General features: G+C 72.8%; 112 protein-coding genes, 3 tRNA genes and 1 pseudogene (2 of these 116 running past the window's edge). 46 read left to right on the top strand and 70 right to left on the bottom strand.

What is annotated here, in order from left to right; all coding sequences use genetic code 11:
- Together RH861_RS11155 and radA are read left to right on the top strand one after the other, a co-directional pair.
- A protein-coding gene (locus RH861_RS11155; RefSeq protein WP_310521018.1) for an SGNH/GDSL hydrolase family protein crosses the window boundary here: on the top strand, positions 1 to 662 show its 3' portion. The gene continues 169 nt to the left of window position 1, outside the view; 662 of the gene's 831 nt are visible here — the last part of the coding sequence; the start codon falls outside the window, past its left edge; the stop codon is at positions 660 to 662.
- Between the two features lie 9 nt (positions 663 to 671).
- Positions 672 to 2,036, top strand: a complete 1,365-nt coding sequence (radA, locus tag RH861_RS11160) for a DNA repair protein RadA (protein ID WP_310521019.1) — start codon at positions 672 to 674, stop codon at positions 2,034 to 2,036.
- 54 nt (positions 2,037 to 2,090) lie between these two features.
- On the opposite strand, the gene RH861_RS11165 is transcribed toward radA, so the two are convergent.
- The 4 genes from RH861_RS11165 to RH861_RS11180 all read right to left on the bottom strand — a co-directional run bounded on the left by RH861_RS11165 (position 2,091) and on the right by RH861_RS11180 (position 6,638).
- Positions 2,091 to 2,498, bottom strand: a complete 408-nt coding sequence (locus tag RH861_RS11165) for a dehydrogenase (protein WP_067946571.1) — start codon at positions 2,496 to 2,498, stop codon at positions 2,091 to 2,093.
- A 272-nt stretch (positions 2,499 to 2,770) separates the two neighbouring features.
- Complete coding sequence (locus tag RH861_RS11170) at positions 2,771 to 3,430, bottom strand: prolipoprotein diacylglyceryl transferase (RefSeq protein ID WP_310521020.1); 660 nt, start codon at positions 3,428 to 3,430, stop codon at positions 2,771 to 2,773.
- Positions 3,431 to 3,504: 74 nt separating this feature from the next.
- Entirely contained in the window at positions 3,505 to 4,014 is a 510-nt protein-coding gene (locus RH861_RS11175) for an amino-acid N-acetyltransferase (RefSeq protein WP_310521021.1), read from the bottom strand.
- A 101-nt stretch (positions 4,015 to 4,115) separates the two neighbouring features.
- Positions 4,116 to 6,638, bottom strand: a complete 2,523-nt coding sequence (locus tag RH861_RS11180) for an ATP-dependent Clp protease ATP-binding subunit (protein ID WP_067946611.1) — start codon at positions 6,636 to 6,638, stop codon at positions 4,116 to 4,118.
- A gap of 185 nt (positions 6,639 to 6,823) precedes the next feature.
- Here RH861_RS11180 and RH861_RS11185 point away from each other — a divergent pair, with 185 nt between their 5' ends.
- The 3 genes from RH861_RS11185 to RH861_RS11195 are packed head-to-tail and all read left to right on the top strand — an operon-like array spanning position 6,824 to position 8,273.
- Entirely contained in the window at positions 6,824 to 7,441 is a 618-nt protein-coding gene (locus tag RH861_RS11185) for a hypothetical protein (RefSeq protein ID WP_310521022.1), read from the top strand.
- On the top strand, positions 7,441 to 7,713 hold the full coding sequence (locus tag RH861_RS11190; RefSeq protein WP_248598679.1) for a helix-turn-helix domain-containing protein: 273 nt from the start codon (positions 7,441 to 7,443) through the stop codon (positions 7,711 to 7,713). The genes RH861_RS11185 and RH861_RS11190 overlap by 1 nt, the downstream gene beginning before the upstream one ends.
- 41 nt (positions 7,714 to 7,754) lie before the next feature.
- Positions 7,755 to 8,273 carry a glycine cleavage system transcriptional repressor gene (locus RH861_RS11195; RefSeq protein ID WP_310521023.1) on the top strand — a complete coding sequence of 173 codons (519 nt, stop codon included), beginning with the start codon at positions 7,755 to 7,757 and terminating at the stop codon, positions 8,271 to 8,273.
- A 28-nt stretch (positions 8,274 to 8,301) separates the two neighbouring features.
- Here RH861_RS11195 and RH861_RS11200 read toward each other — a convergent pair whose 3' ends face one another.
- Entirely contained in the window at positions 8,302 to 8,808 is a 507-nt protein-coding gene (locus RH861_RS11200; protein ID WP_310521024.1) for a hypothetical protein, read from the bottom strand.
- An 85-nt stretch (positions 8,809 to 8,893) separates the two neighbouring features.
- Here RH861_RS11200 and RH861_RS11205 point away from each other — a divergent pair, with 85 nt between their 5' ends.
- Positions 8,894 to 9,922, top strand: a complete 1,029-nt coding sequence (locus tag RH861_RS11205; protein WP_310521025.1) for a pirin family protein — start codon at positions 8,894 to 8,896, stop codon at positions 9,920 to 9,922.
- Between the two features lie 55 nt (positions 9,923 to 9,977).
- Here RH861_RS11205 and RH861_RS11210 read toward each other — a convergent pair whose 3' ends face one another.
- The 20 genes from RH861_RS11210 to tilS all read right to left on the bottom strand — a co-directional run bounded on the left by RH861_RS11210 (position 9,978) and on the right by tilS (position 30,827).
- A complete protein-coding gene (locus tag RH861_RS11210; RefSeq protein ID WP_310521026.1) occupies positions 9,978 to 12,032 on the bottom strand; it encodes a PTS fructose transporter subunit IIABC in 2,055 nt (684 codons plus the stop codon).
- A gap of 12 nt (positions 12,033 to 12,044) precedes the next feature.
- A complete protein-coding gene (locus tag RH861_RS11215) occupies positions 12,045 to 13,016 on the bottom strand; it encodes a 1-phosphofructokinase family hexose kinase (RefSeq protein ID WP_310521027.1) in 972 nt (323 codons plus the stop codon).
- A complete protein-coding gene (locus RH861_RS11220; protein ID WP_310521028.1) occupies positions 13,013 to 13,801 on the bottom strand; it encodes a DeoR/GlpR family DNA-binding transcription regulator in 789 nt (262 codons plus the stop codon). The genes RH861_RS11215 and RH861_RS11220 overlap by 4 nt, the downstream gene beginning before the upstream one ends.
- 185 nt (positions 13,802 to 13,986) lie before the next feature.
- Positions 13,987 to 16,584: a M14 family zinc carboxypeptidase gene (locus RH861_RS11225; protein WP_310521029.1), complete on the bottom strand. Its 2,598-nt coding sequence runs from the start codon at positions 16,582 to 16,584 to the stop codon at positions 13,987 to 13,989.
- A gap of 313 nt (positions 16,585 to 16,897) precedes the next feature.
- Positions 16,898 to 18,364, bottom strand: a complete 1,467-nt coding sequence (gene cls / locus RH861_RS11230) for a cardiolipin synthase (protein WP_310521030.1) — start codon at positions 18,362 to 18,364, stop codon at positions 16,898 to 16,900.
- A 6-nt stretch (positions 18,365 to 18,370) separates the two neighbouring features.
- A complete protein-coding gene (locus RH861_RS11235) occupies positions 18,371 to 18,547 on the bottom strand; it encodes a hypothetical protein (RefSeq protein WP_197466956.1) in 177 nt (58 codons plus the stop codon).
- 85 nt (positions 18,548 to 18,632) lie between these two features.
- A complete protein-coding gene (locus RH861_RS11240; RefSeq protein WP_310521031.1) occupies positions 18,633 to 18,782 on the bottom strand; it encodes a hypothetical protein in 150 nt (49 codons plus the stop codon).
- 27 nt (positions 18,783 to 18,809) lie between these two features.
- On the bottom strand, positions 18,810 to 20,318 hold the full coding sequence (lysS, locus tag RH861_RS11245) for a lysine--tRNA ligase (protein WP_310521032.1): 1,509 nt from the start codon (positions 20,316 to 20,318) through the stop codon (positions 18,810 to 18,812).
- Between the two features lie 118 nt (positions 20,319 to 20,436).
- Positions 20,437 to 21,255, bottom strand: coding sequence for a pantoate--beta-alanine ligase (gene panC / locus RH861_RS11250; protein WP_374760987.1), 819 nt, complete (start codon positions 21,253 to 21,255; stop codon positions 20,437 to 20,439).
- 86 nt (positions 21,256 to 21,341) lie between these two features.
- The gene (locus tag RH861_RS11255) at positions 21,342 to 22,106 is read right to left on the bottom strand and encodes a Rossmann-like and DUF2520 domain-containing protein (protein ID WP_067946601.1); all 765 of its coding nucleotides are present in this window, start codon (positions 22,104 to 22,106) and stop codon (positions 21,342 to 21,344) included.
- Positions 22,096 to 23,691, bottom strand: a complete 1,596-nt coding sequence (locus RH861_RS11260) for a PH domain-containing protein (RefSeq protein ID WP_310521033.1) — start codon at positions 23,689 to 23,691, stop codon at positions 22,096 to 22,098. The genes RH861_RS11255 and RH861_RS11260 overlap by 11 nt, the downstream gene beginning before the upstream one ends.
- Positions 23,692 to 23,714: 23 nt before the next feature.
- A complete protein-coding gene (locus RH861_RS11265; RefSeq protein ID WP_310521034.1) occupies positions 23,715 to 24,212 on the bottom strand; it encodes a PH domain-containing protein in 498 nt (165 codons plus the stop codon).
- 148 nt (positions 24,213 to 24,360) lie between these two features.
- Positions 24,361 to 24,828, bottom strand: coding sequence for a DUF3180 domain-containing protein (locus RH861_RS11270; RefSeq protein ID WP_067949114.1), 468 nt, complete (start codon positions 24,826 to 24,828; stop codon positions 24,361 to 24,363).
- Entirely contained in the window at positions 24,825 to 25,310 is a 486-nt protein-coding gene (folK, locus tag RH861_RS11275; protein WP_310521035.1) for a 2-amino-4-hydroxy-6-hydroxymethyldihydropteridine diphosphokinase, read from the bottom strand. The genes RH861_RS11270 and folK overlap by 4 nt, the downstream gene beginning before the upstream one ends.
- Positions 25,307 to 25,678: a dihydroneopterin aldolase gene (gene folB, locus RH861_RS11280; RefSeq protein ID WP_197467011.1), complete on the bottom strand. Its 372-nt coding sequence runs from the start codon at positions 25,676 to 25,678 to the stop codon at positions 25,307 to 25,309. Before folB ends, folK begins: the two co-directional genes overlap by 4 nt.
- Complete coding sequence (folP, locus tag RH861_RS11285) at positions 25,671 to 26,462, bottom strand: dihydropteroate synthase (protein WP_067949116.1); 792 nt, start codon at positions 26,460 to 26,462, stop codon at positions 25,671 to 25,673. The genes folB and folP overlap by 8 nt, the downstream gene beginning before the upstream one ends.
- Before the next feature lie 10 nt (positions 26,463 to 26,472).
- The gene (gene folE, locus RH861_RS11290) at positions 26,473 to 27,069 is read right to left on the bottom strand and encodes a GTP cyclohydrolase I (protein ID WP_310521036.1); all 597 of its coding nucleotides are present in this window, start codon (positions 27,067 to 27,069) and stop codon (positions 26,473 to 26,475) included.
- A 27-nt stretch (positions 27,070 to 27,096) separates the two neighbouring features.
- A complete protein-coding gene (gene ftsH / locus RH861_RS11295; RefSeq protein ID WP_067949107.1) occupies positions 27,097 to 29,112 on the bottom strand; it encodes an ATP-dependent zinc metalloprotease FtsH in 2,016 nt (671 codons plus the stop codon).
- A 112-nt stretch (positions 29,113 to 29,224) separates the two neighbouring features.
- Positions 29,225 to 29,776, bottom strand: a complete 552-nt coding sequence (gene hpt, locus RH861_RS11300; protein ID WP_067949105.1) for a hypoxanthine phosphoribosyltransferase — start codon at positions 29,774 to 29,776, stop codon at positions 29,225 to 29,227.
- Between the two features lie 52 nt (positions 29,777 to 29,828).
- Positions 29,829 to 30,827: a tRNA lysidine(34) synthetase TilS gene (gene tilS / locus RH861_RS11305; RefSeq protein WP_310521038.1), complete on the bottom strand. Its 999-nt coding sequence runs from the start codon at positions 30,825 to 30,827 to the stop codon at positions 29,829 to 29,831.
- Between the two features lie 63 nt (positions 30,828 to 30,890).
- Here tilS and ppa point away from each other — a divergent pair, with 63 nt between their 5' ends.
- Entirely contained in the window at positions 30,891 to 31,376 is a 486-nt protein-coding gene (gene ppa / locus RH861_RS11310; protein WP_067944879.1) for an inorganic diphosphatase, read from the top strand.
- A 101-nt stretch (positions 31,377 to 31,477) separates the two neighbouring features.
- Here ppa and RH861_RS11315 read toward each other — a convergent pair whose 3' ends face one another.
- A complete protein-coding gene (locus RH861_RS11315; protein ID WP_310521039.1) occupies positions 31,478 to 32,797 on the bottom strand; it encodes a M23 family metallopeptidase in 1,320 nt (439 codons plus the stop codon).
- Positions 32,798 to 32,996: 199 nt separating this feature from the next.
- On the opposite strand from RH861_RS11315, the gene RH861_RS11320 reads away from it, so the two are divergent.
- The 5 genes from RH861_RS11320 (at position 32,997) to RH861_RS11340 (ending at position 34,237) form a co-directional block, all read left to right on the top strand.
- Positions 32,997 to 33,069, top strand: a tRNA-Glu gene (locus RH861_RS11320).
- A 38-nt stretch (positions 33,070 to 33,107) separates the two neighbouring features.
- A tRNA-Asp gene (locus RH861_RS11325) sits at positions 33,108 to 33,181 on the top strand.
- 88 nt (positions 33,182 to 33,269) lie between these two features.
- Positions 33,270 to 33,342, top strand: a tRNA-Phe gene (locus RH861_RS11330).
- 166 nt (positions 33,343 to 33,508) lie between these two features.
- Positions 33,509 to 33,784 (top strand): hypothetical protein, encoded by a 276-nt coding sequence (locus tag RH861_RS11335; protein ID WP_310521040.1) that lies wholly within the window; start codon positions 33,509 to 33,511, stop codon positions 33,782 to 33,784.
- 108 nt (positions 33,785 to 33,892) lie between these two features.
- Positions 33,893 to 34,237 carry a DUF7882 family protein gene (locus RH861_RS11340; RefSeq protein ID WP_310521041.1) on the top strand — a complete coding sequence of 115 codons (345 nt, stop codon included), beginning with the start codon at positions 33,893 to 33,895 and terminating at the stop codon, positions 34,235 to 34,237.
- 12 nt (positions 34,238 to 34,249) lie between these two features.
- Here RH861_RS11340 and RH861_RS11345 read toward each other — a convergent pair whose 3' ends face one another.
- Positions 34,250 to 34,570, bottom strand: coding sequence for a hypothetical protein (locus tag RH861_RS11345; RefSeq protein ID WP_310521042.1), 321 nt, complete (start codon positions 34,568 to 34,570; stop codon positions 34,250 to 34,252).
- A gap of 159 nt (positions 34,571 to 34,729) precedes the next feature.
- Here RH861_RS11345 and RH861_RS11350 point away from each other — a divergent pair, with 159 nt between their 5' ends.
- The gene (locus RH861_RS11350) at positions 34,730 to 35,146 is read left to right on the top strand and encodes a DUF7882 family protein (RefSeq protein ID WP_310521043.1); all 417 of its coding nucleotides are present in this window, start codon (positions 34,730 to 34,732) and stop codon (positions 35,144 to 35,146) included.
- A gap of 28 nt (positions 35,147 to 35,174) precedes the next feature.
- Here the strand turns inward: RH861_RS11350 and RH861_RS11355 are convergent, their stop codons facing one another.
- From RH861_RS11355 to ctaD, 3 genes are read right to left on the bottom strand one after another with little or no spacing between them, the layout of a single operon-like run.
- On the bottom strand, positions 35,175 to 36,956 hold the full coding sequence (locus RH861_RS11355; protein ID WP_310521044.1) for an N-acetylglutaminylglutamine amidotransferase: 1,782 nt from the start codon (positions 36,954 to 36,956) through the stop codon (positions 35,175 to 35,177).
- A complete protein-coding gene (locus RH861_RS11360; protein WP_310521045.1) occupies positions 36,937 to 38,199 on the bottom strand; it encodes a carboxylate-amine ligase in 1,263 nt (420 codons plus the stop codon). The genes RH861_RS11355 and RH861_RS11360 overlap by 20 nt, the downstream gene beginning before the upstream one ends.
- Positions 38,196 to 39,965: an aa3-type cytochrome oxidase subunit I gene (gene ctaD, locus RH861_RS11365; protein WP_310521046.1), complete on the bottom strand. Its 1,770-nt coding sequence runs from the start codon at positions 39,963 to 39,965 to the stop codon at positions 38,196 to 38,198. Before ctaD ends, RH861_RS11360 begins: the two co-directional genes overlap by 4 nt.
- A gap of 328 nt (positions 39,966 to 40,293) precedes the next feature.
- Here ctaD and RH861_RS11370 point away from each other — a divergent pair, with 328 nt between their 5' ends.
- From RH861_RS11370 to RH861_RS11395, 6 genes are all read left to right on the top strand, one after another.
- Positions 40,294 to 40,551, top strand: a complete 258-nt coding sequence (locus RH861_RS11370) for a hypothetical protein (protein ID WP_310521047.1) — start codon at positions 40,294 to 40,296, stop codon at positions 40,549 to 40,551.
- A gap of 68 nt (positions 40,552 to 40,619) precedes the next feature.
- Positions 40,620 to 40,904: a hypothetical protein gene (locus tag RH861_RS11375; protein WP_310521048.1), complete on the top strand. Its 285-nt coding sequence runs from the start codon at positions 40,620 to 40,622 to the stop codon at positions 40,902 to 40,904.
- A 67-nt stretch (positions 40,905 to 40,971) separates the two neighbouring features.
- Positions 40,972 to 41,379 carry a TOBE domain-containing protein gene (locus RH861_RS11380; protein WP_310521049.1) on the top strand — a complete coding sequence of 136 codons (408 nt, stop codon included), beginning with the start codon at positions 40,972 to 40,974 and terminating at the stop codon, positions 41,377 to 41,379.
- A 26-nt stretch (positions 41,380 to 41,405) separates the two neighbouring features.
- Positions 41,406 to 42,209 (top strand): molybdate ABC transporter substrate-binding protein, encoded by an 804-nt coding sequence (gene modA / locus RH861_RS11385; protein WP_310521050.1) that lies wholly within the window; start codon positions 41,406 to 41,408, stop codon positions 42,207 to 42,209.
- A gap of 9 nt (positions 42,210 to 42,218) precedes the next feature.
- Complete coding sequence (gene modB, locus RH861_RS11390) at positions 42,219 to 42,893, top strand: molybdate ABC transporter permease subunit (protein WP_310521051.1); 675 nt, start codon at positions 42,219 to 42,221, stop codon at positions 42,891 to 42,893.
- The gene (locus RH861_RS11395) at positions 42,890 to 43,990 is read left to right on the top strand and encodes an ABC transporter ATP-binding protein (protein WP_310521052.1); all 1,101 of its coding nucleotides are present in this window, start codon (positions 42,890 to 42,892) and stop codon (positions 43,988 to 43,990) included. The genes modB and RH861_RS11395 overlap by 4 nt, the downstream gene beginning before the upstream one ends.
- A 10-nt stretch (positions 43,991 to 44,000) precedes the next feature.
- Here RH861_RS11395 and RH861_RS11400 read toward each other — a convergent pair whose 3' ends face one another.
- The gene (locus tag RH861_RS11400; protein WP_310521053.1) at positions 44,001 to 44,957 is read right to left on the bottom strand and encodes a helix-turn-helix transcriptional regulator; all 957 of its coding nucleotides are present in this window, start codon (positions 44,955 to 44,957) and stop codon (positions 44,001 to 44,003) included.
- Positions 44,958 to 45,191: 234 nt separating this feature from the next.
- On the opposite strand from RH861_RS11400, the gene RH861_RS11405 reads away from it, so the two are divergent.
- Positions 45,192 to 46,184: a LacI family DNA-binding transcriptional regulator gene (locus tag RH861_RS11405; protein ID WP_310521054.1), complete on the top strand. Its 993-nt coding sequence runs from the start codon at positions 45,192 to 45,194 to the stop codon at positions 46,182 to 46,184.
- A 4-nt stretch (positions 46,185 to 46,188) separates the two neighbouring features.
- On the opposite strand, the gene RH861_RS11410 is transcribed toward RH861_RS11405, so the two are convergent.
- Complete coding sequence (locus tag RH861_RS11410; RefSeq protein WP_310521055.1) at positions 46,189 to 47,232, bottom strand: alcohol dehydrogenase catalytic domain-containing protein; 1,044 nt, start codon at positions 47,230 to 47,232, stop codon at positions 46,189 to 46,191.
- Positions 47,233 to 47,396: 164 nt separating this feature from the next.
- On the opposite strand from RH861_RS11410, the gene RH861_RS11415 reads away from it, so the two are divergent.
- On the top strand, positions 47,397 to 48,377 hold the full coding sequence (locus RH861_RS11415; protein WP_310521056.1) for a DMT family transporter: 981 nt from the start codon (positions 47,397 to 47,399) through the stop codon (positions 48,375 to 48,377).
- A gap of 9 nt (positions 48,378 to 48,386) precedes the next feature.
- Positions 48,387 to 49,085, top strand: coding sequence for an alpha/beta fold hydrolase (locus tag RH861_RS11420; RefSeq protein WP_310521057.1), 699 nt, complete (start codon positions 48,387 to 48,389; stop codon positions 49,083 to 49,085).
- Between the two features lie 18 nt (positions 49,086 to 49,103).
- Here RH861_RS11420 and RH861_RS11425 read toward each other — a convergent pair whose 3' ends face one another.
- The 3 genes and pseudogenes from RH861_RS11425 to pip form a co-directional block, all read right to left on the bottom strand.
- Positions 49,104 to 49,865 carry an alpha/beta hydrolase gene (locus tag RH861_RS11425; RefSeq protein ID WP_310521058.1) on the bottom strand — a complete coding sequence of 254 codons (762 nt, stop codon included), beginning with the start codon at positions 49,863 to 49,865 and terminating at the stop codon, positions 49,104 to 49,106.
- Complete coding sequence (ypfJ, locus tag RH861_RS11430) at positions 49,865 to 50,740, bottom strand: KPN_02809 family neutral zinc metallopeptidase (protein WP_310521059.1); 876 nt, start codon at positions 50,738 to 50,740, stop codon at positions 49,865 to 49,867. The genes RH861_RS11425 and ypfJ overlap by 1 nt, the downstream gene beginning before the upstream one ends.
- A 339-nt stretch (positions 50,741 to 51,079) precedes the next feature.
- A pseudogene (gene pip, locus RH861_RS11435) lies at positions 51,080 to 52,033 on the bottom strand (prolyl aminopeptidase); the annotation flags it as partial.
- A 121-nt stretch (positions 52,034 to 52,154) separates the two neighbouring features.
- On the opposite strand from pip, the gene RH861_RS11440 reads away from it, so the two are divergent.
- Genes RH861_RS11440 through RH861_RS11450 form a run of 3 tightly spaced genes read left to right on the top strand, consistent with a single transcriptional unit; the run spans position 52,155 to position 53,952 of the window.
- Complete coding sequence (locus RH861_RS11440; RefSeq protein WP_310521060.1) at positions 52,155 to 52,649, top strand: DUF427 domain-containing protein; 495 nt, start codon at positions 52,155 to 52,157, stop codon at positions 52,647 to 52,649.
- A 46-nt stretch (positions 52,650 to 52,695) separates the two neighbouring features.
- Positions 52,696 to 53,709, top strand: a complete 1,014-nt coding sequence (locus RH861_RS11445) for a malate dehydrogenase (RefSeq protein WP_310521061.1) — start codon at positions 52,696 to 52,698, stop codon at positions 53,707 to 53,709.
- Positions 53,710 to 53,754: 45 nt separating this feature from the next.
- The gene (locus tag RH861_RS11450; protein ID WP_310521062.1) at positions 53,755 to 53,952 is read left to right on the top strand and encodes an HPP family protein; all 198 of its coding nucleotides are present in this window, start codon (positions 53,755 to 53,757) and stop codon (positions 53,950 to 53,952) included.
- 60 nt (positions 53,953 to 54,012) lie between these two features.
- Here RH861_RS11450 and RH861_RS11455 read toward each other — a convergent pair whose 3' ends face one another.
- The 3 genes from RH861_RS11455 to recQ all read right to left on the bottom strand — a co-directional run bounded on the left by RH861_RS11455 (position 54,013) and on the right by recQ (position 58,824).
- Entirely contained in the window at positions 54,013 to 56,133 is a 2,121-nt protein-coding gene (locus RH861_RS11455) for an acyl-CoA dehydrogenase family protein (RefSeq protein WP_310521063.1), read from the bottom strand.
- A 180-nt stretch (positions 56,134 to 56,313) separates the two neighbouring features.
- A complete protein-coding gene (locus RH861_RS11460; protein WP_310521064.1) occupies positions 56,314 to 56,718 on the bottom strand; it encodes a hypothetical protein in 405 nt (134 codons plus the stop codon).
- An 81-nt stretch (positions 56,719 to 56,799) separates the two neighbouring features.
- Positions 56,800 to 58,824 (bottom strand): DNA helicase RecQ, encoded by a 2,025-nt coding sequence (gene recQ / locus RH861_RS11465; RefSeq protein WP_310521065.1) that lies wholly within the window; start codon positions 58,822 to 58,824, stop codon positions 56,800 to 56,802.
- Positions 58,825 to 58,980: 156 nt separating this feature from the next.
- Here recQ and RH861_RS11470 point away from each other — a divergent pair, with 156 nt between their 5' ends.
- Complete coding sequence (locus RH861_RS11470) at positions 58,981 to 59,682, top strand: SDR family NAD(P)-dependent oxidoreductase (RefSeq protein ID WP_310521066.1); 702 nt, start codon at positions 58,981 to 58,983, stop codon at positions 59,680 to 59,682.
- A 26-nt stretch (positions 59,683 to 59,708) separates the two neighbouring features.
- Here the strand turns inward: RH861_RS11470 and RH861_RS11475 are convergent, their stop codons facing one another.
- From RH861_RS11475 to RH861_RS11490, 4 genes are all read right to left on the bottom strand, one after another.
- Positions 59,709 to 60,386, bottom strand: a complete 678-nt coding sequence (locus RH861_RS11475; protein ID WP_310521067.1) for a copper resistance CopC family protein — start codon at positions 60,384 to 60,386, stop codon at positions 59,709 to 59,711.
- 1 nt (position 60,387) lies between these two features.
- Positions 60,388 to 61,116, bottom strand: a complete 729-nt coding sequence (locus RH861_RS11480) for a YcnI family protein (RefSeq protein ID WP_310521068.1) — start codon at positions 61,114 to 61,116, stop codon at positions 60,388 to 60,390.
- A gap of 94 nt (positions 61,117 to 61,210) precedes the next feature.
- Positions 61,211 to 61,834 (bottom strand): hypothetical protein, encoded by a 624-nt coding sequence (locus RH861_RS11485; RefSeq protein ID WP_248598714.1) that lies wholly within the window; start codon positions 61,832 to 61,834, stop codon positions 61,211 to 61,213.
- Positions 61,835 to 61,928: 94 nt separating this feature from the next.
- Complete coding sequence (locus tag RH861_RS11490) at positions 61,929 to 63,968, bottom strand: bifunctional metallophosphatase/5'-nucleotidase (RefSeq protein WP_310521069.1); 2,040 nt, start codon at positions 63,966 to 63,968, stop codon at positions 61,929 to 61,931.
- 247 nt (positions 63,969 to 64,215) lie between these two features.
- Here RH861_RS11490 and RH861_RS11495 point away from each other — a divergent pair, with 247 nt between their 5' ends.
- Entirely contained in the window at positions 64,216 to 65,214 is a 999-nt protein-coding gene (locus tag RH861_RS11495; RefSeq protein ID WP_310521070.1) for an EamA family transporter, read from the top strand.
- 25 nt (positions 65,215 to 65,239) lie between these two features.
- Here the strand turns inward: RH861_RS11495 and RH861_RS11500 are convergent, their stop codons facing one another.
- The 4 genes from RH861_RS11500 to RH861_RS11515 all read right to left on the bottom strand — a co-directional run bounded on the left by RH861_RS11500 (position 65,240) and on the right by RH861_RS11515 (position 70,782).
- Positions 65,240 to 67,804 (bottom strand): DEAD/DEAH box helicase, encoded by a 2,565-nt coding sequence (locus tag RH861_RS11500; RefSeq protein ID WP_310521071.1) that lies wholly within the window; start codon positions 67,802 to 67,804, stop codon positions 65,240 to 65,242.
- Positions 67,805 to 68,062: 258 nt separating this feature from the next.
- The gene (locus tag RH861_RS11505) at positions 68,063 to 68,812 is read right to left on the bottom strand and encodes a DUF1353 domain-containing protein (RefSeq protein ID WP_310521072.1); all 750 of its coding nucleotides are present in this window, start codon (positions 68,810 to 68,812) and stop codon (positions 68,063 to 68,065) included.
- Positions 68,813 to 68,855: 43 nt separating this feature from the next.
- Positions 68,856 to 69,776, bottom strand: coding sequence for an AEC family transporter (locus RH861_RS11510; RefSeq protein WP_310521073.1), 921 nt, complete (start codon positions 69,774 to 69,776; stop codon positions 68,856 to 68,858).
- 16 nt (positions 69,777 to 69,792) lie between these two features.
- Positions 69,793 to 70,782, bottom strand: coding sequence for an aldo/keto reductase (locus tag RH861_RS11515; RefSeq protein WP_310521074.1), 990 nt, complete (start codon positions 70,780 to 70,782; stop codon positions 69,793 to 69,795).
- Between the two features lie 59 nt (positions 70,783 to 70,841).
- Between RH861_RS11515 and RH861_RS11520 the strand changes: the two genes are divergently transcribed.
- Positions 70,842 to 72,791 carry a BCCT family transporter gene (locus RH861_RS11520; RefSeq protein ID WP_310521075.1) on the top strand — a complete coding sequence of 650 codons (1,950 nt, stop codon included), beginning with the start codon at positions 70,842 to 70,844 and terminating at the stop codon, positions 72,789 to 72,791.
- A 16-nt stretch (positions 72,792 to 72,807) separates the two neighbouring features.
- Here the strand turns inward: RH861_RS11520 and RH861_RS11525 are convergent, their stop codons facing one another.
- Genes RH861_RS11525 through RH861_RS11545 form a run of 5 tightly spaced genes read right to left on the bottom strand, consistent with a single transcriptional unit; the run spans position 72,808 to position 75,566 of the window.
- Positions 72,808 to 73,671, bottom strand: coding sequence for a PhzF family protein (locus RH861_RS11525; RefSeq protein ID WP_310521076.1), 864 nt, complete (start codon positions 73,669 to 73,671; stop codon positions 72,808 to 72,810).
- Positions 73,672 to 73,720: 49 nt separating this feature from the next.
- Positions 73,721 to 74,242: a metallophosphoesterase family protein gene (locus RH861_RS11530; protein ID WP_310521077.1), complete on the bottom strand. Its 522-nt coding sequence runs from the start codon at positions 74,240 to 74,242 to the stop codon at positions 73,721 to 73,723.
- 37 nt (positions 74,243 to 74,279) lie between these two features.
- Positions 74,280 to 74,726, bottom strand: coding sequence for a VOC family protein (locus RH861_RS11535; RefSeq protein WP_310521078.1), 447 nt, complete (start codon positions 74,724 to 74,726; stop codon positions 74,280 to 74,282).
- Between the two features lies 1 nt (position 74,727).
- Positions 74,728 to 75,219, bottom strand: coding sequence for an SRPBCC family protein (locus tag RH861_RS11540; RefSeq protein ID WP_310521079.1), 492 nt, complete (start codon positions 75,217 to 75,219; stop codon positions 74,728 to 74,730).
- Complete coding sequence (locus RH861_RS11545; protein WP_310521080.1) at positions 75,216 to 75,566, bottom strand: ArsR/SmtB family transcription factor; 351 nt, start codon at positions 75,564 to 75,566, stop codon at positions 75,216 to 75,218. Before RH861_RS11545 ends, RH861_RS11540 begins: the two co-directional genes overlap by 4 nt.
- Before the next feature lie 184 nt (positions 75,567 to 75,750).
- Here RH861_RS11545 and RH861_RS11550 point away from each other — a divergent pair, with 184 nt between their 5' ends.
- Together RH861_RS11550 and RH861_RS11555 are read left to right on the top strand one after the other, a co-directional pair.
- Positions 75,751 to 76,212, top strand: coding sequence for a VOC family protein (locus RH861_RS11550; RefSeq protein WP_310521081.1), 462 nt, complete (start codon positions 75,751 to 75,753; stop codon positions 76,210 to 76,212).
- A gap of 182 nt (positions 76,213 to 76,394) precedes the next feature.
- Positions 76,395 to 76,718 carry a DUF7882 family protein gene (locus tag RH861_RS11555; protein ID WP_310521082.1) on the top strand — a complete coding sequence of 108 codons (324 nt, stop codon included), beginning with the start codon at positions 76,395 to 76,397 and terminating at the stop codon, positions 76,716 to 76,718.
- A gap of 88 nt (positions 76,719 to 76,806) precedes the next feature.
- Here RH861_RS11555 and RH861_RS11560 read toward each other — a convergent pair whose 3' ends face one another.
- From RH861_RS11560 to cspE, 3 genes are all read right to left on the bottom strand, one after another.
- The gene (locus RH861_RS11560; RefSeq protein WP_310521083.1) at positions 76,807 to 77,181 is read right to left on the bottom strand and encodes a TFIIB-type zinc ribbon-containing protein; all 375 of its coding nucleotides are present in this window, start codon (positions 77,179 to 77,181) and stop codon (positions 76,807 to 76,809) included.
- 89 nt (positions 77,182 to 77,270) lie between these two features.
- The gene (locus RH861_RS11565; RefSeq protein WP_310521084.1) at positions 77,271 to 77,963 is read right to left on the bottom strand and encodes a UdgX family uracil-DNA binding protein; all 693 of its coding nucleotides are present in this window, start codon (positions 77,961 to 77,963) and stop codon (positions 77,271 to 77,273) included.
- Positions 77,964 to 78,116: 153 nt separating this feature from the next.
- Entirely contained in the window at positions 78,117 to 78,320 is a 204-nt protein-coding gene (cspE, locus tag RH861_RS11570) for a transcription antiterminator/RNA stability regulator CspE (RefSeq protein WP_067944966.1), read from the bottom strand.
- Between the two features lie 322 nt (positions 78,321 to 78,642).
- Between cspE and RH861_RS11575 the strand changes: the two genes are divergently transcribed.
- Together RH861_RS11575 and RH861_RS11580 are read left to right on the top strand one after the other, a co-directional pair.
- Positions 78,643 to 79,461, top strand: coding sequence for a sulfite exporter TauE/SafE family protein (locus RH861_RS11575; RefSeq protein ID WP_310521085.1), 819 nt, complete (start codon positions 78,643 to 78,645; stop codon positions 79,459 to 79,461).
- Positions 79,458 to 79,820 carry a DUF2510 domain-containing protein gene (locus RH861_RS11580; protein ID WP_310521086.1) on the top strand — a complete coding sequence of 121 codons (363 nt, stop codon included), beginning with the start codon at positions 79,458 to 79,460 and terminating at the stop codon, positions 79,818 to 79,820. Before RH861_RS11575 ends, RH861_RS11580 begins: the two co-directional genes overlap by 4 nt.
- A 14-nt stretch (positions 79,821 to 79,834) precedes the next feature.
- Here RH861_RS11580 and RH861_RS11585 read toward each other — a convergent pair whose 3' ends face one another.
- The 10 genes from RH861_RS11585 to RH861_RS11630 are packed head-to-tail and all read right to left on the bottom strand — an operon-like array spanning position 79,835 to position 90,971.
- Entirely contained in the window at positions 79,835 to 81,235 is a 1,401-nt protein-coding gene (locus RH861_RS11585) for a hypothetical protein (RefSeq protein WP_310521087.1), read from the bottom strand.
- On the bottom strand, positions 81,225 to 82,061 hold the full coding sequence (locus RH861_RS11590) for a TIGR03943 family putative permease subunit (RefSeq protein WP_310521088.1): 837 nt from the start codon (positions 82,059 to 82,061) through the stop codon (positions 81,225 to 81,227). Before RH861_RS11590 ends, RH861_RS11585 begins: the two co-directional genes overlap by 11 nt.
- Entirely contained in the window at positions 82,054 to 83,109 is a 1,056-nt protein-coding gene (locus RH861_RS11595) for a permease (protein ID WP_310521089.1), read from the bottom strand. Before RH861_RS11595 ends, RH861_RS11590 begins: the two co-directional genes overlap by 8 nt.
- A 54-nt stretch (positions 83,110 to 83,163) precedes the next feature.
- On the bottom strand, positions 83,164 to 84,072 hold the full coding sequence (locus RH861_RS11600) for a MurR/RpiR family transcriptional regulator (protein ID WP_310521090.1): 909 nt from the start codon (positions 84,070 to 84,072) through the stop codon (positions 83,164 to 83,166).
- A gap of 8 nt (positions 84,073 to 84,080) precedes the next feature.
- Positions 84,081 to 85,034 (bottom strand): N-acetylmuramic acid 6-phosphate etherase, encoded by a 954-nt coding sequence (murQ, locus tag RH861_RS11605; RefSeq protein WP_310521091.1) that lies wholly within the window; start codon positions 85,032 to 85,034, stop codon positions 84,081 to 84,083.
- Positions 85,031 to 86,269: an anhydro-N-acetylmuramic acid kinase gene (locus RH861_RS11610; protein ID WP_310521092.1), complete on the bottom strand. Its 1,239-nt coding sequence runs from the start codon at positions 86,267 to 86,269 to the stop codon at positions 85,031 to 85,033. The genes murQ and RH861_RS11610 overlap by 4 nt, the downstream gene beginning before the upstream one ends.
- Entirely contained in the window at positions 86,266 to 87,873 is a 1,608-nt protein-coding gene (locus tag RH861_RS11615) for a glycoside hydrolase family 3 protein (protein ID WP_310521093.1), read from the bottom strand. Before RH861_RS11615 ends, RH861_RS11610 begins: the two co-directional genes overlap by 4 nt.
- On the bottom strand, positions 87,870 to 88,697 hold the full coding sequence (locus tag RH861_RS11620) for a carbohydrate ABC transporter permease (protein ID WP_248598736.1): 828 nt from the start codon (positions 88,695 to 88,697) through the stop codon (positions 87,870 to 87,872). Before RH861_RS11620 ends, RH861_RS11615 begins: the two co-directional genes overlap by 4 nt.
- Positions 88,694 to 89,680 carry a carbohydrate ABC transporter permease gene (locus RH861_RS11625; protein ID WP_248598737.1) on the bottom strand — a complete coding sequence of 329 codons (987 nt, stop codon included), beginning with the start codon at positions 89,678 to 89,680 and terminating at the stop codon, positions 88,694 to 88,696. Before RH861_RS11625 ends, RH861_RS11620 begins: the two co-directional genes overlap by 4 nt.
- A gap of 4 nt (positions 89,681 to 89,684) precedes the next feature.
- Entirely contained in the window at positions 89,685 to 90,971 is a 1,287-nt protein-coding gene (locus RH861_RS11630; protein WP_248598738.1) for a sugar ABC transporter substrate-binding protein, read from the bottom strand.
- 141 nt (positions 90,972 to 91,112) lie between these two features.
- Between RH861_RS11630 and RH861_RS11635 the strand changes: the two genes are divergently transcribed.
- The 9 genes from RH861_RS11635 (at position 91,113) to RH861_RS11675 (ending at position 102,047) form a co-directional block, all read left to right on the top strand.
- A complete protein-coding gene (locus RH861_RS11635) occupies positions 91,113 to 92,084 on the top strand; it encodes a BadF/BadG/BcrA/BcrD ATPase family protein (protein WP_310521094.1) in 972 nt (323 codons plus the stop codon).
- Between the two features lie 43 nt (positions 92,085 to 92,127).
- Positions 92,128 to 92,658, top strand: coding sequence for a GNAT family N-acetyltransferase (locus tag RH861_RS11640; RefSeq protein ID WP_310521095.1), 531 nt, complete (start codon positions 92,128 to 92,130; stop codon positions 92,656 to 92,658).
- Between the two features lie 251 nt (positions 92,659 to 92,909).
- On the top strand, positions 92,910 to 93,932 hold the full coding sequence (locus RH861_RS11645; protein ID WP_310521096.1) for a TerC family protein: 1,023 nt from the start codon (positions 92,910 to 92,912) through the stop codon (positions 93,930 to 93,932).
- 113 nt (positions 93,933 to 94,045) lie between these two features.
- The gene (locus RH861_RS11650) at positions 94,046 to 94,867 is read left to right on the top strand and encodes a DUF429 domain-containing protein (RefSeq protein WP_310521097.1); all 822 of its coding nucleotides are present in this window, start codon (positions 94,046 to 94,048) and stop codon (positions 94,865 to 94,867) included.
- Between the two features lie 134 nt (positions 94,868 to 95,001).
- The gene (locus RH861_RS11655) at positions 95,002 to 95,175 is read left to right on the top strand and encodes a CsbD family protein (RefSeq protein ID WP_310521098.1); all 174 of its coding nucleotides are present in this window, start codon (positions 95,002 to 95,004) and stop codon (positions 95,173 to 95,175) included.
- 138 nt (positions 95,176 to 95,313) lie between these two features.
- Positions 95,314 to 97,047, top strand: a complete 1,734-nt coding sequence (locus tag RH861_RS11660) for an ABC transporter ATP-binding protein (RefSeq protein WP_310521099.1) — start codon at positions 95,314 to 95,316, stop codon at positions 97,045 to 97,047.
- A complete protein-coding gene (locus RH861_RS11665) occupies positions 97,044 to 99,146 on the top strand; it encodes an ABC transporter ATP-binding protein (protein WP_067949142.1) in 2,103 nt (700 codons plus the stop codon). Before RH861_RS11660 ends, RH861_RS11665 begins: the two co-directional genes overlap by 4 nt.
- An 80-nt stretch (positions 99,147 to 99,226) precedes the next feature.
- On the top strand, positions 99,227 to 100,579 hold the full coding sequence (locus RH861_RS11670; RefSeq protein ID WP_310521100.1) for an MFS transporter: 1,353 nt from the start codon (positions 99,227 to 99,229) through the stop codon (positions 100,577 to 100,579).
- 46 nt (positions 100,580 to 100,625) lie between these two features.
- Entirely contained in the window at positions 100,626 to 102,047 is a 1,422-nt protein-coding gene (locus RH861_RS11675) for a maltokinase N-terminal cap-like domain-containing protein (protein WP_310521101.1), read from the top strand.
- A gap of 21 nt (positions 102,048 to 102,068) precedes the next feature.
- Here the strand turns inward: RH861_RS11675 and RH861_RS11680 are convergent, their stop codons facing one another.
- Together RH861_RS11680 and RH861_RS11685 are read right to left on the bottom strand one after the other, a co-directional pair.
- Positions 102,069 to 102,275 (bottom strand): hypothetical protein, encoded by a 207-nt coding sequence (locus tag RH861_RS11680; RefSeq protein ID WP_248598747.1) that lies wholly within the window; start codon positions 102,273 to 102,275, stop codon positions 102,069 to 102,071.
- Between the two features lie 145 nt (positions 102,276 to 102,420).
- Positions 102,421 to 102,888, bottom strand: coding sequence for a methyltransferase family protein (locus RH861_RS11685; RefSeq protein ID WP_310521102.1), 468 nt, complete (start codon positions 102,886 to 102,888; stop codon positions 102,421 to 102,423).
- A 79-nt stretch (positions 102,889 to 102,967) separates the two neighbouring features.
- On the opposite strand from RH861_RS11685, the gene RH861_RS11690 reads away from it, so the two are divergent.
- The 3 genes from RH861_RS11690 to crcB are packed head-to-tail and all read left to right on the top strand — an operon-like array spanning position 102,968 to position 104,414.
- Entirely contained in the window at positions 102,968 to 103,570 is a 603-nt protein-coding gene (locus RH861_RS11690) for a universal stress protein (RefSeq protein ID WP_310521103.1), read from the top strand.
- Positions 103,567 to 104,013 carry a fluoride efflux transporter FluC gene (locus RH861_RS11695; RefSeq protein ID WP_310521104.1) on the top strand — a complete coding sequence of 149 codons (447 nt, stop codon included), beginning with the start codon at positions 103,567 to 103,569 and terminating at the stop codon, positions 104,011 to 104,013. The genes RH861_RS11690 and RH861_RS11695 overlap by 4 nt, the downstream gene beginning before the upstream one ends.
- A complete protein-coding gene (gene crcB / locus RH861_RS11700; RefSeq protein WP_310521105.1) occupies positions 104,010 to 104,414 on the top strand; it encodes a fluoride efflux transporter CrcB in 405 nt (134 codons plus the stop codon). The genes RH861_RS11695 and crcB overlap by 4 nt, the downstream gene beginning before the upstream one ends.
- 14 nt (positions 104,415 to 104,428) lie before the next feature.
- On the opposite strand, the gene RH861_RS11705 is transcribed toward crcB, so the two are convergent.
- On the bottom strand, positions 104,429 to 104,902 hold the full coding sequence (locus RH861_RS11705) for a GyrI-like domain-containing protein (RefSeq protein WP_310521106.1): 474 nt from the start codon (positions 104,900 to 104,902) through the stop codon (positions 104,429 to 104,431).
- A gap of 83 nt (positions 104,903 to 104,985) precedes the next feature.
- Positions 104,986 to 105,108, bottom strand: a complete 123-nt coding sequence (gene ykgO / locus RH861_RS11710) for a type B 50S ribosomal protein L36 (RefSeq protein ID WP_067949122.1) — start codon at positions 105,106 to 105,108, stop codon at positions 104,986 to 104,988.
- A 57-nt stretch (positions 105,109 to 105,165) separates the two neighbouring features.
- Between ykgO and RH861_RS11715 the strand changes: the two genes are divergently transcribed.
- Positions 105,166 to 106,185: a GTP-binding protein gene (locus tag RH861_RS11715; protein ID WP_310521107.1), complete on the top strand. Its 1,020-nt coding sequence runs from the start codon at positions 105,166 to 105,168 to the stop codon at positions 106,183 to 106,185.
- A 57-nt stretch (positions 106,186 to 106,242) separates the two neighbouring features.
- On the opposite strand, the gene RH861_RS11720 is transcribed toward RH861_RS11715, so the two are convergent.
- On the bottom strand, positions 106,243 to 109,293 hold the full coding sequence (locus RH861_RS11720) for a DEAD/DEAH box helicase (RefSeq protein ID WP_310521108.1): 3,051 nt from the start codon (positions 109,291 to 109,293) through the stop codon (positions 106,243 to 106,245).
- Positions 109,294 to 109,332: 39 nt separating this feature from the next.
- Positions 109,333 to 110,028, bottom strand: coding sequence for a nucleoside/nucleotide kinase family protein (locus tag RH861_RS11725; protein ID WP_310521109.1), 696 nt, complete (start codon positions 110,026 to 110,028; stop codon positions 109,333 to 109,335).
- A gap of 281 nt (positions 110,029 to 110,309) precedes the next feature.
- Between RH861_RS11725 and RH861_RS11730 the strand changes: the two genes are divergently transcribed.
- A protein-coding gene (locus tag RH861_RS11730) for an immune inhibitor A domain-containing protein (RefSeq protein ID WP_310521110.1) crosses the window boundary here: on the top strand, positions 110,310 to 111,389 show its start. 1,230 nt of this gene lie beyond the right edge of the window; 1,080 of the gene's 2,310 nt are visible here — the first part of the coding sequence; it begins with the start codon at positions 110,310 to 110,312; its stop codon lies off the right edge, out of view.

Below are 111,389 nucleotides of genomic sequence, written 5' to 3' on the forward strand. Positions count from 1 at the left end.
AGTGGTGGCGCGACCACGCCAAGGTCCGCGGCGAGATCCTCTACGTCGCGATGGGCGACAGCGCGGCGCAGGGCATCGGGGCGAGCCGGCCGGACCACAGCTACGTCGGCGTGCTCGCTCGGCTCATCCGCGACACCACCGGGCGGACGGTGCGCGTGGTGAACCTCAGCGTCTCGGGCGCGACGACGGCGCTCGCCGTGCAGGACCAGCTGCCGAAGCTCGCCAAGTACCGCCCCGACGTGATGACGGTGTCGATCGGCGCCAACGACATCGCGAAGTGGGACGCCGAGGCGTTCGAGGCGAACCTGCGGGCGATCCTCGATGCGGTGCCCCCGCACGCGCTCGTCGCCGACCTGCCGTTCTTCTACTTCCCGCACAACGAGCGCAAGGTCGCCGTGGCGAACGAGATCCTGCGCCGGCTCGTCGACGAGCGCAACCTCGCGCTCGTGCGCCTCCACCGTGAGACGCGCCTGCGCGGCTTCCGCCGCATCTTCACCCACTTCGCGAACGACTGGTTCCACCCCAACGACCACGGGTACCGGGTGTGGGCCGACGCGTTCCGGCCGGCCGTGCTCGCCACCTTGGCCGAGCGGTTCCCCGCGGGCGACGACGAGACGGATGCCGCGGCCGGGGTCCCCGCGGATGTCGGGGGCCGCGCCTAGGCTTCGAGCATGCCGAAGCCCACAACCGCGTTCCGTTGCACCGAGTGCGGCTGGAGCACCGTCAAGTGGGTCGGCCGATGCGCCGAGTGCCAGCAGTGGGGCACCGTCGTCGAGTCGGGCACCGAGACCGGCATCACCCGCAGCCTGCAGCCGGTCGCGCCGTCCTCCGCGAGGGCCGCACGGCCGATCGGGCAGATCGAGGCGGAGCACAGCGCCCACCGCCCGAGCGGCATCGGCGAGTTCGACCGGGTCCTCGGCGGCGGCATCGTCGCCGGTGCCGCGATCCTCCTCTCGGGCGAACCCGGCGTCGGCAAGTCGACGCTCCTGCTCGAGGTGGCCGCGCGGGTCGCGGCGACCGGGCGCCGCGTGCTCTACGTGAGCGCCGAGGAGTCGACGGCGCAGGTGCGCCTGCGGGCCGGCCGCACCGGCGCGTTGCACGACGAGCTCTACCTGGCCGCCGAGACCGATCTGGCGAGCATCCTCGGCCAGGTCGACGAGGTGCAGCCCGACCTGCTCATCGTCGACTCCGTGCAGACGGTGTCGAGCTCGCTCTCCGACGGCCTGCCGGGCCAGCCGAGCCAGGTCCGCGAGGTCGCGTCGACCCTCATCCGCGTCGCCAAGGAACGGCAGCTGCCCGTGCTCCTCGTCGGCCACGTCACGAAGGACGGCACGATCGCGGGCCCGCGGCTGCTCGAGCACCTCGTCGATGTGGTCTGCCAGTTCGAGGGCGACCGCCAGACCGCGCTGCGCTTCGTCCGGGCGCTCAAGAACCGCTTCGGCCCGACCGACGAGGTCGGCTGCTTCGAGATGACCGGCGACGGCATCGCCGAGGTGCCCGACCCGTCGGCGCTGTTCCTCAGCCGATCCCGCACCGCCGTGAGCGGCACCTGCGTGACCGTCGCCCTCGAGGGGCGACGGGCGCTCCCCGTCGAGGTGCAGGCGCTCGTGGTCGCCACGAAGGCGCCGCAGCCCCGCCGGGTGGTGAACGGCGTCGACCCGTCGCGGGTCGCCATGATCATCGCGGTGCTCGAACGCCGCGCGGGCCTCCGCCAGCTCGGCGAGCACGACGTGTACGTCTCCACGGTCGGCGGCGTGCGGCTCGTCGAACCCGCGGCCGACCTCGCCATCGCCATCGCCATCGCGAGCGCCATGCGCGACCGGGCGGTGCCGCACGACCTGGCCGCCGTCGGCGAGATCAGCCTCGCGGGCGAGGTGCGACCCGTCACGTCCGCGAAGCAGCGTGGCTCCGAGGCGCGTCGCCTCGGCTACCGCGACCTGCTCGACGACGACCTGGGCAGCGTCCGGGCGGCGGTCGAGCGGGCCATGATGGTCGCGACCGGCGCCCGCGAACGCGAGCTCGACGCCGCGTTCTGATCGGAGCGCGCCGACGCGGTTCCCGTCTCCGCGCGAAGCCGGCGCCCCGCGAACCTACGCCTCGAGCGCCTTCAGCAGCTCGGCGGGCGAAGCCTGCATCGGGTGCGGGCCGGCGATGTCGAGGAACACCGTGGTGATCGTCGACTCGTACCGCTTGAGGAACGTGCGGAGCCACGCCGGGCTCTGCAGGCCCACCGCGGGCGGCAGGTTCGCCGGCTTGTTCGCCGCGTCGCTGAACAGCAGCAGCGCCACCTCGCCCGTCCGCGGATCGCGGTAGGTCCACACCTCGCCGCCGTCGAGCGGCTTGTCGCGCGGACCCGGCTTCATCAGCGGCACCACGGTGTTGCCGTGCCGCAGCGCGAGCGCCACCGCCGCCATGTCCTGCCGCTCGAGCGCCTCCGCGAGCGCCTGGGAACGGAACTCCACGGGCTCGCCGCCCTTCGCACGCTTTCCACCGGCCATCCGACGAGCCTAACCGGCCGCGGCGCGCGAGGCGCAGAGGGAGCGCACCGCCTCCCGTCACCCGAAGACGGGAGACGGTGCACTGATGGTGTCTTCCTGCTCGCAAGGGCGATGCGAGCCGGCGCCCCCACCCGGAAACGGAACCGGGCCGTTCCCGGAGCCGCGCGTGCGCGACCCACGTAGAATCTATCGAAGGCCCCGCCCCCGGTCCTGTCGGCACTTCAGGGGACACCGCGCACCGCGCGAGCCGCCGCCTCCGCGGCGATCGCGGATCAGTACAGCAGGAACTGCTTGGTCGTCTCGGACGCGAACCCGTCCACCGTGACGCCGAGGTGGTACGACGCTCCCCCGCCCGGGGCGGCGGCGCGCTCGGCGTCGCACGTGTCGGGGCTCGAGCGCGTCCGGTCCCACACGAGCGGCGTGCTCGACGACACGGGCGTGCCCGGCTCGAGCGACACGACCGCGTCGACCGGCTCGACCTGGCAGTCGGTCGACGACCAGTACACCTCGTCGCCGCTCTGCACGGTGAACGCCTGCGCCTTGGTGCCGACGTTCATCACGCAGACGTTCGGCCCCGTGTTCGTGATCGTCACCGACAGCTGTGGCTGCTCGCCGGTGGCGTACACCGCGGCATCCGTCACCGCCTCGACGGTGATCTGCGCGTCGGTGCAGGGCGCGCCGTCGACGGGCTCGACGGCCGGCTCGGGCGTGGCGGCGGGGTCGTCGGACGGCGGTGCCGTGGCGACCGGGGCGGATGGCTCTGGGGACGCGGGCGTCGTCTGCGCGACCTCGTCGCCCTGGCTCGCGCCCGGGCGCACGATGACGAGCACGATCGCGATGATCACCGCGACGAGACCGAGGAGCACCATCGCCCGGCGGCGACGGTAGACGCTCGCGGGCAGGCGCCCCTGCGTGGTGCGATTCTCGGACATGGCCACAGGCTACGGCCGCCCGCCGGCCTCGGACCGACGGTCGCCCGGCGCGCCGGACGGGCGATGAGGAACGCTCAGAGGACTTTCAGCATCCGGGTGTTGCCGAGGGTGTTCTGCTTCACGCGTGCGAGATCGAGGAACTCGGCGACGCCCTCGTCGTGGGAGCGGACGAGCTCCGCGTACAGGGCCGGATCGACCGACTCGCCGTCCATGTCCTCGAAGCCGTGGCGGCCGAAGAACGCGACCTCGAACGTGAGGCAGAACAGGCGGGTGAGGCCGAGCTCTCGCGCGTCGCCCTCGAGCGCGTCCAGCAGCGCGTGCCCGACGCCTCGCCCGAGCCAGTCGTCGCGCACCGCGAGCGTGCGCACCTCGCCGAGGTCCTCCCACATCACGTGGAGCGCCCCGCACCCGACCACCGACCCGTCGGCGGCCTCGGCGACGCGGAACTCCTGCACGTCGCCGTACAGGTCGACGCGCTCCTTGCCGAGCAGGATGCGGCGCGCCACGAGCGGCTCCACGAGCTCGACGATCGTGGGGATGTCGCGCGTGCGCGCCTTGCGCACGGTGAAGGGCGGCTGCGTCATCCGCTCATCGTATTGCGCAGCGCCCGACGTCTCGCATTCGGCGCCCGCGGGGACGGCGAAGGGGCGGATGCCGCGGCATCCGCCCCTTCGAAACCGGGTGGCTACTGGCCGGCCGCCAGGTCGGGCGTGGCCGGGCCGGTGCCGATCGCCGCGCCGGTGTTCACCCCGACGCCGACGGGCAGGGCCCGCTGCGTGGTCGTGAACACGAACTCGCCGTCGCGGAAGTCGACGTGCACGTGGTCGCCCGAGTTGAGCTCGCCGTGCAGGATCTTCTCGGACAGGCGGTCCTCGACCTCGTGCTGCACCGCGCGACGCAGCGGGCGGGCGCCGAGGGCCGGGTCGAACCCGACCTCGATGAGCCGCTCCTTGGCCGCGGTGGTGAGCTCGACCGTCATGTCGCGGTCGAGCATGCGCTCGCCCAGTCGCTTGATGAACAGGTCGACGATCTGGAGGAGCTCCTCCTTCGACAGCTGCGGGAAGACGATGATCTCGTCGACGCGGTTCAGGAACTCGGGCTTGAAGTGCTTCTTCAGCTCCTCGTTCACCTTCGCGCGCATGAGGTCGTAGCCCGTGCGGGTGTCACCCTCGACCTGGAAGCCGACGGGGCCGCCCGAGATGTCCTTCGTGCCGAGGTTCGTCGTCATGATGATGACGGTGTTCTTGAAGTCCACGACGCGACCCTGGCCGTCGGTGAGGCGGCCCTCCTCCAGGATCTGGAGGAGCGAGTTGAAGATGTCGGGGTGCGCCTTCTCGATCTCGTCGAAGAGCACGACGCTGAACGGCTTGCGGCGGACCTTCTCGGTGAGCTGGCCGCCCTCCTCGAAGCCGACGAACCCGGGAGGGGCGCCGAACAGTCGCGAGACGGTGTGCTTCTCGCCGTACTCCGACATGTCGAGCGAGATCATGGCCGCCTCGTCGTCGAAGAGGAACTCGGCGAGCGCCTTGGCCAGCTCGGTCTTGCCGACGCCCGTGGGGCCGGCGAAGATGAACGACCCCGAGGGACGCTTCGGGTCCTTGAGCCCCGCACGCGTGCGGCGGATCGTCTTCGACAGGGCGGAGATCGCCTCCTCCTGGCCGATGACGCGCTCGTGCAGCGCCTTCTCCATGAAGACCAGTCGCGAGCTCTCCTCCTCGGTGAGCTTGAACACCGGGATGCCGGTGGCCTGGGCGAGCACCTCGGCGATCAGGCCCTCGTCGACCACGGCGGTGGTCTTGACGTCGCCCGACTTCCACTGCTTCTCGAGGCGGAGCCGCTCGCCGAGCAGGTTCTTCTCCTCGTCGCGCAGCGACGCGGCCTTCTCGAAGTCCTGCTCCTCGATCGCGGTCTCCTTCGCGGCGCGGACCACGGCGATCTTCTCGTCGAACTCGCGCAGCTCCGGCGGCGACGACAGGATCGACAGGCGCAGGCGGGCGCCGGCCTCGTCGATCAGGTCGATGGCCTTGTCGGGAAGGAACCGGTCGCTGATGTAGCGGTCGGCGAGGTTCGCCGCGGCGACGATCGCGCCGTCGGTGATCGACACCTTGTGGTGCGCCTCGTAGCGGTCGCGCAGCCCCTTCAGGATGTTGATCGCGTGGGGCAGGCTCGGCTCGGCGACCTGGATCGGCTGGAAGCGGCGCTCGAGCGCGGCATCCTTCTCGAAGTGCTTGCGGTACTCGTCGAGCGTGGTCGCACCGACGGTCTGCAGCTCGCCGCGGGCGAGCAGCGGCTTGAGGATCGACGCGGCGTCGATCGCGCCCTCGGCGGCACCCGCACCCACGAGGGTGTGGATCTCGTCGATGAAGACGATGATGTCGCCGCGCGTGCGGATCTCCTTGGTGACCTTCTTCAGGCGCTCCTCGAAGTCGCCGCGGTAGCGGGAGCCGGCGATGAGCGAGCCGAGGTCGAGCGAGTAGAGCTGCTTGTCCTTCAGCGTCTCGGGGACCTCGCCCTTGACGATCGCCTGCGCGAGGCCCTCGACGACGGCGGTCTTGCCGACGCCGGGCTCGCCGATGAGGACGGGGTTGTTCTTGGAGCGGCGCGAGAGGATCTGCATGACCCGCTCGATCTCCTTCTCGCGGCCGATCACCGGGTCGAGCTTCGACTCGCGTGCGGCCTGCGTGAGGTTGCGACCGAACTGGTCGAGGATCTGCGAGCCGCCCTGCGGCGCCTGCTGCTCGTTGGCTCCGACCTGGACCTGCTCCTTGCCCTGGTAGCCGGAGAGCAGCTGGATGACCTGCTGGCGCACCCGGTTGAGGTCGGCGCCGAGCTTCACGAGCACCTGGGCGGCGACGCCCTCGCCCTCGCGGATGAGGCCGAGGAGGATGTGCTCGGTGCCGATGTAGTTGTGGCCGAGCTGCAGCGCCTCGCGCAGCGACAGCTCGAGCACCTTCTTCGCGCGCGGCGTGAACGGGATGTGCCCGGTCGGCTGCTGCTGGCCCTGGCCGATGATGTCCTGGACCTGCTCGCGGACGGCATCGAGCGAGATGCCCAGGGACTCGAGCGCCTTCGCGGCCACGCCCTCACCCTCGTGGATGAGGCCGAGCAGGATGTGCTCGGTGCCGATGTAGTTGTGGTTGAGCATCTTGGCCTCTTCTTGGGCCAGGACGACGACACGACGGGCTCGGTCCGTGAATCTCTCGAACATCATCATCTCCTCGTCGACGCGGTCGGGGCGTCGATACATCAACGGTAACCACCGGGACTCGGCCACGGGCCCGTGTTCGCCGTGGGCGCACCGTGGCTTGACCGGGGTGGGCGCCATCCGTAACATATCGAGCTTCGATAACAACGAATATCGATAAGCACCACTCGACCCGACCCGGAGGAACCATGACCGCCCCCGACGCCACGACCCGCCTCGACCGCAGCGACACGATCGGCATGTACGCGACCGTCGGCATCGCCCTCGTCGCCGTCATCGCCACGATCTGGCGGGTGGCGATCCGGCTCGCGGAGGTCCTGCCGCTCCGAGACGTCCCCGTGCTCGTGCCGTTCTTCGACGAGCGTGCCGAACTCCCGATCGGCCCCGACGGCGCGCCCGTCGCGGTGGGCGTCGACCAGGCCGTCGTCACCGTACCCGAACCGGCCGCGGCGACCGGCTTCGCGTTGGTGGCCGAGCCGCTCGTCCACGGCGCGACCGTCGTCGCGGGCATCGCCCTCTTCGCGCTCTTCTGCTGGAACCTGGCGCGCGGCCGGGCGTTCTCGCGCGGCAACGTCCGGATCGTGCTCTGGGGCGCCGGCGTGCTCGCCGCGGGGTGGCTGCTCGGCAGCATCCTCACGAACATGACCGTCAACGGCGCGCTCTCGGCGGTCAGCGACTACACCTACGAGGGCATCACCTTCAGCACCGACTGGGCCGTCCCCTTCGCCATCCTCGCGCTCGGCGCCGTCGGCGCCGCGTTCCAGGTCGGCGCACGCCTCCAGCGCGACACCGAGGGGCTCGTCTGATGGCGCCCGCCGAGGTCGACGAGGTCCACGACGTCCACTGCCGGCTCGACGAGCTCCTCGCCGAACGCGGCCTGACCCTGACCCGGCTCGCCGAACTGGTCGGCGTGAGCGTCGTGAACCTCAGCGTGCTGAAGAACGACCGCGCCCGCGCCATCCGCTTCTCGACGCTGCAGGCGATCTGCCGGGCGCTCGACTGCGAGATCGGCGACCTGCTCGTACTGCGCCGAGCGGATGCCGCGGGGCCGGCGGTCGACGCGGTGCGCGCCGGCTGACCGGCTCGACGCACCCCGAGCCCGCGTGGTTGGATGCACGCATGCCCAGACTCGTGCTCACCGTCATCGGAGACGACCGCGCCGGCCTCGTCGAGGCACTCGCCGAGACGATCGGCGCCCACGGCGGCAACTGGGAGCGGAGCCAGATGGCCGAGCTCGCGGGCCAGTTCGCGGGCATCGTCGTCGTGTCGGTGCCCGACGGCCGCGAGGAGGCGCTCCGCTCGGCGCTCGCGGGACTGGACGGGCTCCTCGACGTCACGGCGCACCCGGGCGTCGAGGAGGCCGGCGAGTCCGCGCCCGACGGATGGGCTGAGCTCCGCATCGACCTCGTGGGGAGCGACCAGCCCGGGATCGTGCGCGACGTGTCGTCGGCGCTCGCCCGGCACGGCGTGAGCATCGAGACGATGCGCACCGAGCGGCGCGATGCGCCCATGGCCGGCGGCCGGCTGTTCGAGGCGCACATCGTCGCGCGCGTGCCGACGGGCACCGAGCCCGTCGCCGTGCGCGACGAGCTCGAGCAGCTCGCCGCGCGCCTGCTCGTCGACCTCACGATCGACTGATCCCGCGGCCGCGCGGGCCGGCCCGCGTCTACTTGATGGGCACGATGACCACGGCGTCGCCGATCGTCACCTCGAGCGGCTCGGTGGTCGTCACGTCCATGGGCGTGGAGAACACGGTCGTGTGGGGCACGAAGTCCATGGTGCACGGCCGGTTCGGCTGCTCGGGCAGCACGGCCTCGACGGCGTTGCCCTCCCCCGCCTCGGCGGTCACGAGGAGCTCCGTCGGCACCACGGGGCACGTGGACGAGCCCCAGATCGTGATCGCCAGGCGACCGCCGTCGCGCAGCCAGATGACGTAGGGCTCGTCCCCGGGCGGCTCGGCGACCTCCTCCTCGGGCTCCTCCTCGCCCTCGGCGCCGGATTCGTCCTCCGACTCGACGTCGGCGCCCTCGTCCGTCTCCTCCTCGATGACGGGCAGGCCCGGGTAGTCCTCGATGGGCCCCGACCCGGGCGCGCACCCGGCAAGGAGGAGCACCGACGCCATCGCGGCGACGGCGAGCGGAAGACGGCGGACGGCGAGCTGCGGGGCGGCCATGCGCACATGCTAGCCCCGCGGCATCCGTCGTCGGCAGTGCCGCACGCCGGGAATCGCCTCGGAACCCGAGCGTAGGATTCGCAGCATGAGCAACCTCGAGCGTGATCCCGTCGAACTGCTCTGCCCGCCCGAGGCGCCCGAGGGGCCGGCGGTGCAGGTGCTCGAGTACCGCGAGGTGCCGCTCGGCGGCCCGCGCGCGATGCCCGTGCGGCGCACGCTCCCGCAGCGCGGCCGCACCACGATCGGCGCGTGGTGCTTCGCCGACCACTACGGCCCCGACGACGTCGCCGAGACCGGCGGCATGGTGGTGCCGCCGCATCCGCACACCGGGCTGCAGACCGTCAGCTGGCTGTTCGAGGGCGAGATCGAGCACCGCGACTCGACGGGCAGCCACGAGCTGGTGCGTCCCGGCGGGGTCAACCTCATGACGGCAGGGCGCGGCATCTCGCACTCCGAGGTGTCGACGCCGGGCACGACGCGGCTGCACGGCGTGCAGCTCTGGACGGTGCTGCCCGAGGACTCGCGCCACGTGGCGCCGTTCTTCGAGCACGCCGACACCTCGCCGTTCCAGGTGGGGGATGCGACCGTCCGGGTGTTCACGGGCGAGCTCGCGAACGGCCGGCCCGAGGCCGCCGACGCGACGGATGCCGCGGCCTCGCCGGTCACGGTGTTCAGCCCGCTGCTCGGCGCGCAGGTCGACCTGCCGGCGGGCGGCGTCGTCGACCTGCCGCTCGATCCGACGTTCGAGCACGGCGTGCTCGTCGACGCCGGGCCGGTCTCGATCGGGCTCCCGGGCGCGGATGCCGCCACCGAGGTCCCCTGGGCGCAGCTGGCCTACCTCGAGCCCGGCCACGACCGGGTCCGCCTGCGGGCCGACGCCGACCCGGTGCGCGTGGTGCTGCTCGGCGGCGTGCCGTTCGGCGAGGAGATCGTCATGTGGTGGAACTTCATCGGCCGCTCGCACGAGGAGGTCGTGGAGTTCCGGCGACGCTGGGAGTCGGACGTGATCGACCGGAACGACCCGGACGGCCCGTTCGGCACCGTTCCCAAATACGACGGAGCCCCGCTGCCCGCGCCCGAACTCCCGACGGTGCGCCTGCGACCGCGGCGCTGACGCGCCGACGGCCGGTACCGCGCGGGGCGGTACCGGCCGTCGACTCGAGCAGCCCTCAGGCCACGGCGACCTGCGGGGCCGCGACCGTCTGCTCGACCTCGACCGGGCGGCGGCGCACCCACCGCTTGAGGGCGATGACCGTGAGGGCGGCCACCACCATGCCGGCGAGGATCGCGACGACGAACATGAGCAGGTTGCCGATCGCGAAGAACACGAAGATGCCGCCGTGCGGGGCCTGCGAGGTCACGCCCGCGCCCATGCAGATCGCGCCGGCGACCGCGCCGCCGAGGATCGAGGCCGGGATGACGCGGAACAGGTCGGCCGCGGCGAACGGGATGGCGCCCTCGGAGATGAACGCGGCACCGAGCAGCCACGCTGCCTTGCCGTTCTCGCGCTCGACCGGCGTGAACAGGCGGCGGTCGAGCACGGTGGCGAGGGCCATCGCGAGCGGCGGCACCATGCCGGCCGCCATGACCGCGGCCATGATGGTCCACGGCACCTGGTTGTCGATCGAGCCCGCGCCGAGACCGGCGACCGCGAACGAGTAGGCGACCTTGTTGACGGGACCGCCGAGGTCGAAGCCCATCATCGCGCCGAGGATCAGTCCGAGCACGATCGCGCCGGCGCCGGTGAGGCCCGACAGCCAGTCGTTCAGCGCGGTCGACAGGCTCGCGATGGGGCCGCCGAGCACGACGATCATGAGGCCGGATGCGGCGATCGAGGCGATGAGCGGGATGATCACGACGGGCATGAGGCCCGCGAGCCAGCGCGGCACGTTCAGGCGGGCGAACCAGAGCGCCACGACACCCGCGAGGATGCCGCCGACGAGGCCGCCGATGAAGCCGGCGCCCATGAGGCCCGCGACGGCGCCCGCGACGAAGCCGGGCGCGATGCCGGGCCGGTCGGCGATCGCGTAGGCGATGTAGCCGGCGAGCGCCGGCACCAGGAAGCCCATCGAGATGGCGCCGATGGTGAAGAACACTGCGCCGAGGTACTCGAGGAACCCGCCGTCGGGCAGGTTGAACAGCGAGTTGCCGAGCACGACCTCCTGCGCGTTGTCGGTGATGTCGTACCCGCCGAACAGGAAGCCGAGGGCGATGAGCAGGCCGCCGCCGGCGACGAACGGGATCATGTAGCTGACGCCCGTGAGCAGCACGCGCTTGATCTTCTGCCCGAGGTGCTCGTTGGCCTGGGACTCGGCGGCGCTCGCGGCGCCGGGCTCGGCGGCCACGCGGCGCGCGTTCGGGTCGGAGGACGCGGCGACGGCCTCGCGGATCATGCCCGCCGGGTCGTCGATGCCGCGCTTGACGGGCCCCTGCACGACCGGCTTGCCGGCGAAGCGGGAGCGGTCGCGGACGTCGACGTCGACCGCGAACACCACGGCGTCGGCACGCTCGATCACGTCGCGCGCGAGCGGCGTCGCGCCCGACGAGCCCTGCGTCTCGACGTGCAGCTCGATGCCCTCGCGGTCGGCCGCGGCGCGCAGCGCGTCGGCGGCCATGTAGGTGTGCGCGATGCCGGTGGGGCAGGCGGTCACGGCGACGAGCACCGGGCGTCCGCCGTGAGCGGATGCCGCGGCATCCGTCGACCCGGCCGGCGCGGCGCCGGCGGCACCCGCGGCGGCCGCGGCGGGCACGGGGGCGGGCGTCGCCTCGGGCTCGGGCGCCAGCGCCTCGTCGACGAGCCGGACGAACGTCGCGGTGTCGGGCGCGGAGCGCAGCGACGCGACGAAGTCCTCGCGGATGAGCGAGCGGGCGAGCGTCGAGAGCACCGCGAGGTGGTCCTGCGTCGACGCCGACGGCACCGCGATGAGGAACACCAGGTCGGCCGGCCCGTCGAAGGAGCCGAAGTCGACGCCCTCGGGCAGGCGCGCCGCGGCGAGCGTCGGCACGGTCACGGCGTCGGACTTCGCGTGCGGGATGGCGATGCCGCCGGGCACGCCGGTCGAGTCCTTCTCCTCCCGGGCCCAGGCGTCGGCGAAGAGCGCGTCGGTGTCGGTGGCGCGGCCGGCGGCCACGACCGCGCCGGCGAGGGCGCGGATGACGGCGGCCTTGTCGGCGCCGAGCGGCTCGTCGAGGCTGACGAGCCGCGGTTCGATGACGTCGGACATCGTGGGTTCCTCCTAGGAGACGACCGGGGCGACGGCGCCCCGGATTCGAGTGACGGTGATGGCGGAGGCGTCGGCGAGGTCCCGTGGGGGCACCGCCGAGCCGGGGAGCGACGCGGCGGCCGCGCCGTGGGCGACCGCCTGGGCGAGCGCCCGGTCGGGCCCCTCCCCCTCGGTCAGTGCGAGCAGGAAGCCCGCGAGCGAGCTGTCGCCGGCGCCGACCGTGCTGCGCGGCACGATCCGGGGCGCGGGGGCGAACCACGCGTGCTCGCCCTGCACGTGGACGGCGCCGACGGCGCCGAGCGTGACGAGCGACGAACGGATGCCGCGGGGCGCGAGCCGTGCGGCGACCTCGGCGACCCGGGCGGGGTCGGCCTCGAGGGCGTCGGGGTCGGGCTCGCCCGCGAGCTCGGCGAGTTCCTCGCCGTTCGGCTTGATGAGGTCGATCGGCTCGCCGGAGTCGAGCAGCGCCGCGAGCGGTGCCCCCGAGGTGTCGACGGCGACGCGAGCGGCGACGCCGGCGGCGCGGGCCTCGCGCACCAGGCGGACGTAGAAGTCGGGGGCGAGCGAGGGCGGCAGCGAGCCGGCGAGCACCAGCCACGCGGCATCCGTCGACTGCTCGATCACCGCGGCGACGAGGTCGGACTGCTCGGCCGCGGTGAGCTCGGGCCCGGCCTCGTTGAGCTTGGTGGTGACGCCCCCGGGCTCGGTGATCGTGATGTTCGAGCGGAGCCGGGCGGCGATGGGCACGGTCGACACGGGCACGCCCGCCGCGCGGATGGCGGCCACGAGCGGGTCGTCCGCACGCCCGGGCAGCACGGCGACGGAGTCGACGCCGGACGCCGTGAGGGCACGGGTCACGTTGACGCCCTTGCCGCCGGGCTCCTCCACGTCGCGCACGACCCGCTGCACCTCGCCTCGGCGGAGCTCGTGGTCGAGCTCGACGGTGCGGTCGAGCGACGGGTTGACGGTGAGCGTCACGATCATGCGACCCGCACCTCCACTTCGGCGTCGGCGAGCGCGGCGGCGAGCCGGCCGCCGGGCGGGGCATCGGTGATGAGCACGTCGACCTCGTCGAGGGCGGCGAAGCGCTGGAGCGCCTCGTCGTCGTGCTTCGACGCATCGGCGAGCACGACGGCCAGCCGGGCGCGGTCGACCATGACGCGCTTGATCTGGGCCTCGAGCTCGTCGGGCGTCGAGAGCCCGAAGTCGGCGCTCACGCCGTTGGCGCCGAGGAACGCGATGTCGGGACGGATCTCGGCGAGCTGGGCCACGGCCGCGGGGCCGACGGCGGCGCTCGTGATGCCGCGCACCGTGCCGCCGATGATGCGCACGACGAGGTTCGCGTTGCCGTGCAGCGCGGCGGCGATGGGGATGGAGTTCGTGTAGACGGTGAGCGGCGGCACGCCCGGGTCGGGCCGCCAGGCCGCGAGGGCGTCGGCGAGCGCGCCGGTCGTCGTGCCCGCGTCGATGAGGATCGAGCCGGTGAAGGTGGGCGGCACCAGGGCGAGCGCCTCGCGGGCGATCGCGCGCTTCGCGTCGGTGGCCCGGCTCGAGCGCTCGAGCACGGTCGTCTCGGCGATGCTGGCGCGGGAGGCGCTGACCGCTCCGCCGTGCACGCGGCGCACGTGGCCGGCGTGCTCGAGGGCGTCGAGGTCGCGGCGGATGGTCTCGGGCGTGACGCGCAGTTCGTCGGCGAGGTCGGCGACGGAGACCCGGCCGGTGCGGCCGAGGGCGGCGAGGATGTGCTCGTGTCGCTCCATCGCGTACATGGCGTGGCCTCCTTGCCTGTGATCCTGCCTGCTTCTCTGCGGTTGTGTGAGTTTAGCTCGCCATTCTCGTGGAATGCAAGCATTTCGCAGAAATTCCCACACAAACAGACATTTGCGACTGCGGACACACGACGACGCCGGCCGGAACTCGCGTTCCGACCGGCGCCGTGACCTCGTTCAGTTCGCTAGGGAGCCGGCACCTCCGTGCCCTCGCTGCCCGCCCAGAACAGGCCGCGCGCGATCTGGCTGTAGAGCCCGACCGGGTGCGTGCGGAAGTTCATCGACGAGCCGAACATGAGCACCCGGCTGCCCGACGCGGTCTCGGCCGAGACCGCGGACGCCTGGCCGGCGGCGTTCGCCTGCGAGCGACCGCTCGAGTCGCGCCAGTGGCCCGCCACGAACGGATCGGCCGCGTCGTAGCGCTGCTCGACGACCGCGTTGGCCCCGAGGTTGGTGAACCAGACGGCCGGGTACCCGAACGACGTCTCCATCGGGTAGGTGCCGAGCAGGCCGCCCTCGACCGGGTCGACGTCGAGGATGCCGTTCGAGCCGCTCGTGCCCGAGACCGCCGTGGACGTGACCAGGCCGAAGGTGTTCGCGAACGCGGCGATCGCCGTGCCCTCGCCCACCACGCCGCCGCCGGCGTCGAGGTACGCCTGGACCTTGGCCCGGCCGGCGGCCTGGGCGCCGCTGAAGCTCAGCGTGCCGCCGATCCAGAGCACGTCGACGCCGTCGAGCGAGACCGCGCCGCTCTGCAGCCCGGCCGCCGTGACGTTCAGGACGTCGTGGAAGCCGAGGCGCCGGAGCGTCACGACCTCCTCGGCGCCGCCGGTGTACGCGACGCGGAGCTGGTCGAGGCCCGTGCTCTCCTCGGTGGTGAGACGCGACCCGTCCGACGCGGCGAAGGCCACGCCGTACTGCGTCGCCACCTCGGCGGCGGCGGCGCGACCCGCGGCATCCGCTCGCAGGATCACCGAGCCGTCCTCGAAGGCCGACACCGCGACGCCCGAGGCGAGCAGCGCGTTGATCGCCTGGTACTCGGCTACGCCGCTCGTGGCGAGCTCGAGGTATGCGCCCGTCGCGGGCACGGAGCCCGTCGGGGCCGCCTTCGAGACCTGCTCGAGCTTCACCCGCAGTGCCGGGTCGGTGGTGTCGCCGATCGCGTCGACGTCGGCACCCCACAGGAGCGCGAGGCTCCACGCGGAGATGTCGTACATGTCGGGCACCCGCGTCGAGATGTCGCTGCCGTCGGCGAGGAGCACGTTGGCCATGCCGCGCAGCGGCTGGTGCATGTCGACCACGTACGACCCGGCCGGGTAGTCCGTGCCGCCGGCCGAGAACGCCGCCTTGGCCCGGTGCACCTTGACGCCGTTCGCGATGAGCTGGTCGACCAGCCTCGCGGCATCCGTCGTCGAGCGCTGCATGTCACCCACGGGGATCGCGTACGCGCGCGGCACCTCGGTCGGGTAGACGTCGGTCTCATCCCAGATCTCGGCCCACTCGTTCGGCGCCGGCACCGAGGCCGGGTCGATGTCGGCCGGGATCGGCTCGATCGGCTCGCCCGCCACGCCGCGCCGGAAGATCTCGATCTGGTTCGACAGCAGCGCGTCGCGGTTGTCGACCACGTAGTCGACCGACGTCTCGACGACGACGTTCGACACCTGGATGTTCACCGCGGCGCGAGCGCTGTTCGCAGCGGCGTTCGCCGGGTTGGACACCTGCTCGACGCGGCCGAGCGGGAGCTCGACGGTGTTCGTGATCGCACCCTGGTACGCGATGTACTGCGGGGTGAAGATCGGGGGCCAGTCGTCCCAACCCGAACGGATGTCGCGGTAGGGGATCTTGATCTTGCCGGTGTTCGTGGTCGTCGCGCTGCCGTTCGGGGCGAGGTACGTGTTGCCCGGGATGTTCGCGTCGACGACGGCCCGCTCGATGGCGAGCGCGGCGGAGTACGCGTGCGGCAGGAACAGGTCGTACTCGTAGTTCTCACCGTGCGGCGGGCCGCAGGGCTCGACCTGGAGGACGCTCGTGTACCCGTGCAGGTCGACGTAGAACGTCGGCTGGATGACGCCCGTGAGGTCGCGGATGATGCGGGCCTCCGCGGTCGCGCCCGTGATCATGTCGCGGTTGGCGTCGAATCCGTCGGCCGTGGCCCGCTGGCCGAGCGCGCGGCCGTCGGGGTTGTTGGTCACCGTGAAGTAGAGCCGGTAGCCCTGGAGCAGCTCCTTGACCTCGCTGTACGGCGCGGTCGCGAGGTGCTCGATGTACTGCAGGACGGAGTCGGTGCCCTCCCACTCGTTGCCGTGGATGTTCGCGTTGAACCAGATCGGCACCTTGTACTGGCTGAGCAGCGCGGCGTTCTTGGCGGCGGCGGCCGGGTTCTCCTTGACCATCTCGCGGAACTGCGCCTGCTTGGTCGTCTGGCCGCGGTTCTCCTTCTCGGTGATCGTCACGAGATGGATGTCGCGGCCCTGCGCCGACTTGCCGACCACCTGGACCGAGATGCGGTCGCTGGCGGCCATGAGCGAGTTCAGCTTCGGGGCGATCTCGTCGTAGGGGATGACGCCGCGGTTGATCGAGACGTCGTTGGGATTGTCGGCGACCGTCTCGAGCACCGGCTGGTACGGGTAGCTCGTCGGCGGCGCGACGAGCGGGGAGACCGGCGTGACGATCGGGGCGGCGGGCGCGCCCTCGAGCGCGACCGCCGGGACGGAACCGGCGACGAGCGTCGCGGCCAGGACGGCCGTGATGCTCGCGCCCGCGATGGTGCGGTGGAACGACATACTGCTCCGTTTCTGCGGGACCTCGGTGACCCGCGGGCCCCAGGAGGATCGCCGGGGGCACGCGAGCCGCGCACGACCGGGTGGTGAGATCGTGCGCGGGAAAGCGGTGCCACTCACCTTGTCATGCGGCGGCGGCGTCCTCCAGACCGGAACGTTGCGTTCTGATCAAGATTCTTGCGCGATCGTGGCGCGGAGGCGCGAAGCGGGCACGCTGAGGATCGCCGGGGCGGCGCGCATTTGCAGCGAGCCTATGCGGTGGCATGTTTCCGGCGCATGTCCCCCGTCTCGGACGCGGGCGCACGCGCACCGCGCGCTACTGCAGCGCCGACGTGAGCCGGGCGAGGTTGTCGAGGATGGTCGACCGCAGCGGCTGCTGCATCCACTCGTCGAGGGTGAGGTCGCGGCTGTCTCGTCGGTAGCCGTCCTCGACCGCCCGCATCTCGCGCACGAAGGACGCCCCGCGCACCAGCAGCGACACCTCCATGTTGAGCTCGAACGACCGGATGTCCATGTTGCTCGAACCGATCACCGCGACGTCGTCGTCGATCGTGAAGTGCTTGGCGTGCAGGATGAACGGCGCCTTGTACATGTAGATGCGCACCCCCGCCCGCAGCAGCGCCTCGTAGTACGACCGCTGCGCGTGGTACACGAGGGCCTGATCGCCGATCTCGGAGACGAACAGCTCGACGTGCACGCCGCGTTGCGTCGCGCCGCTGATCGCCCGGAGCATCGCCTCGTCGGGCACGAAGTACGGGCTCGTGATGATGATGCGCTCCCTGGCCGCGTACAGCAGCGCGAGGAACAGCTTGAGGTTGTTCTCGTTCTGGTAGCCGGGCCCGCTCGGCACGACCTGGCAGTCGAGGTTCTGCAGCTCCGACTCCTGCTCGAACGGGATCAGCTCGTCACGCGACGGCGCCTCGCCCGTCTCGAGGTACCAGTCGGTGGCGAAGATCGCGTCGAGGCCCGACACGATGGGACCCTCGACCTCGGCGACGAGCTCCTGCCACTTGAGTCCGCGCCGGAGGTTGCTGCGCTTGTGGTAGCTCCGGTCGATGACGTTCTGCGAGCCCATGTAGGCGATCTCGCCGTCGACGACGAGGATCTTCCGGTGGTTGCGCAGGTCGGGTCGCTGGTACCGGCCCTTGAGCGGCTGCACGGGCAGCATGAGCTGCCACTCGATGCCGAAGTCGGTGAGGCGGCGCAGCGTGCGCTTGTAGCCCTTCACGCGCCGGGACGCGATGTGGTCGAGCAGCACGCGGACCTCGACGCCGCGCGCGGCCGCGCTGCCGAGCGCGTCGATGAAGCGGGCCGTGGTCGAGTCGTACGCGAAGATGTAGAACTCCGCGTGCACGTACCGGGTGGCCCGGTCGACCGCGTCGGCCATCGCATCGAGCGACGCCTCGTAATCGCCGATGAGCCTCGCGCCGTTCTGCCCGATGAGCGGCATCGCGCCGAGGTTGCGGTTCAGGCGCACGATGCCCTCGAACCAGTCCGGCCAGGCCGAGCTGTCGCTCACGCGCTCGACGCCGTGCGTGCTCTCGCGGATGAACCGGTCCACCTGCTCCTGCTTGTCGCGCCGCGCCTTCGGCAGCTTCGGGTTGCCGATGAGCAGGAAGAACAGGATGCCGATGTAGGGGATGAAGAAGATGGCGAGCAACCAGGCCATGCCCGCCGTGGGGCGCCGGTTGCGCGGCACGACGATGATCGCGATGATCCGGACGACGAGGTCGATGAGCAGCAGGATGCCGCCGATGAGGGCCGTCGTCTGCGCCGGCGTCATCCCCGGTTACGCGGCCCGGTGCTCGCCGGTGCGCTTCGCGCGCTCCTCGGCCTCGATCCGGGCGTAGGCGTCGCGCTCGTGGCGGTCGGCGCGCACGACCGCGCGCATCACGAACCAGAACATGAGTCCGATGAGCACGGTCGGAGCCACCGACCAGATGGCGTTCGCCCAGAATTCGTCCATAGCCGTTCCAGAATACGGGGGTTTCCTCGGGTTCGCTGGGTGCGGGCCGCCCCAGCTCGGGGTACGGCGAGCGGATGCCGCGGCGTCAGCCTCCGGTGACGATGCCCCAGATCCCCGAGCCGAGCAGGTACAGGCCGATCGCGCCGACGATGACCCAGATCGCGATGCGCGCGAAGGAGGGCTGCCGCGGGTCGCGCTCGGGCTCGAGCTCCTTCTTGGGGAGGTAGTCGTTCATCGCGTCATCCGTTCGATTCGGGGCCGGTCACTTCACGAGGGGGAACAGGATCGTCTCCCGGATGCCGAGCCCGGTGATGGCCATGAGGAGGCGGTCGATGCCCATGCCCATGCCGCCCGTCGGCGGCATCCCGAACTCGAGCGCACGCAGGAACTCCTCGTCGAGGCGCATCGCCTCGGGGTCGCCGCCCGCGGCGAGGCGCGCCTGCTCGACGAACCGCTCGCGCTGCACCACCGGGTCGACGAGCTCCGAGTAGCCGGTCGCGAGCTCGAAGCCGCGGACGTAGAGGTCCCACTTCTCGACGACGCCGGGGATGCTGCGGTGCTGGCGCACGAGCGGCGACGTGTCGAGCGGGAAGTCCATCACGAACGTCGGGCGCTCGAGGCCCGGCTTCACGTGGTGCTCCCAGAGCTCCTCGACGTACTTGCCCGGCAGCGGGTGGTCGATCTCGATGTCGACCGCTGCGGCGAGCTCCTGCAGGCGGGACATCGGCGTCTCGGGCGTGATCCGCTCGCCGACCGCATCGGACAGCGAGTCGTACATCGACAGCCGCTCCCAGTCGCCGCCGAGGTCGTACTCGGTGCCGTCGGACCACGTCACCACGTGGGAACCCGACACGGCGTGCGCGGCGTCCTGGATGAGCCGCTGGGTGAGGTCGGCGATCGAGTGGTAGTCGCCGTACGCCTCGTAGGCCTCGAGCATCGCGAACTCGGGGCTGTGCGTCGAGTCGGCCCCCTCGTTGCGGAAGTTGCGGTTGATCTCGAACACGCGCTCGATGCCGCCGACGACCGCGCGCTTCAGGTACAGCTCGGGCGCGATGCGCAGGTACAGCTCGGTGTCGAACGCGTTCGAGTGCGTGACGAACGGCCGCGCCGACGCGCCGCCGTGCATGACCTGCAGCATCGGCGTCTCGACCTCGACGAAGCCGAGCTCGGTGAACGTGCGGCGCAGGCTCGCGTTGACGGCGGCCCGGTCGAGCACGTTGCGGCGCGCCTGATCGCGCGCGATCAGGTCGAGGTAGCGGCTTCGGACCCGCGTCTCCTCCGAGAGCTCGTGGTGCAGGTTCGGCAGCGGGTTGATGGCCTTCGCCGCCATCCGCCACTCGCTCACCATGATCGACAGTTCGCCCCGGCGGCTCGTGATCACCTCGCCCGCGACGAACACGTGGTCGCCGAGGTCGACGAGCTCCTTCCACGCCGCGAGCGACTCCTCGCCCACCTCGCCGAGCGAGACCATCGCCTGGATGCGGCTGCCGTCGCCCGACTGCAGCGCGGCGAAGCACAGCTTGCCGGTGTTGCGCAGGTGCACCACGCGCCCCGCGACGCCAACGGTCTCGCCGCTGCGCTCGTCGACGCCGAGACCCACGAACCGGTCGCGCACCTCGGGGATCGACGACGTGATCGGCAGGCTCACCGGGTAGGCGCCCGCGCCGAGGTCGTCGGATGCCGCGTTGAGCCGCTCGCGCTTGGCCAGACGCACGGCCTTCTGCTCCGAGATCTCCTCGGCGGTCGGCTCGTGCGTGGTCTCGTCGGCCATGTGGACTCCGGAATCGGTCGGCGGGGGCGTGGGAGGCGGCATCCGTTCGCGGACGCCAGAGAACAGCGTAGCCCGCCGCCCCCGGCCGAGCCTGACCGGTGCCCGGATGCTGCGGCGTTCAGCCCAGCGAGATGACCGCGTTGTCGATGAGCCGCGTCGAGCCCACGCGCGCCGCGACGAGCACGAGCGCCTCGCCGCGCGCCTCCTCCCCGACGGGGAGGAACGTGTCGGGGTCCACGACCACCAGGTAGTCGAGCTCGACGCCGTCGTGGTCACCGAACGCGGCCGCCGCCTCGGCGAGCACCTCGTCGAGCCCCTCGGCGCCCACGGCCTCGGCTGCGGCGAGCGACTCCGACAGCAGCAGCGCCGCGCGGCGCTGGTCGCCCTCGAGGTACCGGTTGCGACTCGACATCGCCAGCCCGTCGGGCTCGCGCACGGTCGGCACCACCTCGATCGCGAGCGGCACGTCGAGCTCGCGCACCATCCGGCGCACCAGGAACACCTGCTGGGCGTCCTTCTGACCGAACACCGCGTGGTCGGGACGGACGATGTTGAACAGCTTCGCGACGACGGTGAGCATGCCGTCGAAGTGCCCGGGGCGGGAGGCGCCCTCGTACAGCTCTCCGATGCGGCCGGCCGTCACGCGCGTCTCGACGGCCCCCTCGGGGTACATCTCGTCGGGCGATGGCGCGAAGACGAGCTCGACGCCGTGCGCGCCGAGCGCGGCGAGGTCGGCCTCGAGCGTGCGCGGGTACCGGTCGAGGTCCTCCCCCGCGCCGAACTGGAGCGGGTTCACGAAGATCGACACCACGACGACGTCGGCGACCTCGCGGGCGCGGCGCACAAGCGCGAGATGCCCGTCGTGGAGCGCGCCCATCGTCGGCACGAGCGCCACGCGGCGCCCGGCGGCGCGGTGCGCGTCGACCTCGTCGCGGATCCCGGCGACCGTGTCGACCACCCGAGGTGCGACGACGACGGATGCCGCCGTGCCACCCGCCCGGCCCCCGCCGACCCTGCGCTCGCTCACCTGTCACCTCCGGACGGCCGTGCGTCGTCGGCCCCGTCGATCGTAGTCGCCCCGCCGTCGACCGTCGGACCGGGGTCGTGCCGCGCGAGCGCGTTCTCGACCGAGCTGCGCACGAGCGACGCGAGCACGGAGCCCGCCCGCGCCACGCCGATCCCCTCGAGGATGCCGGCCGCCTGGTCGACGATCGCGCTCGAGAACGAGACGGCGGTGTCCACCGCGTCCGCGTACGCGCCGCGGTCCTCCTCGGCCACGACGAACGGCTCCCCGCCCATCTCGACCGCGAGCGCCTGGGCGATCGGCAGCACCGGCGCCGGCGCCGTCACCGCGAACCACGTGCCGGCCAACCGCGTCAGGTCGATGCTCGTGCCCGTGAACGTCATGGCCGGGTGGATCGCCAGCGGGATGGCCCCGGAGCGCAGCGCGGGGGCGAGCACGTCGACGCCGTAGCGCGCGGCCGTGTGGAGGACGAGCTGACCCGGGCGCCAGGCTCCCGCCGCGGCGAGGCCCTCGACGAGGGGCGCCAGTTCGTCGGCGGGCACCGCAAGCAGCACGAGTTCGCTGCGCTCGATGATCTCGGGGATGGGCAGGACGGGGACGTCGGGCAGCATCGCCGCAGCGCGCTCGCGGCTCGCGTCGGACACGGCGGAGATGCCGGTGAGCGCGTGGCCGGCGCCTGCGAGCGCCGAGGCGAGTACCGCGCCGACCCGGCCGGCCCCGATCGTGCCGACGCCGAGGCGGCCCGCCCGTCGGTCAGCGACCATCGGCGGTCACCCCCCAGCGGTCGGTGCGGTCCCGGAGGGCGCGCGCGACGGATTCGGCGGCGAGCGCCTCGAACGCGGCATCCGCATCGGCCCGGTCGAGCGCGGGCACCTCGGCGGTCACGGGCCCCATCACGGTGTGGATGCGCAGCGAGGCGACGCGGAGGGCGCGCCGGACGGGACCCGCCGCGATCGCCACCGACTGCATGCGCGCGAGCGGCACGAGCACGGCGCTGCGGACGAGCAGTCCGCGTCGGAGCAGCGCGAGCCCGCCGTGCACGGCGACCCCGATCCGGCGCCACGACAACGGCCGGATCCAGGCGGCCCGTCCCGGCGCGACGAGGAAGCCCGCGGTCCGCCCGGAGCCGGTCATGCCGGCGAGCAGCAGGTGGTCGAGCGTCGGATCGGCATCCGGCACGAACAGCCCCACCACCCGGCGGACGTCGTCGATGGTGCCGACGGGGAGCACCAGGGTGCGCTGGATCCCGTCGTTGCCGGCGGCGAGCGACTGCCCGGCGACGTTGATGCGGATGCTCCACCAGCCGAACGGACGCCAGAGCAGCCACTGGGTCGCCTCGATCGCGTGGACCCGCCCCGGCGGGATCGTCTGGTTCGCGGTCGACAGCAGGCCCGAGCCGATGCGCACGCCGTCGGCCGTGCCGGCGATCGAGTAGCGGAGGGACTTCGTGATGCGCGACCACAGGTAGCTGATCAGGCCGATGGCCGCGGGCACGAACGTGAACAGCACCCATGGCGCGCCGCTGACCACACCCGTGGTGATCACCACGACGAGCACGGCGAACCAGATCATCGAGCCGCCGAGGAGCGCCGACGCGATCACGCGCGGCAGCGGCAGCCGGACGATGGACTCCGGCGGTGCGAGCGACGGGTCGAGCTCGGGCGCGCGGAACTCGTCGACGCGGCGGCCGACGAGCTGGCCGGCGCGGGCTGCGAGCGTGCCCGGCTCCCCGGCCTCCGCCTCGACGTCGGTCGCGGGGTCGGACCCGGTCGCCCCGACGCCCCGCGCCCCGGAGGCGAGGCGCAGCAGGTCGGCCCGGAGCCGTTCCGCCTGCGCCGAGCCGAGATACGCGAGGTCGACGTTGCCCGACTGCCCGGCCACCGACACGTCGAGCTTCGCGGTGCCGAACAGCCGCGCGAAGAGCGGTCGGTTGAGGTTGATGCCCTGCACGCGGTCGAGCCGGGCGCTGCGGTGCGAGCGGAACAGGATGCCGCTGCGGACCTCGAGCGCCTCGGAGGTCACGCGGAAAGTGTGCATGCGCCACGCGAGGTGGAATCCGGCGATCACGAGGACGATGACGACCGCGAGGGCCACGAGCGCCCAGCCGATGAGCCCGTTGACCACGATCCCGCCGATCGGGTCCTCGGCCCAGTCGCCGCTCCATCCGGCGGAGGGCTCGAACCGGTCATCGGGCGCGACGGGCGCGAACAGCAGCAGGAAGACCTCGACGACGCGTTCGCGCAGGTTGGCGATCACGAATCCGAGCACGGCGAGGAAGACGAGTCCACCGCGGAGGAGCGGACTCGCCGGGTGCAGGCGGTGCCACTCGCCGTCGGCGAGGTCGCGCACCGGCGTCCTGGGGCCGGTCCCGGTCACAGCCCCGCCCGGCGCGTCTCGGCGAGGGCGACGAGTTCGTCGCGCAGCCGCTCCGCCTCCTCGAGCGGCAGGCCGGGCAGCGTGACGGCGGTCGCGGCGGCGGCCGTGACGAACTTCAGGTCGGCGAGGCCCAGGGCACGCGAGACCGGACCGCGCGTGATGTCGACGAGCTGCATGCGGCCGTAGGGCACCGCCACCTGCCGCTGGAACATGATGCCGCGCCGGAAGACCAGGTCGTCGGCGCGGAGCCGGTACCCGATCGAACGCACCCGGCGCGGTTCGAGCGCGATGGCGACGAGCGCGATCGCACCGATCGCGGCCGCGGCCCACCACAGGACGGGCAGGTCGAGCCAGGTTCCCGCGATGAGGAGCACGGCGACGGTGATGCCCGAGCCGATCACCGACCCCACGACCTCGACGACGACGTGCTTGGGCGAGACGCGTCGCCAGTCGGAGTCGATCTCGCGGGGCGCGGCCGGCGGCGCGGGCGGCATGGGTGGCGGTGCGGGCGGCATCGCCGGGGATGAGGGCGGCATCGCCGGGGGCGCGAGTTCTGGCGCCGCCGGGGCGGGCGCCGGCGGCCCTGGCACCGCCGGAGGACGCTCGTCCGCCTCGGCCGGTCCGGTCATCGGCTGGTCGTGGTCAGGCACGCGCGGCGCCCTCCTCATCGGGCTCGTCGGGCGGGATGGTGCAGAAGTGCTCGGCGACCAGGCCGGCGGCGAGCAGCAGCGCGGCGCCGGCGGCCGTCGCCACGGCCGTCCACACGGTGGATGCCGCGGGCAGGACGCTGCGCGTCAGGAGGAACGCCGTGATGCCGACGCCGGCGCCCAGCACCAGCGCCCCGGTGATGCTGCTCGCCTTGGCGAGGACCGCGGTGCGCGCGGCCCGGAAGGGATCGATCCGGCGCGTGGCGGTGCCGCGCACCGCCTGACGGATCGGCCAGGCGAACGCCAGCACGAGCGCTCCGACGCCGACCAGGGTGATCGCGAGCGACAACGGCGGGACGACGGCCTGCGCGCCGGCGCTGACCAGTGCCAGCTCGACGAGGTACCCCACGGCGAGGCCGACGAAGCCGAACGCGACGAGGGTCGAGGCGTGCGTGCGCTTCATCGCCGCACCACCTCGTCGGTGGCCGCCGCACGGAGGTCGGCGACGCGCCCGCGCCCGGCGATCTCGGCGTCGGGCTGGACGTCGAGCCACGGCTGCAGGACGAACGCGCGCTCCCAGGCGCGGGGATGCGGGAGCTCGAGCCGCTCGTCGGCGATCCGGAGGCCGTCGACGTCGATGAGGTCGAGGTCGAGCGTGCGGTCGCCCCAGCGCTCGTCGCGGGTGCGGCCGTGCTCGTGCTCGATGCGCTGCAGGAGGTCGAGGAGCGCGTGCGGCTCGAGGTCGGTCTCGAGGACGACCACGCCGTTGAGGTAGCGGGGCGCGTCGCGGTCGACGCCGTCGAGCTTCACCGCCGGGGTCTCGTAGACCGGTGAGACCGCGACCAGGCGCATGCCCGGCGCGTCGGCGAGCTCGCGCACCGCGGCGCCGATGGTCGCCTCGCGGTCGCCGAGGTTCGCCCCGAACGCGACGACGGCCCGGCTCATGCGCGACTCCGCACGACCGTGACGGCGACGTCGTCGAACGGCACCTCGATCGGCGCCTGCGGCTTGTGGACGGTGACCGTCGCCTCCTCGACGCCGGCGAAGCCGAGCGCCACGCCGGCGACGCGCTCGGCGACCGTCTCGATGAGGTCGACGGGGTCGCGCTCGACGGCCCGCGCGACCGCCACCGCGAGTTCGCCGTAGTGCACGGTGCGCGCGAGGTCGTCGCCGGATGCCGCGGCCGCGAGGTCGACGGCGACCGAGACGTCGATGACGAACTCCTGCCCCTGCTCGCGCTCGAAGTCGAACACCCCGTGGTGCGCGCGCACGCGGATGCCGGTCACTGCGATCCGATCGCGCGAGTCAGCCACGTCGTCCACTCTGCCATGCACGGGCGACGTCGAGCGCGACGCGCGTGGAGCGCACGTCGTGCACGCGCACGCCCCAGGCGCCGGCCTGCGCGGACAGGGCACTCACCACGGCCGTCGGCAGGTCGCGGTCCTCGACCGGCGCGCCCTCCGGGAGCAGTGCGCCGAGGAACCGCTTCCGCGAGGCGCCGACGAGCAGCGGCAGCCCGAGCCCGGCCAGGACGTCGAGGCGGGCGAGGAGCTCCCAATTGTGCTCGGCGCGCTTGGCGAACCCGAGGCCCGGGTCCAGGATCAGCCGGTCGGGCGCGACGCCCGCGGCGACGAGCGCGTCGACGCGCGCCGCGAGCTCGTCCCGGACCTCGGCCGCGACGTCCGCGTACCGGGCGAGTTCGTCCATCCGGTCCGAGTGGCCGCGCCAGTGCATGGCCACGTACCGGGCGCCGCTCTCGGCGGCGATGCGGGCCATGGCCTCGTCGGCGAGTCCCGCCGACACGTCGTTGATGATCTCGGCCCCCGCCTCGACCGCCGCGGCGGCGGTGGTCGCACGCATGGTGTCGACGCTCACGCGGAGCCCCCGGCCCGCGAGCTCGCGGATCACCGGGACCACGCGGCGCAGCTCCTCCTCGGGCTCGACGCGCGCGGCGCCGGGGCGCGTGGACTCCCCGCCGACGTCGAGGAGGTCGGCGCCCGCCTCGGCCAGCTCGAGCGCGTGCGCGATCGCCGCGTCGGCGTCGAACCAGCGCCCGCCGTCGCTGAAGGAGTCGGGGGTGACGTTGACGACCCCCATGATGAGCGTCTCAGTCACCGCGGCCCGATCCGATGAGCGCGATGACCTCGGCGCGCGCGGCCGGTTCGGCGAGGGCCCCGCGGCTCGCGACCGTGACCGTCGAGCTGTGCTCCTGCCTGGCGCCGCGGGCGGTGACGCAGCCGTGCTCGGCGTCGAGGACGACGAGGACGCCGCGGGGCCGGAGCCCGGCGTCGAGCGCGTCGGCGATCTGCTCCGTCAGGCGCTCCTGCACCTGCGGGCGGCTCGCGATCGTGTCGACGACGGCCGGGATCCGGCTGAGGCCCACGATCTTCTCGCCGGGCAGGTACGCCACGTGCGCGACGCCGGTGAACGGCAGCAGGTGGTGCTCGCACATGGACCGGAAGCCGAGGTCGCGGAGCACGACGACGTCGGAATCGGCCGGCTCACCGGCATCCGTCGACCCCGTCGGGACCGAGTCGGCGAGGTGCCGCTGCGGATCGCCGCCGACCCCGCTGAAGAACTCGGCGTACGCCTCGGCGACGCGACGCGGCGTGCGCTCGAGCCCGGGCCGGTCGGGGTCCTCGCCGATCGCGAGGAGCAGCTCGCGGACCGCGCGTTCGACGCGGCCCGTGTCGACGCCCGTCATGGCACCCTCCTCACGCGCCGGCGGCGGCTAGGCCGTCGCGGGACGCGGCTTCGTGCTCGGCGTGCGCGACGCCTTGGCCTCCTCGACCGGGGCGCCCGAGTCGACGCCGCCGTCCACGGCGCCCTGGTCGATCGGCGCCTTCTGGTGCGGGAACCGGATCGGCGGGCGGTCGGAGACCGGTCGGTTCTCGCTCGAGAGCCACAGCGGCCGCGGCGGCAGCTTCTTCACGTTCGCGAAGATCTCGGCGATCTGGTTGTGGTCGAGCGTCTCGTGCTCGAGCAGCGCCTCGGCGAGGCGGTCGAGGATGTCGCGGTTGTCGTTGAGCACCTGCCACGCCTCATCGTGCGCCTGCTCGATGAGCGCGCGCACCTCGGCGTCGACGCGCTCGGCGATCTCCTCCGAGTAGTCGCGCTGGTGGCCCATGTCGCGGCCGAGGAACACCTCGCCCTGCGACTGCCCGAGCTTCACGGCGCCGACGGTCGCGCTCATGCCGTACTCGGTGACCATCTTGCGGGCCGTGGCGGTGGCCTTCTCGATGTCGTTCGAGGCGCCCGTCGACGGGTCGTGGAACACGATCTCCTCGGCGACGCGACCGCCCATGGCGTACGTGAGCTGGTCGAGCAGCTCGTTGCGCGTCACGGAGTACTTGTCCTCCAGCGGCAGCACCATCGTGTAGCCGAGCGCGCGGCCGCGGGGCAGGATCGTGATCTTCGTGACGGGGTCGGTGTAGTTCATCGCCGCCGCCGCGAGCGCGTGGCCGCCCTCGTGGTACGCCGTGATGAGCTTCTCCTTGTCCTTCATCACGCGCGAGCGGCGCTGCGGACCGGCGATGACGCGGTCGACGGCCTCGTCGAGGGCGCGGTCGTCGATGAGCTGCGCGTTGGAGCGTGCGGTGAGCAGCGCGGCCTCGTTGAGGACGTTCGCGAGGTCGGCGCCCGTGAAGCCGGGGGTCTTGCGCGCGAGCACCTCGAGGTCGACGCCCTTGGCCAGCGGCTTGCCCTTGGCGTGCACCTCGAGGATCTTGTGGCGGCCCTTGAGGTCGGGGGCATCGACGCCGATCTGGCGGTCGAAGCGGCCGGGGCGCAGCAGCGCCGGGTCGAGGATGTCGGGGCGGTTCGTCGCCGCGATGAGGATGACGTTGGTCTTCGGGTCGAAGCCGTCCATCTCGACGAGCAGCTGGTTCAGCGTCTGCTCGCGCTCGTCGTGTCCGCCGCCGAGACCGGCGCCGCGGTGGCGGCCGACCGCGTCGATCTCGTCGACGAAGATGATGGCCGGCGCGTTCTGCTTGGCCTGGTCGAAGAGGTCGCGCACGCGGCTGGCGCCGACGCCGACGAACATCTCGACGAAGTCCGAACCGGAGATCGAGTAGAAGGGCACGCCCGCCTCGCCGGCGACCGCGCGCGCGAGGAGCGTCTTGCCGGTTCCGGGCGGGCCGTAGAGCAGCACGCCCTTGGGAATGCGGGCGCCGACGGCCTGGAACTTGGCCGGGTCCTTGAGGAAGTCCTTGATCTCGTGGAGTTCCTCGATGGCCTCCTCGGCGCCGGCGACGTCGTCGAAGGTGACCTTCGGGCTCTCCTTGGAGACGAGCTTGGCCTTGGACTTGCCGAACTGCATGACGCGGTTCCCGCCGCCCTGCATGCCCGAGAGGATGATCCAGAAGAAGAGGCCGATGAGCACGAGCGGCAGCAGGATGCCGAGCATCGAGAGGAACCAGCTGGGCTGCGGGACCTCGTCGTCGAACCCGTTCTCGGGGTCGGCGCGGTCGACCGCGGCCAGCACGTCCTCGCCGCGGGGCGTGACGTAGTAGAACTGCACCTGGGTGCCGAGGTCCTCCTCGGCCTCGGCGAGGGTGAGGTCGACGCGGTTCTCGCCGTCGACGATCTTCACCTCCTGGACCTTGCCCTCGTCGAGCAGCTCCAGGCCCTGCTGGGTGGAGACCTCACGGAAGCCCGACTGGGTGATGAGGCTCGACCCGATCCAGACCGCCACGATGGCCAGCAGGATGTAGATGACCGGCCCGCGCAGGATCTTCTTCATGTTCATGGTGGTGCAAGGCTACCGGTTGGTCACTGGGCGCGATCCGTGTGTTCGCTGTGGGCGCGCAGCGCCCGAAGCGGACCATTCGCGCTGCCGCTGAGGGCGCGCAGCGCCCGGATCAGCTGTAGACGTGCGGCGCGAGGATGGCGACGTCGCGCAGGTTGCGGTACTGCTCGGCGTAGTCGAGGCCGTAGCCGACGACGAACTGGTTGGGGATGTCGAACCCGAGGTACTTGACGTCGACCTCGACCTTGGCGGCATCCGGCTTGCGCAGCAGCGCGCAGATCTCGATGGAGGCGGCGCCGCGCGAGCGGAGGTTGCCGAGCAGCCAGCTGAGGGTGAGGCCGGAGTCGATGATGTCCTCGACGATGAGCACGTCGCGGCCGGAGAGGTCGCTGTCGAGGTCCTTCAGGATCTTCACGACGCCGGAGGACTGGGTGCCCGCGCCGTACGAGGAGACGGCCATCCAGTCCATGGTGACGTGCGAGCGCAGTTCGCGGGCGAGGTCGGCCATGACCATGACCGCGCCCTTCAGCACGCCGACGAGGAGGAGGTCGCGGCCGGCGTAGTCGGCTTCGATGCGCCGGGCGAGCTCGGCCAGCTTGTCGCGGATCTGCTGCTCGGTGACCAGCACCTCGGTCAGGTCGGCTTCGATCTCGCGCGAATCCATTCCCGGCTCCTCCTGTTGCTCCTGGGCGAAACGGATGCCACGAGCCTAGTCGTCAGCGCGCGGTGAACTCGATGCGCCCGCCCGCCCGGGAGGCCCGGCAGCCGGGCAGGTCGATGGGGCCCTGTCCGTGCCAGTCGGTGACGAGCCGGGCGACCTCGAGGGTCTGCCGCCGCGTGAGGGCGACGCCGAACTCGCTCGCGACGACGTGGCGGATGATGCGCTGGCGGAGCGCGGCGGGGTTGGCGGCGAGGACGGCCGCGCTCACGGCGATGCCGGCCTCGGCGGGTTCGCAGATCTCCTCGATGAACTCGTCGATCTGCTCGGCGAACGCCTGCTCGTCCTCGCGGAGCTGTTCGGCGGTGCGGGCGAGCGCCTCGGCGACGCCGGGGCCGAGCTCGGCCTCGAGCACGGGCAGCACGCGCTCCCGGACGCGCACTCGGGCGTAGGCGCTGTCGGCGTTGTGCGGGTCGTCCCACGGCACGAGGCCCGCGTCGCGGCACGCCTGCCGGGTGTCGGCACGGCGGATGCCGAGCAGCGGCCGTGCGTACCGGCCGTTGCGCGGCGCCATTCCGGCGAGGCTGGCCGCGCCCGACCCTCGGGCGAGCCCGAGCAGGACCGTCTCGGCCTGGTCGTCGAGGGTGTGGCCGAGCAGCACGAGTTCCGCGCCCGCCTCGCGGGCGGCGGCGTCGAGGGCGGCGTACCGGGCGGCGCGCGCGGCGCCCTCCGGGCCGTCGCCGCCGGGGGCGGCGGTCGCGTCGACGCGTCGCACGAGCACCGGGTCGAGCCCGAGGTCGCGGGCGACGGATGCCGCGCCATCCGCCTGCTCGGACGACCCCGCCTGCAGGCCGTGGTCGACGACGACGGCCCCGGCGCGCCATCCGGCCCGCGGCGCCTCGAATGCGGCGGCCGCGGCGAGCGCGAGGGAGTCGGCCCCGCCCGACAGGGCGACGAGCAGGAGCGGCGCGTCCTCCCGCCGCTCCAGCACCCGGCGCACCGCGCGTCGCACGTCGGCGATCGGCGGCGTCAGCCGTGGTCGTCGCTCGGAGGCCATCACGTAACCTTATTCCGGCCATCCGGGCGCGGGCCGCGCCATCCGCCACACGAGGAGAACAGCATGGGCGAGTACGCCGCCGTCATCGAGATCCCCAAGGGGAGCCGCAACAAGTACGAGGTCGACCACGAGACCGGCCGGGTCTTCCTCGACCGCGTGCTCTACACGAACTTCGTCTACCCGACCGACTACGGCTTCTTCGAGAACACCCTGGGCGACGACGGCGACCCGCTGGACGTGCTCGTGCTCACCCAGTACCCGCTGTTCCCGGGCGTGGGCGTGAAGGTCCGTCCCGTGGGCGTGTTCCACATGACCGACGACGGCGGCGGCGACGCGAAGGTCATCGCGGTGCCCGCGGGCGACCCCCGCTGGAACCACATCCAGGACGTCGACTCGATCCCCGAGTACACGAAGAAGGAGATCGAGCACTTCTTCGAGCACTACAAGGACCTCGAGCCCGGCAAGTGGGTCAAGACCGAGGGCTGGGCCGACGCGGCCGAGGCCGAGTCGCTCATCGCCAAGGCGATCGAGGCGTACCCGGGCCACTGAGCACCGAGCGGATGCCGCGGCATCCGCTGCACGCACGAGGGGGCGAGCCGATTCGGCTCGCCCCCTCGTCGCGTCCCCGAGTCGCCTCGGTGTGCCGTGCCTCAGCCGAGGTAGACGCCGCGCGCGGCCATGAAGGGCTGCGGGTCGATGCGACTCCAGCCGCTGTAGACCTCGAAGTGCAGATGGCATCCGGTCGACGCGCCGGTGGTGCCGCTCGACGCGATCACCTGGCCCGAGGAGACCCACTGTCCGTAGCCGACAAAGAGGCCGCCGGGCCGGATGTGGGCGTACCCGGTGGAGATCCCGCCGCCGTGGTCGATCTTGATGAAGTTGCCGTAGCTGCCCGAGTAGCCCGAGAAGACCACGCGGCCGCTCGTCGCGGCGTAGATGGGCGCAGAGCAGCCCGTGGCGATGTCGGTCGCGTAGTGGAACGGGTTCGTGCAGTACCCGCCGCTGCAGATCACCTGACGCGGGCCGTACACGCCGGAGATGTAGCCGTAGGCGGGCTTCGACCAGCCGGAGCCGCCGCCGCCACCGCCTCCGCCGCCGCCACCACCGGCCGAGGCGGCGGGCGCCGCCTCGCGCTTGCGGCGCTCCTCCTCGGCCTTGCGGCGCCGCTCCTCCTCTTCCTTGCGCTTCCGCTCGCCCTCCTCGTACGCGGCGGTCGTCTTCGCCTCGGTGTCGCGGAGGAACTTCAGCTGCTGGTCGAGCTCGATCTTCTTCGACTCGGACTCGGCGAGCGCCGTCTCGGCCGCGGCCTGGGCGGCCTGCGCTGCGACGAGGGCCTTCTCGGCGGCGATGCGGAGCTTCTCGCGTTCGGCGCGGGCCACCTCGGCCTGGTCCGCGAGGGACTGCGCCGTATTGCCGGCCTCCTTGGCCTGCGCGTAGATGTCGCCGGTGCGCTCCACCAGCTTCTCCATCGAACCGAGGCGGGCGAGCAGTTCGTCGGTGCGCCGGGCGTCGCCGGCGTCGATGAGCATGTTGACGCCGAGGTCGGTGCTGCCCGTGCGGTAGAGCTGCGCGGCGACCTGCCCCGCGCTGCGCTCCGCCGCCTCCGCTTCGGCGGCGGCCGCGTCGGCCTGCGACTGGATCTCCTCGGCCCGGCGGGCGGCGTCGTCGTACTCCTGCTGGGCGACGAGGAGCTCCTCGGTCCGCCGCTCGGCCTCGGCGCGGGCGACGGCCACGTTCTCCTCGAGCTGCGCGATGAGGGCGATGATCTGGTCCACGGCCCTGGCGGCGGCGCGCGTGTCGGCCTTCGCCTTCTGCAGTTCCTGCCAGGTCGGGTAGTCGGCGGCAGAGGCGGGCACGGGGTCGGCCACCACGCCACCGGTCGCGGCGAACATGAGCACGATGGCCGCCGCGACGGCGCGCAGCCTCGACCCGGCGCGGCCGGGTGCTCGGCGCTCTGCGTCTCGCGACATGATCCCCTCATCCGCGCGGCCCGTTCAGGACCCGCGCTCGTGTCGTCCGTGCGGGCAGTGGCCATGTCACCGTAGGCGCGCCGGGGGTCGCCTCCGGGGATTTCGGCCCCGCGTGGCGCGGTTCGGCGGCTCGTTTTGGAATCTGGCCGCCGAATGCGTATGCTGTCTTCTCGGCGGTCATGCCCCGGTATGACACTCCGGCCCCATCGTTTAGCGGCCTAGGACACCGCCCTTTCACGGCGGCAGCACGGGTTCGAATCCCGTTGGGGTCACCCTGCGATGGGTTTACAATTGAACAGCTTCTTTACGAGGCCCTGTGGCGCAGTTGGTTAGCGTGCCGCCCTGTCACGGCGGAGGTCGCGGGTTCAAGTCCCGTCAGGGTCGCTCAGGCGACAAGCCCTTTCCCTTTCGAGAGAAGGGGCTTTCTCCTTATCGAGGCACCGGTTCCCGATTCGTCGGGCGGATGCCGCGAGGCTCTGTAGCTCAGTTGGTAGAGCGTTCGACTGAAAATCGAAAGGTCACCGGATCGATGCCGGTCGGAGCCACATCGTTAGGAAACCCCCGGTTCGCCGGGGGTTTTCGCGTTTCCGGTGCCGGATGCACCGCACCGCTGGTGCGCAGACTTGCAGTCGGACGGGTGCAGCGTCAAGGGTGTTCTCGAATGCCGGTGCGACGTCGGAGACTAGCCTCGGATGAAGCCGAAGGGACGCCATGCGTGTGATCAGGATCATCGTCGACGGGCGGGAGTACGTCCTCCCGGCCGACCAGGACGTCGCGGGGATCATGACGCGGATCACCGATCAGGTCCGCGCCGGCGGCGGCTTCGTCGAACTCGTCGATGCCCCGGGCCGCACGCTCACCGTCTTGGTGTCGCCGGGAATGAGCCTGGCCATCGAGGTGCGTGCCTCCGAGGAGGCCCTGCGGGCGTCGGATCTCCGCGAGGACCCGGTCGAGCCCTCCTGGTTCGACCCGTTCGACATCACCTGACGCCGAAGCGACTAGCAGACCTGAATGGCGTCCATCAAGCCCGCTGCAGGTCTTGACCGGTGACGGGCCGGTCGCGTTACCGTGATTCAGAGCACGCGGGAGGACCACATGGGCAAGCTGTACTACGGCGACTCGTCGTTCGAGATGGAGGACCGCCTGCTGGCGCATCTCCAGCTCATCATCGGGGTGAAGCTCCGCCGCGGTGAGAACTTCTTCATGAGCTGGCGCGCTGCCGATTCCAGCGGGCTCGGCCGGCACGCGGTCTGGGTCGACAACGGCGTGCCGATCCACTGCGAGTACGACGCCTCCGTGCCGGTGGAGCTCAACATGGCCTGGGCCGAGCGCCTCGCCGATCTCGCGTCCAAGGGCGGCGGCCTCATCATCCAGGCCGAGGACGTCCCCCTGGGCGTGGAGGAGGTCGACCAGTCGGCACACTCCATCAACGCGAGCTGAGCCGCGGGGAGCTCAGTAGTCGTCGTACTCCTCCTCGTCGACGTCGCCGACGACCGCGATGTTGCGGAGTTTCCTGGTCTCCGCGGCCATGTACGCGACCAGCTCGTCGTCGACCAGTTCCTCGTGCTCGCCGGGCTCCTCATCCGAGATGAGCTCGCTCGCCGGGCCGATGAGCACCGTGGAGTGCCCGAGCGACCCGTCGGCTCGGCGCGTCGGGATCCGGATGGTCGCGGACTCCCGCACGTCGGCGAGCGCACCGGCGTAGTCGATCAGTGCCTTCGCGATCGCCGACCCCGTGAGCACGGAATCCCCTGCGTAGTAGAGCCGGTCCATGGTGTCCTGCTTACTCCTGTCGCGTCGATTGCACACGGGCTTGACGCCGAGGAAGGCCGGCGCAAGCCACACCCCGACTCGCGTCAGAGGCCGCTCGTCAAGCCCTATCGCCAACGGAATCGACAGACGCACAATGTTGCTAGGGCCAGCTGGGGGGCGGTGAGTACTGATATGGGATGCCTGACGATCGCGGGGCTCGCAACCATCGAACTCGATGACGACCTGACCGCGCACCTGCACGCAGTGCTCGTGGCGAAGTTGCGTCGCAATGAGCCGGTCCTCCTCGAATGGACCGGAACCGGGGAACACGCCCAGCAGGTGTGGGTCCATCCGTCTGCCGGCGTGCTCGCGTCGTACGACCTGCCCCGTCCGCCCGATCTCGACCGGCTCTGGCTCGACCGACTGATGATCGCCGCGAACTCGGTCTCCGGCATCTCGATCGAGGCCGCCGATCTCCACCGGCACACGCGCGTGGTGCCGGCGGCGACCCGCGCCGTCGTGGAGGGCCACGGCACCGCGCCGTCACCGCCGCCTCCGCCGACGCGGGAGTCGGACGAGCACGACACGCGCTCCTGACGCGCCGGCGACACGAGCACGACTCGGTTCACCCGGCTCCGTGCTCCTGCAGCCAGAGTTCCAGGACGACGAAGGGCCACAACGCGTTCCCGCCGACCGGCGTGAAGCAGTCGTTCGGACGGTCGAGCATCCGATCGAGCCACTGTCCGTCCACGGCCGTCCGGATCCGGGCGTGCCGTGGCCGCAGCGCCCGCTCGGCCAACTCGAGCACGGACCCATCGAGGGTCTTGAGCGCGGGTACCGGGAAGTATCCCTTCGGCCGGTCCCACACCTCGGTGGGCAGCATCCGTCGCGCCAGGCGCTTCAGCGGGCCCTTGCCGCCGTCGGCCAGCTTGAGCTCGGGCGGACACGAAGCCATGAGCTCCACGAGTTCGTGGTCGAGGAAGGGGACTCGCGCCTCGAGACCCCAGGCCATGGTCATGCAGTCGAGTCGCTTCACCGGGTCGTCCACCATGAGGAGGTGGGTGTCCAGGCGCAGCACGGCGTCGAGGGCGGTCTCGACGCCGTGCCTGGCGAAATGGGCAACGGCCAGCTCGCGACTGACGTCGTCGCGGGGAATCGCGCCCGTTCGTGTGACTCGCAGGAGGTCGGCATGCCGGTGGTCGAAGAACACGTCCGCGAGCACCTCGATGGCGGCGTCCGTCGACGCCTCGGCCACGGAGGCGTGGTACCCGTAGCCGGCGAAGACCTCGTCCGCTCCCTGCCCGCTCTGGACGACCTTGATGTCGCGGGCGACCGCCTCGGCGAGCAGGAAGAACCCCGGCAGGTCGTGCGACGCCATCGGTTCGGTCATGGCCGCGACCGTCGACTCGACCGTGCTCGCGAGCCCCGCGCTCCCGATCTCCAGACGCGTGTGCTCCGTCGCGAAGCGCTCGGCGACGGCATCGGAGTAGCGGAACTCATCGCCCCGCTCGGCTCCGACGCCCTCGAACCCGATGCTGTAGGTGCGTACGGGATCGCCCGCCGTCTCGGCGAGCAGGGCGACGATCAGGCTGGAATCCAGACCCCCGGAGAGCAGCACGCCGACCGGCACGTCGGCGACCGTGCGTCGCGCGACCGCCGTGCGGAGCGCTGAGGCCACGGCGTCCGTCCACTCCTCGTCCGTCCAGCCCCCGCGCGCGGGATCCCGCTCGTAGGCGGGTTGCCAGTAGCGGCGATCGCGGGACCGTCCGTCCTGCGAGACGACCCGTATCGTCGCGGCCGGCAGCTTCTCCACGCCGGCGAGCACCGTCTGCGGGGCCGGGACGATCGAGTGCCAGGACAGATAGTGGTGCAGGCCGGTCGGGTCGAGCGACGTGTCGATCCCTCCCCCGGCGAGCAGGGCCGGCAGGTGCGACGCGAACCGGAGGCCGTCACCGGTGCGGGCAAGGTACAGCGGCTTGATGCCGAGGCGATCCCGCGCGAGGACCGCCACGCCCCGCCGCCGGTCGACGAGAACGCACGCGAACATCCCGATGAGGTGGTCCACGAACTCCTCGCCCCAGTGCTGGTACGCCCGGAGCACGACCTCGGTGTCGCCGTCCGTCCGGAAGCGGTGATGCGCTGCGAGTTCTCGGCGCAGTTCGCGGTAGTTGTAGATGCAGCCGTTGAAGACGAGCGCGAGTCCGCTCGGCTCATCGACCATCGGCTGGGCGGACTGGTCCGACAGGTCGATGACCGTCAGCCGTCGGTGCCCCAGTGCAGCCCAGCCGTCGTGCCAGAGACCGTCGCCATCGGGCCCGCGTTCCGCCTGCGCGGTCGACATGCGATCGACCCGTTCCGGATCGGCGCGCCCGCCGCCGAAGGCCAGTTCACCCGTGATCCCGCACACGCACACCTCCTGACGGGTTCGCCGGCAGGATGGCGGGCACCTCGGCGATCGGATCGACGATGCCGATCGGACCCGACAGCGTGCCCACGCCGGCGCCTGCATCGCGGGGCTGCGGCTCCTCCGCGACGAGCTCCCGCTCGAGCAGCCTCCGCAGTGCCGGCGCTCCTCCCCGGAGGAACGCCCGGCGCTGCCGTTCGGCCCCGGTGCCGTCCGCGAGGATGCGTTCCGTCCCGTCGACGACCGCGTCGAGGTCGCCGGCCGCGGCGAGGTCGTCGGCAAGGGCGAGCACCAGCCCGCGCACCGCCCCCTCGGCAGGCACGAGCGCGCCGGCGGACGGATCGTACACGGTCTCGCGGAGCCCGTGCCGTGCGGAGTGGAGGATCGCCGCGCTGAGCAGCTCGCCGGGAGGGGCCTCCTGCTCCATCGCCGCCGCCGTCGACTCGAGGGACCGCGTCACGAGCGCACGGCACAGCGCTGCCACGACCAGGGACGACTCCGCGTCGAGCTGTGCATCGGCCATCCGGAACTCGATCGTCGGCAGGTGATCCGACAGGCGCAGATTCCACATGATGAGTGCGCGGTCGAAGGTTCCGCCGACGCCGATGAGCGCGTCGACCCGGCGGTCGTAGTCCTCGGCGTCGGCGAACACCGGCGGGCAGCCCGCGGTGGTCCAGCGCCGCAGCAGCACCGTCCGCCAGCTGTCGTAGCCGCTGTCCCGGCCGCGCCAGAACGGCGAGTTGGCCGCGAACGCGGTGAGCAACGGCATCCACGGCCGGGCGGCGTTCAGGGCCCGGATGCCCGCAGCGCGATCCGGTACGGCGACGTGGATGTGGAGGCCGCTCACCTGGTGATCGGCGATGATCCCGAGCATGTCCTCGGCGATGCGCCCGTATCGGACCACGTCGTCGGTGAGACCAGGGTCCGTCACGCAGTCCGGGGCCGTCCCGACGCCGGCCGCGACCAGTCCGAGACGGCTCGCCGACCGGGCGACGGCGCGCCGGAAGCCGACGAGGGCCGACCGGCCTTCGTCGAGCGAGCTCAGCACGACGGAGGCGTGCTCGATCTGCGAGGCGAGGAACTCGCGGTGCGCCACCGCGGCCCACGGCGTCCTGGCCAGCCGACGCAGCACCGCGGCGCCCGCATCCGCCGGCAGCAAGGTGCCGGGATGCAGGAACTGGAACTCCTCCTCGACGCCGAACGTCCGCATCGCCCGGGGGTCGTTCGCTTCTCCGAGGTGGCTCACCGTGACTCCGTCCCGCGCTCCTCGCCGGCGCGGCTCCGGACCGTGTCGTCCGTCGCCTCCAGCGTGGGTGCGTCGGGCGCGTCCCGCAGATGCGGGCCGCCGATGCCCACCGGGATCCCCGCCTCGGGGTGGTGCACGTCGAACGCCGGCGACTCCGAGCGGATCCGCGGGATCGAGGTGAAGTTGTGCCGCGGCGGCGGGCAACTGGTCGCCCACTCGAGGGAGCGACCGTATCCCCACGGATCGTCGACCGTGACCTTCGGCGCGCGCCGAGCAGTCAGGTACACGTTCGCGAAGAAGGGCAACATCGACACCGCGAGCAGGAACGCGCCCACCGTGGAGAGCTGGTGCATCCATGTGACGCCGTCCTCCGGCAGGTACGAGGCGTACCGCCGCGGCATCCGCACCACGCCCAGCCAGTGGTGGATGAGAAAGGTCATGTGGAACCCGATGAAGAGGATCCAGAAGTGCCACTTGCCCAAGGTCTCGTCGAGCATCGTCCCGGTCCACTTCGGCCACCAGAAGTAGAATCCGGAGAACATCGCGAAGACCACCGTCCCGAACACCACGTAGTGGAAGTGCGCCACGACGAAGTAGGTGTCGTGCACGTGGAAGTCGAGCGGCGGCGACGCGAGGATCACCCCGGTCAGCCCGCCGAAGACGAATGTCACGAGGAACCCGATCACCCACAGCATCGGCGTCTCGAACGTGATCGACCCCCGCCACATGGTGCCGATCCAGTTGAAGATCTTCACGCCCGTGGGGACCGCGATGAGCACCGTCATCAGCGAGAACCACGGCAGCAGGACGCTTCCCGTCGTAAACATGTGGTGCGCCCACACGGACACCGACAACGCGGCGATCGCGATGGTCGCGTAGATGATCGTCTTGTAGCCGAACAGCGGCTTGCGACTGAAGACGGGGACGACCTCGGAGATGATGCCGAAGAACGGCAGCGCGATGACGTAGACCTCGGGGTGCCCGAAGAACCAGAACAGGTGCTGCCACAGGATGGCCCCGCCGGTCTCCGGATCGAAGACGTGCGCCTCGAAGATCCGGTCGGCGGCGAGGGCGAAGAGCGCGGCGGCGAGGATCGGGAAGGCGATCAGGACGAGGATCGAGGTGATCAGGATGTTCCAGCTGAACACGGGCACGCGGAACATCGTCATGCCGGGTGCACGCATGGTGATGATCGTCGTGATGAAGTTCACCGCGCCGAGGATCGTGCCGAATCCGGTGAGCGCCAGGCCGAGCACCCAGAGATCCCCCCCGAGCTCGGGTGAGAACGTCGCCGTCGACAGCGGCGTGTAGGCCGTCCACCCGAACGAGGCCGCTCCCTGCGGTGTCAGGTAGCCGCCCACCGCGATGAGTGAACCGAAGAAGAAGAGCCAGAACGACAGCGCGTTCAGTCGGGGGAACGCGACATCCGGAGCTCCGATCTGCAGCGGCATGATCACGTTGGCGAAGCCGGCGAACAGCGGCGTCGCGAACAGCAGCATCATGATCGTGCCGTGCATCGTGAACAGCTGGTTGTACTGCTCCCTCGTCTGCAGGATCTCGAGGCCGGGCTCGAAGAGCTGCGCGCGGATGATCAACGCCAGCACGCCGCCGAGGCAGAAGTACAGGAAGGATGTCGTGAGGTAGAGGTAGCCGATCACCTTGTGGTCGGTCGACGTGAGGAGGCTCGCGAGCAGGCCGCGCCGTCGCTGCCGGATCGGCCGGCCGGCCGAGGTCGTGAACGTCGGGGCCGATTCGAGGCGGGTCATCACGCCACCTCGGGGTGCGCACGCACGCACGCGGCCTGAAGCATGTCGGGGACGACCCCGAGTCCCGCTGCGCTGAGCGGGCGCCGCCGTTGGTATCGCATCATTCACTCCTCGTCGGACGACGTGCCGTCCGGAGCGCCGTGTTCCATCGAGCGTGACGGGCCCGCTTCGCGGGGATCAGACCCTTGACATACCGGGCGGAACGCGCTCCGTGCGCGCGGGCGCGACGACGGCTCCCGGATGCAGGTCGGCGGGTCGAAGTCAAGGGTCTGCCGTACGGAGAAGCCGACCGCGACCGTGGTGGCATCGATCACGCGGAGGGAGCATCATGTCGCAGCAGGAGCGGGTGCGGACGACTCCCGCACCGGTAGGGCTGGTGCCGCTCGACGAGCGCAACTGGCGGGTGGTCGATCCGGCCTATGCGGACGGCGACCGCCGTCAGATCGTCGGCTACCTCGCCGACCTGGGCGACGGGTACGAGATGCTGTGGATGCGTCCCGGACCGGGAGTCCGGTCCACCTTCGCCACGCTGGACGCTGCGCTCGAGGCCGCGTTGGATCGGCTGCGCGCGGACCGGGACGGGTGACCGGAACCCGCCGTCGCGGGGAGCGCAAGGGGGTCGCCGCATCTTCCCCGCCCCGGTACGAACGAGGCATGGAGTCCGACGTGAACCACCCCCCGCCCGGCAAGCGGATCCACCTGATCCGCTGGGCCCCATCCGATGCGGGGTGGGTGAGCGAGGTCCGGGCCGGCCGGTACCTGGGCCCGGATGACGCCGACTGGCTGCTCGACGTCGACGGCGAGCACCAGCGACTGCCGCGCACGGAATGGCAACGGTTCGTGCCGAAGCACGACCAGCCCGCGCCAACCGGCCGGGAGGCCGACGTGCTGACGATCCGAGCCACCGCCCGCCCCATCATGGAGCCGCCGACCGAGTGATCGCCGAGTCGCATCTGCGGCACGATATCGACGCACCCGCCGCGGATGCGGCGTAGACTGCGCTGTCATGCAGCGAATCCGGATCCCCGACGTCGCCCGCCTCATCGGGGTGAGCGACGACACCGTGCGGCGCTGGGTCGACCAGGGCCGCCTGCCCGCCGACCGCGGCCCGGGCGGTCGCCTCCTGGTCGACGGCGCCGATGTGGCACGGTTCGTGGTCGCTCGACGTCGGGCCACGGATGACGGTCCTGCGGTGAGCTCGGCGCGGAACCGCCTCGAGGGCATCGTCACCGAGGTGCAGCGCGACGGCCTCGTGGCCGTGGTGGAGATCCAGGCAGGCCCCTTCCGGGTGGTGTCCATGATGACGCGCGAAGCCGCCGATGACCTGGGCCTCGAGCCCGGAGTCCCGGCGACGGCGGTCGTGAAGGCGACGAACGTGGTCGTCGAGCGCTCGCCGGTCGGCGAGGCGCAGTGACCAGGCGTGCCGCAGGGGCTCGGGCGATGGCGGCCGCCCTCGCCGTCGGTCTGGCGCTGGCCGGGTGCGCCGGCGGCCCCGCGTCGGACGGCGCCGGCGACGGTGCGACGACGGCACAGGTCCGCATCGCCGCGGCCGCCGACCTCAAGTTCGCGCTCGAGGAGGTAGTGGTGCTGCTCCAGGAGCGGCATCCCGAGGTCCGGATCACGACGACGTACGGCTCCTCAGGCACGTTCCTGTCGCAGATCTCCAACGGTGCGCCGTTCGACGTGTTCCTCTCGGCCGACCTCGCCTACCCGCGGCAGCTCGTCGAGGAGGGGCTCGCCGACGAGGAGGACGTGTTCCCGTACGCGGTCGGGCGCCTGGTGCTCTGGGCCGGCGACGGGGGCGGCCTCGATCCGGCCGACGGGCTGCCCGCCCTCGCCTCGGACGAGGTCCGGCGCGTGGCGATCGCGAACCCGGCCCACGCGCCATACGGTGTCGCCGCCGTCGAGGCGCTCCGGAGCGCCGGCGTCCTCGACGAGGTCGAGGGCAAGCTCGTCTACGGCGAGAACGTCGCGCAGGCGGCGGAGTTCGTGCAGTCCGGGAACGCCGATGCGGGAATCGTCGCGCTCTCGCTCGTCCGATCCGATCCGCTCCGCGGGATCGGCGCCTGGGCGGAGGTCCCCCTCGACGCGTATCCGCGACTCGACCAGGGCGGCGTCGTCCTCCGATCGGCCCGCGACCCCGGGGCCGCCGCGCTCGTCCGCGACGCGATCCTGAGCCCCGACGGTGCGGACGTCCTCGCCCGGTACGGGTTCTCGCTGCCCGGAGCAACGGACGAGGGCTGAGGGGTCCGCATGGACTGGGAGGCCATCGGGGTCAGCATCCGGCTCGCCCTCGCGACCACGGCGATCCTGCTCGTCATCGCCGTTCCGCTGGCCGCCTGGCTGGCCTTCACCCGGCGCCGCTGGGCGGTCGTCGTCGAGGCGATCGTGGCGCTCCCGCTCGTCCTGCCGCCGACCGTGCTCGGCTACTACGTGCTCGTCGCGCTCGGCACGGGGTCGCCGTTCGGGCGGTGGTGGCAGGAGACGACCGGGACCACGCTGGCGTTCTCGTTCACCGGCCTGCTCGTGGCATCCGTGCTCTACAGCATGCCCTTCGCCGTGCAGCCGCTGCTCGCCGCCTTCGCGGGGGTCGACCGCCGCCTGCTCGAGGCGTCGGCGGTGCTCGGCAGGCGACGGCTGCACGCCCTGTTCCGCGTCGTCCTGCCGCTGTCGCGCGCGGGCCTCGCGAGCGCAGCCGTCCTCACGTTCGCGCACACCGTGGGTGAGTTCGGCGTCGTGCTCATGGTGGGCGGCAGCATCCCGGGCGAGACCCGCACCGTGTCGGTCGCGGTGTACGACGCGGTGCAGGCGTTCGACTACGAGACCGCGGGCCGCACGAGCCTGGTGCTCCTGGCGTTCTCGCTCGTCGTGCTCACGGCCACGTACGCGATCCAGCGCCACGGCGCCGGGCTGCTGGTGCGGCGATGACGGCCGGCGAGCGGATGCCACGGGCCGGCGCGCTGCACGTCGACCTGCGCCTCCGCGACGTGCGCGCCGCGTTCGAGGTCGCACTCGGCGAGCCGGACGTGACGGTGCTCTTCGGCCCGTCGGGTGCCGGCAAGACGACCGTCATCCGGGCGATCGCGGGCCTGGACCGGATCGAGGGCGGCGAGATCCGCGCCGACGACGTCGTGTGGGACGACGGCGGCCGCCGGGTCGTGCCCGCCCGGCTGCGGCGCGTGGGCGTGCTGTTCCAGGACCGCGCGCTCTTCCCGCACCTCGACGTGGCGGCCAACGTCGCCTACGGACTGCAGCGGATGCCGCGCGCCGAGCGCGACCGTCGCATCGCCGAGGTGCTCGCCGCGTGCGCGGTGCCGGGCTTCGGGCGACGGTCGGTGCGCGAGCTCTCCGGCGGCGAGGCGCAGCGCGTCGCGCTCGCCCGCGCGCTCGCCCCGAATCCCCGCCTGCTGCTGCTGGACGAGCCGTTCACCGGCCTCGACCAGCCGACCCGGGTGCGACTCCGCACGGAACTGCGCGAGCTCGTCGGCACGACCGGTGTTCCGGCCGTCGTGGTCACCCACGACCGCGACGAGGCCATCGCGCTCGGCGACCGGCTGGTGGTGCTCATCGACGGCCGGGTTCGCCAGGTCGACTCCCCCGCCGTCGTGTTCGACCGGCCCGCCGACACGCGCGTCGCCGCCGCCGTGGGCATGGACACGATCGCGCCGGCTCGGCTCGGCGGGCCCGCCGGCACGGTGGACGTGGGCGGAATCCGGCTCGTCGCGGAGGTCGACGCCACGGATCTGCCCCGCGAGGTCGCGGTCTGCCTCCGCGCGGCCGACCTCGGCATCGCCGCACCGGGGTCGCGGCGTCCGGACGACGCGACGAACGTCGTGCCCGCGCGAGTGCGGGCGGTGGAGGAGTCCGCCGAGCTCCTGCGGGTTCGGCTCGACGCGGGGTTCCACCTCGACTGCCTGCTCACCCGGCACGACGCGCGGCGGCTCCCGCTCCTGCCCGGGGCCGCGGTGGACGCGGTGATCCCGTCCGCCGCCGTGCACCTCGCGCGGATCGCGGAACCGGCGTGACGGCCCGTCCTCAGGCGACGCGACGGCGACGGCCCCGGGTCTCCGACGGCAGCTCGCCGAATGCCCGCACGTACGCCTCGGCGAACCGGGGCAGGTGCACGAACCCCCAGCGACGGGCGATGACGGCGATGGTGTCGACCGGCGGCGCGAACCGGAGTTCGTCGCGGACGCCCTCGAGCCGCAGCCCGCGCAGGTGCTCGGACGGCGAACGGCCCGTCTCGTGCACGAAGGCCGCGTGCAGCCCCCGGGGCGAGATGTGCACGGCCTCGACCACGTGCTGCACCGTGATCGGCTCGCCCGCGTGCGCGTGCAGGTACTCGAGCGCGGCGCGCACGATGGCGGATCGGGGGCCGACGGATCGGCGACGGCCGAGAGGGTCGACCCACGCCAGCGGGAACGCATTGAGGTAGGTGACCGCGAGTCGATGGAAGACGGCCTCCATCACGAGGGGCTCGCCGAACGCCTCCGGGGCGAGCGACATGGCGCGTGTGACCCGTGCCACCTCGCGGTCCCAGTACCGGCCGAGGGCCGGCGTGCGGGCGGCGAGCTCGTCGGGCTCCAGTCGGATGTCGTCATGGTCGGCGGCTGCCCGGGCGACGGCCTCGACACGCGCGCGGTCCAGGACGACGGCCCTCGCGGCGAAGCGCTCCCAGTGCGCGGTGATCCCCTCGCTGGCGTTGATGTACGGGCGTGACACGTCCACCGCCTTCGCCCCGTGCCGGAGTTCGATGCCCTGCCCCGTGGGAGACACGACGAGGACCTGGTCGGCACCGGCTTCGACCGCGGCCGCCGCCTCGAAGGCGTAGTCGACGATCTGGATCCCCGGCGTCGCGTGGGACCGCAGCCGCACGCGGAACGCATCCGGGTCCACGCGCCCGAACTGCAGGCGGGGTACGAGGGGGGCGAAGGCCTCGCGCGCCGCCTCGGGGTCGGCGGTCACGAACGAGGACCGGTCGAGTCCGGGCAAGGCGGTTCCTATCATCGGCGCATCGTCCGCGCCGGGTCTGCACAGCATACGACCCGGAGGCTGAGTATCCGCCATCGGCACGGATCCCCCAGTTCACGTGCCAACCGGCGCGACCGGGCGTACAGTGATGTTGCGGCCGGGTCCGCGCCGGGCTCGGGGGAACACCGGCGCCGGCCCGCCGCACACTCCGCCTTCCGCCTGCGATTAGGGTGCAGACGAGGGAATGGAGGGCCGGTGGCGAAGGTGACCAGCGCCGACGTTGCGCGCGCGAGCGGAGTCTCACGCACGACGGTGAGCTACGTGCTGAACGCCACCCAGGGCGTCTCGGTGTCGGATGCCACGCGGCGACGGGTCCTCGATGCGGCCTCGCGCCTCGGGTACGCGCCGTCGGCGGCGGCGCGCACGCTCCGACGCGGCCGCAGCGACCTGGTGCTGTGCGTGCTGCCGGACTGGCCGGTCGGTCCCGCGGTCGAGGCGATGATCGACCGGCTGGCCGACGAGCTCGCCGGGCGCGGCATGTCGGTGCTGGTGCACCACGTGCGCGGCGAGCGCCCGCTCACCGACCTGCTGCGCGCGGTGACGCCGCACACGGTCGTCGGCCTCGCCCCGTTCGATCCCGACGACGTCCGGGCCATGCGACAGGCGGGCATCGGCGTCGTGAGCACCTTCGACGACGTGGCATCCGGCCCCGGGGCGACGACGGATGCCGCAGCCGACGACCCGCAACGGCGCATCGGCCTCGCGCAGGCCGAGCGGCTCGCCGGGCGCGGCTGCCGCCGGATCGGCTACGCCACGACGCCCGACCCCCGGGTCGCCGCGTTCGCCGGCGGACGGCTCGCGGGCGTCCGGGAGGCGTGCGCCGCACTCGGGCTCGAGCCGCCGCTCGTCGTCGAGGTCGACCTGTCGGAGCGTTCGGGCGCGGAGGCGGTGCGGGCGTGGCGGTCCGCCGGCGTCGACGGCGTCGCCGCCTACAACGACGAGGTGGCGCTCGCGGTGCTCGCGGGCACGCGCGCCGAGGGGGTCGCGGTGCCCGACGGCCTCGCCGTGGTCGGCGTGGACGACATCCCCGTCGCCGCCCTCGCGTCGCCGCCGCTCACCACCGTGTGGCAGTCCCTCGACCTGCAGGCGGCGTACCTCGCGGCGTGCGTGACCGCGGCCCTCGACGGCCGGCCGCAGCCCGTGCGGCCCCGCCAGGAGGTCGAGCTGGTGCCGCGCGCGTCGGCGTAGCCCGCTAGAGCTCGACGACGGTCATGCCGGAGCCCGATCCGCCCGCGCGGCCCATCGCCGCGAGCGCGTCGGGCACCTCGTCGAGCGCGATCGTGCGCCCGACGAGCTCGATCGGGCGGAACGCCTCCGATGCGACGGCGCCGAGCATGTCGGGGTACTCGTGCGCGGCCATCCCGTGGCTGCCGAGGATCTCGAGCTCGCCGGCGATGACGGCGTCCATCGGCATGGCCGCGGCGGCGTCGTCGGCCAGCAGCAGCCCGATCTGCACGTGCCGCCCGCGCTTGCGCAGGCTGCGCACCGAGGCGAAGGACGTCTGCGGGCTGCCGAACGCGTCGACCGACAGGTCCACGCCCCCGCCGCTGGCCTCGCGGACGCGCTCGGCGGCGCCCTCACCACCCCGGACCGGGATCGCGCCGAGCGTCGCGGCGGCGTCGAGCGCCGCGTCGGACACGTCGACGCCGTAGACGCGCACGCCGGCGGCGACCGCGATCATGATCGCGGAGAGGCCGACGCCGCCGCATCCGTGCACCGCGACCTGCTCGCCTGGGTGCAGCCGGCCGCGCGCGATGATCGCGCGGTAGGCGGTGGCGAACCGGCAGCCGAGCGACGCGGCCTCGACGAAGCCGAGCGAGTCGGGCAGGCGGATGAGGTTGAGCTCGGCCTCGTCGACCACGACGTACTCGGCGAACGAGCCCCAGTGCGTGAACCCGGGCTGGCGCTGGTCGTCGCAGACCTGCTCGTTGCCCGAACGGCACTCGTCGCAGCGGCCGCACGCGCAGATGAAGGGCGCCGTGACGCGGTCGCCGACGCGCCATCCGCTCGCCTCGTCGATCTCGGCGCCCAGCTCGGCGATCTCGCCGGCGAACTCGTGGCCGGGCACGTGGGGCAGCGCGATGGTGTCGTCGTGGCCCATCCAGCCGTGCCAGTCGCTGCGGCACAGGCCCGTCGCGCGCACGCGCACGACGGCGCCGCGGGGCGGGCACGCGGGCGGGTCGACGTCGACGAGTTCGGGCTCCTCGCCGAAGCCGCGGTACATGACGGCGCGCACAGGTCCTCCTCGGGGTGGTGGGCCGGCCGCCGCCCTCGGGCACCGTGCGCCGGGTCGCGCGCCCCCTCGGCGATGACGTGACGGATGCCGCGGCGAGGCGGCCTCCGGAATCCTATCGCCGTCACGCGCGGAAACACGTCGACGCATTGTGGAACAATGCCCCCATGCGCTCCGTCCTCCTGGTGCTCGCCGCCGCCGTCTGCTTCGGCACGACGGGCACCGCGCAGGCGCTCGGCCCCGACGCCGACCCGCTCTCGCTCGGGGCGGCACGCATCTTCATCGGCGGAGGCGCGCTCGCCGCGATCGCCCTCGCCGTGCACGTCGCCGGACGCCGGGACGACGCGACCGGGACATCCGTCGCCCCGACGTCCGGCGGCAGCGGAGCCGGCGACCTCGGCCCCCGCTCCCGCACCCGCTTCGGCCCCTGGGCCGCCGTCGTGCTGGGCGCGCTCGGCGTGCTCGCCTACCAGCCGGCGTTCTTCGCCGGCACCGCCGCGAACGGCGTCGCCGTGGGAACGGTCGTCGCGCTCGGCTCGGCCCCCGTCCTCACGGGCGTGCTCGACTGGGTGCTGCGCCGGCGCTTCCCGGGTCGCGCATGGATCGTCGCGACCGCGCTCGCCACCGCCGGCGTCGCGATCCTCGCTGCGGCGACCGGCACCGGCCCCTCGGCCGTGGACCCGCTCGGCGTCGCGGCATCCGTCGGCGCCGGCGCCTCGTACGCCGTGTACACGCTCGCGGGCAAGCACCTGCTCGACCGGGGCTGGACCGCCTCGGCGAGCATGGGCGCGATGTTCGGCGTCGCCGCCGCGGTCAGCCTGCCCGTCCTGCTCGCCACGGATGCCGCGTGGATCACCACACCCGAGGGGCTCGCGATGGCCCTCTGGCTGGGGCTCGTGACGACGACCGGGGCGTACCTGCTGTTCGGCGCGGGGCTGCGCCGCCTCACGCCCGCGACGGTGTCGACGCTCACCCTCGCCGAACCGCTGACGGCGACGCTGCTCGGCGTGCTGCTGCTCCAGGAGCAACTGCCGGGCACCGCGATCACGGGCCTGTTCGTGCTCGCGTCGGGCATCGTGCTGCTCGCGGTCGCGAGCGGTCGACGGATGCCGCGGCGGCAGCCCATCGATGTCGGAGGTCGCGCCTAGCCTCGGAGGATGGACGTCATCCTCATCCCCGGATTCTGGCTCGACGCGAGTTCGTGGAACGAGGTGACACCCGAGCTCGAGGCCGCCGGCCACCGAGTGCATGCTGTGACCCTCCCCGGCCTGGAGTCCGCCGACGCGCCGCGAGCGGGGATCGGGCTGGAGGACCACATCGCGGCGGTGGTCGAACTGCTGGACGGCCTCGACGGCCCTGTCGCGATCCTCGGCCACTCCGGTGGCGGCGCGGTCGCCCAGGGCGTCGTCGACCGTCGACCCGATCGGGTCGCCCGCCTCGTGTTCGTCGATGCCGCGCCCATCGCCGACGGCGACTGCGTCAACGACGAGCTGCCCGTCGTGGGCGACGAGGTCCCGCTTCCCGACTGGTCGGTGTTCGAGGCGGCCGACCTCGTCGATCTCGACGACGCGCTGCGCGACCGGTTCCGCTCGCGCGCCCTGCCGCATCCGGCCGCCGCCGCGAGCGATCCGCTCCGGCTGCACGACGAGCGTCGTCACGACGTCCCGACGACGGTGGTGTGCTGCGAGTTCCCGAGCTCCCAGGTGCACGAGTGGATCGCGGCGGGCGTACCGTTCGTCCGCGAGCTGGCCGCCCACCGCGACGTCGCCTACGTCGACCTGCCCACGGGCCACTGGCCGCAGTTCACGCGCCCCGCCGAGCTGGGGCGGGTGCTCGCCGACGCGCTCGCGTCCTGACCGCTCGAGGGCGGGTGGTCAGCGCGCCGGCTCGAGCTCTTCGATGAAGGCGGCCACGGCGTCGGAGATCTCGGCCCGCGCCGTCTGGCGGTCGATCGTGGCCGTGCCGTCACCGGGTTGGGCGCCGTAATCGCCGAACGCGGCGTGGTTCGCCCCCTCGATGGTGACGGTCACCGTGTCATCCGGCAGGTTGCCCGCTCGGGACGCCACCTCGTCCGGGGTGCTCAGTCCGTCGTTCTCGGCCACGATCGAGAGCACCTCGAGGTCCGATCCGGACAGGTCGTCGACGCAGTAACTGCCGAAGAGGATGAGGCCCTCGACCGCCGGGTCGGCGTCGTCGCGAGTGCCGTCGGCCGCGAGCTGGCAGGCTCGCACTCCACCCAGCGAGTGGCCGCCGACGAACCACCGCTCGACCTCCGGTGCGTCGGCCGTGAACTCCGAGAGCGGCCGCGTGTCGAAGAACGCGAGGTTCAGCGTGGGTTCCGTGATGACCACCGTCATGCCCGTCGCTTCGACGATCCCGGCCATCTTGTAGAGGTAGGCGGAGGGCTGCACCTTCGCGCCGGGGATGAACACCAGGCCCGCGTCGATCCCGCCGGTCGTCGGCTCGATCACGATCGACCGGTCGGTGCCCGTGATCTCGACGCCGTTCGAGCGCCACGCGTCGAGGGAGGCCTCACGGTCGCCCTCGAAGACCAGGCCGGCGTACACGAGGAAGCCGACCACGACGAGGACCACGACACCGGCGACCGCGAGGAGCACGGCACCGACGCGGCGCATCAGAGCCGGTCTCCGCTCACCTCGAACGTGTTGCAGGCGCCCACGCCCTGCTCGAACCCGGTCGCGAACCAGCGCACGCGCTGCTCGCTCGTGCCGTGCGAGAACGTGTGCGGGTCGACCTGGCCCTGCGTGGCCTCCTGGATGCGGTCGTCGCCGACCGCGGCCGCGGCGCCGATGGCCTGCTCGTACTCATCCGGCGAGATCGGCTGCAGGAACGGCTGGCCCTCCGGGTCCTCCGTGCTCGACGCGGCCGCAGCCCACGCGCCCGCGAAGCAGTCCGCCTGCAGCTCGACGCGCACCGCGTTGGAGGCCGGCCCCGTCTGCCCGTCGCGCGTGGAGTCGAGCACGCCCGCGATGTTCTGGATGTGGTGCCCCCACTCGTGGGCCACGACGTACATCTCGGCGAGCGGACCGCCCTCGGCGCCGAATCGCGACTCGAGCTGGTCGTAGAAGCTCGTGTCGATGTAGATGGTCTGGTCGGGCGGGCAGTAGAAGGGCCCGGTGGCCGAGGACGCGTTCCCGCACCCGGTCGCCACCGCCTGCTCGAACAGGATGAAGTCCTGCGGGGGCGTGTACTCCAGCCCGATCGTCGGAGCGGCGTCCTGCCAGTACTCCTCGAGCGAGGCCGAGGCGCCCTTCATGCGGCAGTCGATCCGCTCGTTCGCGTCGGCGCCGGTCTCGCACTGCTCGAGCGCGGCATCGGACGGCGCCGGCCCCTGCCCGCCGCCGACGAGCCCCGACAGGTCGACCCCGAGGAACTGCGCGACGAGGAACAGCGCGATGGCTCCGAGTCCGCCGCCGACGGCGATGCCGGTGTTCCGTCCGCGCCGGGAGGCCCTGCCCCCGCTGATGTCGGAGTTCGGATTGAACGTCATGCGATGACGTTACTCCGCGCCGCTGCGGGCGGCATCCGCCTTCCGTCGACCCTCGGCATCCGCTATGACGGCGTCGTCGTCCTCGGACGAGTCCTCGTCGTCCTCGATCTGGTCGTCCTCGCGCTGGTCGTCGTCACCATCGACCTCGTCGTCGTCGTCATCATCGTCGTCGTCGTCGTCGTCATCGTCGTCGTCGTCGTCGTCCTCGTCGTCGACGTCGTCCCGATCCGCCTGATCGAGGTCGACCCGCTCCTCGACTTCGAGGTCGTCGTCCTCGTCATCGTCGCCGGCCGTCCCGAGGCCGGCGTCGTCGTCGATCGCTCCGAACGCCCCGCCCGCCTCGGCGAAGCGATCGGTCGCGCCGATCAGCGCGGCGAGGATCCCCGGCTCGTCGAACGCGTGGCCGGCGTCGTCGATGAGGTGCAGTTCCGCCTCGGGCCAGGCCCGGTGGAGGTCCCACGCCGTCATCATGGGCGTGCACATGTCGTAGCGGCCCTGCACGATCACGGCGGGGATGTGCCGGATGCGCCCCACGTCGCGGATGAGCTGGCCGTCCTCCCACCACCCGCCGTGGCGGAAGTAGTGGTTCTCGATGCGGGCGAACGCGGTCGCGTACTCGGGCGACGTGAAGCGCGCGATCGTCTCGGCCTGCGGCAGCAGCGTGATGGTCGACGACTCCCAGCGCGACCACGCGATCGCCGCGGGCTGGTGCACCGCCGGGTCCGGGTGCGACAGCAGCCGCCCGTACGCCTCGATGAGGTGCGCGCGCTCGCCGAGCGGCACGGGCGCGAGGAAGTCCTCCCAGAGGTCCGGGAACACCGCCGAGGCGCCGCCCTCGTAGAACCAGTCGAGCTCCTGGCGTCGCAGCGTGAAGATGCCGCGCAGCACGAGTTCGGTCACGCGCTCGGGGTGGGTCTCGGCGTAGGCGAGGGCGAGGGCGCTGCCCCAGGATCCGCCGAACACCTGCCAGCGGTCGATGCCGAGGTGGGCGCGGAGCCGCTCCATGTCGGCGATGAGGTGCCAGGTCGTGTTCGCCGACAGGTCGGCGCCGGGCTCGGAGGCGTGCGGGATCGAGAATCCGCAGCCGCGCTGGTCGAACAGCACGATGCGGTACTTCGCCGGGTCGAACAGGCGCCGGTGGGTGGGCGTCGTGCCGCCGCCCGGTCCGCCGTGGAGGAAGACGACCGGCTTGCCCTCGCGATTGCCCGACACCTCCCAGTAGATGTGCTGGCCGTCGCCAACGTCGAGCATGCCCGTCTCGAGCGGCTCGATCTCCGGATACAGGTCCCTCATGCTTCCCCCCTGCCGGTCACGCTATCGATCGGCGGATGCCGCATCCGGGCGGCGCGCCGCGCCCCGCGTCGCGCCGGCCCGACTTGGCACCCTTTCAGTATCGCCGCCTACCGTGTGGCGCATGAGACCGGTTCCCGAGCCCCCCGGCCCCGGACAGGAGTCCGTCTGGGACTATCCGCGTCCGCCTCGCGTGGAGCCCGTCGACGTGCGCGTCGGGATCAACCTCGGCGGCGAGCGCATCGTCGACACGCGCGATGTCGTCCGCGTCCTCGAGACGAGCCACCCGCCGGTGTACTACCTGCCCGTCGCGGCGTTCGCCGAGGGCGCGCTGCGGCCCGCGTCGGGCTCCTCGTTCTGCGAGTTCAAGGGCGCAGCCCGGTACTTCAGCGTCCACGGCGGCGGCCGGACGGCCGAGCGGGCCGCGTGGACGTACCCGTCGCCCTCGCCGGGGTTCGAGGTGCTCCGCGACCGGGTCGCGGTGTACGCCGGACCGATGGACGCGTGCACCGTCGACGGCGAGCGCGTCACACCCCAGCCCGGTTCGTTCTACGGGGGCTGGGTGACGTCGAACCTCGCCGGTCCGTTCAAGGGCGTGCCCGGCAGCATGGGCTGGTGAGGGGCGAGCGGATGCCGCGCCCCGGCGCCCGGCGTAGGCTCGGCGCATGGGTCGCACTCCGGTCACGGTCACGATCACGGGCGCCGGCGGGCAGATCGGCTACGCGCTGCTGTTCCGCATCGCGTCGGGCGGGATGCTCGGCGACGACACCCCGGTGCGCCTCCGCCTGCTCGAGATCCCGCAGGGGCTCCGCGCGGCCGAGGGCGCGGCCCTCGAGCTGCAGGACTCGGCGTTCCCGCTCCTCGCGCACGTCGACGTGACCGATGATCCCGCGGTCGCGTTCGACGGTGCGAACGTCGCGCTGCTCGTGGGTGCGCGGCCCCGCACCGCCGGCATGGAACGCGGCGATCTCCTGCAGGCCAACGGCGGCATCTTCGGGCCGCAGGGTCGCGCGATCAACGACCACGCCGCCGACGACGTGCGCGTCGCCGTGGTCGGCAACCCGGCGAACACGAACGCGCTCATCGCGGCGTCGAACGCCCCCGACGTGCCGAGGGAGCGCTTCACCGCCCTCACGCGCCTCGACCACAACCGTGCGCTCGGCCAGTTGTCGGCGGCGCTCGGCACCCCGGTCGGCGGCATCCGCGGGGTGACCATCTGGGGCAACCACTCGGCGACGCAGTTCCCGGATGTCGCGCACGCGACCGCCGGCGGCGACCCCGTGCCCACGGTCCTGGCGGCTCGGATGGGCGGCACGGAGGCCGCGCACGACTGGCTCGTGGACCAGTTCATCCCGCGCGTGGCGCGGCGCGGTGCCGAGATCATCGAGGTCCGCGGCTCGTCGTCGGTGGCGTCGGCCGCGTCGGCGACGATCGATCACGTGCGCGACTGGGTGCTCGGCACGGGCGACCGCGGCTGGACGAGCGCCGCGCTGTGGTCGCACGGCGAGTACGGCGTGGCCGAGGGCGTGATCTCCTCGTTCCCGGTGACGTCGCAGGACGGGACGTGGAGCGTGGTCGAGGGACTCGCCGTCGACGCGTTCGCGCGCGAGCGCATCGACGCGTCGGTCGCCGAACTCGTCGACGAGCGCGAGGCGGTCCGCTCGCTCGGGCTGATCTGATCCGACGGCGAACGGATGGCGCCGCCCGACGCCTACGCTGGTCGCATGGCCGCGCGCGAACCGATGTCCCCAGCCCGTCGACGGCAGCTCATCGTCGGCCTCGTCGTCGGCCTGCTCGTCGGGCTCGGCATCAGCCTGTGGACGGGGTTCTGGCTCTGGCTCGCCACCGGGATCGCCGTCGGCCTCGCGGCGGGCGCGATCATGAAGCCGCCCGGCGAGGACGACGCGCCGCCGCGCCGATGACGCCGGGAGCGACGACGGGCCGGACGCGTCCGCGTCCGGCCCGTCTGCGGCATCCGCTCGCTACTTCTTGACCGCCTTCTCGGGCATGGGCAGCGTGCCCGCCTCGCGCTGGGCCGCGTAGTACGCTCGCGCCTCGTCCTGGCGCTCCTGCTCGGCGCCCGACGCGATCGCGGCGCGGAGGTGCGCCTGCTCGTAGCCGAACGCGTCGACGAGGTCGAGCGCGTACGGGCGCAGGCGCTCGATGAGCCGGTCGATGTACGCGGTGACGGCCTGCGCGCGCTGCGACGAGAGCCGACCGTGGATCAGGTACCACGCGAGGTGCTTCTCGACGAGTCCGAGGCCGAACAGGTCGCGCAGCCACGTGAGGACCTGGCGGGTGCCCTCGTCCTCGGTGCGGTGCAGGCCGCGCGTGAACGCCTCCCACTGCAGCAGCTCGGCGTGGGCGCGGGCGGCCTCGATGAGCTCGTTCTGGTTGCGGTTGAACACCGCGGCCGCCTCGGCCTTCGACAGCTTGCGGGCGTCGCGGAGGCGACCGGCGATCTCGGCGATCATCGCCTCGACGCGGTCGGTGAGGAGCTCGCGCTGCGTCTCCTCGTCGCGCAGGTCGACGACCGACCGTGCCGTCGAGCCGAAGTCGGCGACGGTCTGGGCCAGGCGCCGCAGGCCCACGCCGTGCATGGCGCGGTCGGCCGCCTGGGCGGCGACGTACCGGGCCATGACGCCGGCGCCCGCCTTGCGGAACTGCGCCGAGTAGTCGGTCAGCAGGCGCTTGGCGACGAGCTGCAGCAGCACGTTGTTGTCGCCCTCGAACGTGACGTAGATGTCCAGGTCCTGCCGCAGCCCGACGAGGCGGTTCTCGGCGAGGAAGCCGGCGCCGCCGCACGCCTCGCGCGCCTCCTGCAGCGTCTCGAGCGCGTGCCACGTCGACAGCGGCTTGAGCGCCGCGGCCATGGTCTCGAGGTCCTGTCGGTCGTCGTCGGTGTCGGCTGCGCCCGAGAACACCGCGTCGAACTTCACGAGGAACTCGTCGTGCGCGAAGAACTGCGCGTACGTCGTGGCGAGCTTGGGCAGGAGCCGGCGCTGGTGGCGCTGGTAGTCGAGCAGCACCTCCTCGTCGGTGTCGCTGCCGGCGTTGAACTGGCGACGCTGGGTGCCGTAGGTGATCGCGATGTCGAGGGCCATGGCGGATGCCGCGGTGGCGGCGCCGTCGAGCGAGACCCGACCCTGCACGAGCGTGCCGAGCATCGTGAAGAACCGGCGGCCCGGGCTCGCGATCGGGCTGGAGTAGGTGCCGTCGGGGGCGACGTCGCCGTAGCGGTTCAGCAGGTTCTCGCGCGGGACGCGGACGTTCGTGAAGTGGAGGCGGCCGTTGTCGATGCCGTTGAGGCCGCCCTTCAGCCCGTCGTCCTCGCCGCCGATGCCGGGCAGGAACTCGCCCTGCTCGTCGCGCAGCGGCACGTAGAACGCGTGGACCCCGTGGTTCACGCCCTTGGTGACGAGCTGCGCGAAGACGACGGCGGCGATGCCGTGCAGCGCCGCGTTGCCGAGGTAGTCCTTCCACGCGCCGCGGAACGGCGTGTGGAGGACGAACTCCTCGGTGTCGGGGTCGTAGGTGGCGGTGGTGCCGATGGAGGCCACGTCGGAGCCGTGCCCGGTCTCGGTCATGGCGAAGGCGCCCGGCACGTCGAGCGACATGATGCCGGGGAGGTACTTCTCGTGGTGCGGCCGCGTGCCGAGGTGCAGCACGGCGGCCCCGAACAGGCCCCACTGCACGCCCGACTTGATCTGCAGGCTCGGGTCGGCGAGCACGAGCTCCTCGAAGGCGGCGATGTTGCCGCCGTGGTCGTCAGCGCCGCCGAGCTCCTTCGGAAACGCCTTCGCGATGGCGCCGGAGTCGACAAGGAGCTTCAGCTGACCCAGGACGCGTTCGCGGTGCTCGGCCATCGGCTGGCCCTCGATGCGCTGGTACTCGGGCCGGGCGGCGCGCGCCCGGGCCTCGAGCCGGATGTCGGCCCAGGTGCCGAGCAGCTGCCGGCCGAGCGCGGCGACGTCGACGACCGGTGCCGACTGGCCGTCGATCGGGGTGTGCGCGGGAGCGGCCTCGGCCGCGCGCTCCGGGGTGGCCGGGCGCTCGACCTTGGGCGCGGGGGTGGTGTCGGATCGTGATGCCGTGTCGACCATCGTCGGTACGTCCTTCGTCGGGGAAACGGGGCTTCCCTTCCACGGTATGGCGCGCGTTCCGGGCGCCGAAAAAGTGCGTCAGGGCCCTACAAACCGGGCGGGCCGCCCTCGGATCGCCCCTGTGGAACCATACAAGCAGAGCGGGTCCGCGCCTTGGGAGATCGACAACGCCGCTGGGCGTCAGTCACGGAAGAACGCGCTGGCCTTCGGCGTCCAGAGCAGGATCAGGACCACCGCGGAGACCGCCAGTCCGAGCCACTCCCCGACCGGGATGCCGAGGTAGGCGACGGCCATGAACAGCGACCCGATGAGCGAGAGCACCTGCAGCACGGTGACGATCATCCGCGCGACGCTGCTGCCGCGCAGGAGTCCGCCCGCGAGCCCCGCCGTGATCAGGCCGACGATGATGGACCCGATGGCCGCCGCGATGAGGCCGCCGGACCCGCCGAAGCCCGCGACGACCTCCTCGTTCGGCAGCAGGAAGAACAGGATGACTCCGGAGACGAGGTCGATGAGTCCGGCGATGAAGGCGAGGACGCCGATGATGGTGATCGTGACCGGTCGATTGCCCTGGATCGTCGACATGGCGTCCCCCTTCGCCCGACGGTGCGTCCGTCTGGGAGGACGCTAGCAACTCCCCCGCGCGGCGACGGGCCGAAGGTCCCGTCAGCGCACGTGCTCGGCGACGACGCGGACGAGCGCCTCGCCGTAGGCCTCGCGCTTCTTCGCCCCGATCCCCGGGATGCCGTCGAGCTCGGCGAGGGCCGCCGGGCGCGAGACCGCGACGGCGCGCAGGGTCGCGTCGCCGAACACGATGTACGCGGGCACGCCCTGCTCGCGCGCCTCTCCGGCGCGCCACGCGCGGAGCGCCTCGAACAGCTCGGCCGCCGCCGGCTCGAGGTCGGCCGCCGCCGGGGTCGCCGCGCGCGCCGACCGCGAGGCGCGGACCGGGCGCTCGGGTTCGGTGCGGAACGCGACCGAGCGGTCGCCCGCGAGCACCGCCGCCGAGGCATCCGTCAGCGTCAGCACGCCGTACTCGCCCACCGACTGCAGCAGCCCCTGGGCGAGCAGTTGGCGGATGACGCCCCGCCACCGCTGCTCGGAGAGGTCGTCGCCGATCCCCCACGTCGCGAGCCGGTCGTGCCCGTACTGCTCGACGCGCGGCGTGCGCTTGCCGCGGAGGATGTCGACCAGGTGCCCGGCACCGAAGCGCTGGTCGCGCTCGCGCTGGAGCCGCACGATCGTCGACATGAGCTTCTGGGACGCCACGGTGCCGTCCCACGACTCCGGCGGTTCGAGGCACGTGTCGCAGTTGCCGCACCGGCCGCTGGACTCGCCGAAGTAGGCGAGCAGGTTCTGCCGCCGGCACTGCACGGTCTCGCAGAGCGCGAGCATCGCGTCGAGGTGCGCGGCGAGCCGGCGCCGGTGGGCGAGGTCGCCGGGGCTCTCGTCGATCATGCGGCGCTGCTGCACCACGTCCTGCAGGCCGTACGCCAGCCACGCGGTGGCGGGGAGGCCGTCGCGTCCCGCGCGACCCGTCTCCTGGTAGTAGCCCTCGACCGACTTCGGCAGGTCGACGTGCGCGACGAACCGCACGTCGGGCTTGTCGATGCCCATCCCGAAGGCGATGGTGGCCACGACGACCACGCCGTCCTCGCGGAGGAAGCGCTCCTGCGTGCGCCGGCGCAGCCCCGCGTCGAGGCCCGCGTGGTACGGCATCGCGTCGATGCCGTTCGCCGCGAGGAAGGACGCGAACTTCTCGGTGCTCGCGCGCGAGAGCGCGTAGACGATGCCCGGCACCGGCCGGCCGTCGGCGTCGCGTCCCTCGGTGCGCACGAAGTCGAGCAGCTGGCGCCGCACGTCGATCTTCGGCGCGATGCGGTACTGGATGTTCGGCCGGTCGAAGCTCGAGACGAAGTGACGCGCCCGGCCCAGCGAGAGCCGGTCGGTGATCTCGCGATGCGTGGCCTCGGTCGCCGTGGCGGTCAGCGCGATGCGCGGCACGTCGGGCCAGCGCTCGGCGAGCTCGGCGAGCGCGAGGTAGTCGGGACGGAAGTCGTGGCCCCACTGCGCGACGCAGTGCGCCTCGTCGATCGCGAAGAGCGCGATGGCGCCCCGTTCGAGGAACCGCTTGGTCTGCTCGGACCCGAGCCGCTCGGGTGCGACGTAGAGCAGGTCGAGCTCGCCGGCGAGGTACGCCCGCTCGACCTGCGCGCGCTCGGCGGGCGACTGCGACGAGTTCAGGTAGCCGGCACGGACCCCGTTGCGCACGAGCGCGTCGACCTGGTCGTGCATCAGCGCGATGAGCGGCGAGACGACCACGCCCGTGCCCTCGCGCAGCAGTGCGGGGATCTGGTAGCAGAGGCTCTTGCCGCCGCCCGTGGGCATGAGCACCACCGCGTCGCCACCGGCCGCGACGTGCTCGATGATCGCGGCCTGCTCGCCGCGGAACCCGTCGTAGCCGTAGACGGTGCGCAGCGCCTCGAGCGCCGAGTCGAATCGAGCGGGCGCCGCGGCCGGTGCCGTCGCGGCCGACGCAGCCGCGGCCGACGCGCCCGCGCCCGGCGGACCGGGCTCGACCGGGGGCGGCGGAGCCCACTCGTCGTCGGGCGGGACCAGCTCATCGGGATCCCAAGGCGGGTCCTCCCACGAGGGGGCGAACTCCGCAGCGGGCTCGTCGTTCCAGGTCACTCGTCGACCCTACCCGCCGCCTCGGACGCCCGTGCGGGCATCCGCGGGGCCGGGGCGGGCCGCGTGACGGGCCGGATGTGGAGGAACGGTGGGGAGCCGGTGCGAGAGTGCTGGGAACGCCCGCGGTGCGGCATCCGCTCGACCTACGCTCGCTGCATGACCCGGATCGACGGCAGCCGCGCACTCGTCATCGGCGCGACCGGCGTGCTCGGCACGCTGATCGCGGAACGGCTCTCGGAGGGCGGCGCCTCGCTCGCGCTCAGCGGACGGGACGCCGCCCGGCTCGACGAACGAGCCGGGCAGGGCACCGGCATCGCGGTCGACCTCACCGACGAGACCGCGCCGGAGACCATCGTGGGCCGGGCCACCGAGGCGCTCGGCGGGCTCGACGTGATCGTGCTCGCGGCCGGGGTCGTCGGGTTCGACTCCGTCGCCGAGACGGCGGAGCAGGACCTCGAGACGCTCTTCACGGTCAACGCGCTCGCGCCCATGCGCATCGTCTCGGCGGCGCTCCCCGCCCTCCGCGAGTCCGCCGAGGCCGGACGCGAACCGGTCGTGCTCGCCCTCACCGGCATCGTCGCCGAACTGCCGACCGCCGGCCTCGGGAGCTACTCGGCGTCGAAGGCGGCGCTCGCGGCGTACCTCACCGCCGCGGGCCGCGAACTCCGCCGCAGCGGCATCCGCCTGCTCGATGCCCGACCAGGCCACACCGAGACCGGCCTGGCCGGCCGGCCGCTGTTCGGCACCGCGCCGAAGTTCCCCGCGGGCCACGACCCCGCGGCCGTCGCCGACCGGCTCGTGCGCGCGATCGCCGAGGGCGAGACCGCGCTGCCGCCGGGCGCGTTCACCGGGACCTGATCCCGCCGAACGCGCCCGGCGACCGATCAGCGGTCGTCCGACGCGTGGTCCGCGCGCGGTCCCGCATCGGCGTCCGCGGCGGGCGCGTCGGCGGGATCCGCCGGCGCGGGGCGTCGACGGGTGAGCAGGAACGCCGCGACGCCCGCCCCGAGGACGGCGACGACCGCCGCCGCGATCCACACGACGTCGCCGCCGACGGATGCCGCGGCATCCGTCGACTCGTCGCCCGCATCGGCGCCGGCGCCGGGCTCCGCGGTGGCGGCCGCACCGCAGACCGGCTCGGCCGTGCCCTCGGCGACGGCGGCGCCGTCGGCCGGTTGCCACGTGAAGGTGTGGTCGCCCGTGATCGGGTGGCCGTCGGCGGAGACCACGCGGTACGCGACCGTGTACTCGCCCGCCGGGCCGAGCTCGGCGGCGACGCTCGCGATCGGCCCGTCGACGACCGGGCAGTCGGTGGCGTAGTGGCGCCCGTCGGGGCCAACGACATCCATGGCCGTCGCGCCGTCGAGGTCGAGCAGCACGTCGTTCGTCTCGATCCAGACCTCGCCGGGCTGGTCGGCGACGGTGGACTCCGCCGCCGGCCCCTCGTCGATCACGGTGTTGTGCGCGAACGCTGGCGCGGCGGGGCCCGCCACCGCCAGGAGGGCCAGCGCGAGGGCGGACGCCGCTCCGGCGACCGCGCGTCGGACGGTGGCGGGGGCCACGTCAGGCCTTCCGGCCGCGTCGGGCGGCGAGCGCGATCACGACGCCGACGACGCCGACCGCGAGGCCCGCGATGCCGACCACCCGGGCGAGCACGTCGACCGAGGCGTCCGAGGCGGCGGTGGACGTCGCCGACGCGGTCTCGGCCGAGTCGTCGTGGCCGTCGTCGCCGTGGCCGTGGCCGTCCGACGCGGCCTCGCCGACCACGATCGCCGGAGCGGGGTGCTCCGGCTCCGCGCCGTCGGCACCGGGCGACTCGTTCCAGTTCGTCTCGCCCTCGACGCACGACTGGAGGACCGGGAACTCGAGCCGCTCGCCGGCGACCTCCTCGGGCAGGAACACCTGCACCTCGAACGAGTCGCGGTAGCCGTCGGGGATCGGCGTCGCGGCGGTGTAGACGACCTGGGCGACGCGCTCGGTCACCTGGGTGCCGTGCGCACCCTCGGCGGGCTCGTCGAGCTGCTCAATGACCTTCTCGATGGTCCAGCCCTCCTTGAGGTTGGGAGTCACCGAGAGGATCTGCTCGGGGATGTCGACGGTGAAGGACGTGGTGGGCGATTCGTCGCAGCCGTGGCCCGAGGCGAACTCGAGCACGGTGTACGAGGCGGCGGCCGCCTCGCCGGGTGTCACGACGACGTGCGCGTGCGCCGCGACGGGCGCGGCGAGCGCGAGCAGGGCGCCCGCGCCGAGGGCGCTCGCAGCGAGGGTGGCGGAACGGGTGATGGGTCGCATGGGTCTTCTCTCGTGTGGGTGCGAGCGCACGGCCGGTGGACGGCTGGGTGTCGCGTGCGCCCGCGTACTGCGGGGTGTCGGGGTCGTGCGCCGCTCAGGCGGCGAGCCACGACGCCGGCGGACCGCGATGCCGCAACGACGAGAGGAGGACGAGCGCGAGCGCGGGCGGCCCCTGCCTGCGCGCCGCGGGGACCACGTGGCGCACGCTGGTCGCGACGGGCGCGCCGGCGAGCACCGAGACGAGCAGGCGGATGCCGCGCACGGCGGTGCCGAACGCGACGGAGACCGCGCGGGCCGCGCGGCCGAGCAGGGCGAGTGCGACGACGGTCGCCGCAGCGGCGGCGACGTGTGCGAGCGGCATGCCGAGCGCGTGCCCGTGGTCGACGACGACCGCGAGACCGCCCGCGTCGATCCGGAGCGGGACGCCCGACCCGTGCGCGTGGGCGACGACGGATGCCGCACCGCGGGCCGGCGTGCCGATCGAGTACAGCAGGTGCAGGGCGGCCTGGGCCACGAGGGCCGCGACCGCGGCGCGCGGCAGCGACATCCGCTCGCCCGCGATCACCATCGCGAGGGGCGCCGAGAACGCCATCGCCAGCGCCAGCGCGAGGACGCCCGGTGGCGTGCCCCCGCCGATCGTGTGCGCGAGGGACGCGACGAGCGTCGCGAACGCGGCGATCGCCGCTCCGCGGATCGCGCGCGCACCCCGGGGACTCACCCCATCAGCCTAACCGCCGCGCCGGGCCGACCGGACCGCCGCGGGCAGCGCGAAGGGCCGGGCACCACGTGCCCGGCCCTCCGTCGTCAGGGGGTCAGCTGATCGGCAGGACGAAGGAGCTCGTCGTGCCGGTCGGCGTCGTGATCGTGAACCGCGTCTGCGACGTCGCGCCCGCCGGGACCGGGAAGGTCACCGTGGCGCGGCCGATCTCGTCGAAGGCCGACGGGGTCGGGAACGCCGAGTCCACCGCGACGGTCACCGGCTCCATGCCCTCGGCCGAGACCGTGACGGTCCCCGCCTTCGGGTCGGCGGCGGTGCTGAAGTCGAGCGACGACAGCTTGACGGTCGCGACGCCACCGCTGAGGCCGACCACGTCGACGCCGACGGCGCGCTGGGCGTAGTCCGGAGCGGCGTTGCCGAAGGTGCGGAAGTAGTCGACCATCGCCTCGAGGTCGACCTTGCCGCTGTCGGCCGAGTTCTTGCCCTGGCGGAACGTGACGAAGTTGTCGCCGCCGGAGGCGAGGAACGAGTTCGCTCCCACCTTGTAGGTGCGCGCCGGGTCGAGCGGCTCGCCGCCGAGGGTGATCTCGGTGATGCGGGAACCGGCGGCCGCCGTCGGGTCGTACGTGTACGACAGCGCCTCGTTCACGCCGAGCTTCAGGAACGGCCGCGACGCACCGGCGGGCTGCCACTGCTCCTCGAGGATCTGCTTGACCTGGGCACCGGTGAGGTCGAGCGTGACCAGCGTGTTGGCGAACGACTGCACGTTCGCGGCCTCGCGGTAGGTGGTGCTGCCCGCGTCGATGTTGGCGCGGATACCGCCCGGGTTCATGAGGGTGATCTCGACCTGCGAGCCGGCCGGACGGTTCTGGTTCAGCGCCCAGAGCTGCACGTCCGCGACGAAGTTGCCGATCGTCGACTCGCCGCCGCGGTTCTCGACGAGCGCGGGCTGGCCGTTGACGATGCCGGGCTGCTGCGCGCGATTGAACGCCGCGTCGGCGATGCCGATCTCGACGCTGCCGAGCACGTCGGCCACCTTGGTGGCCTCGGTCACGATCGGGACGACCTCCGGGTCGGGCTGGGCGTACCACTGGGTGACGTTGCCGTTGGCGTCGGTCGCGAGCGCCATCGTGTAGATGGTGTTCTGCATCTTGGTGATCTTCTTGCCCTTGCGGTCGAAGGTGATCTCCATGTTGCTGAAGCGCTCGCCGTACTGGCCGCTCGAGATCACCGGACGACCGTCGATGACGTGGTTGTACGGCAGGTGGGTGTGACCCGAGACGATCGCGTCGATGTTGTCGTTCGCGTTCAGGACGATGTCGCCGAAGGGCGTGTTCGGGTCGGTCGCCGACTCGACGCTCGTGGTCGCCGCGCCCTCGTGGACGAGGAAGACCACGATATCGGCCTCGCCATTGGCGTCGTCGCCGTCGCTCAGCTGGTCCGCCACCCGGTTGGCCGCCTCGACCGGGTCGCCGACGGTGATGTCCTCGATGCCGGAGGGGCTGACGAGTGAGGGGAGCTCGTCGGTGACGGCGCCGACGAAGCCGATTCGGACCTTGTCGAAGGTCTCCACCCAGTACTCGGGCAGGGCGGGCTCGCCCGTCTCCTTGTCGTAGACGTTCGCGCCGAGGTACTCCCAGAGCGCGAGCGGCATGACCCGGTCGGTGAGGTCGGCGAAGCCCTGGTCGAACTCGTGGTTGCCGACCGCGCTCACGTCGAGGCCCGCGGCGTTGAGGGCCTCGATCGTGGGCTTGTCCTGCTGGATGAACGACGTGAAGGTCGAGGCGCCGATCATGTCGCCGGCCGCCGCGAAGACGGTGTTCGGGTTCTGCGCGCGGATCTCCTTGACCGCGGACGACAGGCGGGCGATTCCGGCGGCGGTGCCGGACTGCTCGATGCGTCCGTGGAAGTCGTTGACCGTGACGAGGTTGATGTCCACGACCGTCTTCGCGGCCACCACCGGCGGCTTCGGCGGCTTGGGCTTGTCGGTGGGCGGCGCCGCCTGGGCGCTCGCGGCGCCGCCGAAGGCCAGCCCGAAGGCGGTGAGGGCGGCGACGACTCCGGCCGCCCGCCTGCCTGAACGTGTGCGTGCTGCGGCGCTGCGGGGGTCCGCGCCGGGGGAACGTAGCTGCATTCCGTTGTCTCCTCTGCGAGTGGCGCCAAGGGTGCGTCGGCTGCGGTCCCCGGCGATGCGCGTCCCCCGTGCAGGGCACGGAGGACGTTGGCAGCATATGTTCGGCCCGGGGCGCTGGGAAGGGGTGCGGGGTCATTCATTCCGCATCCGACACCAATCGTTTACAAACCGTGCGCATCCGTGCATGAAGGTCCCTCATCTCTGCTCGAATGAGCATGGATCGCTCGTGGCTACGCTGGGATCCACCATGCTCACGGCCGTCCTCTCGCTCACCGGCGCCCTCGTCTACGGCGCCGCCGACTTCCTCGGCGGACTCGCCGCGCGCCGGCTCGGCGCGGTCCTCGCGACGGCCGTCTCGGCGGCGTCGGGCCTCGTCCTGCTCGCGATCGCCCTCCCCGTGACGGGCGGGGCGTGGTCGTCCGAGGCCGCGACCTGGGGCGCGCTCTCGGGCCTCGTGGGGGCCGTCGCCATCTCGCTGCTCTATGCGAGCCTCGCGATCGGGCCGATGAGCATCCTGTCGCCGCTCACCGCCCTGGTCTCGGCGATCACGCCCATGATCTGGGGCACCGTCGTCGGCGGCGAGCGCTTCGGCCCGATGGCGGCCTGGGCGCTCGGGCTCGCGCTCCTCGCCGTGGTGCTCGTCGGGTTCGTTCCCGAGCGCGGCGCCGTCCGCCCGAGCGCGCGCGGCCTCGCGTTCGCGACCGGATCCGGCCTCGCCATCGGCGCCTTCTACATCCTGATCTCCCAGACGCCCGACGACTCCGGGGTCGTGCCGCTCATCTTCAGCCGCATCGTCAACACCGTGCTGATGTTCGGCGTGTTCGGCCTGCTCGTGCTCGTCGCCCGGCGCGCGTCACCCGCGCCCGCGCTCGAGGCGGTCCGCGAGACCACCCCGAGAACGGATGCCGCGGCCGTGGCCGCCGCATCCCCCACCGACCCGGTCGCGAACGCCGCCCCCGGGCCCGCCCCCGCCGGTCGGTCCGACGCGCGCACCCCGGCTCGGGAGGGCCTCGCAGTCGGGTTCGCCATCGCGATCGGCTGCGGCCTCCTGGACGCGCTCGCCAACGTGCTCATCCTGCTCGGCATCCGCGCGGGCGACCTCGCCGTGGCCGCCGTCCTTGCGGCGACGTACCCGGCGGGCACGATCCTGCTCGCCGCCGCGGTGCTGCGCGAGCGCATCGCGCCCGTGCAGTGGGCCGGTCTCGTGCTCGCGCTCGCCGCGGCCGGCATGCTCGCGCTCGCCTGAGGCGCGGGCGACCCGCGCGGTCGGGCTACAGCCGCACGACCTCGGTGACGCGGACGACCGCGGTGCCCTCCTCGGCCGACGCGACCAGGTCGACCTCGCCGCGGATACGCCAGTCGTGGTGCCCGGCCGGATCGTCGATCGTCTGCTCGACGCGCCACACGCCGTCCGCGGCATCCGTCTCGTCGATCGCGACGAGCCTCGGCGAGCGCGCCGGCCCGCCGGTGCCGATCGAGTCGTGCTCGGCGTAGTACGCATCGAGCGCCTCGGGCCACATGGGACCGGGGTCGAGCACGACCAGCTCGTCGTCGTGGTCGAGCGCGGCGAGCTGCACGCGCCGGAACAGCTCGTTGCGCACGAGCACCGTGAACGCGCGCCGGTTGGTGACGACCGACGGCGGTGCGGGCGGCACGACGGGCGCCTCGTCCTCGGGCAGGTGCGAGCGCGGGTCGACGAGCTCGGACCACTCGTCGACCAGGCTCGAGTCCACCTGCCGCACCAGTTCGCCCAGCCACTCGATGAGGTCGAGCAGGTCCTCGTCCTTCGCCTCGTCGGGCACCGTCTGGCGGATCGCGCGGAACGCGTCGGACAGGTACCGGAGCACCAGCCCCTCGCTGCGCTGCAGCTGGTAGTACGACACGTACTCGCCGAACGACATCGACCGCTCGAACATGTCGCGCACGACCGACTTGGGGCTGAGCTCGAAGTCGCGCACCCACGGCTGGCTCGCCGCGAACGTCTCGAACGCGTGGGCCAGCAGCTCGTCGAGCGGCTTCGGCCAGGTGACCTCCTCGAGCAGCGCCATCCGCTCGTCGTACTCGATGCCGTCGCGCTTCATCGCGGCGACCGCCTCGCCGCGGGCCTTGTACTGCTGCTGCGACAGGATCGGGCGCGGGTCGTCGAGCGTCGACTCGATGATCGACACGACGTCGAGCGAGTAGTGGCCGGTGCCCTGCTCGCTCGTCTCGGGGTCGAGCAGCTCGATCGCGGCGAGCGCGAACGGCGACAACGGCTGGTTGAGCGCGAAGTTCGGCTGCAGGTCGACCGTGAGGCGCAGGTCGACGCCGAGTGGGCGGTCGGCGGCATCCGTCGGCACGAGCTCGACCACGTCCGCGTCGCGCAGCGTGCGGAGGATCTCGAGTGCGCGCCGAGCGAGCTCGTACCGCCGTGTGCGGCTCTCGTGGTTGTCGAAGACGAGCGAGCGGATGCCGCGGGCGACGTCGCCGCCGCGCCCGATGACGTTGATCAGCATGGCCGCGCTGAGCTTCAGCTGCGGCTGCAGCGGCTCGGGTTCGGCGGCGACGAGTCGCTCGAAGGATCCCTCGCCCCACGTCACGAACCCGGCCGGCGGCTTCTTGCGCACCACCTTCTTCAGCTTCTTCGGGTCGTCGCCGGCCTTGCGGATCGCGGTCTCGTTCTCGATCTCGTGATCCGGCGCGAGGACGACGACGGTGCCCGCCGTGTCGTACCCCGCACGCCCGGCGCGGCCGGCGATCTGGTGGAACTCGCGCGCGCTCAGCTGGCGCATCCGCTGCCCGTCGTACTTGGAGAGCGCGGTGATGAGCACCGAGCGGATGGGCACGTTGATGCCGACGCCGAGCGTGTCGGTGCCGCAGATGACGCGGAGGAGGCCGCGCTGCGCGAGCGTCTCGACGAGCCGGCGGTAGCGCGGCAGCATGCCGGCGTGGTGCACGCCGATGCCGGCGCGGACGAGCCGCGACAGCGTCTTGCCGAACCCGGTCGTGAACCGGAATCCGCCGATCGCCTCGGCGATCTCGTCGCGCTGCTCGCGCGTCACGACCCGGATGGACGACAGCGCCTGGGCGCGCTCCATCGCGGCGGCCTGGGAGAAGTGCACGATGTACACCGGCGCCTGGCGCGTGCCGATGAGGTCCTCCACGGTCTCCTGCACGGGGGTGCGGGCGTACGAGAAGTGCAGCGGCACCGGCCGCTCCACGCCCGTGACGCGAGCGGTGTCGCGGCCCGTGCGGCGGCTGAGGTCGTCCGCGATGGCGGTGACGTCGCCGAGCGTCGCCGACATGAGCACGAACTGCGCGTGCGGCAGGGTGATGAGCGGCACCTGCCACGCCCAGCCGCGATCGCCGTCGCCGTAGTAGTGGAACTCGTCCATCACCACCTGGTCGACGGGTGCGTCGGCCCCCTGGCGTAGGGCGAGGTTCGCGAGGATCTCGGCCGTGCAGCAGATGATCGGCGCGTCGTGGTTGACCGAGCTGTCGCCCGTGACCATGCCCACGTTCTGCGCGCCGAGGATCTCGACGAGCTGGAAGAACTTCTCGCTCACGAGCGCCTTGATGGGCGCCGTGTAGTAGGTGCGACCCCATGGGCGGCCGGCGGCGCGGTCGGCCGCGGTGCGAGCGACGGATGCCGCGTGCGCCGCCACCGCGACGAGCGACTTGCCCGTCCCGGTCGGGGTCGAGAGGATCACGTTCGCCCCGGAGACGAGTTCGATGACCGCTTCGTCCTGCGCGGGGTACAGCGCGAAGCCGCGACCCTCGGCCCACGTCACGAACGCGTCGTACATGGCGTCGGCGTCGTACGGGCTCGGGACGGCGTCGAGCAGGCTGGGGGTCATCCGTCCGAGTCTGCCCCATGCGGCCGGGAGCGGCGAACGGGGGAACCGGAAGCCGGGCGGCGAGCGCCTCCCCCAAGGCGCCCGCCGCTCGCGGCCGGTTGATGGGGGAGCCGGCCGGCGCCGCCGGTTCGGGACGGACCTGCGCGGGCCGGCTCTCCGGTCGGACCCACGGTGACAGTTCCCCCTGCGGTCCGTGGTGTGCGACCGAGGTCAACGGTACGGATGCCGCGCCGCGGTTGCCTCAGGGTCAACCCTGAATCAGGGCCGTTCCGCGTCGGGCCGGGCCACCGTCGGCCGGACTACCCCCGCCGGGTCGCCCCCGGTGAACACCTCGACGATCGCCTCGATCAGGCGGAAGGGCACGAGCGCAAGGAAGTGGACGAGCAGCATCGGGCCGAACAGCGCCAGCGGATAGGTGAGCGTGATGAGGAGCGACGCGCGGGACCGCCACGGCAGTGCGGCGAGCGCCGGTGCCGCGGCGAGCGCGAGCCACCACGGACCCCACAGCACCGCGAGCACGACGGACGCCACGACCACGAGCACCCCGAGCGCGACCTGCCCGAGCAGCAGCCACCCGGCCGCACCGGCGTAGGCGCGCTCCCGGTCGGCCGACACCCACGCCCACATCAGCCACGCGCGCATCCGGGGGACGCCCTGCTCGAGCAGCGCCCGCCGGAACACGAGGTCGTCCTCGCGCCGCTGCGCGAGCGCTCGCCTCGGATCGCCGAGCGCCTCGGCCGCGAGCGACTGCGCGTCGTGCAGCACGGCGGGCGCCGACTGGCGCCCGTAGCTCGCGATGAACCCCCACAGCGGGCTCGGCACCGAGGCGAGGTCGGTGACGCCCGACGGCGGCGGCCCCTCCCCCGCCGCCGGCGCGCGGTACCGGCGTCCGGACACGGGGTCGACGTAGACGACGGCATCGCGGAGCTCGAAGCGGGGGCCGTCGGCCGGTCGCTGCGCCAGGCGCAGTTCGTCGAGCGGGGCGCCGTCGTCGCGCAGGAAGGGCATGCGGCCTCCTTCGGGTCTCGGCCCATCCTGCCGTGCCCCGGCGTCAGCCGAGCAGCAGCGACACCGCGAACAGCACCGGCACCGACCCCACGGTGGTGAGGAACACCGTGTCGCGTGCCGTGACCTCGGCGGTCTCGTAGCGCTGCGCGAACACGAACACGTTCTGGGCCGTCGGCAGGGCCGCGAGGACCGTGACGGCGTAGAGCTCGCGCGCATCGAGGCCGAACACGAACGCGCCGACCGCCCAGGCGACGAGGGGCATCGCGAACAGCTTGAGCGCCGAGGCGAGGAGCACGTCGCGTCGCCCCGTGCCGGGCTCGAACATCCGCTGGCCGTGCAGCGAGAGCCCGTAGGCGATGAGCATGAGCGGCACCGCGGCCTGGCCGATGAGCTGCACCGGGTCCATGATGATCGGCGGCAGCTCGAGCCCGGTGACGGAGACGAGCACGCCGAGCAGCGAGCCGACGATGATCGGGTTGAGCAGCGTCGAACGCAGGATGCCGCGGGCCGAGGGTCGACCCTCCGCGGCGATGCCGAGCAGCACCAGGACGATCGGCGCGAACACGAGCAGCTGCAGCAGCACGACGGGCGCCGAGTACGCCGCGTCGCCCAGCAGGTACAGCGCGATGGGGATGCCGATGTTGTTGCTGTTGACGTACCCGGCGCTCAGCGCGCCGATCGTGGTCCGCGCGAGGCCGCGGCGGAACAGGGTCGCGGAGACCAGCGCGAAGACGAGCATCATGGTCACCGCCGCGATCGCCGAGACCGGCAGCAGCGACGAGAACAGGCGTCGCACGTCGGCCGTGGCGAGCACCGAGAACAGCAGGAACGGCGCGAGGACGCTGAAGTTCAGGCGCGCGAGGACGGGGCGGGCGCTCGGCCCGAGCACCCCCGTCCGCGCGGCCAGCCACCCGACGAAGACCGCGAGGCCGATGACGGCGAAGCCCGTGAGGATCTCGATCACGGATGGCGAGCCGGGGTCACCAGCGGTGGTGCACCGACGCGCGGATCTCCCGGTCGTACAGGTCGCGCACGGCCGCGTCGAACGAGTCCGGCAGCTCGAGCGAGCCCGCCGCGGCGTTCGCGCGGGCCTGCTCGGGGTTGCGGGCGCCGGGGATCACCGTGGAGACGCCGGACTGCCGGGCGACCCACGCGAGGGCGACCTGCGCTGGCGTGGCATCCGGTGCCGCCTCGCGGGCGAGCCGGGCGAACTCGGACGCGGCGCGCACGCCCGTGGCGTAGTCGACGCCCGAGAACGTCTCGCCGACGTCGAACGCCTCGCCGTGGCGGTTGTAGCTGCGGTGGTCGTTCTCGGCGAACTCGGTGTCGAGCGTGTACCGGCCCGACAGCAGGCCGCTCGCGAGCGGGACGCGCGCGATGACGCCGACGCCGTACTGCTCCGCGACCGGCAGCACCTCGTCGACCGGCTTCAGGCGGAAGGCGTTGAGGATGATCTGCACCGTCGCGACGTTCGGCCGCGCGATCGCCGCGAGCGCCTCGTCGACCTTCTCGACGCTCACCCCGTACGCGGCGATCGCGCCCTCGGCCACGAGGGTGTCGAGCGCGTCGTACACCGCGTCGTCCACGAAGACCGACGTGGGCGGGCAGTGCAGCTGCACGAGGTCGAGCGTGTCGACGCCGAGGTTGCGCCGCGACCGGTCGGTCCAGGCGCGGAAGTTCTCGAGCACGTAGTTGTCGTGCTCCTGCGGCATCCGTCGGCCCATCTTCGTCGCGACCGTGACGCCCGCGTCGGGGTTCGCCGCGAGCCATCGGCCGATGAGCGACTCGGAACGCCCGTCGCCGTAGACGTCGGCGGTGTCGAAGACCGTGACGCCCGCCTCGTGCGACGCGTCGAGCACGGCGAGCGCGTCGGCCTCGTCGACCTCGCCCCAGTCGGCGCCGAGCTGCCAGGTGCCGAGTCCGATGGCCGAGACGGTGCGGCCGGTGCGGCCGAGGGTGCGGGTCTGCATGCGTGCTCCTCAGAACGGATTCCTCGTGCGAGCCTAGTCGCCCGCGTATCGTGAACGGCATGGACGGTGACGGGACGGATGCCCCCGCTCGCGGCGCCGAACCCCGACGGTTCCGGCTGCCGAGGACGAGCATCGAACGCTGGGTGTTCTGGCCGGCGGCCGTCGTCGTCCTCGCGATGAGCGGGTTCGCCCTGCTCGCGCCGCGGGCGGCCGAGGCGGCGTTCGGTGCCGTTCAGACGTCGATCGTCAACGCGTTCAACTGGTACTACGTCCTGATCGCGGCGTTCTTCGTCGCCTTCAGCCTGTTCGTCGGGTTCAGCCGCTACGGCGACATCCGGCTGGGTGCCGACGAGGACCGGCCGGAGTTCTCGCTCGGTGCCTGGTTCTCGCTGCTCTTCGCCGCCGGCATGGGCATCGGGCTCGTCTTCTACGGCGCGAGCGAGCCGCTCAGCCACTTCGTGTCGCCGCGCCCCGGCGTCTCGGGCACCCCCGAGCAGCTCGCGCAGGCCGCACTCAGCCAGACGTACCTGCACTGGGGCGTGCACGCCTGGTCGATCTACGTCGTCGTCGGGCTGGCGCTCGCCTACGCGATCCACCGCCGCAAGCGCCCGATCTCGATCCGCTGGACCCTCGAACCGCTCCTCGGTCGCCGGGTGCGCGGCGCGTGGGGCAACGTGATCGACGTCGTCGCACTCGCCGGCACGCTGTTCGGCGTCGCCACCTCCCTCGGGCTCGGCGTGCTCCAGATCAGTGCTGGGCTCGACGCGATCGGCCTCGTCGAGCCGTCGCCGACCACGCAGGTCGTCATCATCCTCGTCATCACGGTCTTCGTCCTCGTCTCGGTGCTCTCGGGCGTGACGCGCGGGATGAAGTGGTTGTCGTCGACGAACCTCGTGCTCGCCGGGCTCCTCGTGCTGTACCTGCTGGCGTTCGGGCGGACCGAGTTCCTGCTGCGCGAGTTCGTCCAGTCGATCGGCACGTACATCCAGAACTTCGTCGGGCTCTCGTTCAACGTGAGCGCCTTCCAGGGTGCGACCGGCGAGGCGTGGCAGGCGACGTGGACCTCGTTCTACTGGGGATGGTGGATCTCCTGGGCGCCGTTCGTCGGCATCTTCATCGCCCGCATCTCGCGTGGCCGGACCGTCCGGCAGTTCGTCGCGGGCGTCATCCTCGTCCCCACGCTCATCGGCATCCTGTGGTTCAGCGTCCTCGGCGGGTCGGCGCTCCACCTCGAGCTGACCGAGCCGGGGAGCCTCGTGGGCGCCGACGGCAGCGTCGACGTCGAGGGCACGTTGTTCGCGCTGCTCGAGTTCCTGCCGGCCACCGGGGTGCTCACGACGGGCGTGATCATCCTCATCACGATCTTCTTCGTCACCTCGTCCGATTCCGGGGCGCTCGTGATGGGCATGATCGCCACCGGCGGCCAGATCAACCCCCGCAAGTGGGTCCGCACGTTCTTCACCCTCGTCACGGCCCTGCTCGCGATCTCGCTGCTGCTGGCCGGGGGCCTGCGCGCGCTGCAGACCGCGGCGATCATCATCGCCCTGCCGTTCAGCGTCGTGATGCTGCTCATCTGCTGGTCGACCATCATCGCGTTCAGCCGCGAGCGGCGTGCGTACGAGCTGGCCCGGCGTGCGCAGTTGGTGGACCAGATCGGCGAGTACTACGGCCTCGAGGTCGAGGCGCCCCTCGACCGGGGCGCCGTCGGGCCCGCGTGGGTGCGACGGCTCGGACGAGCCTTCCGGCGGCCCTCGGCGACACCTCCTGCTCCTCAGCCGTCGGGTCCGGCCGCGGTCCCGCCCCTGCGCCCGGTGCTCACGCACGTCGACGACGAACTGCCTCCGCGGCATCCCTCACGGCGAACGATGGAGTCGCTCTACACCGAATCGAGCGGCGTGCCGACCGACGAGGTGGACGACCTCGTCGAACACGACCCTCGGGCACGCGGCGACGTGGCCGACGTGCCGGACCGGACCACGGACGACGACGGACGCGATCCCCTGCACTGAGCTCGCGTACCGCCGGTCACGAGCCGATCTCGACGGCCCCGCCGCTCACGACGATGCCGCCTGCTTCGGGGATGTCGACGACGAGCTCGCTCGGGCGGCCGACGTGCCGGCCCTGGGCGATGAGCACGCGAGCCGGCGGCTCGACCTCGGCGAGCGCGCGCAGGTAGCCCCCGACGGCCGCTGCAGCGGCGCCGGTCGCGGGGTCCTCGGTGATCGTGCCGACCGGGAAGACGTTGCGCGCCTCGAACCGCAGCCCGCCGTCGGCGGCGTCCGGGAGCCGGTGCAGCACCGTGATCGTCGCGGGCCAGTCGCGGGCGGCCATGAGCGCCCGCGCGGCGTCGGGATCGAAGGTGAAGGCGTCGAACGCGGCCGCGTCGGCGACCACCAGCACCGGGTGGCGGTTGCCGGCGAACGAGATGCGGGGCGGATGCCGCTCGTCGAGCTGCGACGCCCGGAGCCCGAGCAGGTCGAGCAGCTCGGCGAGCACGGGCTCCGGCATGGGCTCGACCCGCGGCTCGACGCTCGTGAACGCCGCGCGGAGCGCCCCGTCGACCTCGGCCGTCTCGATGCGGACCTCGCCGACGGGCGTCGCGAAGCGCACCCGCCCCGGCCCCTCGCGCTCGGCGATCGCGACGGCGGTCGCGACCGTCGCGTGACCGCAGAACGGCACCTCGGCGACCGGTGAGAAGTAGCGGATGACGCGGGCGCCGTCGGCGCTGCCCGTCACGAACGCGGTCTCGGCGTACCCGACCTCGGCGGCGATGCGCAGCAGGTCGGCGTCGTCGAGCCCGGCCGCATCGAGCACGATGCCGGCGGGGTTGCCGCCCTCGGGGTCGGACGTGAAGGCGGCGTAGCGGAGGATCTGCGGTGCGAGGGTCACCGGTCCATGGTCGCGCGCGGCGCGGCGCCCGTCGCGGTCCAGTCGGCGGTCAGTGGCCTGCGCCGCGCCAGGCGGGGTCGATCGCGACGAGCCGGACGTCGTCGAGCCGCCCGTCGTGTGCGGTCGCCGTCATGAAGGTCGCCACGGGCTGGCGGCGCCGGTCGGTCGGCGAACCCGGGTTGAGCAGGCGCAGGCCGTTCGGCGCGGTCGTGTCCCACGGGATGTGGCTGTGCCCGAAGACGAGGACGTCGACGTCGGGGAACGCGGCCTGCATGCGCCGCTCGCGTCCGGCGGCGGCTCCGGTCTCGTGGACGACCGCGATCCGGACGCCGTCGACCTCGATCCGGGCCACCTCGGGCAGGCGGGCGCGCAGCGCCGCGCCGTCGTTGTTGCCGTGGACGCCGACGAGTCGCGCCGCCCGGGCCTCGAGCGCGTCGAGGGTGGCGACGTCGACCCAGTCCCCCGCGTGGACGACCAGGTCCGCGGCATCCACCGCGGCCCAGGCCTCGGGCGGCAGGTCGCGTGCGCGCTTGGGCAGGTGCGTGTCGGCGAGCAGGACGAGGGAGGTCACCCCCTCATCCTGCCCGCCCGCGCCGGGAGCGCCCCGGTCAGGCCGGCGCGTCCTGCTCGGCGCCGAAGCGCTGCCGCGCCTCGTGCGGGATGAGCGGCCGCTCGCCGCGCGTCCGGATCTGCTGCACGGCCCACGAGTTGCCGTCGGGGTCGGCGAACCCGAAGAACGTGCCGCCGTCGCGTGGGTCGATCACCTGGATCGGGCCGGCGTCGACGCCGCGCGCGACGAGTTCCGCGCGCGCCGCCTCGGCGTCGGCGACCACGAGCTGCACCCCCTTCAGCGAGCCGGGCGCCATCTCGGACTGCGCCGGGAGCGTGCCCATGACGATCGAGCACCCGGATCCCGGCGGCGTGAGCTGCACGAACCGGTGCGGCCCGGCGTGCGTGTCGTGGTCGAGCTCGAAGCCGACGCGGTCGCGGTAGAACTCGATCGCGCGGTCGAGATCGCTCACGGGGACGATGACGACCTCGAGCGTCCAGTCCATGTCACACCTCCGCCGCGAGCAGGGCGTCGAGCCGGGCGAAGCCCTCGCTCACGCCGCGTTCCATGCCGGACTGCACCATGCCGTCGCGCGCCTCGAGGCTCGGGTACACCGAGTGCCCGCGCAGGCGCGTGCGCCCGTCGCCGAGGTCCTCGAACGTCATGGATTCGACGGCGACCACGTCGGGCACGCCCTCGAACTCGAAGGTGTGCACCGCGAACTCGTTTTCGCGGACCGTGTGGAACGTGCCGTTGAAGGCCCAGTCGTTGCCCTCGGGGTCGGTGTGCACGTAGCGATACCCGCCCTGCGTCCGGTAGTCCCAGCGTTCGATGCGCATCTCGTACCCGTCGGGTCCGAGCCACTGCCGCACGAGTTCGGGATCCCGGTGGGCGGCGAAGACCGCCGACACGGGCGCGTCGAACACGCGCTCGATGTCGATGTACGGCAGGCCCTCGGGGGCGGTGATGGTGACGGGGTTGCGGGTCTCGGTGGTCATGACGACGACTCCTTCGTGTCGCTGCGGGCGAGCAGCGCGTCGAGCTTGCGATACTGCCGCTCGTGGATGAGGCGATACCGGTCGATCCACTCGGTGAGCTTCTCGAGCGCGGCCGCATCGAGGTGCACGGGGCGACGCTGGGCGTCGCGGCTGCGGGTGACGAGTCCGGCGGACTCGAGGACCCGGATGTGCTTCGACACCGCCTGCACGGTGATGTCGAACGGTTCGGCGAGTTCGTTGACCGTGGCCGGTCCGCGGCTGAGCCGGGCGACCATCCGTCGGCGAACCGGGTCGGCCAGCGCCAGGAAGGCACGGTCGAGCCGGTCGTCGGCGTCGGCGGCATCCATATTCAACCAATCAATTGATCAACTCACTGGTTGACAAGCTACGCCGGTCGGTGGGCGACGTCAAGCAGGCGACCACGGATGCCGCGGCATCCGCCACCCCTCGCGCCGGCACCCGTCGGCACGGCAGAATCACACCACGCCGCGCACGCCGCACGGCCCGCCGCAGCCCACCCAGGAGGCCCCATTGTCCATCCTGCTCACCCCGTACCTGAGCTTCCGCGACGAGGCGCGCGAGGCGATGGAGTTCTACCATTCGATCTTCGGCGGCGAGCTCACGCTCAGCACCTTCAGCGACTTCGACGCCGCCGAGAACCCCGTCGAGGCCGACAAGATCATGCACGCCCACCTCGTCTCCGGCGACCTCAACCTGATGGGGGCGGACACCCCGAACGAGATGCCCTTCGAGGCGGGCACGAACTTCGCGGTGTCGCTGAGCGGCGGATACGAGGACGAGGCACGACTGCGGGAGTACTGGGAACGCCTGACCGATGACGGCCAGGTCACCGCCGACCTCGAACCGACGCCATGGGGCGACGCCTTCGGCCTCGTCGTCGACCGGTACGGCGTCCAATGGATGGTCGCGATCGGCCGCGCGTCGGTGCGCTCGACCACCGCCACGGCGGACCACGAGACCGCCGACGAGTAGGGGCGAGGCAGCGCGGGAGGATCGCCGAGCGGCGCGCCGGATCGGCATCGATCCGCCCGGTTATCCGTTATCGGAACGGTTCGGCTCATCTTTCGCTAGACGGTCTAGTAAAACGCTACGCTCGCAACACCGAACAGCACGACGGGCCGAACAACCGGCCCGATGACGATCGAGGGGACACGATGGGACAGCTCGCGTACGGGTTCGACGGCCACCACTACGTCATCGACGACCGCACGCTGCGCCACCTGCGCGCCGCCGTCTTCGCCAAGCTCCGCCGCCGGGAGCCGTTCGCACTCACCCTGCGCGGAGGGGCCACCGCGGGCAGCGCCGCCGAGACGCTCTGGATCGAGCCGGCCATCCCGCTCCGGTTCGTCTTCGACGCCGAGGAGTCGGGACCGCTCGACCGCGCCTGGCTCGAGCGGCTCGTCGCCGCAGCCAACTCCGCCGGCGGCATGAGCATCGAGACCGACGTGAGCGAACCGCCGCTCGCCCTCGTCGGCTGAGACCGACCGCGCTCTGCACGGAACGGGCCCCCGCACCGCCTCGGCGGTCGGGGGCCCGTTCACGTGCTCGCGACCTCGGATCGAGGGCTCAGTCGAACAGCTCCGACAGCCAGTTGTCCTTGCGCTTCTTCCGCGGAGCGCCCTGGTCGTAGCGGCGGTCGTCGTAGCGGCGGTCGTCGTAGCGGCGGTCGCCGTATCCACCGGTCGCCTGCCGGAGCAGGTCCATCGGGTTCGCCGGATAGCCCTGCTGCGGCGGAGCGGGCTGCTGCGGAGCCATCTGCGGCGCGGACGGCGGGGACACCGGAGCACTCGCGCCACGGGCGAACTCCTGCCCGGCGCGCTCGATGATCTTGTCGAGCTCGCCGCGGTCGAGCCACACGCCGCGGCACGTCGGGCAGTAGTCGATCTCGATCCCGCTGCGCTCGCTCATCACGAGCACGGCGCCGTCGGTGGGGCACTGCATGCTGACTCCTTCATCACGGGTGGGGCCGCGAGCCTATCGGGGCAAGCTGCGAGATCGGCGGGACCGGTGGGCACCGACACGGGCCGCGATCACCGTGCGGAGCCCCCCTCCGCAACCTCCGCCGCCGCGGCCAGATCGTCGACGAGCCGGGCGAAGGCCGCCTCGCGCACCGGGCGCTCCCGCAGCCGGAGCACGGCCGACGGATGTTCCGTGACCACCGTCGGCGCCGGGAGCGGCCGCCCGGCACGATCCTCCTCCAGCACCCGACCCCGCACCTCGCCGATGCGCACCGCCGAGCCGACGACCGCACGCGCCGCCGTCGCCCCGAGGCAGACCACGACGCGGGGCCGCACCACGTCGAACTCCGCCTCGAGCCAGGGCCGGCAGGCGAGGACGTGCCCGACCGCCGGCTTGGCGTGGATGCGCCGCTTGCCGCGCAGCTCGAATCGGAAGTGCTTGACGGCGTTGGTGAGGTACGCGTCGCCGCGCGGGATGCCCGCCGCGTCGAGCGCCCGGTCGAGCAGGCGTCCCGCGGGCCCGACGAAGGGCTCGCCCTCGAGGTCCTCCCGGTCGCCGGGCTGCTCCCCCACGAGCATCAGGCGGGCACCCGCCCCACCGGCCGAGAACACCACCTGCGTGGCGTCGCGGTAGAGCTCGCAGCCGCGGCATCCGGGAGCGGCCGACCGGAGGGCGTCGAGATCGGCCGCGGCGGGCACCCACGCCTCGGCGCCGGGACGATCGTCCTCGGCTCCGGCGTCCGGGCGCTTCGCGGCGGGGGTCATGCCGGCGAGGCTACGACCCGCTCCCCCGGCGCCCCATCCCGTTGCCCGCGCGCGCGCCGCGTGCTACGGCCACGGACCCCGGAAACGGCGAACGCCGGGCGGACATGAGTCCGGCCCGGCGTTCGGGTGCGACGCGCGATGCGCGTCGTGCGCTCAGATCGCGCGGATGTTCTCGGCCTGCGGGCCCTTCTGACCCTGGACGACCTCGAACTCCACGTTCTGGCCCTCGTCGAGCGAGCGGTAGCCGCTGCCCGTGATGGCGCTGAAGTGCGCGAAGACGTCGGCGCTGCCGTCGGAGGGGGCGATGAAGCCGAAGCCCTTCTCGGCGTTGAACCACTTGACGGTTCCGGTAGCCATGCTGTGTATTCCCTTGCTTCGAACCGGGCCGAACGGTTCGGCCCGTCACGTTCGGCCAGACGGCCGTCCGCAGTCCGCCGACGGATGTCGGTGGACGATGTCCGAGGGTGCTGCGCCGTTACGGCGGCGATCCCTCGGTCTCGGGTCATGCCTGCGGATCGTGCCGCCTCCGGGCAATCAGTCGTGACACGGGCGGGCGCCCGCAAGTTGGAGGAACCTTCAGGCTATCCCATCCTCCCTGTGCGTCCGCAATACGTTTGCGTAACGTCTCGCGGGGACCGCTCCCCATGGCCGGGCGCGGGCGCGTCGATACAGTTGACGGATGCCCGACCAGCCAGCCGATCCCGTCGTATCCGCGCCGCGACCGGCGTCGCCGCTGCGGCTCATCGCGGTCGGGGTGGTGGGCGGCCTGCTCTCCGGCGCGTTCGGCGTGGGCGGCGGCATCATCATGGTCCCCCTGCTCATCGTTCTCGCGGGCTTCGACCAGCGCCGGGCCGCCGCGACCTCGCTCGCGGCCATCGTGCCGACCGCGATCGTGGGCTCGATCGCCTACTTCGCCAACGGCGAGGTCGATCTCGCCGCGGCGGGCCTCGTGGCCGTGGGCGGCATCGGCGGATCCTGGATCGGCGCCCACCTGCTCCGGCGGCTGCCGATCGGGTGGCTGCGATGGGGTTTCATCGTCCTGCTGCTCGTCGTGGCGGTGCGCCTCGTGATCGTTCCGCCGGACCGGGCCGCGGACCCGGCCGAGCTCGACCTCGGCATCGGCATCGCCTACGTGGGCCTCGGGTTCGTGATGGGCATCGCGGCCGGCCTGTTCGGAATCGGCGGCGGGCTCATCATGGTGCCCGCGTTCATCACGCTGTTCGGCATGGGCGACCTCCTGGCCAAGGGCACCTCGCTCGCGGCCATGATCCCCACGTCGATCTCGGGCAGCATCGCCAACATCCGCGGCCGGATGCTCGTCGCGCGCGACGGCCTCATCGTCGGGGCCGCCGCAACGCTCGCCGCGATCCCCGGGGTCGCCCTCGCGTTCCTCCTGCCGCCGACGGTCGCGGCGTGGCTGTTCGCCGCGCTGCTCGTCGCGGCATCCGTGCAGCTCGCCGTCCGCGCCATCCGTGCGGGGCGTTCGGAACGCTCGTGACGCCGAGCCACCGGGCCGCCGGCTGGCACCCCGACGAGACGGATGCCGCGCTCCTGCGCTACTGGGACGGCTCCGGGTGGACGCCGCACACCGCGCGCGCGGGCGCCGTGCGGGTCGCCGTCCGCGGCGACGACGCCGCGGCATCCGCTGCCCCGAGACGGCCGGAGCCGGCGCTGCACCGCACGATCCGCCTCGCGGAGGCGGTGGCCGAGCACACCACGATCCCGACGCCGCCCGCCGCGCGCCCGGTCGACGACGGTCGCGGCACGGTGCGCGTCGCGGGTCCGGCGGGCACCATCACCGCGGCGGCGGCGCTCGTCATCGCCTGCGCCGCCCTCGCGATCGCCCTGATCGGCTGACCGGCTCGGCGGCGTCAGCCGCACCAGTCGCTGCGACCGCCCGCGAGGCTCAGCACGATGCGGCCGGTGTCGACCTCCACGAGGGTCGTGATCGTGTCGGCCACCCACGGTTCGTCCTCGTAGCCGTCGTTCGGCGCGCCCACGGCGCCCGTCTCGACGGCGACGAGGGTGCCACCGGGGGCGAGACAGTGGTCGAGCACGGCGGAGCCCTCCGCCGGTGCGAACACGACCGAGGTGCCGTCGGCGTCCGCCCGGGCGACGAGGGATGCCTGGCCCCCGTCGGAGCCGTCGAAGATGAGCACGTTGAGCAGGTGCGCACCCGCGAGGTCGAGCGACGTCACCCGGCCCGGATACGCCCCGTCGGGCAGGTCGGCCGGGGGCAGCTCGAGGGTCGAGGTCTCCCCGGTCGCGAGGTCGATCGTGGCGCCGCGATCGGGATCCGCGACGACCACCGTGCTGGTGCCCGGGAGGATCCCGCGCAACTCGGTGTGCGAGCCGAGCGGCGTCGACGGGCGCACGCCGGCCGCGTCGACCAGGAACATCGCGCCGTCGCGGTCGCGCACGACGAGCGACGAGGTCCCGGGAACGAAGGCGTAGTCGTCCACCGACATGGGCGACCCGTCGAGCCCGAGCACGGGCTGCGGCGTCGCCGTCACCCCGTCGGCGACGTCGAGCACGTGCAGCGTCGCGAAGCCGCCGACCCCGTCCTGAACGAATCCGAGCAGCGGGCGGGTGGTCGAAGCCTGCAGGTTGCGCACGTCGCCGGACTGCGGGAGTGCCAGGCTCGCCGGCGGTCCCTCCTGGCCGGCGGCGGCGATGCGGATCGCGTTCGCGCCGTCGTCGAGGAGCTCGATCGCCGCGATGACGTCGCCGGCGTGGGCGAAGGACTCGATGCGCGGTGCGGCGAGCACGACCTCGGGCTCACCGGCGCCGGTCGCGACGCGGACCACCGTGTCGTCGCCGTCGGCACGGCGCTGCAGCACGTGGAGCACCTCGTCCGCGGTGCGGAACTCGTGCCGCAGCGCCGACTCCGGTCCGCCGCCGACGGCGCGCACGCCGGCCACCTCGACGACGTAGTCCTGCGAGGGGCGCAGCGGCGCGGCGAACGCGACGCGCACCGTCCGGTCGTCGACCGAGACCGTGGCATCCGTCGCCGGGTCGACCCGCACCGCACTCGCGTCGAGGTCGGCGACCGGCTGGTTCAGGCGGAACTCGATCGTCGTCCCCGCGAGGCGCGTCGCGTCGCCGAGGCCGGCGACCGTGTCGAGCACGCGCGGCCCGCGGAGGGCGTTCGCCGCGCCCAGGCCGACGACGAGCACCGCGAGCACCGCGACGATGGCGAGCACTAGCCGCGTGAAGCGCGCCGACGCGGGCGGTGCCTCGGCAGTGCCGGCGAGGGGCGACTCAGAAGACATACGGCTGCTCCGGCTGCTCGGTCGGTTCGACCGTCTCGGGGACCAGCACGGGCGACGGCCCGCCGGCGGGGTCGACGTCGAGCCGGCCCTCCGCGGTGACCCAGTCGTCGGCCGCGAAGCGGTCCTGCCAGCCGGGCAGGTGCACGGGCACGCCGACGGGCTGCGCGTCCACCGCGCAGCAGGTGACCGTGAACCGGGCGACGTAGAAGACGTCCTCGTCGTCGGGCGACGGCAGCACGAACCCGGTGACGGAGATCGGGTCGGCGAAGTCGGCCGGGTCGGGGTTCTGCCGCAGGATGAGGGCCCAGTCCTTGACGGTGAACGACGAGGTGTCGCCGCCGACGAGGTCGGGCGCGGCCGAATCGGGCCCGACGGCCGCAGCGTTCAGCTCGCGGTTCTCGGCGGTCGCCGTGGTGAGCGTCGCGGGCGGCAGCACGAGCAGGGCCACGGCCGTGCCGGCCACGATCGCGATGCCGGCGACCGTGCCCAGGCGACGGCGAGCGGATGCCGCGGGGCCGGCCGCGGCGGCGTCGTGGCCGTGGTGGTCGTGGCCGTGGTCGTCGTGGTCGTGGTCGTCGTGGTCGTGGTGGCCGAGGTCGTCGGAGCCGTCGCCCGCGGCATCCGCTCGCCGTCGTCGCAGCACCGGGATCACGGCGAACGCGGCCACCACGAAGACCACCGCGATCACGGCCATGATCACCGTGAAGAGGAAGTAGCGCGGGTGGATGTAGAAGCCCAGGCGGTTCGTCGCGGCGAGCCACAGCGTCGCGATGACGCCGATCGCGGCGAGCAGCACGCCCTGCCAGCGGCGCAGGAACTCACGCAAACGCGTTCACCCCCAGCCCGATCGCGGCCGACGCGAGCGCCACCACCGCCGTGACCTGCACGAGCGTGCGGGCCGTGAAGGTCGTGCGCATGAGCGCGAGCATCTTGATGTCGATCATCGGACCGAACACGAGGAACGCGATGATGGCGCCCGGCAGGAACGTCGAGCCGAACGCGAGCGCGAAGAACGCGTCGACGTTCGAGCAGATCGAGATGACGAACGCCAGCAGCATGAGGGCGACGACCGACCACACCGCGTCCTGCCCGACCGCGACGAGCACGTCGCGCGACACCGCGATCTGGATGGCACCCGCGATCGCCGAGCCGACCATCAGCGCCGGCAGCATCGCCGAGGTCTCATCGGCGAACATGCGGACCGCCTGCCGCGCCTTCGCCGGCGCAGCACCGCGCCCGTGCGCACCGCCGTGCGCCGCCTGCTCGTCGGCGGCGTGCGCGCACGTGGCCTGGAAGCCGGGCGTGAGCAGTCGCATCGGATCGGGGTGCCGGCTGAAGATCCAGCCGATCAGGTTCGCGACGAGGAACCCGCCGATGATGCGCCACGCGAGGATGCCGTCCTCCCAGCCGAACGCCTGGTACGTCACCACGATCGTCACCGGGTTCAGGATGGGCGCGGCGAGCAGGAAGGTCATCGACTCGCCGACCGACAGGCCGCGGAGCACCAGGCCGCGCGCGAGCGGCACGTTGCCGCACTCGCACACGGGAAGCAGCACGCCGAACAGCGAGACGACCGCGCGCCGCAGCCACGGCGTGCGCGGCAGTCGCCGCATCAGGAAGTCGGCCGGCAGGAACAGCTGCACCGCGATCGAGAGCACGATGCCGAGGAAGACGAACGGCAGCGACTCGATGACGACGCTGATCGCGAGCGTGATGCCGTCGCGCACGCCGTCGGAGAGCGCCTCGCCGGTCTCGGCGGGGGCGAACAGGCGCACCGAGAGCAGCAGCAGCACGGCGGCGACGCCCACCCCGAACCCGACGGTGCGTCGGGTCGTGCTGGCGGGTCGCGCGGGGGCGCTCACGGGGGACGACATCCCCTCAAGGGTAGGCAAAGCGCGACGCGGGTGCGTGCAGGGCGCTGGCGAGGCTCAGTGCTCGGGGGCGGATCCGACGTCGTGCGCGGCGCTTCCCCGGGCGGACCGGCGGTGGGTCGCGGTCACCTCCCAGGTGCGCCGCAGCGGCGCGGCGACCTCGTCGTGGAGCCGCTGCGCGAGGCGCACGAACACGAAGTCGACCATCGCGAGCTGCGCGATGCGGCTCGACATCGCGCCCATGCGGTACGCGCTCTCGCGGGCCTGCGTGGCGAGCACGAACTGCGCGGCGCGGCCCACGGGCGAGTGCGGCGAGTTCGTGATCGCGACCGTCGTCGCCCCCGCCGCGCCCGCGACCTCGAGGGCCTGGAGGGTCTCGGCGGTGAGGCCCGTGTGCGACACGGCGACCGCGACATCGCCGGGCCGCCGCAGCGCCGCGGAGACGAGCGCCACGTGCACGTCGACCGAGCACGCCGCGGAGATGCCGATGCGGGCGAGCTTCTGCTGCAGGTCCTGCGCGGTGAGGCCGGAGGCGCCGAAGCCGTACACGTCGACGTGCCGCGCGCCGGCGAGCGCGTCGACGACCGCGTCGAGCACCGTCGTGTCGAGCGCGTGCGCGGTCTGCTCGATCGCGAGCACCTCCTGGAACGCGATCTTCGAGATGACGTCGCCGACCGGGTCGTCGGGGCTGATGTCGGAGTCGGCGAGCCCGAAGCGATCGCGCTCGGCCTGCTCGCGGCTGAGGGCGCTCGCGACCTCCATGCGGAACTCGCGGTAGCCCGAGAACCCCAGCGTCTGGCAGAAGCGCGCCACGGTCGACAGCGACGTGCCGCACACGTCGGCGAGCTCGGTGATGGTCAGGTCGACCACGAGCGTCGGGTCGTCGACGACCGCCTCGGCCACCTTCGCCTCGGCGGAGCTCAGCCGCGGCAGCGCCTGCCGCACCTCGGTCAGCACGTTGGTCATCGGACTCCTCACCGGGTCTCGTCGATGATGCCGCGCAACGCAGCGCGCAGCACTCCATCCTCGCGGGCGAGTCGCTCGGTCGCGACCTCCGGCGACACCCCCGTCAGGGTCACCAGGATGGCGGGCTTCACGCGACCGTCGCACGCGGCGAGCGCGGCGGCCGCGGCATCCGCGTCGACCCCGGTCGCCAACCGGACGATGCGCTCGGCGCGCGCCCGGAGCTTCGCGTTGGTCGCGCGGACGTCGACCATGAGGTTGCCGTGCACCTTGCCGAGGCGCACCATCGCGAGGGTCGAGACGGCGTTCAGCACGAGCTTCTGGGCGGTGCCGCCCTTGAGCCGGGTCGATCCGGTGACGACCTCGGGGCCGACCACCGTCTCGATCGCGAGCTCCGCGACGCGGGCGATCTCCGAGTCGGCGTTGCATGCGAAGCCGATCGTGAGCGCGCCGGCCTCGCGGGCGTGCCGGAGCGCGCCGACGACGTAGGGCGTGCGGCCGGAGGCGGAGATGCCGACCACCGCGTCGCGCGACGAGAGGCCGATCGCGGCGAGGTCGGCGGCACCGGCGCCGGGGTCGTCCTCGGCGTCCTCCACGGAGTGCCGGAGCGCGCGGTCGCCGCCCGCGATGAGCCCGACGACGAGCGCGGGGTCGGTGCCGAACGTCGGCGGGATCTCGCTCGCGTCGAGCACGCCCATGCGGCCGGCGGTCCCGGCGCCGACGTAGACGAGGCGGCCGCCGTCGCGGAGCCGCGGCACGATGGCGTCGACGGCGGCGGCGATCTGCGGTGCGGCCGCGCGGACCACGGCGACCGCCTCGGCGTTCGCCGCGTCGAGCACGGCGAGCTGCGCGGCCGTGTCGAGCAGGTCGAGCTCGCCGGAGTCGCCGCGGACCGCCTCGGTGGCGAGCTGCTCGAGCAGGTCGCGCAGGTCGGCGGGCGGCGTGGAGCTGGTGAGGGAGGTCATGCCTGGTCTTCCATGTTCGGGGCGGGACTCGGCTGCACGGTGAGGGCGGCGAGCCGGTGCGGTGGTGCGTCGGTGCGGTGGCGGCCGGGCGGTGCGCCGGGGCCGCGGGCGGCGGTGAGGGTGCCGAGCACGCGCGGCGTGCCGCGTCCGTGCCGGGTCAGTTCGGCGGCGATGCCGTGGCAGCGCATCCAGCCGAGCAGGCCGAACAGCAGCACCTCCTTGGCGTCGGGGTCGACGCCGCGTTCGGCGCTCGAGGCGGGGCGGATGCCGCGGGCCCCTGCGTGCGCGCCGATCCGCCGCACGAGGTCGGCGTTGTGCACGCCGCCGCCCGAGAGGACGAGGTCGGCGGTGCCCTCCGGCACCGCCGCGACGACGGTGCGCGCGGTGAGCTCGGCGAGCGTGGCGAGCAGGTCGTGAAGCGGCAGGTCCGCGGCATCCGCTCGCCTCACCGCGGCGTCGACGACGTCGAGCGTGAACGTCTCGCGCCCGGTGGTCTTGGGGGCCGGCGCTGCGAAGTACGGGTGCGCGAGGAGCTCGCGCAGGAGCGCGTCGTGCACCGTTCCGCCCGCGGCGAGCGCACCGTCGCGGTCGTAGCCGCTCGCGCCGTCGGTGGCGCGGACGACGGCCGCGTCGAGCAGCCCGTTGGCCGGGCCGGTGTCGAACGCCTCGACCTCGCCGTCGGGATGCACGACCTGCACGTTGGCGATGCCGCCGAGGTTCGCGGTGGCGATGGGCCGGCCCGACTCGCGCGCCTCGGCGCCGAGCCAGGCCCGGTCGAACACGGCCATGAGGGGGGCGCCCTCGCCGCCCGCGGCGATGTCGGCCGTCCGCAGGTCGGCGACCACGGGCGCGTCCATGCGCTCGGCGATCCACGCGGGCGAGCCGAGCTGCAGCGTGCCCTGCGCGCGACCGCCGTCGACCCAGTGGTGCACGGTCTGCCCGTGCGAGACGACGAGGTCGGCCTCGCCGGCCGGGGCGACGGATGCCGCGGCGTCGGCGAACGCGCGACCGAGCTCGGTGTCGAGGCGGCACCACTCCGCGCCCGTGAGGGCGGCACCGTGCACCACGTCGAGCACCCGGTCGCGCAGCCCGTCGGGCCAGGCCACGGTCCGCGTGCGGACGGGCGCGAGGCCGAGGTGCACGCCGGCATCCGCGTCGGCGCGGTGCTCGACGTCGACCAGGGCGACGTCGATGCCGTCGGCCGACGTGCCGGACTGGAGCGCGAGGATCCTCATCGGCCGGCTCCGGACGCGAGCGGGACGCCGGCCGCAGGCTTCGCCGGCGTCGTGCCGGCCTCGAGCCGCTCGCGGACGGCGATGGCGGCGAGCCGGCTCGCGGCGCGCGCGTGGACGACCGGCAGGGCGGGCGCGTCCGTGCCGGCCGCGATGTCGGGCGCGCCGTCGGCGGCACCGACGTTCACGACGACCGCGTCGGGCCGTACGCGTGCGACGGCGACGACGAGGGCCGCCTGCGGCGGGTCGGCGAGCCGGTCGACGAGCACGACGACGCCGCAGCCGTCGGCCGTGGGATGATCGGCGGCCTCGACCGCCGCGACGAGGGCGCGGCCGCGGTCCTCGGCCGGGTCGACGCGGCGCACGGGCCCGCCGGCGGCGAGCACCGACGCGACCGCGTCCAGCGAGGCGTCGACCGCGAGCGTCGCCCGGCGCCGCACGTCGAGCACGACCGCGGGCCCGTCGACGGGCGGCACCGGCCGGGTGACGTCGATCGCGGCGCGGGCCAGCTCCAGGGCCGCACCGGGCCCGAGTCGCGGGGCCCGGCCGGCGGCCGCCGCGACGGACGCGGCATCGGCGGCGGCACGGGCGTGGTCGGCGAGCGCGCGCACGCGCCGGCCCGCCTCCTCCAGGCGCGCCACGGGCACGCTTCCGTCGTCGACGGCGTCGAGCAGCGCCCGGCGCACCTCGGCGAGCACGGCGACGTCGGCGTCCGGGGCGGGCGCGCCGCCCCACGGGTTCGCCGGGTTGCCGAGGCAGAGCAGGTCGGCGCCGGCGAGGAGCGCGCGCACCGCCCCGACGCCGGTGCCGACGGTCTCGCGGATTGCGGCCATGTCGAGCGCATCCGTGATCACGGCGCCGTCGAACCCGAGTCCGCGGAGACGGCCGAGCGCGACGGGGTTCATGGTGGCCGGTTCGGCGCCCCAGGACGGCACGACGAGGTGCGCGGTCATGACGGCCGGCACGCCCGCGGCGATCGCGGCCCGGAACGCCTCGAGGTGGATCCGTTCGAGCTCGCGCTCCGGCATCCCGAGCACGGGCAGGCCGTGGTGCGAGTCGACATGCGTGTCGCCGTGGCCGGGCCAGTGCTTGGCGCACGCGGCGGCGCCGCCCGAGCGGATGCCGCGCACGAGTGCGGCGGCGTGCCGCGACACGAGCGCGGCGTCGTCGCCGAACGACCGCACGCCGATCACCGGATTGCGCGGGTCGACGTTGACGTCGGCGTCGGGGGCGAGCACCACGTTGGCGCCGACCGCGGCGACCCGCCGCGCGAGCTCGGCCCCGACCGTCTCGGTCGCGGCCAGGTCGTCCACGCGCCCGAGCTGGGCGGCACCGGGCAGCGTCGAGCCCGAGGCGGACTCGAGGCGGGTGACGTTGCCGCCCTCCTCGTCGACGCCGACGAGCACGTCGTCGCGCCGGTCGTGGAGGTCGTGCGCGAGCGCCGCGCGCTCGTCGTCGCCGCCGAGGTTGTGCGCGAAGAGCACGGCGCCGGCGAGTCCGCCGTCGAGGTCGCGGCGCAGCCAGTCGGGGACGGCCGTGCCGAGGAATCCCGGCCACAGCACGCCGTCGACGAGGGCGCGGACGGCGGGATCGGCGGAGCGCGTCATCCCTTCACCGCCCCCGCGACGAGGCCCGAGGCGAGCTTGCGCTGCACGAGCACGAAGAACACCATCACGGGCACGGTGATGATCGTCGACGCCGCCATGATGGCGCCCCAGTCGTTGGAGTGCTCGCCGAAGAACTGCTTGAGGCCGATCGCGACCGTGTAGTTCTCGGTCGCGCCGCCGAGCAGCGTCATGGCGAAGATGAACTCGTTCCACGCGGTGATGAACGAGAACACCGAGGTGGCGACGAGGCCGGGCATCACGAGCGGCAGCAGCACGGAGCGGAACATGCGGCCCCAGCTCGCGCCGTCGAGGTAGGCGGCCTCCTCGAGCTCCTTCGGCACGGCGGCGACGAATCCGCGCAGCATCCAGATGCCGAACGGCAGCGACAGGGCGACGTAGACGATGATCAGGCCGAGCAGTGTGTTCAGCATCTGCAGGTCGCGCACCTGCACGAACAGCGGGATGACGAGCGCTTCGAGCGGCACCATCTGCACGATGAGGATCATCAGCAGCATCGCCGTGCGGAACCGGAAGCGGAAGCGCGCGACGGCGACCGAGGCGAGCAGCGCCAGCACGGCCGAGGCGAGCACGGTCACGAGCGCGACCGTGGCGGAGTTGCGCAGGAACACGTCGAACCCGCCCTCGGTGAGCACGTACTCGAAGTTCTCGAGGGAGAACTCCTGCGGGAGCAGGCCCTTCCCGGCCGAGCCCGCGCGCGCGTCGAACGCGCTCGAGAGCATCCAGAACGCCGGGAACAGCGTGAAGGCGAGCAGCAGGGCGACGAGGACCGCCTTGAACGCGGCGAGTCGGGTGCGTCGGGTCACAGTTCCTCGTCCTCCTTCAGCAGGGTGCGCACGTAGACGACCGTGATCGCGAGCAGCACGAGCGTGAGCAGCACGGCGATCGCCGAGCCGAATCCGTAGCGGTTCTGCCCGAACGACTCGACGTACGACCACACGCCGAGGTTCAGCGCCTCGCGGTTGGTGCCGGCGCCGCCGGGCATGAGGTAGACCTGCGCGAACACCTTGAAGTCCCAGATGGTCGACAGGATGATGACCACGGCGAAGACCTGGCGCAGGCTCGGCACGATGATCGAGAAGAACCGGCGCCAGGGTCCGGCCCCGTCGACCTCGGCGGCCTCGAGCATCTCCTTCGGCACGCCGAGCAGGCCCGCGAGGATGGTGATGGCCACGAACGGGAAGCCGTGGTGGATGACGTTGAGGAGCACGATCCCGTAGAAGGTCCACCGGTTGGTGAACCAGTTCACCGGGTCGTCCTGCAGGCCGAGCGCCTGCAGCGTGCTGTTGACGATGCCGCGGTCGGCGTCGAAGATCCAGATCCAGACGTAGGTGCCGGTCACGGCGGGCATGGCCCAGGCGACCATGATGGCGCTGCCGACGATGGTGCGCCAGAGCGGGCCGAGCGAGGCCATGAGCACCGCGACGCCGGTGCCGAGCGCGACGGTGCCGGCCACGGCGAGGACCGCGAAGCCGACCGTATTCGGCAGCACGACGGTGTAGAGCGTCGGATCGGTGAACACCTCGCCGTAGTTGGCGAGTCCGATCCAGTTGGGCTCGCCCGAGACGATCTCGCGGAGCCCGTAGTCCTGCAGGGAGAAGAGCACGACGCGTACGAGCGGCCACAGCAGCAGCACGGCGAGCACCGCGAGCGCGGGCCCCAGCAGCAGCCACGGGCGGGCGGCGACGAGCGGATGCCGCCGGCGCCGGACGGGGCGCGTCGGCCCGCCGGCCGCGGCGGGGGCCGGAGCCCCCGACGCGACCGGCGGACGGTTGACCAGATCGACCACGTCGTCAGTCGCCGTTCATGATCGAGTTCATCTCCGCGGCGGCGTCGGCCGTCGCCTGCTCGACCGTCTTCTGCCCGGAGAGGATCGCCTGGATGGCGGTGTTCGTGGTCTTCTTCGCCTGCACTGCCCCGTACTTCGGGGTGACCGGCACGGAGGCGCCGCCCTCGACGAGCTGCGTGGCGAACGGGGCGACGAGCGGGTCGTCGCTGGCCATGGTGTCCTCGAGCAGCGAGGCCTGGCCCGGGAAGTAGCCCGACTGCGAGCCCCACTTCTCGGCGAACTCGCCCGTGGTCATGAGCTTGACGAACTCCCACGCGAGGTCGGTGTCCTCGGCGGTGTTGAAGACCGACAGGTGCGACCCGCCGAGCACGGACGGGGCGATGCCGCCGTCCTTGCCGGGGATCGGCGCCGCGGCGAACTTGCCCTCGAGGTCGGGGTTCTTCTCGACGATCGCGGACGGGGTCCACGAGCCCATGAGCGCCATGGCGACGTCGCCCGCGGCGAACGAGTCGAGGACCTCGGTCTCCTTCCACGTGGTCGCGCCGGCCGACGAGAAGCCGTGCTCGGTCGCGAGGCCGGTGTAGAAGCCGATGCCCTCCTGCGCCTCGGGGCTGTCGAGGCCGGAGACCCACTCGTCGCCGTCCTGCTCGGCGACTTCGCCGCCGGCGCCCCAGACCCACGGGTAGACGGGGAACTCGGCGTCGCCGGGCACGGCGAACGCGATCATCTCGGGCTTGGCGGCCTTGATCGCCTCGCCGGCGGCGACGATGTCGTCCCAGCTCTCGGGCGCGTCGAGCCCGAGCTCCTCGAACACGTCGGCGCGGTACACGAGCGAGCGCACGCCGGCGTACCAGGGCATGCCGTAGAGCTCCTCCTCGTAGGTGCCCGACTCGACGAGGCCCTCGACGAGGTCGCCGCGGAGGTCCTCGCCGTCGACGTACTCGCCGATCGGGGCGAGGGCGCCGGCGTCGGCGAACTCGGCGGTCCAGGTGGTGCCCGTCTCGGCGACGTCGGGCGTGGTGCCGCCGGCGATCGACGTGACGAAGCGGTCGTGGGCGTCGGCCCACTGCACGAACTCGACGTTGAGCTCCGCGCCGGTCTCCTCGGTGAACGCGGCGGAGACCTCCTCGAAGAACTCCTCGGAGTTGGGGTTGGTCCCCTGCATGATCCAGACGTCGAGGGTCTTGCCCTCGCCGTTCGCGCCGCCGTCCTCGGATCCGCCGGCGCACGCGGAGAGGGCCAGCGCCGCGGTCAGGCCGAGCGCGGCGATGGGTAGGGCTCGCTGCTTCATATGATGTCGACTCCTCGTTGAATGCATCGTCGGTGGGCTCCCCACCGTCCTGGGCTGGAAGTAGTATTCGGGAATGCGCACAGGTTTGCAAGTTTTTTCCAAAGCGGATGCCGCGAGTCCGCTTCCCGGTCGGCGGCCGCAATGAGCACGGTCCTCGCCATCGACGTCGGGGGCACCGGCGCCCGCCTCCGCCTCGCGCCCGCGCGGTCCGAGGAGCCCGCCAGCGCCGACGACGTCCGGACCCTCACCGCCGACGGCGCTCGCGTGGGCCGGACGGGCTCGGACGTCGCGGCCGTCGTCGTCGACCTGGTGCGCCGCGCCCGCGACCGCTGGCCCGACGACCCGCCCGCGGCCGTCGGCGTCGGCGCGACGGGACTCGCCTCGCTCGTCGACGACCACGACGGACTCCTCCGCGACCTCGTCGCCGCCTCGGGCCGTGCGCGCGTCGCCGTCGCCGCCGACGCGGTGACCGCCCACCTCGGGGCGCTCGGCGGCGAGCCGGGCGCGGTCATCGCCGTCGGCACGGGCGCCATCGCGCTCGGCACGGACCTCGACCGGCGGTGGACCCGTGTCGGCGGCTGGGGCCACCTCTACGACGACCGCGGCTCGGGCACCTGGATCGGCATCGCCGCGCTGCAGGCCGCAATCCGCGCCCACGACGGCGTGGGCGAGGCGGGTCGTGCGCTGCTCGCCGCCGCGACCGACCGGCTCGGCGCGCCGCCCACGTGGACGCGCCTGCTCACCCTCGACGACCGCGCCGGCGTGCTGGCCTCGCTCGCCCCGGACGTCGTCGCCCTCGCCGACGCCGGCGATCCCGCGGCATCCGGCATCGTGCATCGCGCCGGGCAACTCGCCGCGGAGAGCCTGGCCGCCGCCCTCGTCGACGGCATCCCCCGCGTGGCCGCCGCGACGGGCGGCCTCACCGCCGCGCCGAGATACGCCGAGGCGCTCGCGGCGGAGCTCGCCCGCCTGGCGCCCGACGCCGACCTCCGGCCGTCCCGCGGGAACCCGCTCGACGGCGCGGTCGAGCTCGCGCGTCGCGCCGCCGCGGGCCGCGCACCCGCGACCCGGCCCGGCCTGCTGTGGAGCACCGCACCCGCCGCCGGCGGATGAGGCGCACTCCCCCGTCCGCGGCATCCTGCGCCAGCATGGTGGCATGACCGCCCTCGGCAGCCCGAGCCTCGAGCCCGACCCCGCCCACCCGGGGCTGCGCTTCCGCCGCCCGGAGGAGCGCGACCATGCGCGCGTGGTCGGCGTCATCCCCGCGTGGTGGGCCCTGCCCGGCACCGCGAACCTCGGCCTGCTCCTGCCCCGCCTCTTCCTGCAGCACTTCGCGGACACCTCGACGGTCGTCGAGGACGGCGACGGCGACCTCGCGGCGTTCCTCGTCGGCTTCCGCTCGGCGTCCCGGCCGGGGGTCGCCTACATCCACTTCGTCGGGGTGCGGCCCGACCTGCGCGCGACCGGGCTCGCACGCACGCTCTACGAGCGCTTCTTCGCGGCGATGCGGGCGAGCGGATGCCACCGCGTCGGCGCGATCACCGGCCCGGGCAATGCGGCGTCGCAGCGGTTCCACCGCGCCATGGGCTTCGAGTCCTCCGGCGACACCGAGATCGAGGGCGTGCTCGCGTGGCGAGACTACGACGGCCCGGGCGAGCACCGGGTGGTGTTCGCGCGGCCGCTCTGACGCCGCATCCGCCCCGCACGCCTTCGAGAACGCTGTGAGGATGTCGCAACCGAACCCGATCAGGATGCATGAAGTCGCCTTCATGTGTTTCCATGTTCTCGGAGGGGAGTAGTCCCCGCAGGGTGCGTCGTCACTCCGAGTCCGCCACCGGGCTCCGGCGCACCCGGGCCGCACGGCCCCGGCTCCGGCCGGGCGGCGCGCGACGCTCGGACGAGACCTCCGGTTGCCACACCTGACAACTGGAGGAGACCGTGGACGTCCCCCTGTACGCCTGGCTCGCCGTGCTGGCGGCCATCATCGCCATGCTCGCGATCGACCTGTTCGCCCATCGCCGCGCCCACGTGATCGGCGTCCGCGAGGCGCTCGGCTGGTCGATCGTCTGGGTGCTCTCGGGCATCACCTTCGGCATCATCGTCTGGAACTCGTGGGGCGCCGAGGCCGGCCAGCAGTACTTCGCCGGGTACCTGATCGAGAAGTCGCTCGCCGTCGACAACGTCTTCGTGTGGGCGATCATCTTCGCGTCGTTCGCCGTGCCGCGCGAGTACCAGCACCGCGTGCTGTTCCTCGGCGTGCTCGGCGCGCTCGTCTTCCGCGGCATCTTCATCGCCGCCGGCGCCGCGCTCATCGAGAACTTCTCGTGGATCCTCTACGTCTTCGCCGCGTTCCTGATCTTCACCGGCATCCGGATGCTCGTCACGCGCAACGAGCACGTGCACCCCGAGCGGTCGCGCACGCTGAAGCTGTTCCGGCGCTTCGTACCGACCACCGACGCGTACTACGGGCAGCGGTTCCTGATCCGTCGTGCGGGCGTGCTCGTCGCGACGCCGCTGCTGGCCGTGCTCGTGCTCGTCGAGGTCACCGACATCATCTTCGCCGTCGACTCGATCCCCGCGATCTTCGCCGTCACGACCGAGCCGTTCCTCGTGTTCACGGCGAACGCGTTCGCGATCCTCGGATTGCGCGCGATGTACTTCCTGCTCGCCGACCTCATCCACCGCTTCACATTCCTGAAGCTCGGCCTCGCGCTGGTGCTGGTCTGGGTGGGCACCAAGATGGCGCTGCTCGACGTGTTCTACATCCCCACGACCGTGTCGCTGGCGGTGGTGGCGGTCATCATCACCGTCTCGATCGTCGCCTCGCTCGTCGCCACGCGCGGCCAGGGGCGCCACGAGGTCGAGGCCGTGCCCGCCGGGGCCTTCCGGATCGCGACCGACGAGGAGCTCGCCGAGGCCGAGCCGGTGTTCCGGCGCTCGCGCGAGCTCACTCGCACCTGATCTCCCGCCGAGTGCGCGGGATTGCGAGGAGTGTGCGGGTGCACGCGCGCGCACTCGTCGCGTTCGGGCGCACTCGCGGACCGGCCGGGCGGGCGGCGTCGTACGCTCGCAGGATGCGGACGTGCTTCGGCGTCGACCTCGCGTGGGGCGAGGGCACGCCCGCCCGTCCGCCCAACGAGACCGGTCTGGTGCGGCTCGGCGCCGACGGCACCGTGCTCGACGCGGGCTGGGCGCGCGGCGTCGAGGCGGTCGCGGCCTGGCTCGCCGAGCGGATGTCCCCGGGCGACGTCGTCGCGATCGACGCGCCCCTCGTGGTCGCGAACGACCGCGGCATGCGCGAATCCGAACGCGAGGTCGGGCAGCGGTACGGCCGGTGGAAGGTCGCCGCCAACCCGACCAACCTCGGCACGCGCCGGCTCGCCGGCGTGGCGCTGCGGCGCCGGCTCGAGGCATCCGTCGCGGGATTCGCGGTGGTGAGCGGGCTCGAGCCGCCGGGCGCCGAGGCGGTGTCGGCGTTCGAGTGCTTCCCCTACACGACCCTGGTCGGCGCGGCCGAACTCGGGTACGACCGCGAACGGCCGCGCTACAAGCGCCCGAACGCCGCCCTGCCCGCCGCCGAGCGCCGGGCGTTCCGGGCCCGCGAATGCGACGACCTCATCGAGCGGATGACGCGCCTCGCGGCCGCCGACCCGCCCCTCGACCTGCGGTCGCACCGGGTCACGGCCGCCCTCCTCGACGAACGCTCGCCCCTCGCGGACCGCCCGTACAAGCACCGCGAGGACCTGCTCGACGCCGCGCTGTGCGCCTGGACCGCCGCGCTCTGGGCCCGCCACGGGCTCGAACGCTGCCAGGTGCTCGGGCTCGGCGCCGCGCCGGACACCGACGGGCGGCCCTCCACCATCGTCGCGCCGGCGCGACCCGAGCAGCGGCGCTGAACGTCGTGCCCCGGCGAGTGGATAGCAGAGCGGTTCGCGGCTGGCAAGGCCCTGTCGCGGCATCGGACGGCCGCATAGCGTTGGGGTCACGTCGCATCCACGATGCGACCCAAGGGATCGAGAGGGGGACCTCGATGGGTGAAGGCGACAAGGTCGGAAACAAGGCCGAGGAGCTCGGAGGCAAGGCCAAGGAGGCCGCCGGCAAGGCGACCGACAACGAGCGCCTCGAAGCCGAAGGTCGGAACGACCAGACCAAGGCCAACCTCAAGCAGGCCGGCGAGAACGTGAAGGATGCCTTCCGTTCCTGACCGGACATGAAGCGGATGGGGCGCGTACCGCGGGGGTGCGCGCCCCATCGTCATGTCCGCGGATGCCGCGGGGTGACGTTCGCTGAGGGCTGAGGCCCCTCGCTTGCCGATGTCGGCGGGCGGTGGTTGGCTCAGCACGTGCTCGGCCGTCTCCTCCTCCGCTACCTCAAGCCCTACACGTGGCTCATCGTCGGCGTCCTGCTGTTCCAGATCCTGTCCGTCGCGGCGACGTTGACGCTTCCGCGGCTCAACGCCGCGATCATCGACGACGGCATCGCCAAGGGCGACACCGCCTTCATCTGGTCGACCGGCGGGCTGATGCTCGCGATCTCGCTCGGTCAGATCGTCGCGGCGATCATCGCCACCTACTTCGCCGCCAAGGCGGCGATGCGCGTCGGTCGCGACATCCGCAACGACGTCTTCGACAAGGTCAGCGCGTTCTCGGAGCGGGAGGTCTCGCACTTCGGGCCCGGCTCCCTCATCACGCGCAACACCAATGACGTGCAGCAGGTGCAGATGCTCGCGATGACCGGCGGCACCATGCTCGTGAGCGCGCCGCTCATGGCGGGGTTCGGCATCTTCATGGCACTGCAGCAGGATGCGGGCCTGAGTTGGCTCATCTGGGCGGCGGTGATCACGATCCTCGTCGTGGCGACGCTCGTCATCAGTCGCATGGTGCCGCTGTTCCGCACCTTCCAGGTGCGCCTCGATGCGGTCAACCGCGTCCTGCGCGAGCAGCTCACCGGCATCCGGGTGGTGCGCGCGTTCGTCCGCGAGCCCATCGAGGAGCAGCGGTTCAGCGTCGCCAACCACGACATCATGGACGTGGGCCGTCGCGTCGGCACGCTCTTCATCACGCTGTTCCCGCTGTTCATGCTCGTGCTCAACGTCACCGTGGTCGGGGTCATCTGGTTCGGCGCCATCGAAGTCGACGCGGGCCAGGTCCAGGTCGGCACCCTCTTCGCGTTCATGCAGTACGTCGGCATCATCCTGAGCGGCGTGCTGATGGCCGCGTTCACGACGATCATGATCCCCCGGGCGGCGGTCTCGGCCGAGCGCATCGGCGAGGTGCTCGCGAGCGAGTCGACGCTCACTCGCCCCGAGCAGCCCGTCGGCGACTTCCCCGCACCGGGCACCGTCGAGTTCCGCGACGCCGCCTTCCAGTACCCGGGCGCCGAGCACGGCGTGCTCGAGGGCGTGACCTTCCGTGCCGACCCGGGCGAGACCGTCGCGATCGTCGGCTCGACCGGCGCCGGCAAGACCACGCTCGTCTCGCTCATCCCCCGGCTCTTCGACGTCACCGGCGGCGCGGTGCTCGTGAATGGGGTCGACGTGCGCGAGGCCGACCTCGACGAACTGTGGAAGACCATCGGGCTCGTGCCCCAGCGGCCGTTCCTGTTCGCCGGCACCGTGGCCTCGAACCTGCGGTTCGGCCGCGAGGAGGCGACCGACGCCGACCTCTGGCACGCCCTCGAGATCGCTCAGGGCCGTGATTTCGTGGCCGAGATGGAGGGCGGCCTCGACGCCCGCATCTCGCAGGGCGGCACGAACGTCTCCGGCGGGCAGAGGCAGCGGCTCGCGATCGCCCGTGCCATCGTGCACCGGCCCCGGATCCTCGTCTTCGACGACTCGTTCTCCGCCCTCGACCTCACGACCGACGCGAGACTCAGGCAGGCGTTGTGGCGTGAACTGCCCGACGTGACCAAGGTGGTCGTCGCCCAGCGCGTCTCCACCATCACCGACGCCGACCGCATCGTGGTGCTCGAGGACGGCCGGGTCGTCGGCGTCGGCCGGCACGACGAGCTCGTCGAGACGTGCCAGACGTACCGCGAGATCGTCGAATCCCAGCTCGGAGTGGAGGCCCAGGCATGAGCGCCGACGTGAACGGTCGGGAGCTCACCGCCGAGGAGCTCGAGGAGCAGCAGCTCGCCGAGGAGGCCCGCGTCAACTCCGGGGACTGGAACGCCATCGCGCCCGGCAAGGCGCAGGACTTCGGCCGGAGCTTCCGACGCATGATCGGACTGCTCGCCCCGTGGAAGTGGTCGTTCGCGTTCGTGTCGGTGCTCGGCGCGATCGCCGTCGTGCTCACCGTCATCGCCCCGCGCGTGCTCGGCGAGGCGACGAACGTCATCTTCGAGGGCTTCATCTCGCTGCAGCTCCCGGCGGGCGTCACGCAGGAGCAGGTCGTCCAGCAGCTGCGCGCCGACGGCCAGGACGACCTCGCGAACATCGTCTCCGCAGCGACGCTGACCCCGGGCGAGGGCATCGACTTCGTCCGCCTCAGCCAGCTCGTGATCATCGTGCTCCTCCTGTATGTCGTGGCCTCGGTCCTCTCCTGGATCCAGGGCTACGTCATCAACGTGATCATGGTCCGTGCGATGTACGGCCTGCGCGAGCAGGTCGAGTCGAAGATCCACCGACTGCCCCTCAGCTACTTCGACCGCACGCAGCGCGGCGAGCTCATCTCGCGAGTCACCAACGACATCGACAACATCACCCAGACCATGCAGCAGTCGCTCTCGAGCGCGCTGACGAGCATCCTCACGGTCATCGGCGTGCTCGTGATGATGTTCTCGATCTCGTGGCAGCTCACCCTGGTCGCGCTGGTCGCACTGCCGCTCATGGCGGTGATCTTCGGCATCATCGGGCCGAAGTCGCAGGCCGCGTTCGGCATCCAGTGGAAGAAGGTCGGCCGGCTCAACGCTCGTGTCGAGGAGTCGTTCTCGGGCCACGCGCTCGTGAAGGTCTTCGGTCGCGAGCGGGACGCGAGCGAGAAGTTCCGCGCCGAGAACGAGGAGCTCTACGAGGCGGCGTTCAAGGCGCAGTTCCTGGCCGGCGTCATCATGCCCGGCATGATGTTCATCGGCAACCTCACCTACGTCGGCATCGCCGTGCTGGGCAGCATCATGGTGGCCGGCGGCCAGCTCCGGCTCGGCGACGTGCAGGCGTTCATCCAGTACTCGCAGCAGTTCACGCAACCGCTCGCGCAGCTCGGCGGCATGGCCGCGGTCGTGCAGTCCGGCACGGCGTCGGCCGAGCGCGTGTTCGAGCTGCTCGACGCCGACGAGCAGTCGCCGGATGCCGCGGATGCGCCCGCGTCCGTCGAGGGTCGCGGCGTGATCGAGTTCGAGCACGTCTCGTTCTCCTACACGCCCGAGCGTCCGCTCATCCGCGACCTGTCGTTCCGCGTCGAACCCGGGCAGACGGTGGCGATCGTCGGCCCCACGGGTGCCGGCAAGACGACGCTCGTGAACCTGGTCATGCGGTTCTACGAGCTCGACGGCGGCCGGATCCTCATCGACGGGCAGGACATCTCCGAGCTCACCCGCCGCGACGTGCGAGCCCGAACCGGCATGGTGCTGCAGGATCCGTGGCTGTTCGGCGGCACGATCCGCGACAACATCCGCTACGGACGCGAGACCGCGACCGACGACGAGATCATCGCCGCCGCGCGAGCGACGTACGTCGATCGGTTCGTGCACTCGCTGCCCGACGGCTACGACACCGTGCTCGACGAGGACGCGTCGAACGTCTCGTCCGGTGAGAAGCAGCTCATCACGATCGCCCGGGCGTTCGTCGCGCAGCCGAGCGTGCTCATCCTCGACGAGGCGACCAGCTCCGTCGACACGCGCACCGAGCTGCTCGTGCAGCACGCCATGGCCGCGCTGCGGCAGGGCCGGACCTCGTTCGTGATCGCGCACCGCCTCTCGACGATCCGCGACGCCGACCTGATCCTCGTGATGGAGCACGGCGACATCGTCGAGCAGGGCACGCACGACGAGCTCATCGCGGCGAAGGGCGCCTACTACCGCCTCTACAACTCGCAGTTCGAGCAGGCGGCGTACGACGTCGACGCCGAGCTCGAGGCCGACGCCGAGGGGCGTCCCGCCCGCGCCGACGGCGGCCTCCGCCTGGAGGAGTCCATCGAGGCGGCCGGCGAGGCGGCGGCCTCCCAGGCCGAGCAGCTCTAGCCCGCCGGGCGTCGGGCCGGGCGACCCCCGCGCGGCATCCGTTCGTCAGTGCTCGTGCCGACGGGTAGCCTCGAAGCAACGTGACGACCCCGACCCCCCTCCCCACAGCCCCCACGTGGCGGCTCTGGCTGGTGTGGGGCGTCGGGGTCGCGGCGTACGTGCTGTCGGTGACGAACCGCACCTCGCTCGCGGCCGTCGGCGTCGACACCGCGGTCCGCTTCGACGCCGACGCGTCGACGCTGTCGATGTTCGCCGTGATCCAGCTCGCCGTGTACGGCGGCATGCAGATCCCGGTCGGCCTGCTGCTCGACCGGTTCGGCGCGCGCCCGGTCATCACCGCGGGCATGCTGCTCATGGCGATCGGCCAGCTGCTGCTCGCGTTCGCCCCGGACGTCGGGTGGGCGATCTTCGCGCGCATGCTCCTCGGAGCCGGCGACGCCGCCGTCTTCCCCAGCGTGCTGCGCGTCATCGCGGTCTGGTTCCCGGAACGGCAGGCGCCGTTCATGGTGCAGCTCACCGGGCTCGTCGGCCAGTCCGGCCAGATCATCGCGGTGCTGCCGCTGGCCGCGCTCCTCCATGCGACGAGCTGGAGCGTCGCGTTCGGGTCGCTCGCCGGGCTCGGCGTGCTCTTCACCGTCCTGACGTTCGCCGTGATCCGCAACCGTCCCCCGGGCCGCGTCGCCGACGTCTCGGTCGACACCGTCACGGGCGCGATCCACGTGGTCCGCTCGTCCGCCGACCTGCGGCAGGGGTTCCGCGAGTCGTGGGCGCACCCCGGCACGCGGCTGGCGTTCTGGTCCCACTTCACGACGCCGTTCTCGGGCACCGCGTTCGTGCTGCTCTGGGGCTTCCCGTTCCTCACGATCGGGCAGGGGCTCACGACGGGCATGGCGTCGCTGCTCTTCACGGTCTACGTCGTCTTCGGCGTCCTCGTCGGCCCGGTGATCGGCGCGCTCTCGAGCCGCCACCCGATGCGACGTTCGCGGCTGCTCGTGCTGCCGCTCATCGGCATCCAGGTCGTCGCGTGGCTCGTCGTCATCGCCTGGCCGGGCACCGCGCCGCTGTGGCTGCTGTTCGCCCTCGCGTTCGCGATGAGCGCCGGCGGCCCCGCGTCGATGATCGGCTTCGACCACGCGCGCACGTTCAACCCGCGCCACCGGCTCAGCACCGCGACGGGCATCACCAACGTCGGCGGGTTCCTGGCGGCGCTCCTCGCGATCCTGCTGATAGGCATCGCGATGGACGCGCAGGGCGCCGGCACCCCCGACCGCTACACGCTCGACGCGTTCCGCCTCGCGTTCCTCACGCAGGTGCCGCTCTGGCTGCTCGGCAGCCTGTTCATCGTGATCGAGCGGCGACGCACGCGCGTGCACGTCGGGCTCGACGCGCCCCGCGTGCGCCGACGCGACCGCGGGCGCGACCCCGAGGCCTGACGCGTGGCTCCTCGACTCGGGATGGCCGCGGCCATAGGGTTCAGGCATGGACAGCGCCGTGGCCGCGATCGCCGAGTGGATGCCGCAGCAGCGGTGGTTCGGCGGCAAGGGGCACACGCCGCAGCTGCGTGAGATCGGGTCGTGGGAGCTGCCCGTCGACGAGGCGGGCGTCCGCGTGCGGTCGCTGCTGGTCATGGACGAGGCGTCGCAACCGCCCGTGCTGTACCAGGTCCCCGTCGTGGAGCGGAGCGCGGCCGTGCCGGCGGCATCCGCTCACCTCGTCGCACGACTCGACGACGGCACCGCGCTGTACGACGGGCCGCACGACCCCGCGTTCACCGACGCGCTCCTCGAGCTCATCGTGGGCGAGGGCCGGGCGGTCGCCCACGGCGCATGGGCGGCGGGCCACTTCTCCGGGGCGACGGATGCCGGGCCCCGCGGCGCACGCGTGCCCGCGACCGTGCTCGGCGGCGAGCAGTCGAACACGTCGATCGTCTACCGGCCCGACGGCGCCGCGCCCGTGATCTGCAAGGTCTACCGCCAGCTGCACCACGGCGACAATCCGGACGTGACCCTGCAGACCGCGCTCGCGGCGTCCGGCTCGCGGCACGTGCCCGCGAGCGTGGGCGACGTGATCGGCGAGTGGGACGACACCGGCCGGCCCGACGGGCGGGCCCGCGGGCACCTCGCGTTCGCGCAGGAGTTCCTGCCGGGCGTCGAGGACGCGTGGCGCGTCGCCCTCCTCGCCGCGGCCGCCGGCCAGGACTTCGCCGACGACGCCCGCGCGCTCGGGGTCGCGGTCGCCGAGGTGCACCTGTCGCTCGGCGAGCTGTTCGAGCGCGAGCCGGCGACGGGCGGGCTCGTCGAGGCGGTCACGGCGGCGTGGCAGCGGCGGCTCGGCATCGCGGTCGACGAGGTGCCCGCGATCGCTCCCCACCGGGCTGCGATCGACGCCTTCTACGCTCGCGCGCAGGCGGGGGCCTGGCCCGAGCTGCAGCGCGTCCACGGCGACCTGCACCTCGGGCAGGTGATCCTCGCGCCCGGGCGCGGATGGCTCATCCTCGACTTCGAGGGCGAGCCGATGCGGCCCATGCACGAGCGTCGACGCCCCGACCTCCCCGTGCGCGACGTGGCCGGGATGCTCCGCTCGTTCGACTACGTCGCCGGGGCGACCGAGCTCGTGCACCCGGAGCGCGCCGAGGAGGCCCGCGCCTGGGCGGCATCCGCTCGGCAGGCCTTCATCGACGGATACGTCGGCGCGTCGGGCATGGACCTCGCCCGATACCGCGACCTGCTCGCGGCGTTCGAGCTCGACAAGGCCGTGTACGAGGCCATCTACGAGACGCGCAACCGCCCCGACTGGGCGCCGATCCCGCTGCGGGCGATCGCGAAGCTGCTCGAGAGCGGGCCGCTGCGCGCGTCGACGGATGCCGCGGGCGCACCGGATCGCGTGGGCGACCCGGCCTGACGCGGCATCCGTCGCCCGCTGCTACACCCGACCGCCGTCGGCCGCACCCGGGTTCGGCAGGTCGTGGGCCTCGCCCACCGTGCCGTCCTCCGCGGCGCGCCGGTCGGCCTCGGCCGAATCGAGCGCCGTCTCGTCGAGGTCCTCGTCGAGCGGGGTCTCCTCGCCGTCCGAGCCCGGGTCGAGCGGGATGCCCTCCTCGCGGCCGCGCGGCTGCTGCTGGGGGTCCATCTGCGGATCCGTGGAACTCACCATCGAACACCACCTCCTGGGCCGAGCGTACGACCGGGGCGATGCGGGCCGACAGGGGTTGCGGTTCGGGCGCCGGGCGCTTCCGCTGGGGCGGCGGGTGCGGGGGCTGCGGCGCTGCCGCGGGTCAGCGGATGCCGCGGGCCCAGAGCATGAGCGGCGTGCGATCGGCGTACTCGACGTACTCGTCGCCGAACGCGTCGACCAGCCGGTGCTGCTCGACGCGCGCCTTCACCGCGAGAACCACCACGAGCGCCACCCAGGCGACGATGAGGTCGATGCGGGCGAACCAGATCACCCACCCCGCGGCGGCGACCAGCAGGCCCACGTAGATCGGGTTGCGCGTGAGCCGGTACACGCCGGTCGTACGCAGCCGCGCACCCGGGCGCGGGGCCACCCACGGCACGAGGTCGCGGCCGAGCGCGGCGACCCCGGCACCCGCGAGCACGACGCCCACCATGATGAGCAGCACCGCGAGCACCGCCGACTGCTGGCCGCTCCACAGGGGCGCGCCGGGCACGGTGAACGGCACGATCAGCAGCACCCCGATCAGCAGGAACTGCAGGGCGACGAGCCAGTTCGCACGATCCTTCACGGCTCCATTCTCGCGCGTCGCGCGCGCTGCGAGCCTGCCCACCGCGGCCCGTCTGTGGGAGGCTGGCCCCGGAGGTCACATGCGCGCATCACCGCACCGGACCCTCGTCGTCGGGGTCGTGCCCGGACAGCCCGACGCGGTCGTGATCCAGGCGGCGGCCCTCGCCGCGCAGCTCGACGCGCGACTCGTGTGCGCGACGGTGGACCGCGGGCGGTACGTGGTCGAGGAGCGGCCGGACGGCAGCATCCGCTCGGCGCCCGTCGACCCCGACCTGCCGGAGGCCGACCTGCCCGACGTCCGCCTGCCGGAGCTGGCGCTGCCGGAGCTCCCCCTGCCGGAGGCGGATGTCGCGGGAACCCCGGGCCGCGCCGCCGGTGCCGACCGCGTCGACCCCGACCTCGAGTCGCGCCTCGGCCGCCTGCTCGACCCCACGGGCATCGCCTGGGAGACGCGCGCGCTCGCGGGCGACCCGGCGCACGCGCTCGCCCGGCTCGCCGACACGCTCGACGCCGCGATGATCGTCGTGGGCACGCACACCGGCGGGCTCCGCGGCAGCCTCCGCGAGCTGTTCACGGGGTCGGTCGCGGCGCACCTCGCCCACCGCCAGCACCGACCGGTCGTGATCATCCCGCTCGCGCCGGTCGGGTTCGACGCGGCGCTGCCCTGGGATTCCGGGTCGTGACCGCGGCCCCGCCGCATCGCCGGTGGCGCTCGCTCGGGCTCGTCGCCGCCGGCGGCACGGTCGGCACCGCGCTCCGGGAGGCCCTGCTGCTCCTCGCGCCCGACCTCGCGCGATTCCCGGCCACGACGTTCGCGATCAACCTCGCGGGCGCCTTCGCGCTCGGCGTGCTGCTCGAGGTGCTCGTGCGGTCGGGGCCCGACGAGGGCCGGCGCCGCGACCTCCGCCTGCTCGTCGGCACGGGGGTGCTCGGCGGGTTCACGACCTACAGCGCCCTCGCGACCGCCACGGCCCTGCTCGCCGTGTCCGGACTCGCGGGGTGGGCGATCGCGTACGCGCTCGGCACGGTCGTGCTCGGTGCGGCGCTGAGCGTGGCGGGCATCGCGGTCGGCGCGGCGCTCGCCGCGCGGCCCGGCGGCGGCGCTGCACCGGGGGCGTCGTCGTGACGCCGCTGCTGTTCGTGGCGACGGCCCTGCTCGGCGGTGTCGGCGCGGCGCTGCGGTTCCTCCTCGACGGGCTGGTGCGGGCTCGCACTCGGGGCACCTTCCCGATCGGCACCGCGCTCGTGAACCTGTCGGGCTCGTTCGCGCTGGGCGTCGTCACGGGTGTCACGGCGAGCGGATGGCTCGCGCCCGAGGTCGCGACGGCGCTCGGCGTGGGCCTCCTCGGCGGCTACACGACGTTCAGCACCGCGAGCGTCGAGACCGTGCGGCTCGCGCAGGAACGCCGCTCCCGCGCGGCCGTCGTGAACGGGCTCGGCGTGCTCGTGGCGTGCACGTTCGCGGCGCTCGCCGGGCTCTGGCTCGGCGGGTTGCTGGGCGAGATGCTCGGCCCCTTCGGGGGGTGACGGATGCCGCGGGCTCAGCCGGCGGGCCGCAGCGGACAGAAGACGACCGTGCGGGTCTGGTCGTCGGGCGTGCCCGGCGGGCTCCAGTACTCCTCCCACATCGTGGACTCGTCGAGCTCGCGACCGTGCAGGGCCATCGCCGCGGCGATCGCGTCGTAGGCCTCGGAGACGGTCGAGTACGGGCCGAGGTGGGTGGTCGTCGCGACCTCGCCGGCCGGCAGCACCTCGGCGACGACCGTGCCGTCGCCCTCGATCGGCTGCGGCACGACGAAGCCGGCGATCACCGTGACCCGGCCGGTCGCGGGATCCATGTCGCCGTACTTCGCCGCGGCGGGCCCGTCGCCGAGCAGCCCGAGCGGACCGAGGTGGGCCGCCACGCGCTCGAACGCCGATCCCATGAACGTGGGGATCTCGGCGAAGGTGGTGCTCGTGCGCACGGCGGCCAGGTGGCGCTCGGGCACGGTCGTGATGCTCACGTCGTGGGTCATGACGGCTCCTCGCGGTCGGTCTGCACGCAGTCTGCGCCGCGTCGACCCCCTCGGCCAGGGGCTTCGGTCCCCCGGCGCCGCCGTCAGCCCTGGCGGCCCTTGAATCGCGGGTTCAGCTTGTTGATGACGTAGACGCGACCGCGGCGCCGGACGACCTGGGCTCCCGGCTGGTTCTTGAGCGACTTGAGCGAGGCGCGGACCTTCATGCGGATCTCCGATACTGTTGAGAACGATTCTCAACAACTGTACTGGATGGAACCGCCGTGCCCCACTTCGACCCCTCCTCGTTCGTCGCCAGGTCGGCCGGGCTGACCCTGGTCCTCGGCGCCGAGACCGCGGCCCGCGAGACGTACGCCGAGCAGCTCGCCGCCGCGACCGGCGCGCGGCTCGCGCGGGTGATCGCCGGGCATGCGTCCGCGGCATCCGAGGTCGCCGACCTGGTCGCCGCCCTCGAGGGCACGCAGCCCGCCGCGCGGGCGGTCGTCCCCGTCCCGGGCGACGTCGACGTGACCCACGTGATCGGGGCGGCATCCGACGCGGGAGATGCGACCGTGGTCACCGTCGTGGACGCCACGAGCATCATCAGCCGCCTCGGCCGGCAGACCTACCTCGACCGGGTCGCCCCGGACGGACCCGAGCTCGTCGCCGAGGCCGCGATCACGGTCCAGCACCTCGAGTTCGCCGAGCTCGTCCTCGTCGTCGACCACGAGCGCGTGCCGACCGGCCGGCTGACCAGGTTGACCGCCCTGCTGTCGCACCTGAACCCCACCGCCCGCATCGTCCTGCGCGGCAGCACGGTCGTCGTCCCGGCGACCCGACGGGGCCGCACGCCGTACGGCGACCGCCCGGGGTGGGTGCGCGCGCTGAACGACGAGCACGATCCGGTGTTCACGGACCCCGACGTCCGCACCTTCCGCTACGAGCAGCCCCGGCCGTTCCACACGGGGCGACTGATGCACCTGCTCGAGGGCGACCTCTCCGGGCACCGGTACGGCACCCTGGTCCGCTCGGCGGGCTTCTGCCGCTTCGCGACGCGTCCGGGCCGCGCGGCACTGTGGGAACAGGTCGGCTCGATGATCACCTTCGACCCGCTGGCGGCGGACGAGGCGTCGCCGGAACTCGCGAGCACCGGTCAGGACCTCGTGTTCACGGGCATCAGGCTCCACATCGCCGGGCTCACCGCGGCGCTCGACGCGTGCGTGCTGAGCGACCGCGAGCTCCTCGAGGGGCCGGGCGCGTGGGTGCGGATCCCCGACCCGCTCCCCCGCTGGGTCGAGGCCTGAGCCGGCGCCGCCGCGGTCGCCGGCCGCGCCGCCCCGTCCCGCCGTCGCTGACCCGAGTCACCCGTCGAGCAGTTCGCGCACGTCGGCCGCCGAGAGCGCGGCATCCGTCGCCCCCGGATCACCGTCGAGCACCGACGCGACGAGCTCGCCCTTGCGCGCCTTCAACGCCATGACCTTCTCCTCGATCGTGCCCTCCGCGACGAGCCGGTAGACCATGACCCGGCGGTCCTGCCCGATGCGATGCGCGCGGTCGACGGCCTGCTGCTCGCTCGCCGGGTTCCACCACGGGTCGAGCAGGAACACGTAGTCGGCCTCGGTGAGGTTGAGCCCGAACCCGCCGGCCTTGAGGCTGATGCAGAAGACGGATGCCGCACCCGAGCGGAAACGCGCGACCTCCTCGTCGCGGGCGCGGGCCGGCGTCGCGCCGTCGAGGTACGCGTACGGCACGCCTTCGGCCTCGAGCCGGCCCGCGACCCGGCCGAGGAACGACGTGAACTGGCTGAACACGAGCGCCCGGTGCCCCTCGGCGAGCACGTCGTCGAGCTGCTCGAACAGCGCGTCGAGCTTCGCCGACGGCATGCCGGCGTGCCGTTCGTCGATGAGCGACGCGTCGAGCGCGAGCATGCGCAGCAGCGTGAGCGACCGGTAGACGATGAACCGCTGCCGGTCGAGGTCGTCGTCGAGCAGGTCGAGCAGCTTCTGCCGCTCGCGCTGCAGGGTCGCGTCGTACAGGCGCCGGTGGCGCGGGGCGAGCGCGACGGTGAGCACCTGCTCCTGCTTGGGCGGCAGCTCGGGCGCGACGGCCTCCTTAGTGCGGCGCAGCATGAGCGGGCGGATGCGGCGGCGGAGCAGGTCGCGACGTTCGGCGTTGCCGTCCTCCTCGATCGGGCGGCGGAACCGCTCGTCGAACGCGCGCCGGGACGGGAACAGCCCCGGCGCGACGAGGTTCAGGATCGCCCACAGCTCGCCGAGGTGGTTCTCGACCGGCGTGCCGGTGACCGCGAGGCGGAACGGCGCACGGATGCCACGGGCGGCCTCGTGCGCCTTCGTCGCGGGGTTCTTCACGAACTGCGCCTCGTCGAGCACGAGCCCGCCCCACTCGAGCGCCGCGAACGCGTCGGCGTCGAGGCGCAGCACGGCGTACGTCGTGATCACGAGGTCGGCGTCGGCGGCGACCTCGGCGATCGTGGGGCGCCCGGCGCCCTCGGTCGCGGCGACGGAGGCCGCGCGAAGCCCGGGCGTGAACCGTGCGGCCTCGCGGACCCAGTTCGACGCGACCGACGTGGGCGCGACGACGAGGAACGGGGCGCCGCGCCCCTGCGCCTCGACGGCGTGCTGCACGAGCGCGAGGGTCTGCGCGGTCTTGCCGAGCCCCATGTCGTCGGCGAGGATCCCGCCGAGCCGGTGCCGCCAGAGGAAGGCGAGCCAGCGGAACCCGTCGAGCTGGTACGGGCGCAGCGGCAGCGCGAGCCCGTCGGGTTCGGGCAGCGGCTCGACCGCGGCGTCGTCGGCGAGCCCGGCGACGGTGGCGCGCCAGCTCACGGCCGGCTCCGCGGCATCCGCGAGGTCTTCGAAGTCGGCCCAGAGGCTCGCGCGACTGCGGTGGATGCGCATCCCCGTCTCCCACTCGGCGAGCGTGCCGGCCTCGTCGAGGAGTTCCCTGAGCTCGTCGAACTCGGGGCGCCGCAGCGACAGGTAGGAGTTGTCGACGAGCTTCAGCCGCCGCGCGCCCGTCGACAGCGCGCGGAAGAGCGGCATGAACGGCACCGTCCGGCCGGCGACGGTGACGAGCACGCCGAGGTCGAACCAGTCGGCCTGGCGGGACTCGACCGTCGTGACGGTGAACGTCGGCCGGTCGGTGAGCTCGCGGAAGTCGGGCGGGTCGCCGACCACCTCGACGCGGACGCGGCCCAGCGCCTCGAGCCGCGGCACGACGCGGTCGGCGAACGCGGCCGCGTCGGCGTCGTGCAGCTCGACCTCGTCGTCGCGCGCGTGCTCGAGCACCGCGCGCACCCGCTCGGCGGTCTCGTCGCGGTCGGCCTCGAAGCCGGCGAGCACGCCGACGGCGGCGGCGATCACGGCGGCGCGCGCCTCGACGGGCTCGCCGTCGAAGCGCACCGGGTCGACCGATGCCGCGAGCGGGCTCGTCCGGCCGTCGCCGTGGTCCCACGCCCACGCGAGCCGGAGCGACCCCGCAGGCGCGTGCGTCGCCGTCAGGACGAGGTCGGCCGGCGGGGCGGGCGGCGGCGCGAAGCTGCCGTCGCTGCTGCGGATCGGGAGGGTTCGGGCGAGGACGCGGTGGTGGGCGCGGAGGAACTCGTCGAGGTCGGCGGCGGGCACGTGCAGCACGTCGGCGCCGCCGAGCAGCGCGAGCTGCGCCGAGGTCGCGCCGCCTGCGACGGGTGCCAGCTCGATCACCCCCGTGTCGAAGTCGAAGCGGTACACGCCGTGCTCGCCGACCGCGCGGGCGTGCTCGACCGTGGAGGCCGCACCGTCCACGTCGACCGTCGGCACGAGGGCGAGCGCCCCCTCGGCGTCGACGGTCGCCTCGAGCCCGACCCACGCCGCCGCGGCGAGCCGGACGTCGGGCGTGGCATCCGCCCCCACCAGGTGCACGCCGAGTCGCCGCGCCTCAGCCAGGAGCGCCCAGAACAGCGGCGACGCGTACTCGTCGACCGTGATGAGCTCCGACCCCCACGTCGGGATGCCGCCCGCGGGCGACCCCTTGAGCGCCGCGAACTGGGCGAACCAGCGTGCCTGCGCGGGGTCGTACCCGCCCGACTCGCCCTGGTAGGCGATGTTCTGCCACGTGAGGCCCGCCTTGATCCAGGCGCCGCGGGACCCGCGCGTGACGGGGCGCACGCCGAGTCGGTCGACGGATGCCGCACGGCGGGCCGGCTCGTCGCGCGCGCCCTGGAACTGGCCCGGCCGGCGCAGCACGCGCCGCCGGAGCTCGAACTGCAGCCCGAGCGGACGCTCGCCGGCGACCGCCGCGTCGGCGCGGGCGCCGGTCAGGCCCTCGAGCCGGGCGCGCCAGTCCGTGCCATCGGTCGCGGCGGCGACCGTCGCGCCGCGCGCACCGGACGCGGGCGACTCGGGTTCGGGCATGCACCCATGCTCGCACCCGCCGCCGACGACGGGCGCGTGTCAGCCGCTGACCGCGACGTCCCAGGTCGCGCCGGAGACCACGACGTCGGCGCGTGCGACCGTCGGCTCGATGACCCGGGCGTTCGCGCCGTCGACCTCGACCGCCCAGGCGCGGGCCGCCTCGGGGGTCCGGCCGAACTCGGTGTGCCGGGCGACGAGCCGGCGGAGCCGATCCTCCTCGGTCGCCTCGACGAACCACGCCTCGTCGACGAGCTCGTCGACCTGCCGCCACGGCTCCTCGTCGACGAGCAGGTAGTTGCCCTCGACGACCACGATGCGGGCGTCGGGTTCGATCGCGATCTCAGCCGCGACGGGCTCGTCGATGCGACGGTCGAAGCCCGGCGCGTAGACGACGTGGTCGGTCTCCGACCGCACGCGCGCGAGCAGCGCCGCGAAGCCCCATCCGTCGAACGTGTCCATGGCGCCCTTGCGGTCGCGCCGGCCGAGCCGGTCGAGGGTCGCGTTCGCGAGGTGGAACCCGTCCATCGGCAGGTGCACCGCCAGCCCCGCGCCATCCGTCTCGTTCAGTCGGGCGACGAGCGCGTCGGCCAACGTCGACTTGCCCGCCCCGGGACTGCCCGTGATGCCGATCACGACCCGATGGGCGGATGCCGCGGCGAGCGCGTCGCGCACCAGTTCGGCGAGCGCCCCGAGGGCGACCGAGGCGTGCGACGGGACGGCGTCCGGCGAGTCCATGCTCCCCAGCATGGGGCACGGTCGCGCGCGGCGCGAGGGGTGGCGCCCCCCAGATCCGCCGAGGGGACGCAACACGCCGCGCGGGGCCGGCGGGCCGCGGCGTGTTGCGCCCCCTCGCGGGAACACGGGCGGCAGCCGCGGGGCCCGGAGTGCGGCATCCGTTCAGCTCGAATGCTGAGGTTAAGTCAACACCCTTGAAACGCTTCTCCTCGGACGGGGGTGCGTGTTAGCTTCCCTTCACCTTTGCCCGGACCCCCGGGCGATTCCCTGAAGGAGAGCACGTGAGAACACGCACGCGCGGACTGCTCGCTGCCGTCGCAGCGAGCGCGACGATGGTCGCCGGAGCCGCGTTCGGCCCCGCCGCCCTCGCCGCACCCGCGAAGGACCCGAACACCGCGCCGGCGACCGCCGCCGCGGCACGACCCGACAACCGCCCCGGCCCCCTGACCGAGCGGCAGAACGAGCGGCGCAAGGCCGCGCAGCAGCTCATCCTGTCCGGCCAGGCGTCCCCCGGCGAGGACGGCGTCGTCCAGCTGGCCGAGGACAAGTACTACCAGGCCGCCGTCACCGGCACCGGCCGCCTCTTCACGATCCTCGCCGAGTTCGGCGAGCAGGGCAGCGGCAAGCTCGGCACCGTCCCCGGCCCGCTGCACAACCAGATCGCGAAGCCCGACCCGGCGAAGAACAACAGCACGTTCTGGACCGAGGACTTCAGCACCGAATACTACGAGGAGCTCTTCTTCGGCGAGGGCGAGTCGTTCGCCGACTTCTACTCCAAGCAGTCCGCGGGCAACTACACCGTCGACGGCGCGGTCACCGAGTGGGTCAAGGTGCCCGGCAACGCGTCGACCTACGGCGACAACTCCGTCGAGGACTACGGCGGGGCGTGGCAGTTCGTCGAGGACTCCGGCAACGCTTGGTACCAGGCACAGCGCGCCAAGGGCAAGACGGTCGAGGAGATCCGCGCCGAACTCGCCGAGTTCGACGTCTGGGACCGCTACGACTACGACGGCGACGGCGACTTCGACGAGCCCGACGGATACCTCGACCACTTCCAGGCCGTGCACGCCGGCGAGGGCGAGGACGCCGGCGGCGGCGCCCAGGGCGAGGACGCCATCTGGTCGCACCGCTGGTACGTCAACTCGACCGACTTCGGCAAGACCGGACCCACGGTCGACGGCACCCAGGTGAAGTTCGGCGGCGCGCAGATCGGCGACACCGGCATCTGGATCGGCGACTACACGACCGAGCCCGAGAACGGCGGCCTCGGCGTCTTCGCGCACGAGTACGCGCACGACCTCGGCCTGCCCGACTTCTACGACACCGCGGGCGGCGAGAACTCGACCGGGTTCTGGACCCTC

The organism is Agromyces indicus, from assembly GCF_031432295.1.
Classification (GTDB): Bacteria; Actinomycetota; Actinomycetes; order Actinomycetales; family Microbacteriaceae; genus Agromyces; species Agromyces indicus.

Coding starts and splice junctions, on each gene's coding strand:
- radA (WP_310521019.1), top strand. CDS start 672: ATGCCGAAGCCCACAACCGCGTTCCGTTGCACCGAGTGCGGCTGGAGC.
- RH861_RS11165 (WP_067946571.1), bottom strand. CDS start 2,498: ATGGCCGGTGGAAAGCGTGCGAAGGGCGGCGAGCCCGTGGAGTTCCGT.
- RH861_RS11170 (WP_310521020.1), bottom strand. CDS start 3,430: ATGTCCGAGAATCGCACCACGCAGGGGCGCCTGCCCGCGAGCGTCTAC.
- RH861_RS11175 (WP_310521021.1), bottom strand. CDS start 4,014: ATGACGCAGCCGCCCTTCACCGTGCGCAAGGCGCGCACGCGCGACATC.
- RH861_RS11180 (WP_067946611.1), bottom strand. CDS start 6,638: ATGTTCGAGAGATTCACGGACCGAGCCCGTCGTGTCGTCGTCCTGGCC.
- RH861_RS11185 (WP_310521022.1), top strand. CDS start 6,824: ATGACCGCCCCCGACGCCACGACCCGCCTCGACCGCAGCGACACGATC.
- RH861_RS11190 (WP_248598679.1), top strand. CDS start 7,441: ATGGCGCCCGCCGAGGTCGACGAGGTCCACGACGTCCACTGCCGGCTC.
- RH861_RS11195 (WP_310521023.1), top strand. CDS start 7,755: ATGCCCAGACTCGTGCTCACCGTCATCGGAGACGACCGCGCCGGCCTC.
- RH861_RS11200 (WP_310521024.1), bottom strand. CDS start 8,808: ATGGCCGCCCCGCAGCTCGCCGTCCGCCGTCTTCCGCTCGCCGTCGCC.
- RH861_RS11205 (WP_310521025.1), top strand. CDS start 8,894: ATGAGCAACCTCGAGCGTGATCCCGTCGAACTGCTCTGCCCGCCCGAG.
- RH861_RS11210 (WP_310521026.1), bottom strand. CDS start 12,032: ATGTCCGACGTCATCGAACCGCGGCTCGTCAGCCTCGACGAGCCGCTC.
- RH861_RS11215 (WP_310521027.1), bottom strand. CDS start 13,016: ATGATCGTGACGCTCACCGTCAACCCGTCGCTCGACCGCACCGTCGAG.
- RH861_RS11220 (WP_310521028.1), bottom strand. CDS start 13,801: ATGTACGCGATGGAGCGACACGAGCACATCCTCGCCGCCCTCGGCCGC.
- RH861_RS11225 (WP_310521029.1), bottom strand. CDS start 16,584: ATGTCGTTCCACCGCACCATCGCGGGCGCGAGCATCACGGCCGTCCTG.
- cls (WP_310521030.1), bottom strand. CDS start 18,364: ATGACGCCGGCGCAGACGACGGCCCTCATCGGCGGCATCCTGCTGCTC.
- RH861_RS11235 (WP_197466956.1), bottom strand. CDS start 18,547: ATGGACGAATTCTGGGCGAACGCCATCTGGTCGGTGGCTCCGACCGTG.
- RH861_RS11240 (WP_310521031.1), bottom strand. CDS start 18,782: ATGAACGACTACCTCCCCAAGAAGGAGCTCGAGCCCGAGCGCGACCCG.
- lysS (WP_310521032.1), bottom strand. CDS start 20,318: ATGGCCGACGAGACCACGCACGAGCCGACCGCCGAGGAGATCTCGGAG.
- RH861_RS11255 (WP_067946601.1), bottom strand. CDS start 22,106: ATGGTCGCTGACCGACGGGCGGGCCGCCTCGGCGTCGGCACGATCGGG.
- RH861_RS11265 (WP_310521034.1), bottom strand. CDS start 24,212: ATGCCGCCCGCGCCGCCGGCCGCGCCCCGCGAGATCGACTCCGACTGG.
- RH861_RS11270 (WP_067949114.1), bottom strand. CDS start 24,828: ATGAAGCGCACGCACGCCTCGACCCTCGTCGCGTTCGGCTTCGTCGGC.
- folK (WP_310521035.1), bottom strand. CDS start 25,310: ATGAGCCGGGCCGTCGTCGCGTTCGGGGCGAACCTCGGCGACCGCGAG.
- folP (WP_067949116.1), bottom strand. CDS start 26,462: ATGGGGGTCGTCAACGTCACCCCCGACTCCTTCAGCGACGGCGGGCGC.
- folE (WP_310521036.1), bottom strand. CDS start 27,069: ATGACGGGCGTCGACACGGGCCGCGTCGAACGCGCGGTCCGCGAGCTG.
- ftsH (WP_067949107.1), bottom strand. CDS start 29,112: ATGAACATGAAGAAGATCCTGCGCGGGCCGGTCATCTACATCCTGCTG.
- hpt (WP_067949105.1), bottom strand. CDS start 29,776: ATGGATTCGCGCGAGATCGAAGCCGACCTGACCGAGGTGCTGGTCACC.
- tilS (WP_310521038.1), bottom strand. CDS start 30,827: ATGGCCTCCGAGCGACGACCACGGCTGACGCCGCCGATCGCCGACGTG.
- ppa (WP_067944879.1), top strand. CDS start 30,891: ATGGGCGAGTACGCCGCCGTCATCGAGATCCCCAAGGGGAGCCGCAAC.
- RH861_RS11315 (WP_310521039.1), bottom strand. CDS start 32,797: ATGTCGCGAGACGCAGAGCGCCGAGCACCCGGCCGCGCCGGGTCGAGG.
- RH861_RS11335 (WP_310521040.1), top strand. CDS start 33,509: ATGCGTGTGATCAGGATCATCGTCGACGGGCGGGAGTACGTCCTCCCG.
- RH861_RS11340 (WP_310521041.1), top strand. CDS start 33,893: ATGGGCAAGCTGTACTACGGCGACTCGTCGTTCGAGATGGAGGACCGC.
- RH861_RS11345 (WP_310521042.1), bottom strand. CDS start 34,570: ATGGACCGGCTCTACTACGCAGGGGATTCCGTGCTCACGGGGTCGGCG.
- ctaD (WP_310521046.1), bottom strand. CDS start 39,965: ATGACCCGCCTCGAATCGGCCCCGACGTTCACGACCTCGGCCGGCCGG.
- RH861_RS11370 (WP_310521047.1), top strand. CDS start 40,294: ATGTCGCAGCAGGAGCGGGTGCGGACGACTCCCGCACCGGTAGGGCTG.
- RH861_RS11375 (WP_310521048.1), top strand. CDS start 40,620: ATGGAGTCCGACGTGAACCACCCCCCGCCCGGCAAGCGGATCCACCTG.
- RH861_RS11380 (WP_310521049.1), top strand. CDS start 40,972: ATGCAGCGAATCCGGATCCCCGACGTCGCCCGCCTCATCGGGGTGAGC.
- modA (WP_310521050.1), top strand. CDS start 41,406: ATGGCGGCCGCCCTCGCCGTCGGTCTGGCGCTGGCCGGGTGCGCCGGC.
- modB (WP_310521051.1), top strand. CDS start 42,219: ATGGACTGGGAGGCCATCGGGGTCAGCATCCGGCTCGCCCTCGCGACC.
- RH861_RS11395 (WP_310521052.1), top strand. CDS start 42,890: ATGACGGCCGGCGAGCGGATGCCACGGGCCGGCGCGCTGCACGTCGAC.
- RH861_RS11415 (WP_310521056.1), top strand. CDS start 47,397: ATGCGCTCCGTCCTCCTGGTGCTCGCCGCCGCCGTCTGCTTCGGCACG.
- RH861_RS11420 (WP_310521057.1), top strand. CDS start 48,387: ATGGACGTCATCCTCATCCCCGGATTCTGGCTCGACGCGAGTTCGTGG.
- RH861_RS11425 (WP_310521058.1), bottom strand. CDS start 49,865: ATGCGCCGCGTCGGTGCCGTGCTCCTCGCGGTCGCCGGTGTCGTGGTC.
- ypfJ (WP_310521059.1), bottom strand. CDS start 50,740: ATGACGTTCAATCCGAACTCCGACATCAGCGGGGGCAGGGCCTCCCGG.
- RH861_RS11440 (WP_310521060.1), top strand. CDS start 52,155: ATGAGACCGGTTCCCGAGCCCCCCGGCCCCGGACAGGAGTCCGTCTGG.
- RH861_RS11445 (WP_310521061.1), top strand. CDS start 52,696: ATGGGTCGCACTCCGGTCACGGTCACGATCACGGGCGCCGGCGGGCAG.
- RH861_RS11450 (WP_310521062.1), top strand. CDS start 53,755: ATGGCCGCGCGCGAACCGATGTCCCCAGCCCGTCGACGGCAGCTCATC.
- RH861_RS11455 (WP_310521063.1), bottom strand. CDS start 56,133: ATGGTCGACACGGCATCACGATCCGACACCACCCCCGCGCCCAAGGTC.
- RH861_RS11460 (WP_310521064.1), bottom strand. CDS start 56,718: ATGTCGACGATCCAGGGCAATCGACCGGTCACGATCACCATCATCGGC.
- RH861_RS11470 (WP_310521066.1), top strand. CDS start 58,981: ATGACCCGGATCGACGGCAGCCGCGCACTCGTCATCGGCGCGACCGGC.
- RH861_RS11480 (WP_310521068.1), bottom strand. CDS start 61,116: ATGCGACCCATCACCCGTTCCGCCACCCTCGCTGCGAGCGCCCTCGGC.
- RH861_RS11490 (WP_310521069.1), bottom strand. CDS start 63,968: ATGCAGCTACGTTCCCCCGGCGCGGACCCCCGCAGCGCCGCAGCACGC.
- RH861_RS11495 (WP_310521070.1), top strand. CDS start 64,216: ATGCTCACGGCCGTCCTCTCGCTCACCGGCGCCCTCGTCTACGGCGCC.
- RH861_RS11500 (WP_310521071.1), bottom strand. CDS start 67,804: ATGACCCCCAGCCTGCTCGACGCCGTCCCGAGCCCGTACGACGCCGAC.
- RH861_RS11505 (WP_310521072.1), bottom strand. CDS start 68,812: ATGCCCTTCCTGCGCGACGACGGCGCCCCGCTCGACGAACTGCGCCTG.
- RH861_RS11515 (WP_310521074.1), bottom strand. CDS start 70,782: ATGCAGACCCGCACCCTCGGCCGCACCGGCCGCACCGTCTCGGCCATC.
- RH861_RS11520 (WP_310521075.1), top strand. CDS start 70,842: ATGGACGGTGACGGGACGGATGCCCCCGCTCGCGGCGCCGAACCCCGA.
- RH861_RS11535 (WP_310521078.1), bottom strand. CDS start 74,726: ATGGACTGGACGCTCGAGGTCGTCATCGTCCCCGTGAGCGATCTCGAC.
- RH861_RS11540 (WP_310521079.1), bottom strand. CDS start 75,219: ATGACCACCGAGACCCGCAACCCCGTCACCATCACCGCCCCCGAGGGC.
- RH861_RS11545 (WP_310521080.1), bottom strand. CDS start 75,566: ATGGATGCCGCCGACGCCGACGACCGGCTCGACCGTGCCTTCCTGGCG.
- RH861_RS11555 (WP_310521082.1), top strand. CDS start 76,395: ATGGGACAGCTCGCGTACGGGTTCGACGGCCACCACTACGTCATCGAC.
- RH861_RS11560 (WP_310521083.1), bottom strand. CDS start 77,181: ATGCAGTGCCCCACCGACGGCGCCGTGCTCGTGATGAGCGAGCGCAGC.
- RH861_RS11565 (WP_310521084.1), bottom strand. CDS start 77,963: ATGACCCCCGCCGCGAAGCGCCCGGACGCCGGAGCCGAGGACGATCGT.
- cspE (WP_067944966.1), bottom strand. CDS start 78,320: ATGGCTACCGGAACCGTCAAGTGGTTCAACGCCGAGAAGGGCTTCGGC.
- RH861_RS11575 (WP_310521085.1), top strand. CDS start 78,643: ATGCCCGACCAGCCAGCCGATCCCGTCGTATCCGCGCCGCGACCGGCG.
- RH861_RS11585 (WP_310521087.1), bottom strand. CDS start 81,235: ATGTCTTCTGAGTCGCCCCTCGCCGGCACTGCCGAGGCACCGCCCGCG.
- RH861_RS11595 (WP_310521089.1), bottom strand. CDS start 83,109: ATGTCGTCCCCCGTGAGCGCCCCCGCGCGACCCGCCAGCACGACCCGA.
- RH861_RS11600 (WP_310521090.1), bottom strand. CDS start 84,072: ATGACCAACGTGCTGACCGAGGTGCGGCAGGCGCTGCCGCGGCTGAGC.
- murQ (WP_310521091.1), bottom strand. CDS start 85,034: ATGACCTCCCTCACCAGCTCCACGCCGCCCGCCGACCTGCGCGACCTG.
- RH861_RS11610 (WP_310521092.1), bottom strand. CDS start 86,269: ATGAGGATCCTCGCGCTCCAGTCCGGCACGTCGGCCGACGGCATCGAC.
- RH861_RS11615 (WP_310521093.1), bottom strand. CDS start 87,873: ATGACGCGCTCCGCCGATCCCGCCGTCCGCGCCCTCGTCGACGGCGTG.
- RH861_RS11630 (WP_248598738.1), bottom strand. CDS start 90,971: ATGAAGCAGCGAGCCCTACCCATCGCCGCGCTCGGCCTGACCGCGGCG.
- RH861_RS11635 (WP_310521094.1), top strand. CDS start 91,113: ATGAGCACGGTCCTCGCCATCGACGTCGGGGGCACCGGCGCCCGCCTC.
- RH861_RS11640 (WP_310521095.1), top strand. CDS start 92,128: ATGACCGCCCTCGGCAGCCCGAGCCTCGAGCCCGACCCCGCCCACCCG.
- RH861_RS11650 (WP_310521097.1), top strand. CDS start 94,046: ATGCGGACGTGCTTCGGCGTCGACCTCGCGTGGGGCGAGGGCACGCCC.
- RH861_RS11655 (WP_310521098.1), top strand. CDS start 95,002: ATGGGTGAAGGCGACAAGGTCGGAAACAAGGCCGAGGAGCTCGGAGGC.
- RH861_RS11665 (WP_067949142.1), top strand. CDS start 97,044: ATGAGCGCCGACGTGAACGGTCGGGAGCTCACCGCCGAGGAGCTCGAG.
- RH861_RS11675 (WP_310521101.1), top strand. CDS start 100,626: ATGGACAGCGCCGTGGCCGCGATCGCCGAGTGGATGCCGCAGCAGCGG.
- RH861_RS11680 (WP_248598747.1), bottom strand. CDS start 102,275: ATGGACCCCCAGCAGCAGCCGCGCGGCCGCGAGGAGGGCATCCCGCTC.
- RH861_RS11690 (WP_310521103.1), top strand. CDS start 102,968: ATGCGCGCATCACCGCACCGGACCCTCGTCGTCGGGGTCGTGCCCGGA.
- RH861_RS11705 (WP_310521106.1), bottom strand. CDS start 104,902: ATGACCCACGACGTGAGCATCACGACCGTGCCCGAGCGCCACCTGGCC.
- ykgO (WP_067949122.1), bottom strand. CDS start 105,108: ATGAAGGTCCGCGCCTCGCTCAAGTCGCTCAAGAACCAGCCGGGAGCC.
- RH861_RS11720 (WP_310521108.1), bottom strand. CDS start 109,293: ATGCCCGAACCCGAGTCGCCCGCGTCCGGTGCGCGCGGCGCGACGGTC.
- RH861_RS11725 (WP_310521109.1), bottom strand. CDS start 110,028: ATGGACTCGCCGGACGCCGTCCCGTCGCACGCCTCGGTCGCCCTCGGG.